Raw genomic sequence first — 84,063 nt, 5'->3', positions numbered from 1 at the left:
CAGGGCGTCGACCGGGCCGGGGACCTGGGCCGCCAGCGCGTCCAGATCGGAGAGCGACGCCACATCGCCGCGGACGGCTGTCGCGCGGTCACCGACTTGGGCCAAAGCAGAGGGGAAATTGCCTAAGGCGGGAAAGATGCCTTGACAAGCACCCCCAGACCGCAGGGACGCTTTATCTCGGGGTGCGGGGGAGGGGCTGGGTGCCTCGATCGTTGGGTGCATCGGTGCGGGGTTTTCTTGTCTTGTAAGGGAAAATGCTGTGGTCCGTGACGCTGTTTAGTATTGACTGGGTTTGTTTTGTCTGGCTAAACTTGTCGGGACGGAAGGAGGGCCGGGGCTGTGGTGGAGAGCGATCCTGCTGTGCGGGTTGGGGTGGCGATCAAGCGGGTCCGGTCCGAGCGCGGCATGACGTTGCGGGAGTTGGCTGAGCGTTCTGGGCTCTCGCCTGGGTTTCTCTCGTTGGCTGAGCGTGGTGTTAACTCGATTTCGTTGACCTCGTTGTTCGCGATCGCTGGTGCGCTCGAGGTGGATGCGGTCGAGTTGCTCGGGTCGGCCGGCAAGCGGAGCCAGGCGGAGTACGCGGTGTCTCGGCAGGACGATCCTCGGGCGACTCGCGTTGTCATGGGTGAGCGGGAGCATCGGGTGCTTACCGCTGAATTGCCTGATCAGCGCATTGAAGTGCTGGCTACCAAGGTGCAGCCGACTAGTGAGCCTTCGCCGGTTACTCAGCATGACGGCGAGGAATTTTGCTACGTGCTCAGCGGTGAGTTGACGTTCCTGCTGCCGGACGAGTCTGTCGTGCTTGCGGCGGGCGATTCGATTCATTTCAAGTCTTCGACGCCGCATGCGGTGCACAACCAGGGCGATGCGGTCGCTGAGGTGTTGTGGACTGTGGACCGTCCGTTGTTGCGGCGGCCCGGCGTCTCCTGCTGATCGCTTTCTTCTTTCGTCGTTCCCAGCGCCATCCTTATCGAAAGGCGGGCTATGAACGAGCAGACAATGGCGTCCGCGCGTGATCGACGGTTTTTCGGGCATCCTCGCGGGCTTGCGACATTATTCTTTGTCGAGATGTGGGAGCGGTTTTCCTATTACGGGATGTCCGCGATTCTCCTTTATTACTTGTACGACCGGACTTCCGGGGGCGGGCTGGGGCTCGACAAGGCGACCGCCTCGGCGCTGGTGTCGATTTATGGTGCGCTGGTGTTCATGTCGGGCGTCGGCGGCGGGTGGCTGGCCGACCGGGTGCTGGGTATGCGGCGTTCGGTGCAGGTCGGCGGGGCGCTGATCATGTGCGGGCATCTGGCGCTGGCCGTGCCTGGCGGGTTGCCTGCGCTGTTGGTGTCGATGGTGCTGATCGTTGCTGGTACTGGGTTGTTGAAGCCCAATGTGTCCAGTTTGGTCGGTGAGCTGTATTCGATGAAGGACAATCGGCGCGACGCTGGGTTTTCCGTGTTCTACATGGGAATCAACCTCGGGGCGTTCATCGCGCCGTATCTCGTCGGGACGCTCGGGCAGAAGGTGGATTACCACCTGGGGTTCGGGCTTGCCGCGGTGGGGATGGCGGCTGGGCTGCTGGTGTTTGCTCGTGGGCGGCGACAGTTGGGTCAAGCTGGGGAGGCACCGACTAATCCGCTTCGGGACGGCGAGCGGCGGCGGGTCGCGATTCGGGCCGGAATGGGCGTCGTTGTGCTGGCGGTGCTGGTCGGGGTGTTCGGGATTGCGGGGGCGTTGACTGTTCGCACGTTGATCAACGCGGTGACGGTGCTGGCGGTGGTGTTGCCGGTGGCGTACTTGGCGATGATGTTGCGCAGTCCGCGCACGGACGCGGTCGAACGGTCTCGGTTGATTGCCTATATTCCGCTGTTCCTCGGGGCGGTGTGCTATTGGGTGGTCAACGAGCAGACCAGTTCGGTGCTGGCGCAATTCGCGGACAAGCGCACGGATCTGGAGATCTTCGGCTTCTCGGTGCCGTCGTCGTGGTTTCAGTCGTTGAACCCGGTCGCCACGTTGGTGCTGGCTCCGACGTTCGCCTGGTTGTGGATCAAGCTGGGGGACCGGCAGCCTGCGACACCGCGGAAGTTCGCGCTCGGGTTGTTGCTGGGTGGTGCGTCGTTTGTGGTGATGGCTGGGCCCGGGTTGTTGCACGGGGTTGAGGTGCCAGCCAGTCCGTGGTGGCTCGTCGCGAGTTACTTCGTGGTGATTTGCGGGTCGATGTGTTTGTCGCCGGTGGGGCTTTCCGCTACCACCAAGCTGGCGCCGCGGGCGTTTCTCGCGCAGATGATGAGTTTGTGGTTTCTGGCGTCGGCTGCGGCGAGCGGGATCAATGCGCAGCTGGTGCAGTTGTACAGCGCGGACACGGAGATCGGCTACTTCGCCGGAGTGGGCGCGGCGGTGATGGCGGCGGGCGTGGTGTTGTTGCTGCTTGCGCCGTGGGTGCAGCGGCGGATGAGCGGTGTGCGGTAAGCGAAATGCAGACAGAGCAGTGAAGGAGCGGGGCGAAATGCGTGTGGTCGTGGTCGGCGGCGGGATTGTCGGTGCGGCAGCCGGGTATGAGCTGGTGCGGGCCGGAGTGGACACGGTGCTGGTCGACGGGGCGGCCAGCGGGCGGGCGACGTCGGCGGGGGCGGGGATTATCTGTCCGTGGGCGTCCGCTGTGGACGATCCGGACTGGTATCGGCTGGCGGCCGGCGGCGCGGAGTACTACGAGGGATTGCGGGCGGCGCTGGCCGAGGACGGGGAGACCGACCTCGGCTACCGGCGGGTCGGTTCGTTGAGCCTGGTCTCCGAAAGCGAAGCGGCGCAAGCGTTTCAGCGGGTCGCGGATCGGGCGAGGGACGCGCCGCTGGCCGGGGACGTCGAGTTGGTCGACGCTCGCCAGGCCCAGGAAATGTTCCCGCCGCTCGCGCACGACGGTCCGGCCATTCACATCCCGGGCGCGGCACGGCTGGACGGGCGGCTGGTCCGCGACGCGATGCGGCGGGCTGCGGTGCGGCGTGGGGCGCGGATTGTGGAAGGTACGGCGTCGATCGTCGCGGACGGGGCGGTTCGCGGGGCGCTGGTCGGAGAGGAGTTCATCGGTGCGGACGCGGTGATCGCTGCGGCGGGGGCGTGGTCGCCTGCGTTGCTGGGGCCGCTCGGGGTCGAGGTCCGGGTCGAGCCGCAGCGGGGGCAGATTGTGCATCTTCGGTTGCCGGGGGCGGAAACCTCGCGATGGCCGGTGGTTTTGCCCCAGTCCCGGCATTATCTGCTCGCGTTCGACGATTCGCGGATCGTGGTGGGGGCGACGCGGGAGGAGGGGGCTGGCTTCGATTACCGGGTGACGGCGGCTGGGCTGGCGGAGGTGCTGGCCGAAGCGCTGTCGGTGGCGCCGGGGCTGGCGGACGCGACGTATGTGGAGACGCGCGTTGGCTTCCGGCCCGCGGGGCCGGACATCCGGCCGCTGCTGGGGGCGGTGCCGCAGGTGCAGGGGCTGGTGGTGGCCAACGGGCTGGGTGCGTCCGGGTTGACGATGGGACCGTACGCGGGTTCGATCGCGGCTCGGGTGGCGCGGGACGCGGACCCGGGGATCGATCTCAAGGCTTACGACCCGTTGCGGTGACGGCGTGCGCGCCGACCGGCAGGTCCGGTCGGCGCGTGAGCCGGGTGTCCACAAAGGACTCTTTGGCGTTCAGGTCAGCGTCTTGTGCAGGGCGTCGGGGCTGTCGCGGTAGATGCCGGTGAACAGGTCGACCGTTCATCCTCGGTGACGCCGTCGAGGGCGGCGCTCTCCGGGATGCAGGGGAGCCAGCCGGGCAGCGAGGCGAATCCGCCGGTGAGGTCCCAGACCTGCTGGGGCGAGGCGGGAACGGTGCGCCATGGTGGTGCTCCGGTTTCAGGCGTTGCCGGGAAGCGGCGCGGCGGGGTGGACGAGACCGGCGGCGCGGAGGTCGTGCCAGAACTCGGCCGGGACGTTCTCGGCCAGCGCGGCGGTGTCCTCGGCGATCCGGCCGGGCCGGGTGGCCCCGGGGATCGCGGCGGCGGCCACCGGATGCGCGAGCGAGAACTGCAGCGCGGCGGCCTTGATGCTGATGCCGTGCCGCGCGACGAGTGTCTTGAGTTGTTCCACGCGCGCAAGGATTTCCGGCGGGGCCTGCTGATACTCGAAGTGGGTGCCGCCCGCGAGGACGCCGGAACTGTACGGTCCGCCGATCACCATGCCGACGTTGTGCTCCTCCGCCATCGGCAGCAGCCGCTGGAGTGCGTGCGCGTGGTCGAGCAGCGTGTAGCGCCCGGCGAGCAGGAACCCGTCCGGCCGGGGCTCGTCGAGGTCGAGGGTCAGTTCGATCGGCTCGGTCTTGTTGACGCCGAGCCCCCATGCCTTGATGACGCCCTCGTCGCGCAGCCGCGACAGCACGCGGAAGGCTCCGGTGCGGGCCTCTTCGAACTTCCGCAGCCAGCGGTCGCCGTGGAAGTCCTGGGCGATGTCGTGCACCCAGACGATGTCGAGCCGGTCGGTGCCGAGCCGTTTCAGACTGTCCTCAATGGAGCGTTCGGTCGCGTCGGCGGTCCATTCGTGGAGGAGCTTGTTGGGGTTGCCGTGCTCGAACAGTCCGCCCTTCTCGCCCAGTTCGCCGGGGTCCTGGTCCTCGTGCTCGTCGAGCACGACGCGCCCGACTTTGGTCGACAGGACGTAGGAATCGCGCGGCTTGCCCGCCAGCACCTGGCCGAGCCGCGACTCCGCCAGCCCGGCCCCGTAGAACGGCGCGGTGTCGAAGTAGCGGATGCCCTGCTCCCAGGCGGCCTCGACGGTCGCGAGCGCCTCGTCGTCGGGAATAGCGCGGAACATGTTCCCGAGGGGAGCGGTCCCGAACCCGAGCCGTCCGGGGAGAATGTGGGTGAGCGACATGGGTTTTTCTTCTTTCTCGAGTCCTGCTCGACCTGTTCGCGGCCGGGTTGTCCCAGCCGGTTACGTGCGTCGACAATAGTTGCACGCGCTGGCTATGGCAAAGGGAAGTGTGCCGGGTCACCGGGGCGGGCGGGTCCATCGCCCGGTCAGGGGAGGTCTTCGGGGGTGGCTGTGTGCAGGGTCAGGTGGTCGATGAGGTCGGGGACGCCGACGCACAGCACTGTTGCGCCGGCGTGCCAGGGGAGTTCGAGCACGGAGAGGCCGAGGGCGTCGAGGCGTTGCCCGGTGCTTGGGGTGCCGTCGCAGGACACCGTCGCGGGGAGTCTGACGGCGTCGTCGGCGGCGCGCTGGATGCTCTCGTAGCGCTCGAGGCGAGCGGTCGGGTGCTCCTGGGCGAAGGTGCGGCGGTTGGGCTCGATGACGAGTTCGTTGCGGCTGAGGAAATTGCTCAGCAGATCGGCGGTGGTGGCGACAGGCAAGCCGCGGGGATTCAGGCCCTCGTGGGAGCGAACGGTCTTCACGGTCAGCTGGCAGCGGCGGTCGCGCTCGTAGACCAGTTCCAGTGCGGTTGCCAGGGGGTCGACACCTTGAAGGTTCCAGCTGGCGGCGGTGCCCCCGTTCGCCGCTGCGAGGGGGCAGGGGAAACGGGTGAGGTAGTCGGCGAGGCTCCGGGTCACCGGGGCCCCGCTTTCGTCAGCGTCCATGCGGCGCTCGCAATCGCAGTTCCGGGCCCGGGGGTTCCGGTGCGCTCAGTCGAGGGTAGTGGCTGCCGAGGGATCGCCGGAATAGCCGATGCCGTCGTCGGCGCGGAGAACGGCTGCCGAAAACGTCGCGGAAAGGGCTGGCGGACATGGCCGGGCGGCCCGAATGCGCAATCCGGCGCGGGGAGACCGGACGGTACCGGAATCCGCATGCCGTGCTGCGCGGTTAGTCCACATAGGACTTGGGGGTTCAGCGGACGGCGGACAGCACCAGCTCGCGGTAGTTGCGCAACGCCTGCCGCCAGGACTCCAGTTCCAGCTTCTCGTTCGCCGCGTGCATCTGCCGGGGATCTCCCGGGCCCCAGATCACGATCGGCGCACCGGCCACGGACCCGGCCAAGGCCGAGGCGTCGGTGAAATACGTCGCGGCGGGTGCGGTGGCTTGGCCGGAGAGCGCGTCCGGCAACGTCGGGGTCCGAACCGCGGGCAGGTCAAGTTCCACCTCGGCGCTGATGGCCGGATCGAGCGAAGAAGCCCAGGCGATCACCGGCGCGCCACCGTCCACAGTGCGCACGTCCAGCGTCAGAACCGCCGACGCGGGAACGATGTTCGTCGCTGTGCCGCCCTCGAAGGTGCCGACGTTGACGGTTTCCTCGCCCAGATAATCCTCTGTGGACAGCGGGAGCGAATCGAGCGCGCCAAGCGCCCGGTCGGCGAGCAGCTGGATCGCGTTGCGCCCGAGGTGGGGCGTGGACCCGTGGGCGGCCTTGCCCGCCGCGGCGAGGCGCAGCCAGGTGGCTCCTCGATGCCCGAGCGAGACGCGGTTCTGCGTCGCCTCCGGCACCACGACAATCCGCGGCGTCAGCTCCAGCGACGCCGAGGCCTCCGCCGCGCCTCGGCAGCCGATCTCTTCGTCGCTGGTGATGAGGACTTGCGCGGCGGCACCGGCTTCCGCGGCGTTGCGCAACGCGGCCAGGGCGGCGACCAGCCCGCCCTTCATGTCGACGCTGCCGCGGCCGTACAGGAACTCGTCGTCGACGTCCGCGGAGAACGGGGCGCGCTCCCACAAATCGCGGGAGCCGACCGGGACGGTGTCGATGTGGCAGACGAACAACGCGCCGTCAGCCGAACCGGTGCCGAGCAGTACCCATGGCCGACCTGTGGTGGAGCGTTGCAGCACGCGTACGCCCGCAGCGGCAGTTGCGTAGGAGACGGCCAGCTCCTGCGCGGCAGCCTGCGCGGCACTGTCGCCGGAAGTGGTGTCCTGGCGCACCAGATCGCGCAACAGCGCGAGAGCTTCGTCGGTCATGCGGAGTACTCCCGGGTCGATTCGCGGACGACGAGCTGCATGGAGAGCACGTGGTCCGCGGGGCTGTCGCCGGCCGCGAGGCGGGTGATCTCGTCGACCGCTTTGCGCGCCATCTGCTCGGTCGGCTGCGCGACGGTGGTCAGCCGCGGCGACGTCCATTCGCCGAGGGTGATGCCGTCGCAGCCGATCACCGACAGGTCGCCCGGCACCGAGACCCCCGCGCGGCGGGCGGCTTCGAGCAGGCCGACGGCGGCGATGTCGCTGGCGGTGAACACGGCTGTCGGCGCCGCGTCGGCGCGCGCCATGTGCGCGAAGAAGTTCATGCCGAACGCCGAGCTGAAGGTGCCGCGCACGATCATCGATTCGTTGACCTCGACCCCGTGCGCCTTCATGGCCGCGCGGTATCCGGCCTCGCGCTGGTCGGCCGTCCGTAGCCCGGCCGGGCCGCCGACGTGGGCGATAAGCCGGTGGCCCTGGGAGATCAGGTGGGTGGTCGCCTGGTACGCGCCGCCGAAGCTGTTCGCGGTGACGTGCGCGATCCGCGGTCCGGCCGCCTCGACGTACTCGTCGAGGAAGACCACCGGGAAGTCGCCCGTCAGCCGGTTCGCGAACGCCTCGTTGGTGCTGTTCATCCCCAGATAGATCAGCCCGCCTACGTCCGGCACGCGCATCAGGCGTTCGACGCTGGCGCGCTCCCGCGACGGCGACGAGCCGGTGAGGGCGGTGAAGACGTCGATGCCGTCGGCCGCCGCGGCGTCGGCCACCGCGTCCGCCAGCGTGGAGAAATACGGGTTGTCCAGCGACGGGACCACCAGGCCGAGGCTGAGCCCGGTCACCTGTTTCCGCACAGGCGGATGCCCTTCGGCGGACAGCGCGGCGTCGATGCGCCGGGCCGTCTCGGAGGCGACGTTGAGCTCCCCCCGGACGTACCTCGACACCGTCGACACGGCCACCCCGGCCTCTCGGGCCACCTTCGCCAGCGACATCCGGCTCCTCCCCGTTCGAGCGTTGACGGCGACTGCAACCGCATCCTATATTGGCGTTGTTGCGCTATGTTGCGCAACACACGCTAAGCGCTTTCGCCCGAAGGAGTCGTCGATGGTCAAGGTCCTGCTAGCCGGGGAGTCGTGGGTCAGTGCGACGATCGACCACAAGGGATACGACCCGTTCGCGCACACGCAGGTGGAGATCGGGTGCGAGCGGCTGCTGGCGGCGCTGGCGGCGGAAGGGGTCGAGGTGACTCACCTGCGTTCGCACGACGTGGCCGAGAAATTCCCGCAGACGCTGGCGGAACTCGAGGCCTACGACGTCGTCCTGCTCTCCGACGTCGGCTCCAACACCCTGCTGCTGCATCCGGACACGTTCACCCGCGGCCGTCCCGCGCCCAACCGGCTCAAGCTGTTGCGGGAGTGGGTCCAGGGCGGCGGCGGCCTGATGATGGCCGGCGGCTACCTGAGCTTCCAGGGCTTCGAGGGCAAGGCCAACTACCACCGCACGCCGATCGAGGAGATCCTCCCGGTCGACATCGACCCGTTCGACGACCGCGTCGAGACTCCGGAGGGCGTCCGCGCGCAGGTCGTGCGGTCCGGCCACCCCGTGGTCGCCGGTCTCGACCGGGAGTGGCCGATCCTGCTCGGCTACCAGCACACCACGCTGAAGCCGGACGCCGAACTGCTCGCCACCGTCGAGGGCGACGTCATGCTGGCCGCCCGCCAGGTCGGCCAGGGCCGCACCCTCGCCTTCACCTCGGACATCTCCCCGCACTGGGCTCCCGAGGAGTTCATGAGCTGGGACGGCTACGGCAAGCTCTTCGCGCAGGCGCTGACCTGGCTTGCCGGACGCGAAATCTGAGCCGCGCGCACTCAGGATCAAGGAGGATTCGATGAGTACGTCACCCACCCGCCGCGCGACCTCGGCCGTCGTCTTGACGATCGCGACCGTCTTCGCCGGAATGCTCGGCCCGTTGCAGTCGCTGGTCAACGGACATCTCGGCACCGCGCTCGGCGACGGGCACGCGGCCGCGCTGGTGTCCTTCGGCACCGGCCTGGTGCTGATGCTGATCATCGTGCTGGCGCGCGCCCGCACGCGCACCGCGTTCTTCCGATTGCCGGGTCAGCTGGTGCGCGGCGAGATCCCGCGGTGGAACTTCTTCGCGGGCCTGTGCGGTGCGGTGATCGTGCTTTCCGAAGGCGTCACGGTGGGCTTCCTGGGGGTGGCGATCTTCCAGACCTCGCTGATCTCCGGAATGGTCATCTCCGGCGTGGTGTGCGACCGGCTCGGCATCGGCGTCCCGTTCAAGCAGGCGATGAGCGCGCCGCGCGTCGCCGGGGCGATCCTGGCCATCTGCGCCACGGTGCTGGTCGTTTCCCCGAACTGGTCGGCCCCGCACATGATCGCGCTGGCGATCATGCCGTTCGTCGGCGGTCTGCTCGCCGGCTGGCAGCCCGCGGGCAACTCGGAGATCGGCCTGCTGTCCGGTTCGATGTTCATCTCCATCACCTGGAACTTCCTCATCGGCTTCGTGGCGCTCGGCCTCGTGTATGTGGTGCGGATGGCGACCGCGGGCGCGCACTTCGCCTTGCCGGGCACCTGGTGGATGTACTTCGGCGGGCCGCTCGGCCTCCTGTCGATCGCGCTGATGGCCTTGCTGGTGCGCGGTTTGGGGCTCTTGCTGCTGGGCCTGGCCTCGACGGCCGGTCAGCTGATCGGGTCGCTGCTGCTCGAAATCGTCGCTCCCGCAGCGGGTTCCAGCCTGCATCTGGTCACCGTCCTCGGTGCGGGTGTGGCGCTGGCGGCCGCGGCGATCGCGATGATTCCGTCCCGGCACACGGCCGAACCGGCGGTCCTCGCCCAGCCAGCCGAGGTGCATCGTGGCTGAGGTGCGCGGCGTCCTCGGTGCGGTCGACGCGGCGGACCTCGGGCTGGTGCTGCCGCACGAGCACCTCTTCAACGACCTGTCGTCCGCGGTCGCCGAACCCTCGTACTCCGCCACTCGGCGGCTCGTCGAGGCGGAAGTGGGACCAGAGTGGCAATTCCTGCTTCGCCAGGATCCGTACTGCTGCGCCGACAACGTGGCAGTGAAGGACCATGCGAGCGTCGTGCGCGAGGTGTCCGCGTTCGCCGCGGCCGGCGGCGGCACGGTCGTCGACGCCACCGGAAGCGCGGCGATCGGCCGGGATCCGCGAGCCCTGGCGGCGGTGGCCGAGGCGACCGGGGTCAACGTCGTCATGGGCACCGGTGCGTACCTGGAGAAGTTCGAAGGCGAGCGCATCACCGCGGTCACCGTCGAAGCGCAGACCTCGCGCATTCTCGCGGAGCTGGACGAGGGCGTCGGCGAAACGGGAATCCGGGCCGGTGTCATCGGCGAGGTCGGCGTCTCTCCGCTTTTCACCGAGGGGGAGCGGGCTTCCTTGCGGGCCGCGGCCCTCGCGCAAGCCGCGCGGCCGGCGGTCGGGCTCAACATCCACATGCCGGGCTGGCAACGCCGCGGGCACGAGGTGCTCGACCTGGTGCTGGAGGAATGCGGTGCGGCGCCGGGGAAAGTGGCGCTGGCGCACAGCGATCCGTCCGGCGACGATCCGGGCTACCAGCGTGAGCTTCTCGAGCGCGGCGTGCTGCTGGAGTTCGACATGATCGGCCTCGACATTTCGTTCCCCGGCGAAGGCGTGGCCCCGACGGTTTCCCAGACCGCTCGTGCCGTGGCGCGGTGGGTGCACGAGGGCTTCGGGGAGCAGATCATGTTGTCGCACGACCTTTTCCTGAAGCAGATGTGGACGCACAACGGCGGGAACGGGCTCGTGTTCGTGCCGACGATCTTCGCCGATCTGCTCGAAGCCGAGGGCGTGGCGGCCGACGCCGTGGCCCGGCTGATGCGGGAGGTCCCGGCCCGATGGCTCACCGCATGAGCCCAGCGGTAGCGGTCGTCGCGTCGCTCAACGTCGACCACATCGTCCAGGCCCCGCGTATCCCGGAGCCAGGGGAGACGCTCATGGGCTTCTCGACGAGCCGGGAGCTGGGCGGAAAAGGCGGCAACCAAGCGGTCGCCGCCGCCCGGCTCGGCGCGGAAGTCGCCGTGATCGGGTGCGTCGGCCAGGACGAGGACGGCGACGAATACCGGGAAGCCCTGCTCGCCGAGGGCGTGGACGTCGCGCACCTGCGAACCTCGGCCCTGCCGACTGGACGGGCGGCGATCACCGTCGACGCGGAGGGCGTCAACTCGATCGTCGTCGTGGCCGGGGCGAACGCCGACATTCCCGCCGCGGCGGCCGAAGCGGCGATCGGCGAGCTGCCGGGGCTTCGGGTGGTCGTGGGCCAGCTGGAGGCGGCGGTCGACGCGACAGAACGCGCGTTCGCGGCTGCTCGCGAGCGCGGCGCGCTGACGGTGCTCAACACCGCGCCGGTCGACGCCGTCGCCGCGAAGCTGCTGCCGCTCAGCGATGTGGTGGTGGCGAACGAAATCGAGTTCCGGCAGCTCACCGGCCAAGACCCAGTCGACGGCCTGCGGCGCGGCAGTGCCGAACTGTTCGCCGCGGGATGCCGGTGGGTGATCGTGACGCTGGGAGCTGAGGGGTGCGCGGTCCTCGATGCGTCGTCGTCCGCACACGTCCCGGCGGTTGCCGTGCGGGCGGTGGACACGACTGCCGCGGGTGATTCGTTCGTCGGTGCGCTTGCGGCGCGGCTCGCGAGAGTCTCGGGTGAGCCGACGACTGCGGACGTGGTGGCGGCCTGCGGTTTCGCGGCCAAGGTGGCTGCCGTCGTCGTGACGCGGCATGGGGCGCATCCTTCGCTGCCGACGCTGGTCGAGGTCCTCGACGCGGCAGTGCCGAACTGACGCTGGTACTGGGGGATGCGCGCGTCGTCCGTGCACGTCCCGGCGGTTGCCGTGCGGGCGGTGGACACCACTGCCGCGGGGGATTCGTTCGTCGGTGCGCTTGCGGCGCGGCTCGCGGATATGCCCGGTGAGCCGACGACCGCGGATGTGGCGGCCTGCGGTTTCGCGGCCAAAGTAGTCGCCGTCGTTGTCACGCGGTATGGGGTGCACCCTTCGCTGCCGACCTTGGCCGAGATCCTCGGCGCATGAGGCGGCGGCATCCTCGCCGGATGCCGCCGCCGCACGCCGTCGTCAGTCAGCAGTCGTTCGAGATGTACCACACGGGGTGCCAGTTCCCGTGCGGCTGGGCGTAGTACGCCTTCGGCGAGGTGGACAAGTAGGTGTATCCCTTGCCCCAGAACGAGGTCGTGTAGTGGTGCGTCTGGTTGTTCATCCACGACCCGCCGCTGTTGAAGCCGTTCGGGATTTCGTAGAAATCGCCGCAGGCCGCGTGCGTGAATCCCTTTCCTTCATAGTTCGCGTCCTTCCATCCGCAGAACGCGCCGTAGGAACAGAGTTCGTACGGAGTGCGCGGGTCGTTGCCGTTCAGTCCGTCGCCGAATGCGTGCGCATACTTATCGCCGGGCAAAGGGTAAGTGATGACTGAATTGTCGCCGGTAACGATTTGATTAGGCGTGACTTGTCTGCCGTGCAGCGTCGCCAGGTCGCGGTCGATCTCGCTCTGCAGTGCGACGCTCTGCTGGGCAGTGAACCCCGCGGACCGCAGTTGCGCCGTAAAGCCCGCCGACGTGCTGATGGGAGACGCGTCCGCCACCGTCGCGACGGCGGCAAGCGAAACCAATGCCGCCCCCAGCACCGCGCCGATTCTCACTCGCATGGAAACCCCTCTTCTGCTGGAAATGTCCAGGAGGACGCGAACGGCGTATACCGATAGGCCGAATGCGATACCGCCGTTCGGTGAATTCCCGTCCCCCTGCCGGAAACCAATATTTGCGCACCCGGAGCCGGGGACGCGATGGTTTAAGCTAGAACTCAAAACAAGGGGGGTTTCCGTGCTTCGGCTGCGCTGTACGCCCGAGGATCTTCTGCACGTGTCGATCGCCGAACATCCGGCGCCGCTCGGCGAGCTGACCCTCGCGATGCAGATGCTGCAGCGCCGCGATCCGCACCCGGCCTTCGCGCCGTGGCGCGAGCAGGTCGCGCGTCAGCTGCCGGTCGAGAGCAGGCCGCTGCTGCAGCTCGTCTCGCCCTCCGGCGCGGGCCCCATGTTCCTCGACCCGCCCAGCCGCACCGTGGAAGAGGGGCTGGACCGCGTGCTCTCCACTCCGCGGGCCGAAGCGCGCGCCGAACTGAAGCGGGTATGCGCGATCGACCGGCCGCTGACCTCCTGGACGAAGCGGCTGGCCAGGCTGGACCGCGACGCGTGGAAGGTACTGGACCGGGCGCTGCGCGCCGGTTACCAGAACGTCCTGGCCGAACGCTGGCACAGTCTGCGGGCGGGCTTCGACGCCGAAACCGCGTGGCGGGCGAAAATCCTTGCGCGCCAAGGCATCAGCGCCCTGTTCGCCAGCCTCCGGCCGACGCTCCGCTGGAAAGGACTGACCCTCGAAGCCGACTTCCCCCGCGACCTCGACCTGACCCTGCGCGGCCACGGCATCGTCCTGCGGCCCACGCTGCTGTGGTCGGGACACCCGCTGGTGGCGTACTACGCCGACCGCCCCACCACGCTGATCTATCCCGCGCTGACCCCGCTGCCCCTGCTCGCCCCGTCCGGACGGTCGGACCCGCTGGCCGCGCTGCTAGGCGCCACTCGCGCCGGTGCGCTGCGGGCCTTGATCAGCGGACGCACGACCACCGGTCTCGCGCGCGAGCTGTCCGTCTCGGTCGCCGCCGCGTCCTTGCACGCCAAGACTTTGCGCGAGGCGGGTTTGATCGTGTCGCGTCGGGAGGGCAAGGCGGTGTGCCATGAGTGCACCCCGCTGGGGCTCGATCTGCTTGCCGCCAAACCGCCGCGTGCTGGCGGGTGACGTTCTCGGCCGAGCGGATCAGTTGCCCGCGGAGGTCCAGGCGGCGAATTCGTCCAGTACGTGTGCCAAGTCGGCCCGCGAGTTGATTTGGCGGTGCTCGTCCGTGTTCGCATCGTCAAGAATGTTCGCCCGCATCAGCTGCGCGTCGCCGCTTTCCCAGACGATCAATTGACTGAAAAGATGCTGGTGATCGATGGAGACCGACACGGCCCACCTAGGCGGGCGCAGGTCCACCGCGACGGTCATCCCGCGGCTTTCGAGAACCTCGCGGCGACCGGAGATCCACGCGACAACCTCCTCCACGATCGGAAACGAATCTGTCATCGCGGTCCAGTCCGATCGTCGAGGGGCCCGCCCGAGCTTAGCCTGGCACAGCCGGAAAAGGCCGCCCCGCGCACGGGACGGCCTCTCCTCGGGGTTCAGCTTCAGCTGACAGTCAGCGACGTGTCGTCGAGGCAGAACGACGTCTGCAGGCTCGAGTCCTCGGTGCCGGTGAAGGTCAGCGTCACCGTCTGGCCGGCGAAGGCCGACATGTCAACGGTGTGCAGCTGGTATCCGGTCGCCTGGTTCAGGTTCGAGTACGAGGCGAGCGTGGTCGAACCGGCCTTGACGGTCAGCTTGTCGTAGGCCGTCGTGGTGGTCGTTTCGGCGGTGTCGACGTGCAGGTAGTAGCTCAGCGTGGCGTGGCAGCCCGACGGGATGCTCACCGACTGCGAGACCGTGTCGGTGTGCGCGCTGCCGTAGCCGTCGAGGTAGGCGAGGTACGTGCCGCTGTGCGGGGGTTCGCCGTTCGACGACGTGCTGATCACTCCGCTGGACGCGGTCCACGGGCTGGTCCCGCTTTCGAAGCCGGGGTTGCCCAGCTTCTGCCCGGAACAGGTGCCGCCGCCGGTCGGGGCGATCGTCCAGCTGAACGTGGTGGAGCCGGTCGCGCCGGAGGAGTCCTTGGCGGTCGCGGTCACCGAGTACGTGCCCGCGGTGGTCGGCGTGCCGGAGATCAGGCCGCCCGAGCTGATCGACAGCCCGGTGGGCAGGCCGCTGGCGGTCCAGGTGTAACCGCCGCTGCCGCCGGACGCGGACAGCTGCAGGCTCGCCGCGGTGCCGACGACGCCGTTCTGGCTGCCCGGGTTGGCCGCGGTGACGCCGCCGCTCGGGGCGCCCGCGCTGAACGCCGCGGTGCCGTTGGGGGTGCCGAGACCGGTGGGGCCGTCCCAGCCGGGGCCGGCGTTGCACTGCACCGAGGTCGAGCAGCTGCCGTTGCTGCCGGAGGTCACGTCGTTGAGGTTGCCGGTGTGCGAGTACGGGTAGGCGGCGGGGGTGTCGGACGCGCCGGGCGCGCCGGCGAGGGCGTAGACGGACGCGATGATCGGGGCGGACGCGCTGGTGCCGCCGTACACGGCCCAGCCGCTGCCGCCGTAGGTCTGGTACACCGCGACGCCGGTCTGCGGGTCGGCCACGGCCGAGACGTCGGCGACCGCGCGCTTGCCGCAGCCGGTCGTCACGTTCTGGAAGGCCGGCTTGGCCACGTAACCCGAGCAGCCGCTGCCCGCGCCGGTCCACGCGGTTTCGCCCCAGCCGCGCGCGCTGCTGTTGCGGCTCAGCGAGGTGCCGCCGACCGCGGTCACGTACTGCGAGGAGGCCGGGTAGCTGATGCCGTAGCCGTTGTCGCCGGTGCTCGCGGTGATCGCGACGCCGGGGTGGTGGAAGTAGCTGGAGTCGGAGGAGGGTTCGGTGCCGTCCTCGCCGCCGCCGTAGCTGTTGGACACGTATTTCGCGCCCATCGACACGGCGGTGTTCACCGCGGTGCCGAGATCGGCCATGCTCGGCTGGTTCGCTTCGACGAGCAGAATGTGGCAATTCGGGCAGATCGCCGAAACCATGTCGACGTCGAGCGAGATTTCGCCCGCCCAGCCGGAATCCGCGGCCGGAAGGGGACTGGTTTGCCCGTTTTCGTTCACCTTTTTGAAGCAGCCGTTCGCGGTGGTGCACGCCGGCAGCCCGTAGGTGGAGCGATAGCTCGCGAGGTCCGATTCAGCATTCGGGTCGTCGTTGGAGTCGACGATCGCCACGGTGGCCGACGCGCTGCCCGCGGCGGTCAGGTTGTAGGCGGAACGCAGGTCCGAGGGACCGAACCCGCCGGGCAGCGCGCCCGGCGTGAGGAACGCGCGCATGGTGTCGGTCTGGCGTTCGGCGAAACAGGTGACCATGCCGGGCTTCGCCTTCTCGGCGCAGACGCGGGCGGTCGGATGCGCCGCGGCGGGCGATGCCACGGCTGGCAGGGCCGGGGCAGTCAAGGCCAAGGCCGCGAAACCGGCCATGGCAAGGATTCTTCGGGCTGAACGGGACACGATCCCTCCCAGGGAATTTCCTGCGAACGGCGTCGGGCCATTCGGTGCCCAGTTGTCTACAGTTCGTTCAGCCCTGGCGGTGACGCGCTGGTGCCAGTGGCGCAATGGTGTCGGCCAGCCCGATGGAGGTGCCTCCGAATGGTTCCCGAAGCAATCGGCCATCTCCTGACTCTCGGGCTGAAAGCGGACGAAGCAGAAATCTATCTGGACCTACTTTCGTCGGGACCGGTTCCGCCTGATCGGCTAGCGCGCGACACCGGCCGCGACCCCGGCGAGGTGCGCCGCGTACTGGCGGTGCTGGCCGGAATCGGACTGGCCGGCCGGGTCGACGGCCCCGGCTCGCCGATGTCCGCACTGCGCCCGGAACCGGTGCTGGAGGTGCTGACCAGGCAACGCGAGGCGGAACTGGCCGGGGCCCGGGCGGCGATGACGCGGCTGTACGAGCAATACCGAAGACACTCGGTCCGCTACGACGCCGACCCGATGATCGAGGTAGTCAGCGGAACCACGGCCGCCGAACGGGTGCAGCAATTGGAGCGATCGGCGCGCACGGAGGTTCGCGGACTGGACTCCCCGCCGTACTACGCGGACGCGGATGCCAACGAGATCGAACTGGAAAACCTGGCCCGCGGCGTCCGCTACCGAGCCGTCTACGGCAGGCTCGCGCTGGAACGGCCGGAGTACGTCGCGGAAAACATCCTGCCCTGCGGCAAAAGCGGCGAGGAGGCGCGGGTTCTGCCGGAGGTGCCGGTGAAACTCCTGATCGTCGACGATTGTGCGGCTTTGTCTGGCGCCGACCGCACGGTGTTGCTGATCCGCTCGTGCGACCTGTTCGACGCGCTGGCCGGACTGTTCGACATGTGCTGGCAGGTCGCGCTGCCCCTGGGCCTCGCCGACGACACCTCCGGCCCCGCGATCCGCCCCAGCGAACGACGGCTGCTCGCGCTTCTCGCCGCCGGGCTCACGGACGACCAGGTGGCCCGGGTGCTCGGCGTGAGCAGGCGGACGATGTTCCGGTATCTGGAGAACCTGATGGCCCGGACGGGGGCGGCGAACCGGTTCCAGCTGGCGCTGCACGCGACGCGGAATGACTGGCTTTCGGTGGATGCTCAGCCTGGCGTTTCGGCGGTGCGGTCCGTGCCGTTGTGAGGTGGGGGCTGGTGGGGCTTGGGCGGGTGCGCTCCGCAGGGTTCGGCTCGGCCGGGTTTGGTCAGGCTCGTTGTGGGCCGGGGTTTGCGGGCGGGTTTGGGCAGCGGCGCTCCGAGGTCTGCTCGGCGGTGCCGGTGCGGCTGCGAGTCGGGCTAGAGCGGTTGCACCCCGGAGTGGCCGCTCGGCGGTGCGGGTACGGCTGTGAGTCGGGCTGGTTGCGGCGCGTTGGGGCGATCGTGCTCCGCAGGGTTCCGTTCGGCCGGGTTCGGTCGGACCGGTGGGCCGGGCGTTGCGGGCGGACTGGAGCGGTTGCACCCGGAGGGGCCGCTCGGCGGTGCGGTTTGTGCTGTTGTGCGCCGGGGCTGCTGGCGGGCCAGGACGGTCGCGGCCTCGCAGGATTCGGCTCGTCGGTGTCGTTTGTGCAGTTGTGAGTCGGGCTGGTTGCGGGTGCCTTAGGGCGGTTGGGCCCATCAGGTTCCGCTGATCCGAAGCGACCCGCCCGCGAGTGCGACCCGCCTGCGGGTGCGACCGGCGCGCTGGAGAAGCTGGCCCGCGCACACCGCGGACCGGATCCTGTTCGCGCCGCGCCGCCTTTGCGACGGCTGGGTTTCGGGTGTCGCCCAGCCTGACGGGTCGTCGGTCCGCGCCGCGCCTGACCAGAGCGGACCGTTGCGCGCTGGGCTGGGCCAGATCGCCTGCTGTCCGGACCATCATCACGCGCACCACCGACAAAAACCGGGTCTCAGCGGCCACTCGACAGGGTGATCCAGTTCCCGAATTCGCACGCGAGATGCATCCGGTGCCCGGCGATCATCGACGGCGCGGTGAGCCGAGGGAACTCGACGCACAGGCGGGCGTGGAATCCGCCGTCCTGGTCCCGGAATTCGTGCCGCACCCCGCCGATCGCCAAGCCCGCGCTGGTGCGCGCGGTGCCGGACGCTTCGAGCGGGAACTCGGGATTCCGGGGCGTCGCCAGCGAAGCGGTCTCCGAGTAGTCGACAAAGAACCTCGTCGCGAACGGGCTGCCGCCGGTTGTTTCCACGACCTCCTGGCGGCCGTCGGGCGCGGTGTCGATCAGGAAATGGTCGGGGTTCGCCGCGATCATGCTGTACGCGTAGTCGTCGCGGCCGGTGTCGGAGAACCAGGCGACGAAATCGGCTGCGGTGCCCGCACCAGTGACGTACAGATCGCACGTGCTGGTGGTCCGCCGTCCGCGGGAGAGTGCGGTGAGCATGCGGGCGGCGGTGTCGCTGAGCCGCAGGTCGCGGGCCAGCCGGCGGCGGACCTCGGCGGGGCCCAGGGCGAGTTTGGCTTCAGCGAAGGCTTCTCGCATGCGCGGGAGGTCTCCCGTAGGGGCCGGGAGGCCGATTTTCGCGGCGGCCTTGCGCATCCGGGAAACCTCCCAGGCGAGTACGGCGTCTGGGGAGACCGGTCGTCCGGCGAGGACGGTGCGGATGGACGGCGGAGCGGACACGGGCTTCCTCCTGGCGGATCGAGTTACCGGGATTGAACGTTCTCCGGGTGTTAGGCTCACGATTTGACCAGCAATGTTTAGTGAGAGCAAACGAGGGCGAGCGCGTGGAGGACAAGATCGGCCCGGCGCTGCGGCAAGCGCGTTTGGCCCGCGGCCTGAGCCTGCGCGGCGTGGCGTCGGCCGCCGGGATCTCGGCGAGTCTGTTGTCGCAGGTCGAAAACGGCAAGTCCCAGCCTTCGGTGGGCACGCTGTACGCACTGGTCAGCCACCTCGAAGTGTCGCTCGACGACCTGCTCGGCCTAGGCGGCGACCGGCAGGCCGAGCCGGCCGAAGCCGCGCGTCCGGCGGAAACGGGACGGCCGGAGGTCGTCCAGCGCGGCGCCGACAACCCCGTGCTCGAGATGGCGAACGGCGTCCGGTGGGAGCGCCTCGCGGTCGGTCCGGGCGCCGCGGCGGACGCGCTGCTCGTCACCTACGAACCCGGCGCGGCGAGCGCGGCGGACCGGAAACTCATGCGGCACAGCGGAATCGAGTACGCGTACCTGCTGTCCGGCGAACTGACCCTGCTGCTCGACTTCGAACGCCATCACGTCCGCGCGGGCGATTCGCTCAGCTTCGACTCCTCGCGTCCGCACCTGTACGTCAACCAGGGCGAAGAGCCGGCGCGCGGCGTGTGGTTCGTCGCCGGACGGCACGATCTCGACCACACCCGGGACTGGGTCGCCGCGCAGCTCGGCGCCGCGCCCGCCGCGGGCAAGCCGTCGAACGCGGTCGAAGCCCTCGACCTGCTCGGCGTCGACCGGCTGACCGCCGAGCCGGATTCCTCCGCCTGATCGCACCGATTCCTCCCGCAGCCCTTGTGTCCGCTGCCACTTGACATCTGTCTTTCGATGTTTAATGTAGCTGAACACAAGAGTTAACGCACCCTCGGGAGGGTTCCGTGCTGATCGGATTCGCCGGGCTTGGGCGGATGGGCCGTCCGATGGCCGTCCGCCTCGTCCGGGCAGGGCACACCGTCCTCGCCTACGACCCGGGGCTCGCCACCGCGCCGGAAAACGTGACGGTGGTCGATGCGGCCGAGCAACTCGCGGAAGCGCAACTGAGCTTCAGCATGCTGCCGGACGGAACGACCACCCGGGACCTCGTGCAGCACGGGCTGGCCGCAGCGAAATCGGGCCACCTCCACGTGGTGATGGGGACCGTCGGACCCGCGCTGGTACGCGAACTGGCTGCCGGGCCGGTGGAACTGGCGGACGCGCCGGTGTCCGGGAGTGTCTCGATGGCGGAGGCGGGCTCGATCACCACGATGGTCGGCGGGACCGTCGCGCAGTTCGAGCGGCTCCGTCCGGTCCTCGCGGCGATGACCGCGGCGCAGGTGCACGCCGGCCCGATCGGTTCCGGCTCGGCGGCGAAGCTCGCGGTGAACACCGTGCTGGCCGCGGTCAACCAGGGCGTCGCCGAAGGTCTGCTCGTAGCGGAAGCGGGCGGGCTCGACCTGAAGGTGTTCTACGACGTGTTGCGCACCAGCGCCGCCGGCGCCCCGTACGTGGGTTACAAGGAAGAAGCGTTCCTCTCTCCGGCGTCGGCAGGGGTCGCCGCGCCGGTTTCGTTGATCCGCAAGGACCTCGGCCTCGCCCTCGACGTGGCGGGACAACACTTGCCCGGCGCGGAAGCGTCCCGAACCGTCCTCGACGACGCGATCGCCGCGGGGCTCGGCGAGGAAGACATGGCTCAGGTTCTCGCCGCCCTGCGGCTGCGCAACGCCTGTGCCTGACCGAAAAGGAGACGAACTCATGCCCGCCAGCACCGCCGCGCAGGTCAAAGCGACCGTCCGCGCGCTGGAGGAAGACCGTTACACCGCAATGACTTCCGGCGATATCGACGCTTTCGTCGCGCTCGCGCACCCGGATCTCGCCTACACCCATTCGAATGCCGTCACCGACACCCTGGACTCGTACCGGGAGAAACTGCGGTCGGGTTACTACGTCTACCACCGCATCGACCACCCGATCGACCGCATCGTCACGTCCGGCGACACCGCGGTCGTGGTGGGGGAAATGCGTGCGGACATCACAGCTGGCGGAACACGAAAGACGTTGGCTAACAAGGCAATAGCGGTGTGGGTGCGCGAAGATGATCGTTGGCTGCTCCTAGCTTACCAGCCCACTGTGCTGCCGGAGCCGAATTGATGACGGCGTTCACCTACGAAGCACTGCCCGGACGAGTGATCTTCGGCTCCGGCACCGCCCGAGAACAGCTGGCGGCAGAAGTGGAAGCCTTGGGCGCCAAGAAGATTCTGACTATAGCAGCCGGTTCCGAGGCCGACCTCGCCGCCGAGTTGTGCGAACCTTTCGCCGATCGGATCGCGGCGACCTTCACGGAGGTCCGCCCGCACGTCCCCACAGAGGTCGCCGAACAGGCACGAGCCGCAGCAGAGGGAGCCGATCTGGTCCTGTCGGTCGGCGGCGGTTCGACGACCGGCACCGCCAAAGCAGTCGCACTCACCACCGGTCTCCCGATCCTCGCCGTGCCGACGACTTACGCGGGCTCGGAAGTCACCCCAGTGTGGGGATTGACCGAATCGGGCCGCAAGACGACCGGCGTCGATCCGCGGGTACTGCCGCGAACCGTCGTCTACGACCCCGACCTGACGCGGACATTGCCGGTGGAATTGGCAGTGGCCAGCGGTCTCAACGCGATGGCGCACTGCGTGGAAGCGCTCTGGGCTCCCCGGCGCAACCCGGTGTCCAGCGCGATCGCCGAGGACGGAATCCGGCATCTCGCGCGAGGTCTAACCAACCCGGCCGCGCGCGAAGAGTTGCTGCTGGGCGCATACCTGGCCGGGTCGGCGTTCGCCGTCGCCGGATCGGGACTGCACCACAAGATCTGCCACGCCTTGGGCGGAGCGTTCGACTTGCCGCACGCGCAGACCCACGCGATCGTGCTCCCGTACGTCCTCGCGTTCAACGCTCCCCATGCCGCCGACGCCGCGTCCCGCATCGCCCGCGCGCTCGGGGTGTCTGACCCGGTCGCCGGGCTCCATCAGCTGGGCGCGCGCCTGGGCATCCCCGCCGGATTGCGTGAACTCGGCATGACTGAGTCCGATGTGGACACCGTGCTGGGCGTGATTCACGCGCCCGCCGACAATCCCCGTCCGGTCACGATCGCTGGCCTCCGGTCCCTCCTGTACGCCGCCTGGGCCGGTGCCGAACCAGGGAAGGACCTCGCATGACCAATCGGGAAACCCTTGCCGCCGAACGAGAACAAGGCGTCACAGACGAGGTGCTGGCCAGCTTCGACGGTGCCGGGCCGCGGCTGCGCGAGGTCATGCACAGCCTCGTCCGGCATCTGCACGGTTTCGCGCGGGAAGTCCGGCTCAGCGAACGCGAATGGGAAGCGGCGATCGGATTCCTCACCCGCGCCGGGCGCCTCACCGACGATCGCAGGCAGGAATTCATCCTCCTGTCCGACGTCCTCGGCCTGTCCATGCTGACCGTCGCGATCAACGAACCGCAGGTGCCCGGCGCGACCGAAGCGACGGTCTTCGGTCCGTTTTTCCACGACGAGGCACCGGAAATCCCGCTCGGCGGCGACATCGCCCGCGGCGCGGCCGGGACGCCGTGCTACGTGTCCGGACAGGTCCGCGACACCGACGGCAAGCCGATCGCCGATGCCCGGATCGACGTCTGGGAGGCCGACGAGGACGGCTTCTACGACGTGCAATACGACGACGGCCGCTCGGCCGGCCGCGCGTGGCTGCGCACCGGACCGGCGGGGGAGTACCGGTTCTGGTCGGTGCTGCCCTCGCCGTATCCGATCCCGCACGACGGCCCGGTCGGCGATCTGCTGAAGGCCGCCGGACGCGGCCCGATGCGGCCGGCGCACCTGCACTTCATGGTCACCGCGCCCGGGTACCGGCGGTTGATCACCCACATTTTCCTCGCCGGCGACCCGCATCTGGGCGACGACGCGGTGTTCGGCGTGAAAGAAAGCCTGGTCGTCGAGGCGGTGCCGCACGAAACCGGTTCGGCACCCGACGGGACCGAACCCGGCGGGCCGTGGTCGAGCATCGCCTTCGACCTGGTGCTCGTCCCGGAACCGGCCTGAACTCGTGCAACTCAACGTGGAGATGCGAACATGAGAAATTCCCGATGGATCGTCCTGGGCGGCTGTTTCCTCGCCTACCTGTTCGACGCGCTGGAGATCGTGCTGCTGTCCCTCGCCCTGCCCGCGATCCGGCACGACCTCGGACTTTCGGTCACCCAAGCCGGGCTGCTCGCGACCGCGACCCTGCTGGGCATCGGCGTCAGCAGCGTCACCGGCGGTTATGTGGCGGACAACTTCGGCCGGAAGAAGGCGCTGATCGCCTCCCTGCTGGTGTTCGGCGGGTTCACCGCGGTGCTCGCCGCGGTGCCGAACTTCAGCGTGTTCCTGATTCTCCGGTTCCTCGCGGGCATCGGGCTCGGCGCGGTGTGGAGCGTCGTGTCGGCTTACGTGGTCGAGACCTGGCCGCCGCGCCGCCGCGGCCGGGCCGCCGCGTTCGTGATCAGCGCGTTTCCCGCCGGAGGGGCGATCGCTGCGGTCCTTTCCGCGCCGTTCCTGCCGAACTGGCGGATGATGTTCCTCGCCGCCGGGCTCGCGGTCGTCGTGCCGGTGCTGGTCGTCCTCGCCTTCTTCCCGGAGTCGGAAAGCTGGGCCGAGCAAAAATCGCGGGCCGACCGTTCCGTGACGGTGGCGCACGTGCTGAACGGTTCGCTGCGCCGCACCACGCTGCTCGGCACCCTCATGGCCGCGCTCGCGCTGACCGGGTACTGGGGCGCGACCACCTGGCTGCCGACGTACCTGACCGTCGAACGCGGCTTGCCCGCTCCGTCGGTCGCGGTCTTCGTGACCATCCTCAACCTCGGCATGTTCTTGGGCTACAACGGTTTCGGGCTGCTCGCCGACAGCGTCGGCCGGCATCGGACGATCGTGCTGACCCTCGTCGGCGTCACCCTCACGCTGCCCGTCTACGCACTTGTGACCCACCAGTCGGCCTTGATGTGGCTCGGCCCGGTCTTCGGCGCGTTCACCGCCTTCTTCGGCCTGTTCGGGTCCTATCTCGGCGAGCTGTTCCCCACCCGGGCGCGAGCTACCGGTGCGGGATTCTGCTTCAACGTCGGCCGCGGGATCTCCGCATTCGCCCCGTTCGCGTTGGCCGGTCTCGCCGGGACCATCGGGTTCAGCGGCGGGCTGCTCGTCTGCGCGGGATTCTTCGCCCTTGCCGCGATCACGACGCTTTTCCTGCCACGTAACACGCCCGCCGACGCCCCGACGCCTGCGAGCGAGCGCGTCCGTGGAGCCGCGGCATGATGCGGGCGGCTGTTTATCACGGCCCGCAGGATGTCCGGATCGAACAGGTGCCGATCCCGAAACCGAAAGACGGCGAAGCGCTGCTCGCCGTCCGGCGCAACGGCCTTTGCGGAACCGATGCGACGGAATGGGCGAAGGGGCCGGTCATGGTGCCGCTGCATCGGCCGCATCCGGCCAGCGGGTACGTCGGCCCGATGATTCCGGGCCACGAGTTCGTCGGCGAGGTTGTGGACGGAATTCCCGGACTCCCTGCGGGGACTTTGGTTTCCTCCGGGGCGGGAGTCTGGTGTGGACAGTGCGATCGCTGCGCCTCGGGCCGGACGAACGTGTGTCGCGATTACTACACGCTCGGTTTGAACGCGCCGGGTGGCTTGGCGGAATACGTCGCGGTGCCGGTGAAAACGCTACGGCCGGTCCCTGCCGGAGTGTCCGTCGATGCCGCTGGAATGGCGCAGCCGCTCGCGGTCGGTCTGCACGCGGCGCGCCGGGCAGGCGTCCGGGACGGGGATTCGGTGGTGCTCATCGGTGCCGGTGCGATCGGTACGTTCGTGCTCGCCGGACTCAGCCGCTTGTACCAGGCCGAGGTCACGGTGATCGACCTTCCTGGCGCCAAGCTGGAGCGGGCGGCGAAACTCGGTGCGGCGCATACGCTTTCCGCGGGCCCGGATGTCGCCGACGAAGTCCTCGAAAGGACCGGCGGCCGGGGTGCCGACGTGGTGATCGAAGCCAGTGGTGCTCCCGGGCAATTCGAGAATGCGCTCCGGATGGCGACTTCCGGCGGGCGAGTACTGGCGGTGGGACTGCCCAAGGAGAAACCGGCCGTTGGTCTGGCCTCGCTGGCGCTGCGCGAAGTCACCGTCGAGTCCACTGTGGCCCATGTCTGCGATACGGATCTGGTACCAGCGCTCGAGATTCTCGCCGACGGGACGTTGGAATTGCTGCTGCTGGAGTCGGTGATTCCGCTGGCGGACTTGGTCTCGCGCGGCCTCGAACCGCTGGCCTCCGGCGCCGTCGACGGCAAGATTCTCGTGGCGCCCTGAAGCAGAGAGGAAAGCATTGTGCTGCAGTATTTCAAGGACTATCCGGCTAACCTGTCGCTGTCCATGGCGTTGGACATGGGTGCCAACATGGACGAAATCGACCGAGCGTGCCGGGACCTCCGCGACTCCGGACCGGGCCTGGCTGAGGCGTTCTTCGAGGCCTGGACCGGGGCTGGCGACCGGCTCGTCCGGGCAGCCGAGGCGGACGAGGCTGCGGGACGGCGTTACTCCGCCGCGGAGAAATACCGCCGCGCCACCGTCATGTACCTCACCGGCGAGCGGATGCCGGAACACGACAATCCCGCCCGCATCGAGACATACGACCGCCTTCTGCTCACCTTCCAGAAATATCTCGAACTCGGCGAGGTGAACTGCCAGAAGGTCGCTGTGCCATATCAAGGGTCGGTGCTGCCCGCCTTGTGGGTGCCCGCCGGCGATGCCGCCGCACCGGCCGTGGTGCACTTCAACGGCCTCGACGGAATCAAGGAGTTCCTGTTTCTCACCGGCTTCGGATCGGCGTTGAACCGCCGGGGAGTCTCGGTGTTGTTCGTGGACAACCCCGGCGTCGGGGAGGCGCTGCGCAAACATGGCCTGCACAACTTCGCCGAGGCGGAGGTCCCGGCGGGCGCGTGCGTCGACTACCTGGAGGGCCGCCCCGACGTGGACCCGGAGCGCATCGGGATGGTGGCCCTCAGCCTCGGCGGGCACCACGCGGCCCGCGCGATCGCCTTTGAACGGCGGTTCAAACTGGGCGTCTGCTGGGGCGCCAACTACGACTTCGCCGCCCGGCTGCGCAACCGCCTCTCGGGAAGCGCTGGTCAGCCTTCGGTGCCGCATGTGGCCGAACATCTCAGGTGGGTGTTCGGGACGAGTTCGATCGAGGAGTGCGTCGAAGCGACCCGCGGCTTCCACCTGCGCGGGATCCTGGACCGGATCACCCAGCCGATCCTGATCACCCACGGTGAGGAAGACCAGCAAATCCCGGTCTCCGACGCGTGGTCCACCTACGACGGCTGCGTGAACAGTGCGCGCCGGGAACTGCGTCGTTTCACCGCGGAGGAGGGCGGGGAGCAGCACTGCCAGATCGGCAATATGTCGCTGGGCACCGACTTCATGGCGGACTGGATCGCCGAGGTGCTCGTGCCGGTCAGCCGGTGATCTCGCGGACGCTGTCGGCCAGCAACCGAAGGCACCCCGGCGCGCCAGGGTTGAGCAGCAGATCGACGTCGTCGTAACCGTCCAGCAGCCGCACCAGATCCGCGGGCGCGGCAGGACGCCACCCGGCGGCGCGGACTCGGTGGCGGTGTGCCGGGGCGGTCGTGACGAGCAGGCACGGGATGTTGTCTGGCGACGGCGCGACGAGCGGGGATTCGTCCGTGTCCACGGCCACCGCGAAAGCCGACTCGCGGAAGACTGCGGCCATCTGGTCGAAGTCGGCCTCGCCGCGGGCGGTCAGGCGGAGCACGGCGTCCAGCGGGTCGGTCGGGGAGTCTTCCGCCGCCGGTTCGTAGGACGGGTTGGGCTCGAAGCGGCTGACGGATCCGTCTTCGCGCGCGAGCCAGCCGCCCACCACGGCCTGCGGCGGCGGGCTCGGGACCTCGGCCCCGTCGGTCGCCGACGCGGGTTGCCACGCCGGGTCGACCAGCAGCACCCACTGGTCCTCGGACATCGCCGGTACCTCCTTCGCGTGCGGTGAATCTACCGGCCTTGGCTCAGGCACGGCGGGGGCCTGCTTCCGCCAGTTCGGCCAGGTCAGCGGCTTGCCGGGCGGACGCCGCGCGTTCTTCCGCCTGGTACCGGCGGATGGCGGCGGCCGTGTGCCAACGGTCAAGCCAGCCAAGGCCGACGACGCTCAGCCGGTGCAGGGTCGGTCGCGTCCTCGGGCCGTCGAGGGCATTCCGGAGTGCGGTACGGAAGGCGTCCGCGGGCAGGTTCTCGGCCGTCAGTTTCTGGATGACGGCGGCCAGGTCCCGGGCGTAAGCGTCGGGGTTCGGCCGGCCGGCGAGCCGGGCGATTTCTTCGAGCAGCAAGGCCCGGCCGCCGGGGGCGTTCAGGACGGCGTCCAGGGCGCCGTGCCGGTCCAGGACCTCGACTGCTTCGGCGATGCGGGTGACGTCAGCGCCGTCTCGGGTCGCTTTGGCCAGGTCGGTGAGCACGGCGGTCGCATCCGGTTTGCCCAGCAAGGTGTCGGTCACGCCGTGCAGATGGAGGGCGGCGTGCTGCTCGGCGTTGTGGAGCGTGGCTAGTTCGCGGGCGGCGGTCCAGATCAGGTCCGGTCGTTCGTGCCGGGCGACGGTGTCGGCGAGCGAGGCCGTCGATTCGCCGCGGCCGAGTTCGGAGAGGACCCAGCCGAGCAGCTTGGCGGTCCCGTCATGGTCGCTCAGTGCGATCGGACCGACTGGCGGGGTGGGGCGGAACCACCAGCGGTGCGTCGCGGTTCGCACCAGTTCTTCGAACAGCAGGTCCGTGTCCGGGGCGCCGCTGAGCAAGTAGGTCGCGCTCGGGTGTGCGGCAGCCGACGGGCGGGCGGTGATCGCGTCGGCTGGACGGTCGGTGCCGTCGGTGCGCACCTGCTCGGTGAAGTTCCGGACGGCTGTCGCGTCGGTGGTCAAAATGGACGATCCATTCGGGACGGACACATCGGACGGTGAGTAATGCACTCCGACGGTACGGCCGTTGTGTGTCCAGGGCTCGGGCGTTGCGGGTGCGGGGCCGTTGTCCAGGCCGCGGAAGACCCTCGGCGTTGGTGTGTCAGTCGACATCTCGACAGCGGGCAAGGAAATCTTGACTCGACCGTCCCCTTCGGACACCCGGATTTTCACCGGGACGCGGTCCAGCACTTCGGTGCCCAGGGCGTCGGCGAGCTGACCGGCCAGTTCGCGGGCCGCGGCGGTGGCGTGCGCTCGGCCGTCCGGTCCGGTTCCGGTGACCTCGATCGGCGGCACCGGGCCGTCCGTCGAACGCAGCCGGGAGATCAGGCTCTCCAGCGGCGTATCCGCCACCAGGACGGCGTCGGCGGCGTGCATCGTGGCGGCACGCTGGACCTCGCCGAGGTGGTGATGCACGCGGCTGTCGTCGATGGTCAGCAGCGCGCGGGCAGCAGGCGGCAGCGGAACGTCGTGCACCTTGCCGGTGTAGCTGCTGCGGTCGGTGACGGTGCGGACGAGAGACGACAGGTTCGGATCGGCGGCGAGGTAGGACAACGCCGCGTGCCACACCAGATCCGGCTCGGCGTGCCGGCGCACGGCGGGCTCGACCGCGGTCAGATGCAGGTCGCCGTCCCGGTTGTACAGCCCGCGTACCAGGGTCTGGATTACGCGCTGGGTCAATTCCAGCGTCTCGAACCGGTCCGCCAGCGGAGCCGGATCGCCCTGCGGCGGCAGGAGCCAGCTGTGGTCGCTGTTCATCCGGATCTCCGTCATGCCCGGCAGTTCGAGCGCGGAGTTCAGGCCGATCCGCCGGGCCGTTTCGGTCATCGCGACCGGACCCGAGCGGTACATCACCGACTGCCGGTGCACCCGGCCCAGCGGCGTGGCGAAGAAGCCTTGACCGAGGGAGTCGACCTCGCGCGGCATCAGATTCGCCTGGGTCTTCCCGTAGTTCTCGCGCAGCTGGTCCAAATAGGACGCGGCGAACGGGTGTCCTTTCGACATGGTGAACGCCGAGTTCGCGATGTTCCCGCCGACCCGGTGCACCGCGTAACCGGAGTCGGACTCGGCGGCGCGGACGACGTCGTCCAAGCCGTGCACGACGTTGTCCCCGTCGGTGTAGAGGCCGCCGAACCGGTGCATCAGCTCCAGCCGCAGGATGTCGCTGGCCGCCGCGAAACCCGGGCCGGTCTGTTTGGCCAGTTCGGACAGGTAGAACTCCTGAGTCCGCATCGGGTGCTCGATGGTGAACACTTCGTCCACATTGACCAGTTGGACTCGGTGTTCTCCCGCCCACCGCAGCAGATCCCGGACGTCGTGCAGCGGATCCGGTCCTTCTTCCGGGGCCGCGGTGGTCAGCGCGAGTTCGGTTTGCCAGCGCGGCACGTCCGTCCACAGGATCGGGACGATGCCGTCGCCGAGCCGGTCCGCCGCGTCGCCGAAGTTCCGGCGGAAGGTGTGCATGGTTCCGGTGTCCTTGAGCGGGCCGCCGAGCCAGATGGAGTGCATCAGCAGCGGGGTCGAGGTGGTCTTGGCGAGTGGTGTGACGTCGCCAGGCGCCCACGCCGCCAGTTTGTCGTCCGGGCGCTCCTTCTCCAGGGTCCAGTCGCGGTTGTCGTCGAGGTGCGCGGGGTCCAGGTGTTCGCTGCTGAGCTGATAGCCCTTGGTGAGGTCCAGCAAGTCCAGGAAGCTGATGCCCTGTCCGGCGGTGAGGCCGCGGAAGTCGTGTCCGCGCAGGAACTCCGGCGGTTCGGGGGCGCGGTACAGGCCGAATAGGTCCGGTCCGAGCAGCGGCGCTGGCGGCGGGTTGTTGACGGCGGTCTGGCGGAGGTCGGCGACCAGATCCTCCGGTGCGGAGTAGTGGTGTTCCTCGGTGCGTGGTGCCGTGTCTGTTGTGGACTGTGCTGGAGGATTGCCGAAGGTACGGAACTGGCCGCCATCGGTGACAGCGGTGAAGCCGTGCGTCGCACCGATGGCCTTGCCGAGCGTAGCCGAATCCCGGCCGAACAATGCGGGTTTGGTCGGTGCGTGCACTGTGGACGGTCCGCCGAGTTCGCTGAGCGCGCGCTGGAAATCGTGGGCCAAGCCGCCCGGACCGTCGGTCTGGCCGGTGCTGCACGCGATGAGCGTGACTGAGCGGGATTGGGCTAGGGGCGCGGCTTGCGCCACGATCCGGGCGAAGGTATCGCCGTCGACGCGGACCGTCCGGCCGCCCAGCAGGGTCACTTTGACTGACTGCTCACGGCCGTGAGCGAAGACGAAGAGGGAATCGTCGTCCCACGGTGCCGCCGTGTGGTCGGCCCATTCGCCGAACTGGCGTCCGGAGAGTTCCGGGGTGGCCCCGGTGGCGTTGGCCTGCTTCAGCAGCGGGTCGAACTTGTCCGGCGTCGCGCCTTCCGGAAGCGTGCTGACCGTCCGAGAGTTGTTGGCTACCCAGTCTCGTTCGACGCTTTCGGTGTGCTCGTTCGCCGGAAGGAACGAGACGGCGCGAACTCGGCCGGAGCTGTCGGTGATCGTCCGCGTCTGGATCTCGCCCGGGTCGAAGCTGTATGGCCGGTCGGTGTCAGTGTCCCAACCGGACACTGTGTCGTTCGCCTCGACAGTGCCTTCGCGGTGCTGTTCGGGAGTGTTGTCCGGCGGCCGCGGCCAAGCGTGCGCGGCGATCTGGTTGTCCACTTCGGACTTGGCCTGCCACCACTTCCGCAGTGCCTCGTCGGCCTTCTCGCGGGCTTCCTGGATCCGGTTGTTCGCGTCGTCCTGCCGCGCGGTGTGGTCGGTGTGATTGTTGCGGTACTCGTCCAGCACGGCCAGGATCTCCGCGGCGCGGTCCTGCGCCGCCTGCCGCTGCTGGACCAGTTCGGCCTGCTCGTTCCGGATCTGCTGGGTCTGCCGTTGGGTGTCCCAGGCGCGCGCGACCAGGTCGCTTTGCGCGACCGAACCCGGTTCCTCGCCGAGTGCCAGGGAAAGAAGCTGTTCGTCGAGTTCGTTGAGCCGAGCGATTTCGTCGTTGCCCGCTCGCAGTGCTTGGCCCATATCGCGGGCCTCGTTCTGCGCCGTCCGGACGGCTTGCCGCATCTGCTGCACTGGGTTGCCGTCGACCGGAAGGTTCAGCCCGCGCGCACCGTCGGTCGTCGTGCGCACATTGTCGTTTTCGGACAGCCACGCATCATCGAAATCGCGCTGCGCCTTTTCGAGTTCCTCTTCTGCGGTACGCCAATCCTCAGCAGCTTTCTTGACCGCGTCTTGTGCTGAAGCGAGCGTCTCGGGCAACGGCTGGCCTAGGGATTGTTCCAGGTCGGTTTCGCTCATCCGCGTCCGCGAAGACTGCGGTACCCGCACCTCGACCGCCGCGGTCTTGCCGTCGACGGTCGCGACGATCCGGTACTCGACGTCCAGCCCGACCAGGCCGGTCCGGCCTTTGTCCTTGCCGACGACAGACCGCTGCGCGCCGGCGGTGCTGGACGTCGGATCGCTCTGGCCGACCGGGCTTCGGACGTCGAGCCCGCCCCAGGCATGCGTGTTCCGGCCAGGGTCGGTGATCCCGCCGGTGCCGATATTGCCTTGTTGTTCGCCGGTGACCGTTTCCTTGGCCTCGCCGGTGAACGTGGTGCCGGATTGGTCCGAACGCTCCAGTTTCACCGAATCGCTGAGCCCGACCAGATCCGGTTTCACCAAGCGGGTGTACACCGTCACCGAAGCGTGGCTGCTGCCGGTCACTGCGGAGGAATGCAAATCCGGAGTGGCGAACGGTTTGCTGACCATGTTCGGGAGATGCGCTTGCAGCGTCTCATTGGTGATCGAAGACGAGAGCGTGTTGTGCGCGCCGGTGCCGGGCCCGGTGAGTCCGTTGCCCGCACCGGCCAGTCGCAAGGCGCGGAGAGCGCCAGCGCGCACGTCCGCGGCACCGCGAAGTCCTTCGACGGTCGAAGACTTCGGCAGCGGACCGAAACCTTCCTGCTGCCACGCTGTGAGACGGTCCGAAGTGGACTCCGCGGCGTTGAGTTCGGTCGTCCGAGACCCGTACAGTTTGGTGTGGTACTGCTCGCCGCCGGAGATCTTCTGGTCGTCCGCGGACGACCGCGAGGTCACGGTCGCCTCTTGCGAAGCGACCGGGTAGGTGTGCCCGTCCCTGGCGACGACCAATTCGAATTGGAACTGGTGCTGATACCGCGCCGACGGTCCGCTCGAGGACGAGGTCAAGGCCGTGGTCGTGGCCTTGTTCTCGACGGTCTGGTCGGTCTTCGCGCGGGTCCCGGAAGCGCCAAGGTACGCGCCGTCGTAGCCGCTGACCTTGGGCTGGCTGTCCTGGAACAAGCCGCGGCCGGCACCGCGAATCTGCCCGCCGTAGGACGAACCGTGACCGGAATTCTCTTTGTCCGTAACGGTCGAGTTGACGACGTGATCGACCTCGCTGCCGTCGTGTTTCACGTCGAGGAACTGGGTGTCGAGGATCTTCGCTTTGAGCAGCAGCTGGTAGTTGTCCGTCCAGAGCACGCCCGGGTCTTGCGCCACTAAGGACACGCCGCCGTCCAGCGCGCCGTCCACAAGGGACGTGACCGCTTCGGAGGAGGCGGTGTCGAGTGTCCGCTGGAGATTGTTCATGGAATCGTCGAGCACCGACTTCGGCAGCAGTTTGTCGCCGAGTTTGCCGAGCTGCTGCCGAGCGTCCTGCACCAGCTTCGACAGGTTGGGAGCGTCCTCCAGCACCGCCGAGCCGAGCGAGCTGGACTTGCCGCCGACCAGCGGTGGGGCCGAAAGCTTGCCCGGCGCCGGGGTGCGCGGCTCGACCGGCGGCAGCAGTCCTTCCGCGCGAGCCTCGTCCTCGGTCATCGCCACGAAGACCGAACCCGGCAGCTGGACGTCCGCGCCCGCCCGCGAAATCGACCCGTTGACCAGGCCTTCCTGACGGCTTTCCGCGATCAGCCGGACGTTGCTGTCGTACTGGACGAGCACCGTTCGACTGTCCGATGAGGACCGGTTGGTGTGGTCGATGCTCGCGGTGATTTCATGCGACGAACCGGAGCTGCGCTGCCACGGGCTCCACTTCGCGGTGCCGAAAAGCTGGCCTTGGCCATGCGTGTCGGTGCCGGTCGGTCGCACGGTGAGTCCAAGCTGGACGTTGGCCTCGACGGATTGTTTGTGCGTGCCTTCGTAACTGGCCTTCGATCCGCCGGAGTACGTCCGGTCGCCGCCGCCGGTTTCGGACACCGCGACGAGTTTCGGATTGCTCAGCGAGATGCCCATGCCCAAGCCGCCGACCCGGTCGGCCACGCGGCGTTCGTAGCGGAATCCGTTCGCCGTCCCGCCCTGCTTCAGCAGTTTCGGCGTGAGGCCGCGGAAGTTTTCCGGCGAGAACATCCGGTCCACGCGTGCACGTGCTTCGCTGCCGGGCAGGCCGAGCACCGCGTCACCGCCGGCGGCGCGCTGGAGTTGCCGCAGTGCCTCGTCCCGTAGCGCCTCGGTGTTGGCGAATGCCTCCACGTGCAGGAACTTCGGCGTCGTCTGGTTTTGCTGCTGGGTCAGCAGGTCGTCGATGCTCGGGGTTTCGTTCTTGCTCATCGAGACGACACCCGGTTTGCCCGGCTTGAATTCGGCCGGGTCCTTGGTCAGCGCGGCGCCGTCGTTGAGCCACATATCGACTTTGCCGGAGATCGGCGGCAGGTCCGGATCGCCGGTTTTGGCCACTGTGGACACCTTCGGCGTGACCCGGAACGGCGACCCGGGCGTCAGCCGCCGCACCCACGGCCGGTTCCGGGTGTAGCTGGTGATCTCGACCTCGAACTCGATGTCGTGTTCGAACACCTGCGAATCCGGGCTGCCGCCCTTGCCGGTCGTCGTGGTCACCGTCGGGCCGCCGGAGTTCTTCCACGTCCGGTTGTCGGAGTACTGCAGCGGGGTGACGGTCGGGCTGATGCCGAGGTTCGCGACCGTCGAGGCGCCGGGAATGATCACGCGGCCTTCGACGCCGACCGACCAGCCTCGTTCGGTGGTGGTCGCGCTGGTCAGCGACGGGCTCGTTTCGTTGCTGTTCTTGACCGAGCGGCCGTCCGCCTGTCCGAGATGACGGCCCGGCCCGGGCTTCGCTTTGACCGTGACGTTGATGTATTCGTCGGTGAACAGCCCGCGCCGCTTCATTTGCGCCGAAACGCCTTGGGTGAACAGACTGTCCATTTTGCCTCGGAGCGAGGCGACCGAGAACGTGGACGTGATCTTGCGCAGGTTCGCGAACCGGTCGGCGATGTCCCGGCTCGAGCCTTGTTTGTCGCTCTGGAATTGGTCCCAGCGCGGCAGGAACTTGTCCGCGCCGGGCAGATTCCGCAGCGCGTTCTCGATCTGCGGCTGAACGCGGGTCGCCGGTTCGAACGAACCAGGCCGGGCCGTGCCCGCCGCGACGGCCGCCGCGAGATACGGCGGTTCGTAGCGCGCGCCGACGTCTTTGAACTTCGTCGGGGTGTTCTTCGGGACCGGCAGTCCCTGGGCTTTCGCCTCAGGCAGGCCCATCCGCGTGTACGAAGTGGCCTTGACAGTGGTCTTCTCGCCGGTCGAGGTAGTGACATCGAGGTCGACAGTGACCTTGTACAGGCCGATGTCGCCCTTTGCGTTCACTGTGGACTTGTTGGTGAAGCTGGTGCCGCTTGTGGACTGTTGGTTGACCTTCCGGGAGTAGCTTCCGCTGACGCCGCCGACGCCACCGACCGTGCCGGGCACGTAGGACCCGCCGCCGAAGATCGCGTTGACCTCTCCGCCGTACTTGGAGGAGACGGTGGTGCTGCCGCCGTTCACCGCGGAATCGTTGAACCGCAATTCGCTGTCGCCGGGAATCGTGCCGAGGTATTCGACGTTCGTGGGCCGCACCGCGAGTTGCACCGCTTCGCGGTGGGCGCCGTGCGGGCTGAGCAGGTCGTTCGACACCACCGGGTTGCCCTGCATCGCGGTGCCGAGCATGCTGCGCACCCCGCCGCGGCTGAGGAATTCCCGCAGCGAGGTGCGGCCCGGGGCGCCGAATTTGGTCACCGAGGGATGGAGGTTCTTGCTTACCTGATCGAACAGGGCGTTCTCGTCGAAATCGACGGCCTCCGGCGAGAGGAATTCGATCTTCTTGGCCCAGTCCGGCTTCGGTTCCGCCGGCCCGACCGTCTGCTCCTGCTTCAGGTTGGCCAGATCAGTGGAGAGAACCAGTCCGACGTGGCCGTCCACTGTGGATCCGACCAGGCCGCCGGTTTCGTTGCGCACCGTGATCCGGTAGGTCACCGGGGCGTCGGCGCGTTGCATGTCGCCCGCGGTGCGGATCACGCGCTGCTCGGTGCCGGTCGTGGTGCCGGTGTGCTCCGCTGACGGGCTGGCGAGCTGCGCGGTGCCGCCGACGGACGCGTACGGGCCGGCCGGGAACATCGCGAAGTACGAGCTGCCGACGACTTTCGCGGTGGTGTCGGTGTTCGGGCTCGCGTGGGTGGTCTTGACCTCGTTCTTGACGTCGCCGATGGTCGGCTGCGGCAGTTTCGTGATCTGGTCGGCGTTCACCGCGCTGAAGTCCGGCTCGGCGGTGACGTGCACCTCGTACCACTTCTCGCCGACCCGGACCATCGACTTGCGGCCATCGCCCATAAAGGACTCGAACTCAGGGCCGGAGAGGGAATCGGTGATCGCGTCGATGCCGTGCGCCCGCGGCGGGTTCTGCTGCTTCGGGCTGAGGCGGTGGATCAGGTTCTCGATGCTGGTGCCGACGTCCTTCGCGCCGCGGACGTCGACCGGGACGACGGAGCCGAGCGCCTTGCCGTCGCGGACGAACTCGGGCAGCCGGTCCGCGAGGGGGCGGGTGTCGGGTGGTTCCTCGGTTGGCTCGTCCGCGACCAGGACAGCGTCGTCGTGCTGCGTTGTCTGGCTCGAGCCGGGGGCTTTGATGGGCGTGTGAAGGTTCGGCTTGCCGTCGGTCTCGGGCTGCGAGCCGGGGCTTTCCGAGTGCGGCTGCGGCTTCGGCGCGGGTGCGTCGCCGAGGTGGTGGTCGCGGATGTTCGCGGTGTTCGAGACGCTCTCGAGCTGGTCGAGATTGCCTTGGTTGAGCCGCGAATCGTGCCACGCGTCCGGTCCCATCACCCCGGGCTGGTCGCCGCGGTTGAAGAGCATTTCGTCGTTTTTGTAGCCGTCGCCGAGACCGAGGAAGTGCATCAGCTCGTGCGTGACGCCGAAGGCCGAGTCGTGCACGTCCCAGTTGAGCTGGTTCGTCTCCGGGGTGCCCGGGTCCACAGTGGAATCGTGGAGATTCACCGGGATCCGGCGGCGGGGGTCGGCCTGCCAGCTGGTGTCGTCCGGGTGGATGTCGTCGGCGACGCGGACGTCGAGACCGACGTGCAGCTGGTCGCCGCCGGGCAGCCGGGTGCTCTGATTGACCCAGTCGTCGAGGTGGGCCTGCAGCTGCTGGATGAACTGTTCTCGCTGCTCAGGCGAAACCGAGCCGGAGTGCGAGGTCAGGTCGATCGGGATGGTGTGCTCGCGCACCCAGTGGCCGGGCGCGACCTCGAACCGGCGCACGTCGAACCGGATGTGCGCCATCGCGCCGGCGAGCTGCCCGCCCCTGAGTCCCGCGCGGTTTCCGGTGAACTGCTCGGCGATCTTCTTGATCGGATCGAACCGCTCCGAAGAGAACCGCGTGACCGGCGCGGTGCCGCGGCGGCCTTTCCAGTCCTTGGGCCCCGGCAGAGTCTTCGGATTCGGCTTCGGTGTTTCCTTTGCCTGGCCAGGGTTTTTTGGTGCGGCGGCCGGAGTCTGCGTATTCGTCGGACGGTTGCCGCTGAGGTTGTCGACCAGGGCTTGGCGCGTCGCGAGCGTCAGATCGGCGAGCTTCTTGCCGTCCTCGACGTTCTCCTTCATGCCCTTGACCAGCGAGGTGCGCTCGTTCTTGGGCAGATTCGCGACGACCTCGGAGAACACCTCCGGCCTGGCGGGAGTCGGCCCGCTCGGTGTGATCCCGTGGAACGCGGCTTTCGCGGCGATCTTCGCCAGATTCGGGTCGAGAGTCGTGTGATTGCCGAGGTAGTGGCCGATCTGGTCGGACCACCTGGTCTCGTTGGCGTGACTCTGGGCGAGCGCGGTGACGCCGTTCGGGTCGGTGCCGAGTTTGCCCGCGATGCGGCTTCCGTCGGTCTGAATGGCGAGACCGGAGGAGAATTTCGCGATCGCCGTCGGATGGTCGCTGTACTGCCAGCTCGGGTTGCGCTGCGACAGCACCGAATCGCTGAGCCCCTGGCCTTCCTTGGCTCCGTAATCGAAGCTGCCGGTGTTCGGGTTCTTGGTGCCGAATGTGACGTCGTTCTCCAGCCTGTTTCCCGGCATCCGGACGAATGTGTTCGGCTCCGGGAAATACACGGATCGAGGATCGACCCCGGCCAGCGCCTGTCGAACGTCCAGATCCAACTGCGCGGCGCGATTGGCGAGATCCCCATCCTCGGGCCGGACGTGATAGCCGCCGCTGATCAACTCCGGCGGCCCCTCGGGATTCTGCTCTACCGCGGTGTTGACCGCGTCGAACAGCGGCCCGTTGCGGGTGGCGAGGGAGTGGACGTCGGCGTCGCCGGTGTGCAGGTAGACCTCGTTGGCGCCACCGGCTTCGCGGATCTGCTCGGTGAGCCTTTCCGTGACCGGGTTCCGGGCGATCGTCTCGCGGATGCCGCCGTAGGGGATGGTCTTCTGGTCGATGACCGGGTTGCTCGGGTGTTTCCACGTGAACCCGATTATTGCTACCGGGAAGCGGTTGTCCCAGGTATTCTGGAATTTCTGGATCTTGTTGTTGATCGCTTGTTCTGAGCCTGGTGTGCCGTTGATTCCGATGACCAGACCGAAACGTCCTTCCGCGGAGTTTCCGGTGAACCCGGTGGAGTATTTCTCCGCGATGGCCTGAAGATTGTCGTCCGGGGTCGCGGCGACGGTGGCTACTACGCCGATGCTGTTCTGGTTGTCCTCGTTGCGGATGCCGAGGTCGCCGATGATTCCGGTTTCGTGCACGACGGTGAACTTGAAGTTCTTGTGGTGCTGCGCGAAGTCGCTCTTGCCGCCGGTGATCGGGGGTTGTTTGCCGACGTTGGGCCCAGGGCCGGCGGTGGCGGCTGGGGTCGGCTTTTTGGGTGCGGCGACTGGCGTGTGGAGGTTGCGGTTCGGGGAGTTCGGCGCGGGGGCTGGCTTTTTGGGTGCGGCGACTGGCGTGTGGAGGTCGCGGTGCGGCGGGTTCGTTGCGGAGGCCGGTTTCTTGGGAGCCGCGACTGGCGGGTGCGGGGTGCGGCTCGAGGGAGTCGGCTTCTTGGGCGCGGCGAGGGGGTCGCGCGGCGGCGCGGTGTTGTCGCGGGCACGCGGGGCAGGGGACGGCTCGGTGCTGATCGGCTTTGCCGGAGTAGCGGCAGGCTCGTTTTTGGATGGCTTGGGGGTGGTGTCGCCCGAGGTCGGCTCCGCAACGGGGGCGGGCTTCGCACTGGTGGCCTGATCCGGTGAGGGGCTCGCGCTTCGACCGGGGTTCGGTGCCGGTGACGGGGCAGGACTGGGGTTGGCCGAGGGATTCGGGCTGGCAGACCGGTTCGGGCTCGGAGCGGTGCTGGGGTTGGGGCTGGTGGATTGGTGTGGACTCGGACTGGCCGTCGTCTGGCTGGGATCGGCAGCGGAGGTCTGAAGGGGAGTCGGGTCGGGGGTGGGCGAGGGCGAGGGGGTCTGGGCGGTGGTGCCCGGTGCCGGGTTCGGGCCGTCGATGGTCGCCTTCGGGGCGGGGCTCGGAGTCGAATCGATGCCTTTGACGCTGGTCGACGTCGCCGGCGGGACCGGCTTGGGCTCCGGGGTGACAGGTGGGTTGGCGGAGTTGGTGGGTCGGATGTTGGTCGAACCTGGGTTGGAGTCCGGGGTGCGGCCGGAAGCGGGGGACGAGTTCGCGTCCGAGGCGTGATTGGTGGCTGGGCTCGGAGAGATGGCCGTGTTCGGGCTGGGCGACGGGTTCGAGGAGACGGTGATGTTCGTCGCGGGGGCCGGGTTGGGGACGGTCTCCAGACCGGGGCGAGTTGTCGGGTTCGACGGGCCGCTCACCTGGCTGGGGCCGGTGGCGGCGGGCGGAGCGGGATCGGTGCTCCGGTTGCCGCCGAAGCCGGGGAGGCCGGTGTCGTGCTGCGGGTTGGGAGCGGGGTTGCCGTTGGTCGCGGGCGGCGAGGAGGGGTGGTTGCCAGCGGAGGGGAGGGTCTGGCCGTTCGAGCCGGTGGAGTCGGGAAGGTTTCCGGTTGTGCCGGAGTCCGGCGTTGCCGGTGCCGGGGTTCCGGCGGTGCCCGGTGGCGGAGTGGGGGTGCCGGTGTTGACCGAGTCCGGTGTGGACGGGGGCGGGGCGGCGTGGTGGCCGGTGCCGTTCCCGCCTTGGTTGGCCGTGCCGGGAGCCGGGTTGGAGCTGGATGCTGGATTGGTGTTCGTACCCGGGTGGGTCGTGGAGCTGGGATTCGGATTCGGGCTGGCGCCCTCATTGCCGGCGGCAGTGCCGGGGCTCTGGTTGCTGCTCGGGCTGGGGGCGGCGGCTGGTGAGGTGGAGTTCTGGTTGCTGCTCGGGCTGGTGCCGCCCTGGTTCTCGGTGCTGGGGTTGGCTCCGGGCGGGTTCGAGCTGGTGACGGGGGTGCTGTGGTTGGTGCTGCCGGGCGAGTCGCTGCCATCGGTGGGGTTGTTGCTGGGCGAGTGGGGGCTCTGGTCGGGATTGCTGGCCGAGCCGCTTTGGTGAGCGTTGTTGCCAGTGGGGTGGGAGACGGGGGTCGAATCGTTGCCGCTGGGGGTGTTCGCGGAGTGGGAACCGTTCGCCGAGTCCTGGCTTCCCGTGGAGTTGGGGCCTGGGGCGGTGGCGTTGTCGGCTGAATGCGAGTTGGTTGGGGAGTTGGAGCCGCTCGCCGAGTCAGAGTTGCCCGTGGTGCTGGGGTTGGGGGAGTTCGCGTTGCCGGTCGACTGCGAGCCGCTGGGGGAGTGGGAACTGTTTGCCGAGTTCGGGTCGCTCGGTGAAGTCGAGTTGCCGGTGGTGCTGGGGTTGGGGGAGTTCGCGTTGCCGGTCGACTGCGAGCTGCCGGGGGAGTCGGAGCTGTTCGTCGAAGGTGGGCTGCCCGCGGGGTTGGGGTTGCCGATTGAAGTGCTGTTGCTTGTCGAGTGCGAACCGGTTGCGGAGTTGGTGGCGTCTGAAGGGTTGGGGCCGCCTGTCGAGTTCTGGCCGCTCGCGGAGTTGGGGCCGCCAGTTGAAGGGCCGCCAGTTGAAGGGGAGTTGTCGGCGGAGTTGGGGTTGCCGGTGGAGGTGCCGCCGTTTGTGGAGTTCGGGCCGCCTGCCGAGGTGGGGTTGCCCGTTGAGGTCGGGTTGCCGGTGGAGTTGCCCGGCGGGGTCTGGCTGTTGGGGGTGGAGTTGCTCGCCGGAGGCTGATTCGTCGTGGTGGAGTTGGTGCCGGGCGAGTGGGCGGTGTTCTGGCCTTCGCCGTGAGGGGTGTTGGTGCCGGAACCGCTGGTGCCGTTCGAACCACCTGAGCCAACGCCGCCTGAGCTGCCAGGGCCGCCTGAGCCACCAGGACTGCCGGAGCCACCAGGTCCGTTGGATCCGCCGGAGCCGCCCGAGCCGCCGGGCCCGGTGCCGCCGGAACTCCCCGAGCCGCTGGAGCCGCCCGAGTTGCCGGGGCCACCCGAGCCGCCGGGACCGCCCGAGTTGGCAGGCGGGGTAGGGCCGTTGACCGGGTCCACCTTGATGTTCCCGGTCCCGTCGCCGCCGGGGTCGTTAGGGCCCTTCGGCTGGCCGCCATCCTTGCCGCCGTTGAGTTTGTCGTGCAGGTTTTGTCCGGCGTGGTGGGCGCCGTGGGTGGCGGCGCCGGATAGGCCGCCGTTGAGGGCTCCCCAGCCCAGGCTGTCCAGGTCTCCGCCGAACAGCCCGGCGCCGGCCAGGCCGACTACTACCTCGGTGGCCGCTTCCACTCCCGCCGCGCCGAAGACGTTGTGGCCCCACTTGCCGAGGCCGCTGTGGGCACCGGCGGCGAACGCGCCGCCGATGGCGCCCAGAGCCGCGTTCTGGCCGATCTGTTTCCAGTCGAAGCCGTCCCGGTTGCCCTGCGCGATCTGGATGAACTCCGCCAGCATCTCCTCGGCCGCCTCTTCGGCGGCTTCCTGCGCGGCCTCTCGCGCGACCCGCGAAAGCAGGCTCATCAACCGCGACATCAGCGAGCGTTCGATCTGCATTACCGCGGTCCGGCCGGCTGCCCAGATTCCCGGGATCAGCGGGGCGGTGAACGGGTTCGTCATCGCCCAGATCAGGTCCGCGGCGGTTACTGCGATCGAAATCAGGATGCCGTATTTGGCGTTTTCTACGTTCAGGGCGTATTCGCGTAAAGCGGCGGCTTGTTGCTGGGCTCGGTAGGAGAAACCGGCGCCCATGGTGCTGAGTTTGTTGGCGTAGTCGGCGAAGTTGGTCGCTACGTCTCCGCCGACGTTGGAGACGACCTGTTCCGCCAACTGGCTGAATCCGGTTCCCGCGGCGGAAATTTGCTGCGCGACTTGATCCCATTCGGCGGCCAGTTCGCGTGCTTTGTCCTCATCGCCCTGCGGCCAGGCGTCGCCCGCGATGATGTAGAACACCCAGTTCAGGCTGGGGTCCACCATGAGGCTCATCGCGGGGTCACCTCCTTACAGTGAACGAAAAATCAGTGTTCTTCCGGGGTGATCGCGGGCTGGGCGGGGATCGACTTCGTCGGGGCCCACCCCGCGCCTTCCACTGGGCGCTGCCAGACCTCGGCGGGCTCCAAGGGAGTGACTTCGCCCTCGGGGGTTTCCATCTTGTCTTCTACCGCATGGACTGGCTTTTCCGAGCGGACGAAGACGGTCGACTCGGTCGGCTGCAGCGGGGTCACGGCCTTCTGAACCGGACGCTCAACCGACAGACGCCTCAACTGCTGCGGTTCTTCGCCCGGCTTCGACGGAATTGGTTCCTCGCCCCGGTCAGGGATCCGCGCCCGGACGCTCTTTGCTGCGGTCCAGCCCTCTTCCTTGCCGAGCAATTTACCTTGGATTCGCACGCCGCGCCGGTATTCGGTCGGGGGTTCCTCGGAGCCAGGGTCGGCCTTGCGGACCTTGTGGTTCAGGTCGGTGAAGTTCTTGAACAGAGCGTTGGAACCGTCGTAAGCGCCCTGGTCGGCCTCACGGAACGACGTCGCCATGTCGCCGATCGCGTCGCGCGTCGCTTCCACTGCGAGCGCCCACGCGTTGATGCCGTTGTAGATCTCGGCCGCCGACTGGATGTGCGTTTTCGAAAACTCGTTGCCGTTCTTGTCGTTTCCGGCCGCGTCCTGGATCCGGCTCGGGTTCGCCAGGCTTTGCACCAGCTGGGCGAGCGTGCGCAGTTCGGCGCTCTTGCCGTCGAAGCCGTCGCGGCCGCCGTCCAGACCGTCGGCGTCGACGAAAAACTGGTCTGTCATGGCAGATTCCCTTCGTCGAATCCCGGCACTCGCGCCGAGAACAGGGCGTTGACGTCCAACTTCCCGCTCATCAGGTCCTGGGCGGAGATGCCCGGCGGCAGCATGGGGGCCATCAGTTCCGCGGCGGCGGCGACGGATTTCTGGCGAGCGGCCGAAATGGTTTGCACGATCACCGAGGCCAGCTCGGCGGGAGCCATGCGTTTGTAGGCGCTGGTGGGGAAGGAAAGTTCGGTCAATTCACCGGTACGGCCGACGGTCGCGGTCACCTCGCGGCGGGCGGAAGTGACGGTGCTGGTGGCGGTTTCGACGTCCTGGCGAGCCTGGTCGAAGTGGTCGCGTTGGTGTTGGTAGGCGGCCATCGCGTCTTCGAGCATCTTTTCGTGCTGAGAACTCATAGCGGTTCCTCCCGAGGGTCAGCCGACCGAGGCCAGGCCGGGGCCTAGGGCCATGGCTCCGGTGTCGGGCGGGCGGATGCCGCGCAGGTCGGCGGCGGCCAGCGTGCGGGACGCGGCGGCGGCCGAGAGCGTGCGGGCGAGCTCATGCGCGGCGTGCGCGGTGTGGTCGGAGGCGGCGGAGAGTTCGTGGGCGAGTGCGTCGCGGACGTCGTCGGGGACCTCGTGGCCGCGTCGGATCAGCAGGCGCACCGCGATTTCGGCTAGTTCGTCCACTGTGTACTCACTGAGTTGCCAGCCGTACGGGAAGGCGTCGCGCAGGGTGGGCAGCTGGGCGAGAAGTTCGCCGACGCGGTCGCTTTCCCCGGTGAACACCACGACGGGATCCGCGGGGCGGCGGGAGACCATTTCGGACAGTGCTTCCAGGGCTTCGATCCCGGGGGTGTGCGGGGAGGTGTCCCAGTCGCCGTCCAGGTCGATGACCAGGGTACCGCCGGAAGCGTCTTCCACCGCGGCGCGGACCAGGTGCTCGGCTTGGCCCGGCCATTGCGGTGACAGCTCTTCGGCGAGGTTGCGGCGAACCAGCTGCCCCGTCGGGGTCATGCCGAATTCGGAGAGGATTTGTGCGTACAGGCTTGCGTATTCGGAACGTCCGGTGCCGCGTTTGCCGCTGATCACCAGGTTTGCCTGGTGGCCAAGCGGTTGCCGTTCGTGGGTGAGGCGGCCGAGCTTGAGCAGCAGCCGTTCGGCGTTCTCTCGGACCGAGTTCTGGCCGACCAGTCCGCTGAGGCGTTTCCAGCCCGCACTGGTTTTCACCGCGGCGGCGGGGTCGGCGGTGACCGAAACGGAGGACTTCGCCGCGGAAGGCAGTTGCGTCAGTTCGGCTTGCAGGTCGTCGGCGGTGAGGCGGTTCAGTTCGATGTCTTTGGACGGCGGATACAGCGCCAGCCGCGACGCCTGGTTGTTCACCATCGCCTCGAACAGCTTGCGCGCGACGCGACCGTTGCCGAACGTCGAATTCTTCGGCACCCGCTCGAAATACTCGCGCAGCGCGGCCAGCGCGTCGTCGGTCATTTCGTAGTAGTGCTTGCGGGTCAGGCCGGTCGTGATGGTGACCAGTTCGTCGACGCTGTAGTTGGGGAATTCGATGGTGCGCGTGAACCGCGAGGCGAGACCGGGGTTCGACTGCAGGAACTGTTCCATCTGCTCGGAATAGCCCGCGACGATCACCACCAGCGAATCGCGCTGGTCCTCCATGATCTTCATCAGCGCGTCGATGGCTTCCTGCCCGAAGTCCGGGCCGGAACCGCCGGTCGGCGCGCTCAGCGTGTACGCCTCGTCGATGAACAGCACCCCGCCGACGGCCTTCTCCACGACCTCGGTGGTCTTGATCGCGGTGGACCCGATGTACTGGCCGACCAGGTCCTGGCGGGCCACCTCGATCATGTGCCCCTTCGACAGGATGCCGAGTTCGGCGAGCACCGTGCCGTACAGCCGGGCGACGGTCGTCTTACCGGTGCCGGGCGGGCCCGCGAACACCAGATGCCGCGACATCGGCGGCATCGGCAGGCCCATCCGCTCGCGCATCTGCGACATCTTGATCAGGTTGATCAGGCCGGTGACTTCCTTCTTCACCCCGGCTAGCCCCACCAGCGCTTCCAAGTCGCCCAGCGGGCCTTCGAGCACTTCTCCGGCGGCTTCGCTCACAGTCTGCTCAGCGACGTCGCTGGTGGGACCGGCCAGCACTTCGAGCGGGCGGGCGGAATCGGTGAGCAGGTTGTCGATGTCCGCGTGCTCGCCGCTCACGAGTTCGCCAGAGGCGTCGTTGACCACGCAATCGCGGATGCTGACCGGCTCGGTGGTTTCCACGTGGAAACCGTCCTCGCCCGCGCCGAGGACCTCGCATTCGGTGAACGAGGCCTGAGCGCCGACGTACACGCCATTGCCTCGCGCATTGCGCACCCGGCAGCGGGAAGCGGTCAACGTTGAGCCCGCAGCGACGGTGATTCCGTCCACTGTGGAGTCGATGATCTCGCAGTCCTGCAAGGAGATTTCCGCGGTTCCGGAAATGTGCAGACCGCCGCCGCGGACCTGCACCGACTTCGCCGAGGACGGCGCGCCGCCAGCGAACGAGACCGCCTGGTCCGCCGTCGAATCGACCCGAATGTCGGTCACCGTCAATCGGGCGTTCTCGGTGACCTGCACCCCGGCTTCCCGGCCAGTGTCGATGGAGGCGTCGGCAAGATCCAAGGTGGACTGTCCGGAAAGGACAATGCCGACACCGCTGTCCGGCGTCATCCGCAGCCCGCCGACGGTCACGGCGGAATCGGCGCTGACCGACAGCGCGGTGTGCGTAGAACCCCGGACGGTCGCGCGTTCGAACCGCGGCCGCGCCTGGTCGTCGACCAGGATCGTGACCGGCGAACCCTCGAAGGTGCAGTCCACGAACTGCGGCGCGGCGGTTCCGGTGGCCTGCACCGCGTTCGTGCCAGCCCCGGCGAACACACACTCGCGCAGCAGCGGTTCAGCAGACGCGGCGATGTGCGCGGCCTGCATCGGTGCCGACCGGAACTGCGACGACGCAACGGAAACCCGGCCCTTGCTGGTCACGTACAGGTCGACGTTCGCGCTGTCCCGCACAGTCAGCCCGGTAATGGTCGCGCGTCCCTGCTGTTCCACGACCATCGCCGGTTTTTGCGCGCCGACGATCTCGCACTGCTCGACAATCGCGACCGCTTCGCCGTTGACACACACCCCGTTGCCCGCCGCGCCCCGCACCGCGCATCGGCGCAGCAGCACCGAACCGGTCTCGGCCACGACCACTCCGGACGACGCGGCGTCGACGATCTCAGTGTCCTCAATGGCCGATTGCACCGGCGAGGCGATTACGACCCCGGCACCGCCGGTGCTGGTCACCGTGCAGCCCCGCAGCGCGAGCGAACCTTCCAGCCGCGCCAGCAAAGTCGCCCACGAATTCCCGGACAGCCGACAGCCGTCCAGCGCCGCCTCGCCGCGTACAACGTCCACAGTGACCAGTTGGTCGTCGGTGCCGGTCAGGACGAATCCGCTCAACTGCACCGCTTCGGCGTTCGCGACGAGCACGCTTCCGGTGCTCGCCACGATTTCCACGGTGCCCGCGCCTTGTTCGGCCACCAGCGACACCATCCGGTCAACCACGAGGTTTTCCTCGTACCGTCCAGGATGGACGCTGATCGTCGCCCCCGGCTGCGCCTGCGCCAGCGCCGCGCCGATGGTTCCGAACGCACCCGGCCGGTCGCCGCCGACCACGAGCAGCTGTCGGTTCATCGTCTCCGCCTCTCCGCACTCACGCCAGGCCCGGGAGCGCCCCGAACCGCTCCGCCGCCTGCTCGTCCATCACGGTCCGGACCAGGTCCTCGCCCGCTTCCGCCCACGTCTCGAGCGTCTGCCGGAGCGAGTTCATCGCCAGCTCGTCCAGCGACGCCCGGTCGTTCGCGACCCGGCCGGTCTCGTCGATCTCGCTCGCGGTCAGTTCCCGCAGCAGCACCGCACCCCGCGCGCCCGCGGCCGGTTTGCGTGTCTCGAGCACCTTGAAGCTGGTCCCCGGCACGAACAGCACCCGGTTCTCGACGCCGCCCTCGCTCGGTTCCAGCAGTTTGGTGCGCCGTCCGGTGATCGACCACGCCAGCACGTCCGTCTCGCCGTCCACAGTGGACGACGGCTGGGTCAGTGCGTTCAGGAAGCCCCATTCGGTCAGCACTTTCCGTCCGTCCAGCAGCGGCCAAGCGGACGGCGGCAGCTCGGTGGCGAAAGTGGCCGGACCTCGGTGCGAGGGCAGCCTGCTCAGCCCGGCTACGACGCATCGGGCGACCGGCACGTGCGGACCGTTCGCGCCGCGACGCAGCCCGGCATCGATCGTCGATCCCTTGGGGGACAGGTAGAGCTGCACGGCGACCGCGTCGGTCAGCACCTCAACCGAGGACGAGGTCGACAGCACGCCTTGGAAACCTGGGTGTTCGGACAGGATCCGCGCGACGGTGTTCGACATCAGGCCGTACTCCGCGCCGAGCGATTTGCGCAGCCACTGGCGTTCCTTGTCCGCGCCGCGTTTGGGCAGCAAGGCGGTCGATTCCGCGCCGGGGGTTTCCTGGAAACGCAAGTCTGCCGGTGCTTTCGCCGGTTTCGGTGCGGGCTCCGCTTTGGCCGCGGGTTCCGTCTTGTCCGAAGTGGACACCGGAATCGCGGGCTTGGCGACCTGTGGTTCGACGGGCTTGGCCGGTGCGACATCGGCCGGGGCAAGGTGCGTGAGCGGCTTCGCTGCCGGAGGAGCAGCGGAGACCTTGACCGGGGGCTCTGCGGGAGTTTCCGCCGGAGCTACCGGAGCACTGACCGGAGCAACCGGAGCCGCGATCGCCCCAGGAACCTCCGTAGGCGCAGCGATCCCCAACGCCGCCGGAGCCGCAGGCAAGTAAGCCGCCGGAGGAGCCGCGGCAACAACCGGGGCCGGATTCCCAGCCTCGATCGCCTCCAACGCCCGAGTCACCACCCGAGGCCGCGCACGCTCCGCAAGCAGCGCCGCGGCGGGCAACACCCGGCTCATCCGGCGAGTCTCCTCGTCGAGCCGCGCCAGCAAATCCTCTGCCAGCAACCGCATCCGCGACACCGAACCCTCGTCGGCCGCGTCAAAGGTGAGGTTGTGCACCGCGGCGTCGAGAGTGATCTCGCGGATCGCGGCCGACGAAGGACCGTCCTGCGGCGGACGCACCAGCAGACCCGACTGCACGACCTCGACTACCGCGTCCGGCGAGTACCAGTACACCGCCGGAGAGACCTGGTCGAGCCCGTGGATCGGCGGGCGGTGCGACAGCAGCTCAGGCAAGACGGAAGCCGAGCCGGGTTCGTACCCGAGTTCGGTGGTGAACGGACGCCAGCCAAAGCGTCCGTCGTGCATCACGGTCCGCAAAGTCGGCAGCTGCGGCGAACCGACCGGCACGCCCGCGTAGAACGCGACCGGTTTGCCGAGCAGATCCGCCAGCGCCTGTCCGATGGTGGCCTCGCCGGGCACCGACATCGGCCCGTACTGCACGAACCGCGCCTTGGCCCGCACCTTCTCGGGCAGCTGGACCCACAGCCGGGCCGCGTCGTCCAGCGTCAGCGGCGGACAGCCGGGGCAGCCCAGGACGATGGTCATGGTGTCGTGCTGGGCGGGCATCCGGGAGATCAGCGCCTTGCGGTGGTGCCGCTGGGGCCCGTCGAAGCCGACCGGACGGACCCACAATCCGCCGGGCAGCGGTTCGGCGACCCCGCGCGAACTCGTCGGCGTCAGCTCGGCGGCGATGCCGGAATCCCAAGCCGGGCGCGGGAACCGCTTCGCCTCCCAGGCCGGCGGGCGGCCCGGCCGGAAGCGCACCCAGCCGCCGCCGCGTCCGGCGTGGACGAACAGCGCGCCGCCCGCGCTCGGGATCACCGAACCGTCCGGCGCGAGCACCGGGCGGTTGATCCGCTCGGCCAGCCACTGGCCGGCCAGCGCGGTCGTCTCGCGCGAGCGGCCGCCGATGACCAGCCGGACGCCGCGCCGCCGCCGGGGGAGCGCCTTGGCCACCGATTCCCACATCGCGATCGGCGAATCGACCGGCAGGTCCACGACGACGAGGTCATGGTCGGGATCGGCCGCGACGCCGAGCGCGAGCGACTGCGCCTCGCCGGTCATCCCCTCCGCGAGATGCACGACCAGCGCGTTGCCCACGGTCTTCTTCTCCAGAGCGCCGTCGTCGCGCCGGATCAGCGAAAGCTCCATGGCTGCCTCCTTCTCAGACTCGGCGGCCGACGGCCGGGGCCGCGCCGCCGGTGTGGTGCGCGATCAGCCCGTACACGAAGAACCCGACCGCGATCAGCAGCCCGAGGACCAGCCCGACCAGCAGGCCCACCCAGGCCCGCCGGGCGGGCACGTCGAGGTGGCTCGCGTCGCCGAGCACCAGCGCCGAGGTCATCCGCCCGATCAGGAACGAATACGCCTCGACGTGGTCCTTCTGCGTCTGCACCATGTCACCCCTCCATCGCTTCAGGAAGTGAGCCCGACGGCCCACGCGTAGACGCCGAACAACTGCAGCAGGATCGGGATCATCGCCACCGCGCTCAGCGTTTCCAGCCAGTTCGCCAGGTGCCCCCAGATCGGCAGCAGCCGCCGCGGCGGCGGGCGCAGCATCGCCAGCAGGAGCAGGAAGAACACCAGGCACAGCCCGGCGAGACAGGTGCCTCGCCACGGCGTCGGCAACGGCTGGATCAGCGACAGCCCGAGCAGCACCAAGCCGATCGCCCCAGCGGCGGCGAGCGGAACCCGTTGCCACACACCGAGCAGCGCCCGCGAACGCATCAGCACCGCCGCGGACACCAGCCCGCCCAGGATGGTCGGGAACAGCCCGTGGCCGACCAGGAACGGGAAACAGCCGACGAAAACGGCCGTGGCGGCAAGGCAGGCGATGGTGAGGTAGCCGTCGGCGTACCCGGTCTGGTGCACCATCTGCGCGGCGGGCATCGGCTCGATGTCGTACTGCAGTTCCCCGGCCGAACGCGGCAGCTGCGGACCGCGGATGCGGGCGAACCGGATGCCGATCCGCGGTGCGAACACCATCAGCCCGACCAGCACGAACGTCACCAGCCCTGCCGCCTGCTCGGTGGTGAACCCGGCACCGAGATGCAGCCACAGCGAAAGCGCCCCGGCGAGCCCGGTCGCGACCACCGCGCCGAACGGCACGAACGGGATGGCGTGCGACCACGCCGCTCGTCCGCCGAGCACGAGACCGCCAGCCAGCGCGAACGTCAGGCAGCCGGTCAAAATCGGCGCGCCCTGCAGGTCGAACGCCGAATCGAGTCCGGCCACCGCGACCGCACCGGCGAGGAACGCGAACGCACAGCCGCCGAGCCCGAGCAACGTCAGCAGGGCCTTGTCTTCGGAACGCACCCCGGTCGCTACCGCCGCGACGAGCAGGCCGAGCGACACCACGCCGCCGCCGATCGCGGTCAGCCCGGCCGAACCCGGGTAGAGCAGCACTTTGGCGAGCACCGCGAGGGAGAAGATCGCGAACCCGAGGAACAGGCCGCGGTTGAACTCCGGACGCCAGCGGCCGGGGTGCCGGCTCACCGCGGTGGCCATGCCGTCCGCGATGTCGTCGAAGTCCAGCTCCGGCAACGGATCCGCGCGAGGGCGGAGGTGGAATTCCTCGCCCTCCTTCCAGTCCAGCGATTCCGGCGTGCCCGACGCGTCCAGCGGCTCCTCGCCGAGCCGCTGCAGCACCCAGCCGTCGCCGAGGTCCTCCCGGCTGCCGGTGTGCTCCAGCAGCACGGGCAGCAGGCTGGTCAGCGGGACGGACATCGGCACCGCCAGGTCCGCCCGGCCCTGCGGCCCGTACACGGTGATCCGGCACAGTTCGCCGGTCGACGCGGTCATCGCACGCCCCTTTCCGTCGTCGCGAGCGGGGACCAGCCCTCGCCGGCCCGGTCTTCTTCCGCGGTCGCGGTCTGCACGAGCTTCACGCCGCGGCGGGTCACCAGCTGCGCGCGGCCGGCGGGCAGCTGGCGCGGGGCCGCCTCGCCGAGGAACTTGCCCTCCTCCTTAGGGTAGGAGAACACCACGCCCGGGCTGCCGAGCTCCCAGATCCGGCGGACCACCGAGTCGCTCAGCGCGCGCATCGCGCCCGAGGTGCTGCGGCTGAGGATCAGGTGGAACCCGATGTAGGAACCCTGCGACAGCAAGGACAACAGCGGCTCCAGCGGCGAACCCATGCCGCTGGTGAGCAGCTGATAGTCGTCCACCACGAAGAACAGCCGCGGGCCGGTCCACCAGTCGCGGCGCTTGAGCCGGTCCGCGGTGATGGTCTGGTCCGGCACACGCGGGGTGAGCGAAACGCTGGCCTGCTGCGCGAGTTCCTGCAGCGCCTCGGTGGTGGTCGCGTACCCGACGCGGTATTCCTCGGGCACCTCGACGTCCAGCTGGCGGCTCGGGTCGGCTAGCACGATCTTCGCCTCACTCGAGGAATAACGCGCCAGCACCGACCGCAGCACCACCCGTAGGAGGTTGGTCTTGCCGGTTTCGTTGTCGCCGAAGGCGAGCAGGTGCGGAGTGGCCGCGAAGTCGTGCCACACCGGCAGCAGCCGTTGCTCGTCCTGGCCGAGCGCGATCCGAAGGTCGCCGTCCGGCGCGGGAAGCTGCGCCATCGGCAGTTTCGCGGGCAGCAGCCGTACTGACGGCGCGGGTGCGCCTGGCCAGAACAGATGCACCTCTTCGGCGACCGCCTTGGCTGCGGCGGCGAGATCGTCGGTGTTGCCGCTGCCGTCCATCCGGGGCAGCCCGGCGAGGAAGTGCAGGCCGTCTGGAGTGAGGCCGCGGCCCGGCTGGTTCGGCACCGTTTTCGCTTTGCGCGAGCCGATTTCCGACTCCATCGGGTCGCCGAGCCGCAGTTCGAACCGCGTCTGCAGCAGGTCGCGCAGGTACGGCCGGATCTCCGACCAGCGCGTCGCGCCAATCACCACGTGCACCCCGAACGACAGCCCGCGCGAAGCCAGCTCGCCGATCTTCTGCTCCAAGTCGCTGTAGTCGTTCTTGAGGCTGTACCAGCCGTCGACTACCAGGAAGACGTCGCCGAACGGATCCTCGATCTGGCCGCTGCGGCGCAACGCTCGGTAGGCGTCCATGGATTCGATGCCGTGCTCGGAGAACAGCGTTTCGCGGCCTTCCATGACCTGCGAGATTTCCTCGATGGTCCGGACGACCCGGTCGCGTTCGAGCCGGGTGGCGACCGAACCGACGTGCGGCAGCCCGGACAGCGACATGATCCCGCCGCCGCCGAAGTCCAGTCCGTAGAACTGGACCTCCTGCGGGGTGTGCGTCATCGCCAGCGCCAGCACGAGGGTGCGCAGCAGAGTCGACTTGCCGGTCTTCGGCCCGCCGACCACCGCGACGTGCCCGGCCGCCGACGAAAGGTCCGCCGTCAGCAGCTCGCGGACCTGCTCGAACGGCCGGTCGATCATCCCCATCGGCACCCGGAGCCTGCCCCAGTGCGCCGGGTCGGCCACCGCCATGCCGCGCACCGGATCCGGCGTGACGCTCGGCAGCAGTGAATCCAGGCTCGGCGATTCGGCCAGCGGCGGCAGCCACACCTGGCGGGCCGCCGGACCCGCGCCGGTCAGCCGGTCGATGAACGCGTCGGCGAGCGTCGGCCCGCCCGGAACGGCGGCTTCCAGAGCGTCCACATCGGACTGCTTCTCGGCCGGTTCCGGCTCGTCGTCGCGGATGATCAGCTTCGCCGGATGGGACTCCGTGCGGAACGGGACGACCTCGCGGCTGGCCCGCGCCGCGGCGACCGCGGAGTTCTCGCCGTTGCCCGCGGGGACCGGACCGGAGACGTAAGCGGCCTTGAACCGCACCAGGTTCGTGGTGTCGATCTTCAGGTAGCCGTTGCCTGGTTCCGGCGGGAGTTCGTAAGCGCTGCCCGCGCCGATCACGCTGCGGGATTCCATCGAGGAGAAGGTGCGCAACGCGATCCGGTACGACAGGTGACCTTCGACGCGGTGGATGCGGCCCTCGTCCAGCCGCTGCGACGCGAGCAGCAGGTGCACGCCGAGACTGCGACCGAGGCGTCCGACGGAGACGAACAGCTCCATGAACTCCGGCTTCGCGCTCAGCAGTTCGGAGAACTCGTCCACCACCAGGAACAGCGTCGGCATCGGGGCCAGCTGTTCGCCGGCCGCGCGGGCCTTTTCGTATTCGTACAGCGACGGATAGCCGCTCGCGCGCAGTTGTTCCTGGCGGCGCACCATTTCGCCGTTGAGCGAATCCTGCATGCGGTCGACCAGCGGCAGTTCGTCGGCGAGGTTGGTGATCGTCGCCGAGGTGTGCGGCAGCCGGTCCATTCCGAGGAACGTCGCGCCGCCCTTGAAGTCGACGAGCACGAAGTTGAGGATTTCCGACGAATGCGTCGCGGCCAGCCCGAGCACCAGCGTGCGCAGCAGCTCCGACTTGCCGGACCCGGTCGCGCCGATCAGCATCCCGTGCGGGCCCATGCCGCCCTGCGCGGATTCTTTCAGGTCCAGTTCGACGATCTCGCCGTCCTCGGTCACGCCGATCGGCACGGACATCCGGGCTCGCTGAGCTGCCCGGGGCCGCCACTGGCCGGGGATGTCGAAGGTGTGCACGTCCTTGATGCCGAGCAGCGCGGTCAGTCCGAAGTCGCTTTCCAGCGGCTGGTCGGCGATCTCCAGAGTGCCACTGGTCCGCTTGGGCGCGAGCAGCCGGGCGAGTCCTTCGACCTGGGTCACCGACAGCTCGTCGCGGGTCGCGGAACCCACTCCGCTGCCCGCCGGGAACTCGACCAGACCGTCCTTTGTGGTCAGCCGCAGCACTTTCGGGCCGCCGGGGAGCGCGCCGGTGACGTCCAGCAGGACGACGTTGCGCAGCCCCGCGCCGACCAGCCGCGACGACTCGGGAATCGTCGCCAGATGCGCGACGATCACCACGAACGGCTCGGTCGTCGTCGGCCCGACGGTCTTGTCGTGGTCGTCGCGGTCGGCCACGTCCGGGCCGAGGAGGTCCATCAGCTCGTCATGGTCGGCAGCCAGCAGCCGGAGCGGGCCCGCCGCGTCACGGAGGGCCGGATGGTTGTTGTGCGGCAACCACTTCACCCAGTCCCACTGCGCCTGCGCGGCTTCGGTGGTGAGCACCGCGAGCCGCAGTTCGTCCGGCGAATGGAAGGCGACCAGCTGCGCGAGCATCGCCCGGACCAGCGCGACGGCCGCTTCCGGGTCACCGTCGAACTCGACGCTGGTGAAGCTCCGCAGCCCCACCGCGGTCGGGATGCCGGACAGCGTGCGGTAGGTCTCGGTGAAGCGGCGCAGCGAGATCGCCGACAGCGGTTCGAGGTCCTCGATCGGCTTGGTCACCGGCGGCACCAGCTCCAGTGCCGACTGCTGCGTGCCCAGCCCGATCCGCACCCGCGCGAAGTCCTCGTGGCTGATCCGGCGTTCCCACAGCCGCGGGCCCATTGCCAGCGACCACAGCGAATCCGGGGACGGGTTGTTCCAGGCCACCGCGTGCCGCTGGTCCTCGGCGGTCGAACGCGCCCGCTCCCGGACCTGGCCGATGTAGCGCAGGTAGTCGCGCCGCTCGGCCTGCATCTTGCGCTTGCGTTCGGCGGCCGCGCGGGAGAGCTGCCCGAGGCTCATCGCGATCATGGACACGCCCATGCCGCCGCCGATCACGTAGGTGAACGGCGAACTTCCCGCGACTCCCGAGAACGCCAGCACCATCACCAGCGACCCGATTGCCATCGGCAGCATCATCAGCAGCGAGTTGAAATCGCGCGCCGCCGGTTCCGCCATCACGGGCGGTTCTTGCAGTTCTTCCTGGCCCTCGGGCATTTCCGGGCCCGCGGCGCGCGGGCCCCGCTTGACGGTTTCCGTGCTCATTCGAGCACCCCCGGGGAGCTGCGCCGGGCCGGCTTGCCCCAGGCCGCGTCGTCCTGCCGGAGCAGATCGGCCATGGTGCGTTCCTCTTCTTCCTCGGTCTCTTCTTCCGCCGTGTCCGCTTCGGGCTCCGGGGGTTCCGGAGCGTCGCCGCAGGTGGGCAGCTCGTCGGGAACGACCTCGGCCGGTCCGCCGCGGACGCGCTGGTAGGTGCCGAGCGCGGGTTCCTCGCCGGCTTGGGTCGGCCGCCACGGTTCGTCGGTGCGCTGGAGGAGGTCGGTGGCGATTTCCTCTTGCCGGTCGTCTTGTGCCGTGGTGACCGGCAGGAGGGCGGGGAGGAATTCGGCGGTGCCTACGTCCCAGGCCGAGGTGTCCTCGTGATCGAGGGGCTGCACGACCGCGATGCGGACGAGGTCGGTGTCGTCGCTCGTGGCGGCCCAGCCGGTGTTGGCGGGTGCGTCCACAATGGACTGAGGTGCCCAGAGCTCCTGGACTCCGGTGAGCAGCCCGGCGGAGTCCGGTCGTTCGGGGGTGCTCGTCCCGTCGCTGACTGGGGGGACGACTGGCGGGACGATCGGGATGCCAGCGCCGGTCGCCCAGCCTGCCGAGGGGCTTGGCGGGGTTTCGCCTTGTGCGCTGGGGTCTCCGATGCCTGCCGGTGTGCTTGTCGCCCAGGGTGCTTGGACGTCGCCGAGCAGTCCGGCCGAGTCGGGGCGTTCGGTGGGTGTCGCGTTGCCGGTGTTGCCCGGTGGGGTCATCGGCATTCCGGGGCTTTCCGGTCCCTTCGCCGGGGTCCAGCCGGTTGAGGTGCGCGGGGGAGTTTCCCCTTGTGCGCTGGTGCTTGCTGCCCAGGGTTCCTGGACGTCGCCGAGCCGCCCGGCCGAGTTGGGGCGTTCGGCGGGTGTTCCGTTGCCTGCGTTGCCCGGCGGGACCACCGGCATGGCAGGAGCCCAGTCCGCGGATTCGCTCGGCGGCGTTTCCCCGGACGCGCTCGGATCGCCGACGCCACCAGGCAGATCGGCCGTCCACGGCTCCTGGACGTTGCCGAGAAGTCCGGAGGAATCCGGTCGTTCGGCGGCGGGTGTGTTCAGGCCGCTGCCGCCGCCCATGCCGCCCGGCGGGACCATTGGCGGGGTTCCCGAAGCTGGGAGTTGCTGTTGCTCGTGGTTGGTGACGGGGTCGGGAAGCTTGGGCAGGTCGCTTTCGCCGAGCCCTTTCACCCCAGGGCCGACCGGCTCACTGCCCGGACCGCCCAAGCTGTTGCCGCTTGCTCCGGGGCCGTCCAAGCCGTTGCCGCTCACTCCAGGACCGCCCGCGCCGTCGCCGGTTCCGCCGCCTGCGGTGGGCGGCGGTGCCCACTTGGCGGAGGTGAGCGGGGGTGTGTCGCCGTGGGCGTCGGGGTTGCCGATGCCGTCGGGCGGTGCGCTCACCCACGGCTCCTGGACGTTGCCGAGGAGCCCGGAGGAGTCCGGACGCTCCGCAGCGGGCGTGTTCAGGCCGCTGCCGCCGCCCATGCCGCCCGGCGGGACCATCGGCGGCGTTCCCGAGGCCGGGAGTTGTTGCTGCTCATGGTTGCCGACGGGGTCGGGCAGCTTCGGCAGGTCGCTCTCGCTGAGCCCCTTCACCCCGGGGCCGACCGGCTCACTGCCCGGCCCGCTCAAACCGTCGCCAGTCCCGCCGCTCGCGCTGGGCGGTGGTGCCCACTTGGCCGAGGTGAGCGGGGGTGTGTCGCCATGGGCGTCAGGGTTGCCGATGCCGTCGGGCGGCGCGCTCACCCACGGCTTCTTGATGTTGCCGAGCAGCCCGGAGGAATCCGGCCGCTCCGCGGCAGGCGTGTTCATTCCGCTGCCGCCGCCCATGCCGCCGGGAGGCACCATCGGCGGAGTCCCGCCCCCGGGAACCTGCTCGTGGTTCCCGACCGGATTCGGCAGCTTCGGCAGATCGCTTTCGCCGAGGCCCTTGATCGCGCCCGGACCGCTGTCGCCCGGTCCGCCCATGCCGTTGCCGCTCGCGCCAGGGCCGCCCACGCCGTCGCCGGTTCCGCCGCTCGCACCGGGCGGCGGCGCCCACTTGGCCGAGGTGAGCGGTGGCGTGTCGCCGTGGGCGTCGGGGTTGCCGATGCCAGCCGGAGGCGGGCTGATCCACGGCTTCTTGATGTTGCCGAGCAGCCCGGACGAGTCCGGTCGTTCCGCGGAAGGCGGGTTGAGCCCGCCACCGCCGCCCATGCCGCCCGGCGGCATCATCGGGATGCCGCTGCCGCCGGGATTCTGGTTGCCCGGAGGATTGCCGATGCCCGGCGGCAGGTGCGCCGGGTTGAGCGCGTTGTTCGCCAGGTTGCCGCCGGAGTCTCCCGGGGGCGGCGGGATCGCCGCGGGGTTCACGTGTCCGGACCCGCCCGAGCTTCCCGGCGGGGCGGGGATGGACGGCGGGTTCACGTGTCCGGACCCGCCCGAGCTTCCCGGCGGGGCGGGGATCGACGGCGGGTTGACGTGCCCGGACAGGTTGTTGCCGGACGCCCCGGGCGGGGGCGGGATCGACGGAGACTTGAGGTTGTTCCCTCCCGGAACATCGCCCGGCGGCGGGGAAACCTTCGGCGGCTTCACGCTGCCGGAATCGCCCGGCGGCGCGGGAATCGACGGCGGTTTGACCTCCGAACCCGGCGGCTTCTGCAGGTTCGGCGACTTGTTCCCGCCAACCCCGTTGGGCGGCGGCGGAATGGAAGCAGCCGTGATCGGAGGCGGCGTGCCGTTGCCCCCGGGACCGTTGACGTCGCCCGGCGGCGGTGACACGAGGGCGTTCTTCAACGGCGGCGGCACATCGCCCCCGCCAGGACCGCCAGGACCGTTGACCCCGTTGGGAGGCGGCGGAATCGCGGCCTTGTTCACCGGCGGCGGAGCACCGTTGCTGCCGCCCGGCGGAGGAGACACGGGCGGCGGTTTCGGAGTCGGCGGCGGCTGCGTCACCGGCGGTGGCGGCGGAGAAGCAGGCGGCGGGGGAGGAGTCACCGGCGGCGGAGGTGGCGGCGGCGTGGGTGGCGGGGGAGGAGTCGGCGGTGGCGGAGGAGGCTTGGGCGTATTGCCGTCACCACCGCCGGGAGTCGGCGGCGGGGTCGTCTTGCCCGCGTTGACGTGCACGGTGTTGTACTTCTGCGCGAGCTGCCCGCCGACCTTGCGCATGTCGTTGGTCATCATCTCGACGGCCTCGGGGAACTGCGAGATGTACGCGCGCCCGTCGCTGAGGTGGTATTTGCTGCCCTGGGCGAGGACCTGGCTGGCGTAATAGCTGTCGATGTAGCGGATCGTGTCCTGCGCCCACTTGAGATACGCCGCGGAGTTGACGAGGTTGTTCGGCACGTTGTTCGACCCGCCGCCGTCGCCGATCCGGTCCGCCAGATCGGAGAACTTGTTGCCCAGCGCGGTCATCATGTCCTTGAACTTCGTCGCGGCGTCGCCCTTCCACGGACCGTCGGGTCCGGCGAGGGCGGCGGTCTGGTCCTGAATGGACTGAGCGACCATCGCGAGGTTCTGCTGCGTCTCCTGAAACACCCCGGCCGCGTCCTGAAGCGACTGCCAGTTGACGTTGCCGTAGGCCTTGTCCCGGTTGTCCTGGCCGCCCGACAGCGAACCGCCGCCGAGGATCGCCGCTTCGATCTGCTTCCACGTCAGGCCGTCGAAATCCTTCGACGGGTCACCAGTGGTGTTCTGGTTGCCGGTCTGCGTGGTGTCCGGCCAGACCCCGTTGTCGTCCGAGGTGAACCCGTGGGTGTTGTTGTCGTCCGCCATCTTCCCTCGATCGCTTCGAACCTGAGAGACCCCGGAGAGAACCGGGAAAGACCGCCGCCCGTCCGGTCAGGGTTTCTGACCGGCGCCGGTGATGTGGCCGCTGACTGTGTTGAAGTACTGGTTGTAGTCGTCGGCCGACATCTTGTTGACCTCGTCGGCGTTGTCGTACGCCTTCGAGGCCTTGTTCACCGCGTCCGCCACCTCGTCGAGCGCTTTGCAGAGGTCGTGGATCGCGGTGCGGGTGGTGTCCCGCAGCGAGTTCGTGCCCTGGATCGGCGTGAAGATCTTGTTCTGCGCCGTCAGGAACACGCCGGGCTTGAGCTGGATGCCGTCGAGTTTCGCCGGCAAATCCTTCAGCGGCCCGTCCGCGAGCGTCTGCAGGTTCTTCGCGAACGTGCGCATCGCCTCGGTGTTGACCGCGGTGACGCCCTTGCCCGGATGTTCGGAACCGCCCGGCACCGGCGGCGGCTTGCCGACGTCGCCCGGCGGGATCCACTCGTTCTTCACGTCCGGCGGCGTCTGGTCGCCCGGACTGTGGAACTTGCCGTCGTCCGACGTCGTCTGGTGCTTGTTCGACGAATCGTTGTTCATCCCGTAGTTCGTGTCACCGTACGCAACCATGGCTGGTCACCCTCCTTTCTGGTCAGTCGCGCCGAAACGGCCGAGTCAGTTCGCGGCGAACCGCTTGGCGTTGTTGCCCTCGGTGTTCGAGGTGCCCTCGTTGATCTGGCCGAGGGTCTGCGCGGCGGCGTCGAGCGCCTGCGGCAGCGTGAGCGCCGCCTGGTGGCAGTAGTTGTAGGTCTCGTGGAACATGTCCGCCGCGACACCGGTCCAGTTTTCGCGCTGGCCCTCGATGACCGCCTTCATCTGGTCCAGCAGCTCGGTGATCTGGTTCGACTGCTGCTTCGCCTGCCCGACGGTGTCCTGCATGGTCGCGAAGCTGATCTGGAACTGGCCCAAAGCCATGGGAAGCGTCCTTTCGTGGGAAGGAAGGGGATCAGAAGCCCTGCAGGCCGCCGCCGCCGATGACCGTGGCGGCGTTGTTGGCGGTGGAGGTGTTGTCCGAGTCCCGGCTGTCGTACTCGCTCGCCGAGGTCTGCACGTTCTGCGAAAGCTCGTCCAGCTTCTGCACGATCTTGCGGACCGTCTGGTCGAACTGGCCCATGGCCTGGTTGAACACGTTCGCCGAGTCCGAGCGCCAGGTGCCGAACAGCGTCTGCATGGTGCCGTCGACCTTCTGGTTCACCCCGGTGATGTTCTGCCCGGTGTCGCTGATCGTCTGCGCGCCCTTGCGCATGACGCTGGTGTCGACGCGGGCGCCGTCCTGCGAAGCCATGCTTTCTCCTCTGGTCGGGTTCTCCGGATATGACGGACTGGCATGCCAGGCCGCCGACGTCGCCGCGGATGCCCTTCGTTCGGCCGATACGACAGAGCACGGGGGAGACTGCGGACTTACGGTAAGCGCCGGTCTACGGGTTGTCGCCGCGTTGTTCCCTTCTGAACACCAGTGCGCGGACGGCGGGGCAAGCCGCTCCTCCACCCGGGGGGCACTGAGCTGCGGCAACGCTTTCCGCGCGATCCGGTTACGCACGATTGCCCGTTCAGGCAGCGCTGGTGCCCGGGTTCGCGGTTCGCGCTCATGCGAGCGGAAGTCGGGAGTGGACTTGCGGAGTCCGTTGTGGACAGACAGCGGCCCGGGCGGGGAACTCTGAGAGACTCAGAGTTCCCCGCACGGACTCGGCTCAGTACTTGAGCGTGAAGGCGAAGTCGCCGGAGAGCTTGCCGCTCAGCCGGACTCCCGACACCACCTTCCCGCCGGAGAGCAACCGCTCGACCTCGGCCCGAGCCAGCCCGCAGCCTTCGGCGATCAGCCGCACCGGCCGGACCGGGATCCGGGCCGCGAAGCCGACCGAGACGTCGATCGCGTCCTGGTCCAAGTGGTCCGAACCACCGGTGTCGAGCCGCCAGGCGCCGTCCCAGTCGAGCGCGACGCGGTTGCGCCGTTGCAGGACCGGATCCTGGAGCAGTTCGGCGGCGAGGCCGGGATCGTTGTGGTGCAAGCGATCCAGCAGAACCGGGCTAACCGAGCGCACCTTCGCCCGTTCGAACACGGTGAGTTTCGCCGTTTCCCCGCAGCCGGTACAGAGCACGAGGAGCCAGGCGTCGATGAGTTTGTGATTGGCGTTGACCCGGAACTTGCCGTCGGCCCGGAAGGTTCCGGACGCGCACGTGTGGCAGCGCCGCCGGACGAGCGGCAGGCAAGTGGGCAGGACTGTCCAGTGATAGAGCACAGGAGTACACCGATTCCAGTGAGAATTCCGCAGCACGAAGAAGCGCGGCGCATAACGCGGCGCGCGACGAAATCAGAGCTTGGGATGCCTCACGCGATGTACAACGGCACGTCCTCGCCTAGCCGACACTGGTCGGGCGACAGTAGCCGCGGGCGAGGGCACGGCTCCACTGGTTTTCCGGTCAGGCGTTGAGATAGGCGAGCACGGCCCGCACCCGCCGGTGGTCGCCGGTGCCCGCGGACAGACCGAGCCGGGCGAAGATGTTGCCCACGTGCTTGTTCACCGACGTTTCCGCGATGAACAGCTTCCCGGCGATCGCGCCGTTGCCGTGGCCCTCGGCCATCAGCGCGAGCACCTCGCGTTCGCGGGGGCTGAGCACGTCGAGCGCGTTCGCCGCCCGCCGCCGCGCCATCAGCTGCGAGACGACCTCCGGGTCCATCACCGTGCCGCCCGCGGCGACCCGGTCCATGGCGTCGCGGAATTCCTCGATCCGCCCGACCCGGTCCTTCAGCAGGTAGCCGACCCCGGACGCGCCGCCGGCCAGCAGTTCGGCCGCGTAGGCGTGCTCGACGTACTGCGACAGCATCAGCACCGGCATCCCCGGGATTTCCTCGCGCGCCGCGGCGGCCGCCCGCAGCCCCTCGTCGGTGAAGCCCGGCGGCAGCCGGACGTCCAGGACAGCGAGGTCGGGCCGGTGCTCCAGCAACGCGGGCAGCACGTCCGGCCCGCGCTCCAGCACGGCGCACACCTCGTGGCCGACCGTGGACAGCATCAACGCCAGGCCTTCCCGGATGAAGGCGTTGTCGTCGGCGATCACGACACGCACGGCAGCTCCGCCCGCAGCACCGTCGGGCCGCCTTCGGGACTGCTCAGCTCGAACCCGCCGTCGAAGGCCGCGACCCGGCGGCGGATCCCCGCCAGCCCGGTGCCGAAGTTCTCCGCGGCACCGCCCTTTCCGTTGTCCCGCACAGTGATCCTGATCCTCTCCTGGTCGAGCGCGAGCGTAATCCACGCCCGGTCGGCCCCGCTGTGCTTGGCGATGTTCGTCAGCGCCTCGGTGACCACGAAGTAGGCCGCCGCCTCCACCGCGGCCGGGGCCTGCCCGGTGCCGGAGACGCCGACCTCGACCGGGATCGCACTGCTCGACGCCAGCGCTTGCACCGCGCCGACCAGGCCGCGGTCGGTCAGCAGCGGGGGATAGATCCCGCGGACGATCGTGCGCAGCGAGGCCAGCGAATGCTCGGTCAGCTCCTGCGCGTCGTCGACCAGGCTGAGCGCGCTGGCGGGCTGATTCTGCAGGGCGTGCTTGATCAACCCGAGCCGGAGCGAGATGGCGACGAGCCCGGCCTGGGTGCCGTCGTGCAGGTCCCGTTCGATCCGCCGCAGCTCGGCACCGTGCGCTTCGAGGGCCTCCGCCCGGGTGACGGTCAGCTCTTCGATCCGGCGGGCCTGCCTGCTGCCGCGCGGCGGACGCAGCAACGCCCGGGCGAGCATCGCGTGCCCACGGGCCAGCAGCGGCACCAGAAGGACCAGCCCAGCGGCGTACAGGAGGCCGATGCCGGTCGCGCCGAAGGCTTCGGGCCAACTGGTGACCGGACGGAACGTGAGGTGTGCGGCGGGCGGCAGGAGAGTCCACCAGATGGGCGCGGTGCCCCAGCAAAGCGCGCCGGACAGCAGGCTCAGCCCGAGGAAACACAGCGGGGTGCCGACGAGGGTGTTGGCCGTGAGGAACGCCAGGTCCTTCCAGACCGCCCGGTCTTTGAGCACGCCGAGCGGTGAACTGGGTGCCGCGTACTTCTCGCCGACCGGCGTGCCCAGCAGGCGCTCGACCCGTTTCCGTTGCGCGCGGGCGTACCGGCGCAGCAGCGGGACGAGCAGGACCAGCAGCGGCAGGCCGATCCCGACCAGGCCCAGCAGCAGGCTGCCAGCGGTCAGCCAGAAGAGGAGCAGGCCGCCGAGACCGACCGCGGCGCCGACGGCGAGGTAGCGGAAGGAAGTGCCGAACCCGGCGAGGCAGCCCCGGAACCGGTCCGCGCGCACCGGCTCCATCCGACCCCCTCGGAAGCTTCGCGGGTGCAGTTTTCTGCACCTCGGATCTGCAGGATACGTGCTGTCCGGCGGGTTCCCGGCTCCGTAGCGTCCGGGACAAGCAAGATCACCGCACCCGGAGGACGAAGTGGCACGCGAGAAACGGCAACGCCCGGCACTGGCCGAGACCGGAGCACCGCCGGACGACGTGGTCTCGCTGCGCTCGGTGCGCAAGACCTACGGTTCCGGCGCGGGCGAGGTGACCGCGCTGCGCGACCTGACTGTCCAGTTCGGGCGAGGGTCGTTCACCGCGGTGATGGGCCCGTCCGGCGCGGGCAAGAGCACCTTCCTGCACTGCGCGGCCGGGTTGGACCGGCCGACCAGCGGAACGGTGCTGCTCGGCGGCACGGACCTGGCCGGGCTGGACGAGACCGCGCTGACCGTGCTCCGCCGCGAGCGGGTCGGGTTCGTGTTCCAGGCCTACAACCTGCTGACGTCGCTGACCGTCGCGGACAACATCTCGCTCCCGATGCGGATGGCCGGGCTGACTCCCGACCGGGCCTGGCTGGAGGAGGTCGTGTGGTGGGTCGGGCTCGCTGACCGGCTGGACCGGCGTCCGGCGCAGCTGTCCGGCGGCCAGCAGCAGCGGGTGGCGATCGCCCGCGCGCTCGCGCCGCGGCCCGAGGTGGTGTTCGCCGACGAGCCGACCGGCGCGCTCGACACCAGTACCGGCCGTCAGGTGCTCGAACTGCTGCGGAAGCTCGTGGACGAGACCGGCCAGACGGTGATCATGGTGACGCACGATCCGGTCGCTGCGTCCTACGCGCACCGGGTGGTCTTCCTCGCCGACGGTGCGCTTGCCGACGAGATGACCGAACCCGCCCCGGACCGCGTGGCGGAGCGGATGACCACGCTCGGGGAGTGGTGAGCGGTGTTCGAACTCGCGGTCAAAACGCTGCGCGGACGTGCTTCCGGTTTCGCGGGTGCGTTCGTCGCTCTTCTCGGCGCGGCCATGCTGGTCACCGCGTTCGGCATTCTCTTGCAGTCCGGGGCGGAAGCCGGGGTGGCGCCGCAGCGGTATGCCGGGGTGCCGGTGGTTGTCGGCGGCCCGAAATCGTTTGCGGTGCAGGAAAACGGCAAGATCAAGTCGAAGACGCTCAAGGAATCGGCTCCGCTGACGCGCGAAACAGTGCGGAAGATCGCTGGTACCGACGGCGTCGCCTCGGTGGTGCCGGACCTGAGTTTTCCCGCGGTGCTGGGCGATACGACTGCCACCGGACATCCGTGGTCGAGCGCCCGGCTGGGTCCGTTCGATCTCGTCGATGGCCGCGAACCGCAACGCCCGGGCGAGGTCGTGCTGGACGCCGGACTGGCCAAGGAGCCCGGAGCTGTCGCCCGGATCCAGACGACCAAAGCCGCCGCCGACTACCGCGTCGTAGGCGTGGCGAAACTGTCCGGTGTGGACGGAGACCCCCGCACTCCCGGTGTGTTTTTCGCTGACGTGGAAGCAGAAAGCTTGGCCGGACGCGGCGACCGGGTGGACGCCGTCGGGGTTTTTCCCCGGCCTGGCGTCGATCCCGACGAGCTGGCCGACCGGCTGACCGCACAGCTGGGCTCCGTCGCGGAGGTGGCGACGGGAGACGACCGGAGCCGGATCGAGAACCCCGACGTCGCCTCGGCACGCAGCACGCTGCAGGAGATCGCGGGTTCGCTCGGCGGCACCGTGCTGCTGATCGCGATTCTGGTCGTGGCAAGCACTCTCGCGTTGAGCGTCCACCAGCGCCGCCGCGAATTGGCCGTGCTGCGCGCGATCGCGGCGACTCCGCGCCAGATCTGGAAAATGCTGGCCGCGGAAGCCTTCGTGCTGTCCGTCGTAGCGTCGGCGATCGGGTGCCTGCCCGGGATTCTTGCCGCGCAATTGTTGCGTGGCGCGCTTGTCCTGATCGGCGTCGTGCCGAGCGATTTCTCTTTCTCCGTCGGAATTCTGCCGATGCTCGTCGCGGTGCTGGCCGGGGTGGCGACGGCGCAAATCGCGACTTTCGCAGTGGCATGGAAAGCCTCGTCAGTGCGACCGGTCGAGGCCTTGAGCGACGCCGCAGTCGAGCAACCGGGAATCAGCGGCGGCCGTCGGACATTCGGTGTGCTGTTGTTGCTGCTGGGCTTGGCCGCGTCGCTGCTCCCGGTGTTTTTCTCCGGCGTCTTCGCGGTGATGGGCGCGGGCAGCGGCGGGTTGATCATGATCGTTGCGGTCCTGCTGCTGGCTCCGCCGGTGGCGGCGTTCGCGACGCGGTTGCTGGCCAAGCCGATCACCCGGCGGTTCAAGGAATACGGCTACCTGGCCGCCGCCAATACGCGAGCGAACGCGCGTCGGCTGGCCGCCGGGATCGGACCGCTCGTGCTCGCGATCGGGTTCGCCTGCGTGCAGTTGTTCATCCCCGCCACCCTCGGTGCCGCGGCTGCCGACCAGGCCGACGAAGGGATCACCGCGCAGTACACGCTCACCGGCTCGGAGGGCGGCCTGCCTGCCGACGCCGTCCGGGATGCCGCCGCATTGCCCGGCGTGGAGGCCGCGACCGGCGTGACGCGCGTGCAGGTGTTCGCCTCGACGAAGGTGCTCGATTCACCGGAAATCTTTGAGTTTCCCGCGCAAGGCATCACCGTCGACAACGCTTCCCGCACGATGGACCTTGGTGTCTCGTCCGGAAACCTCGCCGACCTGGCACCGGGAAAGGTCGCCCTGAGTGCCAACGCGGCGAGCACCCTGGGCGGCAAAGTCGGCGAGCAAATCAAACTGACCCTCCCGGACGGCTTCGCCGCGACCCCGGCCGTCGTCGCGATCTATCAGCGAGGAATGGGATTCGGCGACGTCACCCTGGCGCACGAGGACGTGTTCGCACACAGCTCCCGGCAGTTGGACCAGCAGATCCTCGTCCGGGCCCGCCCAGAGGCAAATCTGGCGAGCCTGTCCGGGAAATATCCGGGATTGACCGTGTCCGAGAAGGCGGGCCTGTCCGAAGAACAACGCGACGCGGCGACTGCTTCCGTGCTGAGCAGCGCGTTGCCGCTCGTGCTGGTCTTCGCGTACATCGCGCTGGCGGTGGCGAACACGCTGGTGATGACCACGCTGGCCCGGACGCGCGAGTTCGCCCTGCTGCGGCTGGTCGGAATGACGCGCGACCAGGTGCTGAAGGTGCTGCGGATCGAGGCATTGACGGTGGTGCTGATCGCGGTGGCGGTGGGCTCGGCGGTCCCGCTGATCCCGCTGGCCACGGTGAGCCTCGGCCTCACCGGGGCGCCGATTCCGAGCATCCCGCCGTTGCTGTACCTGGGGATCGTCGCCGCGACCGCGCTGGTGGGCGCCGCGTCGGTGCTGGTGCCCGCGAAGTTCGCGCTGCGCGCCCGGCCGGTGGACGCGATCGGCATGCGCGAGTAGCCGGTGTGAGTCACCCGACCGCGGCGAGTTCCCCCGGTTCCTCCGCGGCGGTCTGCCGGGCGTAGCGGCGCGCCATCGCCGCACACACGATCAGCTGAATCTGGTGGAACAGCATCAGCGGCAGCACGATCAGCCCGACCTCGGCGTGCCCGAACAGCACCGTCGCCATCGGGAGGCCGCTCGCGAGGCTCTTCTTCGAACCGCAGAACATGATCGTGATCCGGTCGGCGCGGTCGAATCCGAGCAGCCTCGCGCCACCGCTGGTCGCACCGAGCACGGCCGCCAGCAGGACGCAGCAGACCGCGACGAGCGCGAGCAGCGGGCCGACGTCCAGCTGGTGCCAGATGCCCTCGGTCATGCCCTCGCTGAACGCGGTGTACACCACCAGCAGGATCGAACCGCGGTCGACGATCTTCAGCGGCGCGGAATGCCGCTGCACCCAGCCGCCGATCCAGCGGCGCGCGAGCTGCCCGGCGACGAACGGCACCAGCAGCTGCAGCACGATGTCCAGCACCGCCGAACCGCTCACGCCCGGTCCGTCGGTGGCCAGCAGCAAAGCGACGAGCAGCGGCGTCAGCACGATGCCCAGCAGGTTGGACAGCGACGCGCTGCAGATCGCCGCCGCGACGTTGCCCTTCGCGATCGAGGTGAACGCGATCGACGACTGGACGGTCGAGGGCAGCAGGCAGAGGAACAGCACGCCGGTGTACAGCGGCGACGTCAGCAGCCCGGGGGAGAGGAACGACGCGGCGAGCCCCAGCAGCGGGAAAAGCACGAAAGTGGCGCAGAGCACCGTGACGTGCAACCGCCAGTGCCGCATCCCCTCGACCGCTTCCTGACTGGAAAGCCTTGCGCCGTAAAGAAAGAACAGCATCCCGACCGCGATCTTCGTCGCGACGCCGAACCCGGTGGCGACCGCGCCGGACGCCGGCAGCAGCGAGGCGATGCCTACGGTGACGAGGATCAGGGCGATGAAGGGGTCGATCCGCAGCTTGGCGAGCAAAGCCGAGACGGGGCGGGCGAACGAAGCGAGCACGGTGGATCTCCTTTCCCGGCCATTCTCTCGTCGCCGTCGGTCATTCGGAACCCCGATGACCGTACTGACTGCCATTGCGAAAGCCGATAAGATGTGACGCATGCTGGATCCGCGGTTGTGCCGTTCTTTCCTTGCTGTGGCGGAAACCCGCAGCTTCACCGCGGCGGCGAGGCGCTTGGGTGTGGGGCAGCCCACAATCAGCCAGCACATCCGGCGGCTCGAGTCCGAAGCCGGCGGTTTGCTGTTCGCCCGGGACACGCACGCGGTCGACCTGACCGCGCGCGGGCAGGCGATGCTCGGGTTCGCCCAGACCATTGTGGACACCGAGGACCGCGCGGCCCGGCATTTCCGCGGCGCACAGGTGCGCGGCCGGGTCCGGTTCGGCGTGTCCGAGGACTTCGCGCTCGGCGAGCTGCCGGAAATCCTGCGGCGGCTGCGGGAAAGCCACCCGCTGGTGGACGTGGAACTGCACGTGGAACTGTCCGATGTGCTCGCCCGCCGCATCGCCGACGGCCGCCTCGACCTGGTGCTCGGCAAACGCCGCCCCGGCGCGCCCGGCCCGGGACGGCTGCTGCGCCGCGAACCGCTGGTGTGGATCGGCTCGGCGGCGACGGACCTCACCCCCGGCCAGCCGGTGCCGCTGGTGCAGTACCCGATGCCGTCGGTCACCCGTCAGCTGGCGGTGGAAACGCTGGAACGCGCGGGCCTGGAATGGCGGGCCGCCTGCCTGACGTCCAGCCTGACCGGCCTGCGCGCAGCGGCGGCCGCCGGGCTCGGGATCACGGTGCACGCACGGAGCCTGGTGCCGTCCGATCTGGTCGAATTGCCTGCCGAACTCGGCCTTCCGGACCCGGGCGACGTCGATTTCATCCTGCTGTCGCGCGACGGCAGCGAGGGCCCGGCGGCGGCGTTGGCGGAGTTCGTGGTGGCGCGGATCGGGTCAGCGACGCCGTCGTTCGAGGGCTGAGCGATGCGGACCACATGGCTGTCACTGCTTTGGTGGCCATTCCGATTACGCCGCGCAGCAACGCGATTTCCCGCTGTCGTTGCGGCAGCGGCTGCAGCAACCGCGCAAGACGCCGATTCAACTCCGCACGCAAGGCCCGTTCCTTCGGCTCATCAGCGAGGCCAGCCGCGTGTGGGATCGGGTCAGCGACGCCGTCGTTCGAGAGCTGAGCGAAGCCGCAACAACGCCCGGTGCTGCGCCACCCGAACCGCCCCCGGCGTCGAGCTGACCGCTTCCGCCGCCTCCTCCGCAGAAAGCCCGACGACGACCCGCAACAACACAATCTCCCGCTGTCTCTCCGGCAACAACTGCAGCAACCGAGCCAGCTGCCGATTCAGCTCCGCCCGCAACGCCCGCTCCTCCGGCCCATCAGCAAGATCAACCGCCTCCGGCAGCTCCGCCATCGGGTCCGTCCGATTGCGCGCGTGCGCCCGATGCGCGTCAGCCACCTTGTGCTGCGCGATCCCGTAAACGAAAGCGAGAAACGGCCGCCCCTGATGCCGATAACCCGGCAGCGCCGTCAGCAACGCCAGGCAGACTTCCTGCGCCACATCGTCCGCCGAGGAATATGCATCGGCTCCGCCTAATCGAGCCCGGCAGTAGCGCACGATCAGCGGCTGCACCGAGGCGAGCAGGTCTTGCGCCGCATCCGGATCGCCCTCGACCGCGGCGCGCACCGGGCCGTCGAAGCCGAAGCGGCCGGGCGGGACTCGGGGTGCGGCCAAGGCGGACGCCTCGGTTTTCACCCGGGTCAGCGCTTCCTCGACGTCGAGCGCCGAGCGCAACGCGCCGACCAGTGCGGCGTCGGCTTCGCGCAGTGCGGTCATCAGGGCCTCCTCGCGCCCGGCCAGGCCGAGCCGGTGTTTCAGGCGTTCCCGGGCGTGCCGCAGGTTCGAGCGGACTGTGGTGCCCGCCATGCCGAGCGCCGACGCGATCGCGGCGGGCGAGAACCCGTCGAGCGACCACGTCAGCACCGTGCGCTGGGTTTCCGGCAGCGTCGAGAGCAGTTCGACCCCGTGTGCGTTCTTCTCCACGACCGCGGCCAGCCGGTCGCCCGGCGGCTCCGCGGACGGGGCGCCGCCGTCGAACCACGTCTGCTCGGCGGCCAGCCGGGCGGCGGTGAGCCGCACCGCCACGCGCGGGTCGCCGGGCGGCGGCCACGTCCCGGTTTCCTGGACGAACGCCTCCACCGCCACCTCGCGCGCGGTGCCCGGCCCGAGCCCGCCCGCGCACAGGAACGCCACGAGGCGAGGGAAATCGCCCCGGAAAAAGCCGTCGAACCCCGCCACGCGCACCCCCTCCCGAACCCGGACCCTGTCGAACAGGTGCGGTGGCGCGCCCGTGGGATGTAACGATCCGGTCACGGAAATGTGGTTAAGGCCGGGACTGACGGGTACCTGACTCGGACGGGCGCTTCGCCCGCGACGGCGGCGGAAGGGGGAAATGGCGCGCGGAAAAGGAAAACCCGGACTCTTCGGCCCCGCCGGGCGGCGCACGAGGGGGCCGTAGCACGCCCGGCGGCAACCGCGTCCGCGATGTGAGCTGAATCGAAATTTCCCGCGCGGACGGTGATCGGTGGTAACCTGGAAAGCCGGTCGTCCGCCGGGTCCTTCGCGGCCCGGGGCGGTTCGGCCGAAAAGCCCACCGAACACCCTCCGAAGGCATGGCGTGCCCGTGCGCGCGGAGAAGTCGGTTGACCACGGTTCGACAATGAGGACAGGAGGTGAAAAGCAACAATGGAACTCACGGCCACCAGCTGGCTCGCCCGCGCGGCGTGCCAGGACGAGGACCCGGAACTGTTCTTCCCGATTTCCGACATGGGTCCGGGGGCGCAGCAGGTCGCGAAGGCCAAGGCGGTCTGCGCGCGATGCCCGGTCCGCGCGGAATGCCTTTCCTATGCTCTCGACAACGGTCTCGGCAACGGGATCTTCGGGGGAACCACCGAGCTGGAGCGCCGGAAGCTGGTGCGAACCGGCTCCGCCGCCGCACGGCATCGAGTCGCCTGACCGCGAGCCGGTGACCATTTCCCGGCGGCGAGGGCGCTAGCAGTTTCCCCCACCACGACCGGCACATTGCCCGGAACTCGGTGGTTGCGCCCGGGCGGCGATCGCACACCAGCGATCGCCGCCCGGGCGTTTTTCATTGCTGATCCGACCGGTCGCGGCCGCCGCCGATCTGCCCGGGGCGACCGGTTTCCGCCGTGGCGGCAGCCGGATCGGCAATCATCGGCGCCTTATTCTTCGAACGTTTCGGCGAGTCCGTACGGCGCCAATGCCGCCGTTTCGAACGCGGCCATCGCCGTGACCAGTCCGTTTCGCACGGTGAGCACGCAGACGCCGAAAGCGCGATAAACCGATTCGCCGGGCCGCCGCAGATATCCGGCGACGGCGGGCTGCCGGTTCGCCCGCACCGGCACCATCCGGAAACTGCCCCGGTAGTACGGCGACCGCGGATCGAAACTCGGCCCGAGCGCGCCGAGAATCCGATCGCGACTGTCGAACCACAACGAGTACGGCGGCATCACCGCACGCGCGTCCTCGCTCAGCACCGCGGCCACGGCCTGCACGTCTGCCGATTCGTACGCGGCGATGAACTTCCGCAGCAGTGCCGTTTCCTCGGCGGTCGTGCTGTCCGGAGCGGACCATTCGGCGCGCCGGGCGGGCAGTTTGGTGCGCAAGGTCTCCCTGCCTCGCTGCAGTGCACTGTTCGCCGAGGCCACCGAAGTGCCCAGCAGTTCGGCAGTGTCCTTTGCGGACCAATCGAGCACGTCGCGCAGGATCAGCGCGGCACGCTGCCGCGGCGGGAGCAACTGGATCGTGGCGAGGAACGCCAGTTCGATGGTCTCCCGTTCGACGACCGCGGCGCCGGTGTCGTCCGGCGCCGCGGGGTCGAGCAGCAGGTCGGGAAACGGGCCGAGCCACGGCACGTCGAGCGCGGAGATCTCGCCCGCCGGGTCGGCCGCCGGACCGAGTTCGTCCGGCAGCGCGCGGCGCGGCCGCCGGGCGAGCGCGTCGAGGCAGACGTTCGTGGCGATCCGGTACAGCCACGTCCGCACGCTCGCCCGCCCGGCGAAGCCGCTGCGGCCTTTCCAGGCCCGGAGAAACGCCTCCTGGGTGAGGTCTTCGGCCTCCTCGAACGAACCGCTCATCCGGTAGCAGTGCACGCGGATCTCGCGCCGGTGCCGCATCAGCAGAGCACCGAACTCCTCGTCGCTGGTCACCCAGCAGACGGTAGCTCAGGCCGCCTCGTCCGCCAGCCGTTCCAGGCCGCTCTTCGTTTTGAGCGGCAAGTGCTTCAGGAACGCGACTGCCACCACCACGAGCAGCGCGATCGGCGCGCTGATCAAGAAGAGATCGCTGGTCGCCACTCCGTAAGCCTCGCGGATCACCGCCACGACCGGGGCGGGCAGCTGCGCCAGGTCGGGCACCTTCCCGCCGCCGGACCCGGCGGACGCGGCCGGCCCGAGCCCGTCGGCGATGAGCGTGCCGACCCGGCTGGCCAGCACCGCGCCGAGCGCGCTCACGCCGATCGACCCGCCGAGACTGCGGAAGAACGACAGCGTCGAGGTCGCCGCGCCCAGATCGGCGGCGGGCACGTCGTTCTGCGTGACCAGCACCAGGTTCTGGTTGAGCATGCCCACGCCGACGCCGAGCACCAGCATGAACAGGCTCAGCTCCAGCAGCGAGGTGTGCGCGTCGATCAGCCCGAGCAGGCCTAGTCCCGCCGCCATCAGCACCGCGCCGAGCAGCAGGAACGGCTTCCACTTGCCGGTGCGGCTGATCAGCTGACCGGACACGGTCGACGACACCAGCAGCCCGAAGATCATCGGCAGGCTCATCAGCCCGGCCACCGTCGGCGATTTGCCGAGCGCAAGCTGGAAATACTGGGACAGGAACACGGTGCCGCCGAACATCGCGACGCCGACCAGGAAGCTCGCGACAGTGGCGAGAGTGACCGTGCGGTTGCGGAACAGCGCCAGCGGCACGACCGGCTCGCGCACCTTCGACTCCACCCACACCGCGAGCACCAGCACGAGCACGCCGACCGGCACGAGCACCGCGGTCTGCCAGGAACCCCACTCGAAAGTCGAACCGGCCAGCGACGACCACACCAGCAGCGTCGAGACGCCGAGCATGATCAGGAACGCGCCGAGGTAGTCGACGTGCACTTCCCGGCGCAGCGTGGGCAGGTCCAAGGTGCGCTGCAGCAGCAGGATCGCCGCGATCGCGAACGGAACGCCGAGGAAGAAGCACCAGCGCCAGCCGAGCCAGGAGGTGTCCACGAGCACGCCGCCGATCAGCGGGCCCGCGACCGTGCCGACGGCGAAGACCGCGCCGAAGACGCCGGAGAACTTGCCCAGCTCGCGCGGCGAAACGATGGCCGCCATGATCACCTGCGCGAGCGCGGTGAGCCCGCCGCCGCCGATGCCCTGGGCGATCCGGCTGAGGATCAGGATGTCGATGTTCTGGGCGAACCCGGCGACCAGCGAGCCGACCACGAACAGCCCGAGCGAGAGCTGGATCAGCAGTTTCTTGTTGTACAGGTCGGAAAGCTTGCCCCAGAGCGGGACGGTCGCGGTCATCGCGAGGAGTTCGGTGGTGACGACCCAGGTGTAGGACGACTGGCTGCCGCCCAGTTCGGACACGATCCGCGGCAGGGCGTTCGCGACCACAGTGGACGCGAGGATGGCGACGAAAATGCCCATCATCAGGCCGGACATCGCCTGCAGCACTTGCCGGTGGCTCATCGCCGCGGGCGCGGGCGATTCCGCGGTGGACAGGGACATGACAGTCCTTTCCGGACTCAGGTGGGAGGGGTAGTTCGAGCAGCGCGGGGTCCCGCGATCGAGGATCTCGGTGGTACGGCTCAGCGAGGGTCGGGCAGGCCGGCGGCAGCGGTGGCGGCGGCCTCGTCGAAGATTTCGAGCAGCGGCTGGGCCCCGTTCCGGGCGGCCCAGCGGCTGAGCGAGGTGTTGAGCACTCCGCCCGCCACCGCGAGCAGCAGCGACGGGAACAGGTCCTTCTCCGCGTCGGTGCCGCTGCGCCGGGCGATCGCGGCGATCATCGGATCGCGCGAGCCGGAGTTGAGCACGGTCGCCCGGATGAGCAGCGACGGATCGCCGTGGATGATGCGCAACCGGGTGAGCCATTCGTCGCGGTCCCGCTCGATGTCCGCGAGGTCCTCCCGGACGGTCGCGATGAACGCCGGAAACGCGTCGATCCCTTCCGGCTGCGCGACGAACCGGGCGATCGTCCGCTCGGCCCGCTCCGCGTGGTCGGCGTACGCGAGGAGGACGGCGTCTTCTTTGACCGCGAAGTAGTTGAAGAACGTGCGCGCGGACACGCCCGCTTCGGCGGCGATGTCGTCGACGGTGACCTGGTCCAGACCACGTTCGTCGATCAGCCGGAGCGCCGCGAGCGCGATGGTGCGGTGGGTTTCGAGCTTCTTGCGCTCGCGAAGACCGGGAGTGGACACCGGATCAGCGTAGCTAGATCTTGCAGAGTCTGCAAAGTTGCAGTTTGTGAACCAGGGCACCTGGCCCTCGATGGAGACCTGCTACTGCTTGGCGTGTCCCGGAGCGATGGAAACCTTGCTGGCGTTGATCATCTCGGTGACGATGCGCCGTCCGCCGATATCCAGCATGTGCTGGGCGATGACCCGTTTGCGTTCGTCCTCGTCCGTCGCCTGATCCGCACAAGCGGTGCTGATCGCTTTCAGGTGCTTGTCTTTGTCGCGGTCGGTGAAGCGGTCCGCGCTGCGGATGTAGTTGCAGGTGAACTTCTCGATTTCGGCCAGCGGGAGCAGCACGATCTTCGGCATGACCACAGTCGTCAGCCACGCGGACTGGGCCACCGCGCCGTGATCGTCCAAGGCTTCGTCGATGATCTTGCGAAGTCGTCCGTAGTGCCGTCCCAGTCCCAGCGCGCTGTGCTCCTTGCCGGACTTTCGGGTCGCGAGCTGCACACGAAGCAGGACCGGGCCGCCCAGTCCGGCCACGATGCCGCCGCCCAGCCCGCCGGACCAGGTCCCGGTGCGGTCGACCAATGGCAAGACCACCACGAACGCGACCAAGGTGGCCAGCAGGTCGAGTCCGACGCGAGCGGACAGCCAGCCGAGGATCCCTGATCTCCGGTAGGCCAGCGGTTTGGTCAGCGACGAGTTCAGCTCGATCACGGTCACAGCGGCCGACAGAGAACCCGCCGACAGGAAGCCGATCATCGTGCCGCTCATTCGCCGCCTCCGATGAGCGAATCAGCGACTTGCTTGCGGTAGCGGATGTCGGAACTTTGCCCGTGTTCGTCGCGTTCCGCGTCGAGCAGTCCCAATCCCAGGAGGCGCTGGACCGAGGTCCGCGCGCGGCTCGGCGGCAACGCGGTTGCGCTGCACAGCTGTGCCAGATCCAGTGCCACGCCCTGCTTCGTGCGCCGAAGAATCTGGATTTCGTCCGCGTGGAGCAGCAGCGTCAGTATTTCGCGATTCTCTGCGGGCGCGCCGGGTTCCCCATCACCAGTACCGACGTCCTGTTTGGCGGCCTCATTGCGCAACTGCGTCAACGCTCGCGAACTCTTCGCCATGACTTCACGTTCGCGCCAGCGAAGCGCCAGGCGCGAGAAAATCGCCCCGGCGATCCCTGACAGCAAACCCAGCGTCGTACTTGCCGTCGAAAGCCACGCACTCACGGTTAGCTCGCCCTCCTCCGTCGAACGCTTATCACAGGTCGCGGTGTGAGCGCTGCGTGTTACATGCGTCGCAGTTGGGCTCTCGGTCGGCTGCGGCTGGCGAATCAGGGCACCTCTGCCGCCCTCGGAGCGGGCTGGCAGACTCACCGACCGTGAGCGGAACGGTGCTGGTACTAGGCGGACGCAGCGAAATCGGGACGGCGGTGGCCGTCCGGCTGGCGCGCGGGGGTGCGAAGCGGTTCGTGCTCGCCGCGAGGCCGGGCGCGGACCTCGCGGCGCAGACGGCCGAACTGCGCGAAGCGGGCGCGGAGACCGTCGCGACCGAGGACTTCGACGCCGACGATCTCTCCGCACATCGCCCGCTGCTCGATCGCGTCATCAAGGAACACGGCCCGCTCGAGACGGTCGTGCTGGCTTTCGGCATCCTCGGCGATCAAGCCCGCGCGGAAACCGACGCCGCGCACGCCACCGCGATTGTGCACACCGATTACGTCGCTCAGGTGTCCGTGCTCACTCACACGGCGGAACTGTTGCGTACTCAGGGTTCCGGAAATCTGGTCGTCTTCTCGTCGGTCGCCGGGATTCGCGTGCGACGGGCGAATTACGTGTACGGATCGGCGAAAGCAGGGCTCGACGGGTTCGCCTCGGGCCTCTCGGACGCACTGCACGGCACCGGCGTGCACCTGCTGCTCGTTCGGCCGGGCTTCGTGATCGGCCGGATGACGGAAGGAATGTCGCCCGCGCCGTTCTCCAGTACCGCCGATCAGGTTGCCGACGCGACCGTTTCCGCGCTGCGCCGACGGCGGGAAGTCGTGTGGGTGCCAGGGGTGTTGCGCTTGGTGTTCGCGGCGATGCGGTTCGTGCCGCGCGCGATGTGGCGGCGGATGCCGCGCTGAACTCCCTGTGCCCGAAGGGATACCGGCTGTCGCCGCACACTCGGCCGAACGGGCAGCATCACATCTTCGCGACAGGTTTCTCAGGCTATTCCCAGCTAACGCGGTGATCCTCGAACGCGGGGGTCGAAATCCGTCCCCGGGGAAGCGAGGAACCGGCCGTGCTGATCACGTCCCGGGGCCGCCGGATCGGCGGCCGGGCAGTGCTGGGGGTGGTGTCCACCCTGGTGCTGGGCGCCACCGGATTCGCGTGGTCGCAATTGCACCGGCTCGACACCAGCCTCGTCACCGCGGACGTCATCCCGCCCTCGGCGCAGGTTCCGGACACTCCGGCCGGGGAACCGCTCACCGTCGCGCAGAACATCTTGTTGGTAGGTCTCGATTCCCGTACCAAACCGGACGGGACGCCGCTGCCGCAGAACGTCCTCGACGCGTTGCACGCGGGCAGCGGGGACGACGGCGGCAACACCACGGACACGATGATCGTGGTGCACGTCCCGGTCGGCGGGGCGGCGGCCACCGCGATCTCGATCCCGCGTGATTCCTATGTGGACATTCCGGGTTACGGCAAGCACAAGATCAATTCGGCCTACAGTCGTGCCCGGGCCGATCAGCGGGGAAAGCTCGCGCAGCAAGGAATGAGCGGTCCTCAGCTTGAGGTAGCGGCCGACGCGGCCGGTGCGAAGTCGGCCATCGCCGCGGTGCAAAAGCTCACCGGGCTCACCATCAATCACTACGCCGCGGTCAATCTCTCCGGGTTCGCCGCTCTGAGCCAAGCGGTCGGCGGAGTGCAGGTGTGTCTGAAGGCACCGGTGAACGATTCCTTCTCCGGAGCGAATTTCCCCGCTGGAGTGCAGACGATCTCCGGTACGCAGGCGCTCGCCTTCGTGCGGCAGCGGCACGGCCTCCCGAACGGCGACCTGGACCGGATCGCGCGGCAGCAGGCGTTCATGTCCGCGATGGCGAAGACCGTCCTCGGCTCCGGCACTTTCACCGATCCCGCGCGGCTTTCGTCCCTTGTGGACGCTTTGGAAGGTTCGGTGACGCTTGACCACGGCTGGAACCTGCTGAGCTTCGCCGATCAACTGCACGGTCTCAGCTCGGGCGCGATCGCGTTCGGCACGATTCCGGTGCAAAGCCTGTCGCTGGCCACTCCGGCCGACGGGGACGCGGTGAAGGTGGATCCGGCGCAGGTGAAGCAGTTCGTGCAAACCCAGATCAGCTCGCCGGACGTCTCGGCGTCCGGGGGAACCTCCGACCCGGGCACCGTCCGTCCCTCGTCGAGCGGCGGCGCGGTGCGGCCGATCGCGGAGACCACGACGCCGACGCCTCCGGCGGGCACTCCCGCGCAGCCGAAGATGACGACCGCCAGCGGGTGCGTGAACTAGGCCAGCGGCAGCGTGATGGTGAACGCGGCCCCGCCTTCGGGGGCCGGTCCAGCGGTCAGGGTGCCGCCCATTCTCGTCACCAGCCCGTGCGCCAGCGCCAAGCCGATGCCGGATCCCACCGGGCGGCTGTCGCGGTACCGGGCATTGAGGACGCCGCGTTCGAAAGCCACCGGGTAGTCCTCCGGCGCGAGCCCCGGGCCGCCGTCTCGGACCGACAGGTGCGCGTGGCCGTCCGCGACCGTCAGCGCGAACACCATCGGCGCACCGGCGGGGGTGACGCGCAACGCGTTCTCCGCCAGGCCGTCCACGACCTGGTGCAGCCGCCGGGCGTCGGCGGCGACCATGGCGGTTCCCGGGGGAGACTGCACGCTGAGCGGGACGTCCGAGCGGGCGCAGCGCAGCTGCCACACCTCCGCGCAGTCGCGAACCAGCGCGGCGAAATCGAAAACGTCCAGGTCGAGCTGGAATTCGTCGGCCCCGAGGCGGGCGAGTTCAAGCAGGTCGGACACGAGCCGTTCCAGGCGTTGCGCTTCGCGGTGGATCGTCTCGCCGGCGCGGCGGGCGTCCGGGCCTTCGGCGACTCCGTCGGCGATCGCCTCGGCGAAACCGGTCACTGCGGTCAGCGGGGTGCGAAGTTCGTGCGACACCGACAGCAGGAATTCCCGTTGGCGGGCTTCGCTTCGGGCCAGCGCGTCGGCGAGTTCGTTCAGCGAGCCCGCGACTTGCGCGACTTCGGCCGGACCCTCGACCGGCACCCGGACGTCGCGTCGACCGGCGCTGAGACTGCCCGCGGCGGCTGCGGCGCGGCGGAGGGGGCGGCCGAGCAGGCGTCCGGAGACATATCCGGCGATGGCGGCGACGAGAAGCCCAATGCCCAGGGCTAAGAGGATGTTGCGCAGCAAGGCATGTTGGGTCGCCTCGGCGCTGCGCACCGGCTGCACGAGCGCGAACGCGGCTTGCGGGCCGACCGGGCGCACTTCCACGAGGTAATCGACATTGCCGATCGCGACCCGCGTCGAATGGTCCTTTCCGGACGTCAGCCCGGCCCGTTCCGCCGCGCGCACCGCGGTCGCCTGGCCGGAATTCTGGCCGCTGACCCGGTGCACGACGACCTCGATGCCTTGCCCCCGCACGACCGCGGCCGCCTTGCCGATCGCGAGCCGGTTGCCGATGCCGGTGTCGTCGAGCTGCCCGGCGATGACGTCCGCCTGATCCCGCAACGACTGCTGCAGCACCGAATCCGCGGTATTGCGCACCAATCTGGACGCGACGATCCCGGCCACGAGCACCGCGATCCCGGCGACGGCCAGGCACACCACGGTGATCCGGAGCGCGAGCGTGGTTTTCATCCGGCGTCCGCCGCGTACCCGATGCCCCGGACTGTCCGGATTGGACTGTCGTCGCCGAGTTTCGCTCGCAGCTGCGCGACATGCACATCGACGGTGCGGGTCCCGGCCGCAGCGGCATAGCCCCAGACCGCGCTGAGCAGCTGATCGCGCGACAGGACCTGGCCGGGATGCCGCAGCAGATGAGCGAGCAGATCGAATTCGGTGGAGGTGAGCGTGATCTCGGCCTCGCCCGCCCACGCGCGGCGGCCGGGCACGTCGATGCGCACGCCGCCGCAAGCGAGTGTCGTGGATGGACTCCCGGACGCTCGGCGCAGCACAGTCCGTACGCGAGCGGCGAGTTCACGAGGGCTGAACGGCTTGGTGAGATAGTCGTCCGCGCCGATTTCCAGCCCTAGCAACCGATCCAGCTCGTCGTCGCGGGCGGTCACGAACAGCACAGGCGTCCAGTCGCCCGCCGCACGCAGTGCCCGGCAGATCTCGATACCGTCCATTCCGGACAGTCCGATGTCGAGCACCACGGCGACCGGCCGCAACCGGCGGATCGCCGCGAGCGCCTTCGCGCCGTCCGGCTCGACCTCCACCCCGAACCCGTCGCGCCGCAGGTACAGCGCGGCGAGCTCGGCGATCGCGGTCTCGTCCTCCACGACGAGGACGAGACCGCGGCCAGCTGACCCCATGCGGGCTCCCGTTCCTCCGGCCGGCTACGTCGGGGGAAACGGTACGCGGGTCACCGCGACCCGTCGCCCGCCATGTCGGACTGGATCGAGTCCAGTGTGGACTGGATGCCGGTCAGATCGCCGTTCGATGCCGCCCCCGACGACGGCGACGAACCGTTGTCGCACGCCGCGCAGCCGAGTCCGACGACGACAGCAGCGGCAGCGATCGCGATCAGCCGCTTCACTTGGGCGCCTGGCAATGCGCGGCGGTGAACGCGTCGAGCTGCTTCGTCGCGTCCGCCAGCTCGCCGATCCGGCTCTGCCGCTTGTCCGCGCGCTTCTGCAACCGGTCGGCCTGCGCGGTGTGCCCCTTCGTGCGGGCGTCGTTCGCGCGCGCCTTGAGATTCGCGACCGACCCGGAGACCTCGGGTCCGCCGTTGATCCGGTTGGTCAGGTTCTGGGCCTGTTTGCGCAGTTTCGGCACCCAAGCCGTGCACATCTGCTGCACTTCCTGCGGGCTCAGCGTGACCGGAGCCGGCGCCGGAGCCTGCGTGTCCGCGCTGGCGATCGGCGCGGCCACGAGCAGCCCGGCCGCGATCCCGCAGCCCGCCAGTGCCAGCCGCCTCGTTCCTCGCATCGTTCTCGTCCTCCCGTGTCGGTGTTCCCGATGACCACCGTCGCGCGCGGGTGTACGAGGGGTGTGGGCCGAATGTTCGGGTTCGGTAAAGCCTGCCGACCCGGCGGAGTGTTACTCTCTTGCGGAGAGTGAGGAGGCCGCCGTGCTGGGAAATCCGTACGACCGCGACTGCCCGACGCGCCAGCTGCTCGACCGGATCGGCGACCAGTGGACGGTGCTGATCGTCGGCGCCCTGACCGACGGCCCGCTGCGGTTCACCGAGATCGGCAAGCGCGTCGAGGGAATCTCGCAGAAGGTCCTGACGCAGACCCTGCGCAGCCTGGTCCGCGACGGCATCCTGATCCGTACGGCGTACCCGGTGATCCCGCCGAAGGTCGAGTACGAACTGACCCAGCTGGGCCGCAACCTCGCCGAACCGCTGGACCTGCTGGACCGCTGGGCCCGCCGGAACATGGACCAGGTGACGGCTGCCCGGGCGGCTTACGACGCTGCCGCCGCTACTGCCTCGTGAGTGGCAATGCCGGTTCTAACCGGCATCGCCACTCACGAGGGCTGCCGCATATGAGCACCCCGGATCAAGGGCGGAGCCAGCGGTCGAACCAGGCGCGGGTGCGGCGCAGGACGTCGAGCTGGTGGTTGCGTTCCCGGATCGAGTGCCCCTCTCTGGGATAGATCACGAACTCGTGCTCGGCGCCGAAATGGCGCAGTGCCCGGTGGAAGTACCCGGCTTGGCCGAGCGGGACGTTGGTGTCCTCGGCCCCGTGCAGGATGAGCACCGGGGTCCGGACGCGGCTGGCGAAGGAGACCGGGCTGACCGCGTCGTGCGGATGTGGGCCGATCCCCTCCCATCCGATGCTGCCGCCGAGCGCGGCCTCGAACTGCCCGTTCTCCCCGGTCGCTGCGAGCATTCCCCAGTCAGTGACACCGGCGAGAACCAGCGCGGCGCGGAACCGGTCGGTCTGCCCGATCGCCCAGGCGGCCATGAATCCGCCGTGGCTGCCGCCGGCGATGCCCAGTCGGTCGGGGTCGGCGATGCCCTCGGCGATGAGCAGGTCGATGCCGGTCAGGATGTCGGTCCATTCCTCTCGGCCGACCCTGCCTGCGACGTTGGCCGCGAACTGGTGGCCGCGGCCTTGGCCGCCGCGCGGATTGGGCAGGAACACCGCGCAGCCGGCGGCGGCCAGCCATTGCGCGCTGGGGAACCAGAACAACTGCAGGCGATCGGCGTATCGGTCGTAGGGGCCGCCGTGCGCGATCGTGACGAGCGGGAACGGGCCGTCCGAGGCGGATTTCCCGGCCGGCAGCACGAGCAGGCCGTCCAGATCGAGGCCGTCGGCGGCACGGTAGGCCAGCGGTCGCTGGGCGCCGAACGTGATGCCGTCCAGTTCGGGACGGGTGTCGGTGACCTTCCGCAGCGGTCCGGTCGGCGGTCCGACGTGGACGTTCGCGGGCTGGTAACGGGTGCCGGTCAACGCCGCGATCGTGGTGCCGCCGGGGGTGGCAGTGAGGGCGTCAAGGCGGCCGCGATGCTGCGACAAGGTCGTGGGGCCGGTGGGGTCGAGCCGGGCCAGGATCGTGTTCAGGCCGTCGGCGAACACTATGAGCGGGGCGGCGTCGGTCTGGCACAGTTCGGTGGGGCACCTCGGAAGGCCGGTGGTCCGATTGCGGCGGACGCGGCTGTCCATGGCCAGGTCGAACACCGCGGTGCCGGCCTGCAGAACCGGCGGGGTGAGGGCGACGTAACCGAGGTGCCAGCCGTCCTCGCCGTGCCACCAGGTCAGGGAGTGCGCCTCGGCCTCGACCGGTCCGAGGTCTTCCGCGGTCCCCGTGATGGGGTCGAACAGGTGCAGCCGCCCGGTGCGAGGGCCGTAGTCGTGGTCGCTGCTGGCCTGGGTGAGCACGGCGAGCGGACCGCCGCCGGGTCGTTGCCGCAGTTCCACGACGTGCCGGTCGCCGAACACCTCCGGGGTGGCGACCTGACCGGTGCGCAGGTCGAGCAGACGCAACCGGGCCCGCGGTTCGCGCTCGCCGACGACAATGGCGTCGTCGCGGTCCCGTGCGCGACGCGCGTCCTGCTCGGTGGGCTCGTCCTCGGCGAGCAGAGCGACCACGTCGGGGTCGGCGAGCGGCAGGTGGTCGAGGATGCCCGCGCGCCAGTCGGTCACCGCGGCCGCGGTGCCGTCGGCGAGCCGGTGCACCTGCGAGGTGCCGCGGTCGGCTCGGTCGGACAGGAAAAACAGCGTGCCCGAGACCGGGGACCAGCGTGGTCGAGACTCCGTCGCGGTGTGGGCGGTTGCCCGGTGCGCCGCAGCGTCGGCGAGGTCGACGAGCCAGAGTTCGGTGTCAAGGTGGTCACCGGTCCGGCTGACGGGAGCGAGGACGTAGCAGAGCAATTGCCCGTTCGGGGCAAGGGCCGGGGTTTGCGGGGCGCGACCATCAACGACGAGTTCGGCGGTCAGACCTGTCATTCGCTCAGTCTGCCCATCTCCACAGCGCAGCACACTGGCCGGAAGCAGTCACGCCTCCCGGAGCACGTTCGTCAACGTATGCGCCTCCTTGAGCAGCAACGCACCCAGCTCCGCCCGCCGCTCTTCCCGGAACCGCGACTCCACCCCGGTCAACGTCAACGCCCACGCAGGCTCCCCGCTCGGCGTGAAGACCGCAGCCGCCATTCCCCAGCTGCCCTCCACCACCAGCCCGGGATTGGTCGAGTACCCGTCCTCCCGCGTCCGCGCGACCCGGGCACGCACGTCCTCCGCCCGGTGCGCCGGGCCCCATTCGGTCGTGAGATCCACAGTGGACAGATACTCCTCGACCTCCCGGTCCGGCAGCATCGACAGCACCACCAGCCCCGCCGACACCACGCCCAGCGGGAACCGCGCGCCCTCGTACAGCACGAACGAGCGGATCGGGAAGTCGCCGTCCTCGCGCAGCAGGCAGACCGTCTCGTTGCCGCGGCGGGCGGAGAAGAACGCGCTTTCCCCGGTGGCCGCGGCCAGCCGGTGGACGCTCGCGCGCGCCTGCTGCGTCACGTCGTAGCGCGGGGCGGCGGCTTCGCCCAGCAGGTACAGCTCCGGGCCCAGGTACCAGCGGCCGCTCTGCCGGTCGCGGTCGACGTAGCCCTCGGCGGCCAGCGACGCGAGCAGCCGGTGCACGGTCGGGCGGGCCAGGCCGCACTGGCGCGCCAGCTGAGAGGTCGACGCTCCGTCGCGGTAGGTGGACAATGCGCGCAGGACCGCGGACACCCGTCCGACTACGTGGTCAGGAGGCGAGGTGGGCACGGGTTCGAGGGTACGTCCGCTCAGTGGACGCATCGGGCGCGGGTGTTCGGTGCGCGAGAGGTTTGCCGGGGATCCCGGCGTGTCGGTTGACCCGTTTCCCCTGCGCTGGGTTGTATGCGGGGACTGACCACTCACCGAACGAAGTGGAGAGGATGCCGTGCCGACGAAGTACCGCAGCGCCGCGGAGGCCCTCGACGGGCTGCTCGAGGACGGGCTGACGATCGCGGTCGGGGGCTTCGGCCTCACCGGGAACCCGAACGACCTCATCGAGGCGGTCCGGGACTCGGGCGTGCGCGATCTGACGATCGTCTCGAACAACATGGGAGTCGACGGGGCCGGGCTCGGCATTCTGCTCGAGAACCAGCAGGTGCGGCGGGTGATCGCGTCGTACGTGGGCGAGAACAAGTTGTTCGCGCAGCAGTATCTCGACGGGACCGTCGAGGTCGAGTTCACCCCGCAGGGGACGCTCGCCGAGCGGATGCGCGCCGGCGGCGCGGGAATCCCGGCGTTCTACACCAAGTCCGGCGTCGGCACGCCGATCGCCGAGGGCAAGCCGCACGCCGAGTTCGACGGGGTCACCTACGTGCAGGAACGCGGGATCGTCGCCGATCTTTCGCTGGTGCACGCGTACGTCGCGGACCCGGCCGGGAACCTGATCTACCGGTACGCCTCGCGCAACTTCAACCCGCTCGTCGCGACGTGCGGGAAGGTGACGATCGCCGAGGCCGAGCAGGTGTCGGACGAGTACCTCGATCCGGAGCGGATCACCACGCCGGGGATTTACGTGCAGCGGCTGATCCAGGCGACTGCGCGGGAGAAGCAGATCGAGAAGCGGACTGTGCGCGTGCGTGAGGAGGCGTCGGCGTGAGCTGGAATCGGGACGACATGGCCACGATCGGGGCTCGCGAGCTGCGGGACGGCGATTACGTGAATCTCGGGATCGGGATTCCCACGCAGGTGGCCAATCATATTCCGGACGGTGTGCAGGTCACGCTGCACAGCGAGAACGGGATTCTCGGATTGGGGCCGTTTCCCTGGGAAGGGGAAGAGGATCCTGATCTGGTGAACGCTGGCAAGCAGACTGTCACGTTGCAGCCCGGGGCCAGTTTGTTCGATTCCGCCGAATCGTTCGCGATGATTCGCGGCGGGCATATCGACCTGGCGTTGCTGGGGGCGTTGCAGGTCGGAGCCAATGGGGATTTGGCCAACTGGACTGTGCCTGGCGCCTTGGTCAAGGGGATGGGCGGGGCGATGGATCTCGTCGCCGGGGCTCGCCGGGTGGTGATCATTACGGATCACACTGCCAAGGACGGGACGCCTAAGATTGTCGAGAAGTGCACGCTGCCGTTGACGGGGGCTGGAGTGGTGAATCGGATCATCACTAACTTGGCGGTGCTGGATGTTACTGAGGACGGGTTGAAACTGGTGGAGTTGGCGCCTGGGGTTTCTCTCGAAGAAGTGCGGGAGAAGACTGGGGCGCCGATCGCTGAATAGCTGCGTGGGGGCACCCCGAAGGGCACATCGTCGCGGCGGAGCAGACGGCGGCCGTGCTGATCGCTCTCCGAGAGGAGAG

At 69.1% G+C, this 84,063-nt stretch carries 68 protein-coding genes and 2 pseudogenes; 31 read left to right on the top strand and 39 right to left on the bottom strand.

The features are described 5' to 3' along the window. Positions 1–339: 339 nt before the first annotated feature. The 3 genes from ACWDNU_RS21455 to ACWDNU_RS21445 are packed head-to-tail and all read left to right on the top strand — an operon-like array spanning position 340 to position 3,598. The gene (locus ACWDNU_RS21455) at positions 340–933 is read left to right on the top strand and encodes a helix-turn-helix domain-containing protein (protein WP_449670179.1); all 594 of its coding nucleotides are present in this window, start codon (positions 340–342) and stop codon (positions 931–933) included. Positions 934–984: 51 nt separating this feature from the next. Further along, entirely contained in the window at positions 985–2,463 is a 1,479-nt protein-coding gene (locus tag ACWDNU_RS21450; RefSeq protein ID WP_449670178.1) for a peptide MFS transporter, read from the top strand. 37 nt (positions 2,464–2,500) lie between these two features. Then, entirely contained in the window at positions 2,501–3,598 is a 1,098-nt protein-coding gene (locus tag ACWDNU_RS21445) for an NAD(P)/FAD-dependent oxidoreductase (protein ID WP_449670177.1), read from the top strand. A 273-nt stretch (positions 3,599–3,871) separates the two neighbouring features. On the opposite strand, the gene ACWDNU_RS21440 is transcribed toward ACWDNU_RS21445, so the two are convergent. The 4 genes from ACWDNU_RS21440 to ACWDNU_RS21425 form a co-directional block, all read right to left on the bottom strand. Continuing rightward, a complete protein-coding gene (locus tag ACWDNU_RS21440; protein WP_370935801.1) occupies positions 3,872–4,885 on the bottom strand; it encodes an aldo/keto reductase in 1,014 nt (337 codons plus the stop codon). A 146-nt stretch (positions 4,886–5,031) separates the two neighbouring features. Further along, positions 5,032–5,589: a hypothetical protein gene (locus ACWDNU_RS21435; RefSeq protein ID WP_449670176.1), complete on the bottom strand. Its 558-nt coding sequence runs from the start codon at positions 5,587–5,589 to the stop codon at positions 5,032–5,034. Positions 5,590–5,836: 247 nt separating this feature from the next. Beyond that, the gene (locus ACWDNU_RS21430) at positions 5,837–6,895 is read right to left on the bottom strand and encodes a M20 family metallopeptidase (protein ID WP_449670175.1); all 1,059 of its coding nucleotides are present in this window, start codon (positions 6,893–6,895) and stop codon (positions 5,837–5,839) included. Next, a complete protein-coding gene (locus ACWDNU_RS21425; RefSeq protein WP_449670174.1) occupies positions 6,892–7,881 on the bottom strand; it encodes a LacI family DNA-binding transcriptional regulator in 990 nt (329 codons plus the stop codon). Before ACWDNU_RS21425 ends, ACWDNU_RS21430 begins: the two co-directional genes overlap by 4 nt. A gap of 112 nt (positions 7,882–7,993) precedes the next feature. Between ACWDNU_RS21425 and ACWDNU_RS21420 the strand changes: the two genes are divergently transcribed. The 5 genes from ACWDNU_RS21420 to ACWDNU_RS21400 are packed head-to-tail and all read left to right on the top strand — an operon-like array spanning position 7,994 to position 11,975. Then, positions 7,994–8,746, top strand: coding sequence for a glutamine amidotransferase (locus tag ACWDNU_RS21420; RefSeq protein WP_449670173.1), 753 nt, complete (start codon positions 7,994–7,996; stop codon positions 8,744–8,746). A 31-nt stretch (positions 8,747–8,777) separates the two neighbouring features. Beyond that, entirely contained in the window at positions 8,778–9,773 is a 996-nt protein-coding gene (locus tag ACWDNU_RS21415) for a DMT family transporter (protein ID WP_354737124.1), read from the top strand. Further along, positions 9,766–10,800: a phosphotriesterase family protein gene (locus ACWDNU_RS21410; RefSeq protein WP_449670172.1), complete on the top strand. Its 1,035-nt coding sequence runs from the start codon at positions 9,766–9,768 to the stop codon at positions 10,798–10,800. Before ACWDNU_RS21415 ends, ACWDNU_RS21410 begins: the two co-directional genes overlap by 8 nt. Continuing rightward, on the top strand, positions 10,797–11,726 hold the full coding sequence (locus ACWDNU_RS21405) for a ribokinase (protein ID WP_370935807.1): 930 nt from the start codon (positions 10,797–10,799) through the stop codon (positions 11,724–11,726). The genes ACWDNU_RS21410 and ACWDNU_RS21405 overlap by 4 nt, the downstream gene beginning before the upstream one ends. Positions 11,727–11,741: 15 nt before the next feature. Then, a complete protein-coding gene (locus ACWDNU_RS21400) occupies positions 11,742–11,975 on the top strand; it encodes a PfkB family carbohydrate kinase (protein WP_449670171.1) in 234 nt (77 codons plus the stop codon). 46 nt (positions 11,976–12,021) lie between these two features. Here the strand turns inward: ACWDNU_RS21400 and ACWDNU_RS21395 are convergent, their stop codons facing one another. Then, positions 12,022–12,603 carry a hypothetical protein gene (locus tag ACWDNU_RS21395; RefSeq protein ID WP_449670170.1) on the bottom strand — a complete coding sequence of 194 codons (582 nt, stop codon included), beginning with the start codon at positions 12,601–12,603 and terminating at the stop codon, positions 12,022–12,024. A gap of 175 nt (positions 12,604–12,778) precedes the next feature. Between ACWDNU_RS21395 and ACWDNU_RS21390 the strand changes: the two genes are divergently transcribed. Then, positions 12,779–13,753, top strand: coding sequence for an ArsR/SmtB family transcription factor (locus ACWDNU_RS21390; RefSeq protein WP_449670169.1), 975 nt, complete (start codon positions 12,779–12,781; stop codon positions 13,751–13,753). Between the two features lie 18 nt (positions 13,754–13,771). Here ACWDNU_RS21390 and ACWDNU_RS21385 read toward each other — a convergent pair whose 3' ends face one another. Both ACWDNU_RS21385 and ACWDNU_RS21380 read right to left on the bottom strand, forming a co-directional pair. Then, on the bottom strand, positions 13,772–14,077 hold the full coding sequence (locus tag ACWDNU_RS21385; RefSeq protein WP_370935812.1) for a hypothetical protein: 306 nt from the start codon (positions 14,075–14,077) through the stop codon (positions 13,772–13,774). A gap of 101 nt (positions 14,078–14,178) precedes the next feature. Further along, the gene (locus tag ACWDNU_RS21380; RefSeq protein ID WP_449670168.1) at positions 14,179–16,071 is read right to left on the bottom strand and encodes a putative Ig domain-containing protein; all 1,893 of its coding nucleotides are present in this window, start codon (positions 16,069–16,071) and stop codon (positions 14,179–14,181) included. Positions 16,072–16,239: 168 nt separating this feature from the next. Between ACWDNU_RS21380 and ACWDNU_RS21375 the strand changes: the two genes are divergently transcribed. After that, positions 16,240–17,250, top strand: coding sequence for a helix-turn-helix domain-containing protein (locus ACWDNU_RS21375; protein ID WP_370935814.1), 1,011 nt, complete (start codon positions 16,240–16,242; stop codon positions 17,248–17,250). 742 nt (positions 17,251–17,992) lie between these two features. Here ACWDNU_RS21375 and ACWDNU_RS21370 read toward each other — a convergent pair. Further along, the gene (locus ACWDNU_RS21370) at positions 17,993–18,724 is read right to left on the bottom strand and encodes a hypothetical protein (RefSeq protein ID WP_449670167.1); all 732 of its coding nucleotides are present in this window, start codon (positions 18,722–18,724) and stop codon (positions 17,993–17,995) included. A gap of 80 nt (positions 18,725–18,804) precedes the next feature. Here ACWDNU_RS21370 and ACWDNU_RS21365 point away from each other — a divergent pair, with 80 nt between their 5' ends. From ACWDNU_RS21365 to ACWDNU_RS21330, 8 genes are all read left to right on the top strand, one after another. Then, positions 18,805–19,557: a helix-turn-helix domain-containing protein gene (locus ACWDNU_RS21365; RefSeq protein WP_449670166.1), complete on the top strand. Its 753-nt coding sequence runs from the start codon at positions 18,805–18,807 to the stop codon at positions 19,555–19,557. A gap of 107 nt (positions 19,558–19,664) precedes the next feature. Further along, a complete protein-coding gene (locus ACWDNU_RS21360; protein ID WP_449670165.1) occupies positions 19,665–20,498 on the top strand; it encodes an NAD(P)-dependent oxidoreductase in 834 nt (277 codons plus the stop codon). A gap of 19 nt (positions 20,499–20,517) precedes the next feature. Next, positions 20,518–20,913, top strand: coding sequence for a nuclear transport factor 2 family protein (locus ACWDNU_RS21355; protein ID WP_449670164.1), 396 nt, complete (start codon positions 20,518–20,520; stop codon positions 20,911–20,913). After that, positions 20,913–21,956, top strand: coding sequence for a maleylacetate reductase (locus ACWDNU_RS21350; RefSeq protein WP_449670163.1), 1,044 nt, complete (start codon positions 20,913–20,915; stop codon positions 21,954–21,956). Before ACWDNU_RS21355 ends, ACWDNU_RS21350 begins: the two co-directional genes overlap by 1 nt. Then, positions 21,953–22,831, top strand: a complete 879-nt coding sequence (locus ACWDNU_RS21345) for an intradiol ring-cleavage dioxygenase (protein WP_449670162.1) — start codon at positions 21,953–21,955, stop codon at positions 22,829–22,831. Before ACWDNU_RS21350 ends, ACWDNU_RS21345 begins: the two co-directional genes overlap by 4 nt. 30 nt (positions 22,832–22,861) lie before the next feature. After that, positions 22,862–24,076 carry an MFS transporter gene (locus ACWDNU_RS21340; RefSeq protein ID WP_449670161.1) on the top strand — a complete coding sequence of 405 codons (1,215 nt, stop codon included), beginning with the start codon at positions 22,862–22,864 and terminating at the stop codon, positions 24,074–24,076. After that, positions 24,073–25,116: a zinc-dependent alcohol dehydrogenase gene (locus ACWDNU_RS21335; protein WP_449670160.1), complete on the top strand. Its 1,044-nt coding sequence runs from the start codon at positions 24,073–24,075 to the stop codon at positions 25,114–25,116. Before ACWDNU_RS21340 ends, ACWDNU_RS21335 begins: the two co-directional genes overlap by 4 nt. Positions 25,117–25,134: 18 nt before the next feature. After that, on the top strand, positions 25,135–26,274 hold the full coding sequence (locus ACWDNU_RS21330) for an alpha/beta hydrolase family protein (RefSeq protein ID WP_449670159.1): 1,140 nt from the start codon (positions 25,135–25,137) through the stop codon (positions 26,272–26,274). Here ACWDNU_RS21330 and ACWDNU_RS21325 read toward each other — a convergent pair. After that, positions 26,264–26,785: a type VII secretion system-associated protein gene (locus ACWDNU_RS21325; protein ID WP_449670158.1), complete on the bottom strand. Its 522-nt coding sequence runs from the start codon at positions 26,783–26,785 to the stop codon at positions 26,264–26,266. The genes ACWDNU_RS21330 and ACWDNU_RS21325 overlap by 11 nt on opposite strands. Positions 26,786–26,828: 43 nt before the next feature. Continuing rightward, the gene (locus ACWDNU_RS21320; protein WP_449670181.1) at positions 26,829–37,763 is read right to left on the bottom strand and encodes a TcdA/TcdB catalytic glycosyltransferase domain-containing protein; all 10,935 of its coding nucleotides are present in this window, start codon (positions 37,761–37,763) and stop codon (positions 26,829–26,831) included. Positions 37,764–38,436: 673 nt separating this feature from the next. On the opposite strand from ACWDNU_RS21320, the gene ACWDNU_RS21315 reads away from it, so the two are divergent. From ACWDNU_RS21315 to ACWDNU_RS21300, 4 genes are all read left to right on the top strand, one after another. Next, positions 38,437–38,685 carry a hypothetical protein gene (locus ACWDNU_RS21315; protein WP_449670185.1) on the top strand — a complete coding sequence of 83 codons (249 nt, stop codon included), beginning with the start codon at positions 38,437–38,439 and terminating at the stop codon, positions 38,683–38,685. A 3-nt stretch (positions 38,686–38,688) separates the two neighbouring features. Then, positions 38,689–39,492: a hypothetical protein gene (locus tag ACWDNU_RS21310; RefSeq protein WP_449670184.1), complete on the top strand. Its 804-nt coding sequence runs from the start codon at positions 38,689–38,691 to the stop codon at positions 39,490–39,492. A gap of 39 nt (positions 39,493–39,531) precedes the next feature. Continuing rightward, a complete protein-coding gene (locus ACWDNU_RS21305) occupies positions 39,532–40,170 on the top strand; it encodes a hypothetical protein (protein WP_449670183.1) in 639 nt (212 codons plus the stop codon). Positions 40,171–40,754: 584 nt separating this feature from the next. After that, positions 40,755–41,120, top strand: coding sequence for a hypothetical protein (locus ACWDNU_RS21300; protein ID WP_449670182.1), 366 nt, complete (start codon positions 40,755–40,757; stop codon positions 41,118–41,120). Here ACWDNU_RS21300 and ACWDNU_RS21295 read toward each other — a convergent pair. From ACWDNU_RS21295 to ACWDNU_RS21225, 15 genes and pseudogenes are all read right to left on the bottom strand, one after another. After that, positions 41,073–41,390 (bottom strand): annotated as a pseudogene (locus tag ACWDNU_RS21295) (WXG100-like domain-containing protein); the annotation flags it as partial. The gene ACWDNU_RS21300 and the pseudogene ACWDNU_RS21295 sit on opposite strands and share 48 nt — an antisense overlap. 41 nt (positions 41,391–41,431) lie before the next feature. Next, complete coding sequence (locus tag ACWDNU_RS21290) at positions 41,432–42,202, bottom strand: hypothetical protein (RefSeq protein ID WP_370935823.1); 771 nt, start codon at positions 42,200–42,202, stop codon at positions 41,432–41,434. Then, positions 42,199–42,597 (bottom strand): YbaB/EbfC family nucleoid-associated protein, encoded by a 399-nt coding sequence (locus ACWDNU_RS21285; protein ID WP_449670157.1) that lies wholly within the window; start codon positions 42,595–42,597, stop codon positions 42,199–42,201. The genes ACWDNU_RS21290 and ACWDNU_RS21285 overlap by 4 nt, the downstream gene beginning before the upstream one ends. A gap of 18 nt (positions 42,598–42,615) precedes the next feature. After that, positions 42,616–45,900, bottom strand: a complete 3,285-nt coding sequence (locus ACWDNU_RS21280) for a right-handed parallel beta-helix repeat-containing protein (protein WP_449670156.1) — start codon at positions 45,898–45,900, stop codon at positions 42,616–42,618. Between the two features lie 19 nt (positions 45,901–45,919). Further along, positions 45,920–48,370 carry a hypothetical protein gene (locus tag ACWDNU_RS21275; RefSeq protein WP_449670155.1) on the bottom strand — a complete coding sequence of 817 codons (2,451 nt, stop codon included), beginning with the start codon at positions 48,368–48,370 and terminating at the stop codon, positions 45,920–45,922. Positions 48,371–48,383: 13 nt separating this feature from the next. Next, a complete protein-coding gene (locus ACWDNU_RS21270) occupies positions 48,384–48,617 on the bottom strand; it encodes a type VII secretion protein EccB (protein WP_370935827.1) in 234 nt (77 codons plus the stop codon). Between the two features lie 17 nt (positions 48,618–48,634). Continuing rightward, the gene (eccD, locus tag ACWDNU_RS21265) at positions 48,635–50,020 is read right to left on the bottom strand and encodes a type VII secretion integral membrane protein EccD (RefSeq protein ID WP_449670154.1); all 1,386 of its coding nucleotides are present in this window, start codon (positions 50,018–50,020) and stop codon (positions 48,635–48,637) included. Beyond that, positions 50,017–54,033 (bottom strand): type VII secretion protein EccCa, encoded by a 4,017-nt coding sequence (gene eccCa, locus ACWDNU_RS21260; RefSeq protein ID WP_449670153.1) that lies wholly within the window; start codon positions 54,031–54,033, stop codon positions 50,017–50,019. The genes eccD and eccCa overlap by 4 nt, the downstream gene beginning before the upstream one ends. Then, positions 54,030–57,812, bottom strand: coding sequence for a hypothetical protein (locus ACWDNU_RS21255; protein ID WP_449670152.1), 3,783 nt, complete (start codon positions 57,810–57,812; stop codon positions 54,030–54,032). The genes eccCa and ACWDNU_RS21255 overlap by 4 nt, the downstream gene beginning before the upstream one ends. 66 nt (positions 57,813–57,878) lie before the next feature. After that, positions 57,879–58,433, bottom strand: a complete 555-nt coding sequence (locus tag ACWDNU_RS21250; RefSeq protein ID WP_449670151.1) for a WXG100 family type VII secretion target — start codon at positions 58,431–58,433, stop codon at positions 57,879–57,881. A gap of 45 nt (positions 58,434–58,478) precedes the next feature. Then, the gene (locus ACWDNU_RS21245; protein ID WP_037812613.1) at positions 58,479–58,778 is read right to left on the bottom strand and encodes a WXG100 family type VII secretion target; all 300 of its coding nucleotides are present in this window, start codon (positions 58,776–58,778) and stop codon (positions 58,479–58,481) included. A 31-nt stretch (positions 58,779–58,809) separates the two neighbouring features. Further along, a complete protein-coding gene (locus ACWDNU_RS21240) occupies positions 58,810–59,148 on the bottom strand; it encodes a WXG100 family type VII secretion target (RefSeq protein ID WP_344284506.1) in 339 nt (112 codons plus the stop codon). A 406-nt stretch (positions 59,149–59,554) separates the two neighbouring features. Next, on the bottom strand, positions 59,555–60,103 hold the full coding sequence (locus ACWDNU_RS21235; RefSeq protein ID WP_449670150.1) for a DUF1062 domain-containing protein: 549 nt from the start codon (positions 60,101–60,103) through the stop codon (positions 59,555–59,557). Positions 60,104–60,284: 181 nt separating this feature from the next. Then, positions 60,285–60,929 (bottom strand): LuxR C-terminal-related transcriptional regulator, encoded by a 645-nt coding sequence (locus ACWDNU_RS21230; RefSeq protein WP_449670149.1) that lies wholly within the window; start codon positions 60,927–60,929, stop codon positions 60,285–60,287. Beyond that, the gene (locus ACWDNU_RS21225; RefSeq protein WP_449670148.1) at positions 60,917–62,152 is read right to left on the bottom strand and encodes a sensor histidine kinase; all 1,236 of its coding nucleotides are present in this window, start codon (positions 62,150–62,152) and stop codon (positions 60,917–60,919) included. The genes ACWDNU_RS21230 and ACWDNU_RS21225 overlap by 13 nt, the downstream gene beginning before the upstream one ends. A 127-nt stretch (positions 62,153–62,279) precedes the next feature. Here ACWDNU_RS21225 and ACWDNU_RS21220 point away from each other — a divergent pair, with 127 nt between their 5' ends. Together ACWDNU_RS21220 and ACWDNU_RS21215 are read left to right on the top strand one after the other, a co-directional pair. Continuing rightward, positions 62,280–63,059, top strand: a complete 780-nt coding sequence (locus ACWDNU_RS21220) for an ABC transporter ATP-binding protein (protein ID WP_449670146.1) — start codon at positions 62,280–62,282, stop codon at positions 63,057–63,059. Positions 63,060–63,062: 3 nt separating this feature from the next. Further along, positions 63,063–65,564 (top strand): ABC transporter permease, encoded by a 2,502-nt coding sequence (locus tag ACWDNU_RS21215; RefSeq protein ID WP_449670145.1) that lies wholly within the window; start codon positions 63,063–63,065, stop codon positions 65,562–65,564. Positions 65,565–65,574: 10 nt separating this feature from the next. Here ACWDNU_RS21215 and ACWDNU_RS21210 read toward each other — a convergent pair whose 3' ends face one another. Continuing rightward, the gene (locus tag ACWDNU_RS21210) at positions 65,575–66,600 is read right to left on the bottom strand and encodes a bile acid:sodium symporter family protein (RefSeq protein WP_370935837.1); all 1,026 of its coding nucleotides are present in this window, start codon (positions 66,598–66,600) and stop codon (positions 65,575–65,577) included. Between the two features lie 100 nt (positions 66,601–66,700). On the opposite strand from ACWDNU_RS21210, the gene ACWDNU_RS21205 reads away from it, so the two are divergent. Further along, the gene (locus ACWDNU_RS21205) at positions 66,701–67,567 is read left to right on the top strand and encodes a LysR substrate-binding domain-containing protein (RefSeq protein ID WP_449670144.1); all 867 of its coding nucleotides are present in this window, start codon (positions 66,701–66,703) and stop codon (positions 67,565–67,567) included. Between the two features lie 182 nt (positions 67,568–67,749). On the opposite strand, the gene shbA is transcribed toward ACWDNU_RS21205, so the two are convergent. Both shbA and ACWDNU_RS21195 read right to left on the bottom strand, forming a co-directional pair. Further along, positions 67,750–68,433: an RNA polymerase sigma factor ShbA gene (shbA, locus tag ACWDNU_RS21200; protein ID WP_449670180.1), complete on the bottom strand. Its 684-nt coding sequence runs from the start codon at positions 68,431–68,433 to the stop codon at positions 67,750–67,752. A gap of 51 nt (positions 68,434–68,484) precedes the next feature. Then, a pseudogene (locus tag ACWDNU_RS21195) lies at positions 68,485–68,640 on the bottom strand (sigma-70 region 4 domain-containing protein); the annotation flags it as partial. A gap of 702 nt (positions 68,641–69,342) precedes the next feature. On the opposite strand from ACWDNU_RS21195, the gene ACWDNU_RS21190 reads away from it, so the two are divergent. Further along, positions 69,343–69,612, top strand: coding sequence for a WhiB family transcriptional regulator (locus tag ACWDNU_RS21190; protein WP_037812602.1), 270 nt, complete (start codon positions 69,343–69,345; stop codon positions 69,610–69,612). A gap of 227 nt (positions 69,613–69,839) precedes the next feature. Here ACWDNU_RS21190 and ACWDNU_RS21185 read toward each other — a convergent pair whose 3' ends face one another. The 5 genes from ACWDNU_RS21185 to ACWDNU_RS21165 all read right to left on the bottom strand — a co-directional run bounded on the left by ACWDNU_RS21185 (position 69,840) and on the right by ACWDNU_RS21165 (position 74,286). Next, the gene (locus tag ACWDNU_RS21185; RefSeq protein ID WP_449670143.1) at positions 69,840–70,826 is read right to left on the bottom strand and encodes an RNA polymerase subunit sigma-70; all 987 of its coding nucleotides are present in this window, start codon (positions 70,824–70,826) and stop codon (positions 69,840–69,842) included. 15 nt (positions 70,827–70,841) lie between these two features. Next, positions 70,842–72,392, bottom strand: coding sequence for an MDR family MFS transporter (locus ACWDNU_RS21180; RefSeq protein ID WP_449670142.1), 1,551 nt, complete (start codon positions 72,390–72,392; stop codon positions 70,842–70,844). Positions 72,393–72,472: 80 nt separating this feature from the next. Beyond that, positions 72,473–73,081 carry a TetR/AcrR family transcriptional regulator gene (locus ACWDNU_RS21175; RefSeq protein WP_449670141.1) on the bottom strand — a complete coding sequence of 203 codons (609 nt, stop codon included), beginning with the start codon at positions 73,079–73,081 and terminating at the stop codon, positions 72,473–72,475. 81 nt (positions 73,082–73,162) lie between these two features. Further along, on the bottom strand, positions 73,163–73,837 hold the full coding sequence (locus tag ACWDNU_RS21170; RefSeq protein WP_449670140.1) for a hypothetical protein: 675 nt from the start codon (positions 73,835–73,837) through the stop codon (positions 73,163–73,165). Next, complete coding sequence (locus ACWDNU_RS21165; RefSeq protein ID WP_449670139.1) at positions 73,834–74,286, bottom strand: hypothetical protein; 453 nt, start codon at positions 74,284–74,286, stop codon at positions 73,834–73,836. Before ACWDNU_RS21165 ends, ACWDNU_RS21170 begins: the two co-directional genes overlap by 4 nt. Before the next feature lie 152 nt (positions 74,287–74,438). Here ACWDNU_RS21165 and ACWDNU_RS21160 point away from each other — a divergent pair, with 152 nt between their 5' ends. Together ACWDNU_RS21160 and ACWDNU_RS21155 are read left to right on the top strand one after the other, a co-directional pair. Continuing rightward, entirely contained in the window at positions 74,439–75,182 is a 744-nt protein-coding gene (locus ACWDNU_RS21160) for an SDR family NAD(P)-dependent oxidoreductase (protein ID WP_449670138.1), read from the top strand. 158 nt (positions 75,183–75,340) lie between these two features. Next, positions 75,341–76,567: an LCP family protein gene (locus ACWDNU_RS21155; protein WP_449670137.1), complete on the top strand. Its 1,227-nt coding sequence runs from the start codon at positions 75,341–75,343 to the stop codon at positions 76,565–76,567. Here the strand turns inward: ACWDNU_RS21155 and ACWDNU_RS21150 are convergent. Genes ACWDNU_RS21150 through ACWDNU_RS21135 form a run of 4 tightly spaced genes read right to left on the bottom strand, consistent with a single transcriptional unit; the run spans position 76,564 to position 79,209 of the window. Next, positions 76,564–77,916 (bottom strand): sensor histidine kinase, encoded by a 1,353-nt coding sequence (locus tag ACWDNU_RS21150; protein ID WP_449670136.1) that lies wholly within the window; start codon positions 77,914–77,916, stop codon positions 76,564–76,566. The two genes, ACWDNU_RS21155 and ACWDNU_RS21150, sit on opposite strands and share 4 nt — an antisense overlap. Continuing rightward, positions 77,913–78,593, bottom strand: a complete 681-nt coding sequence (locus ACWDNU_RS21145) for a winged helix-turn-helix domain-containing protein (RefSeq protein WP_370935846.1) — start codon at positions 78,591–78,593, stop codon at positions 77,913–77,915. Before ACWDNU_RS21145 ends, ACWDNU_RS21150 begins: the two co-directional genes overlap by 4 nt. 50 nt (positions 78,594–78,643) lie before the next feature. Next, on the bottom strand, positions 78,644–78,817 hold the full coding sequence (locus ACWDNU_RS21140; protein ID WP_449670135.1) for a hypothetical protein: 174 nt from the start codon (positions 78,815–78,817) through the stop codon (positions 78,644–78,646). Next, on the bottom strand, positions 78,814–79,209 hold the full coding sequence (locus tag ACWDNU_RS21135; protein WP_370935848.1) for a hypothetical protein: 396 nt from the start codon (positions 79,207–79,209) through the stop codon (positions 78,814–78,816). The genes ACWDNU_RS21140 and ACWDNU_RS21135 overlap by 4 nt, the downstream gene beginning before the upstream one ends. 142 nt (positions 79,210–79,351) lie before the next feature. Between ACWDNU_RS21135 and ACWDNU_RS21130 the strand changes: the two genes are divergently transcribed. Continuing rightward, positions 79,352–79,720: a winged helix-turn-helix transcriptional regulator gene (locus ACWDNU_RS21130; protein WP_449670134.1), complete on the top strand. Its 369-nt coding sequence runs from the start codon at positions 79,352–79,354 to the stop codon at positions 79,718–79,720. A gap of 64 nt (positions 79,721–79,784) precedes the next feature. Here the strand turns inward: ACWDNU_RS21130 and ACWDNU_RS21125 are convergent, their stop codons facing one another. Both ACWDNU_RS21125 and ACWDNU_RS21120 read right to left on the bottom strand, forming a co-directional pair. Beyond that, positions 79,785–81,677: an alpha/beta hydrolase family protein gene (locus ACWDNU_RS21125; protein WP_449670133.1), complete on the bottom strand. Its 1,893-nt coding sequence runs from the start codon at positions 81,675–81,677 to the stop codon at positions 79,785–79,787. A gap of 48 nt (positions 81,678–81,725) precedes the next feature. Continuing rightward, positions 81,726–82,490 carry an IclR family transcriptional regulator gene (locus ACWDNU_RS21120; RefSeq protein ID WP_449670132.1) on the bottom strand — a complete coding sequence of 255 codons (765 nt, stop codon included), beginning with the start codon at positions 82,488–82,490 and terminating at the stop codon, positions 81,726–81,728. A gap of 157 nt (positions 82,491–82,647) precedes the next feature. Here ACWDNU_RS21120 and ACWDNU_RS21115 point away from each other — a divergent pair, with 157 nt between their 5' ends. Then, complete coding sequence (locus ACWDNU_RS21115; protein ID WP_370935852.1) at positions 82,648–83,358, top strand: CoA transferase subunit A; 711 nt, start codon at positions 82,648–82,650, stop codon at positions 83,356–83,358. After that, complete coding sequence (locus ACWDNU_RS21110; RefSeq protein WP_370935853.1) at positions 83,355–83,984, top strand: CoA transferase subunit B; 630 nt, start codon at positions 83,355–83,357, stop codon at positions 83,982–83,984. Before ACWDNU_RS21115 ends, ACWDNU_RS21110 begins: the two co-directional genes overlap by 4 nt. Positions 83,985–84,063: the final 79 nt, after the last annotated feature.

The organism is Amycolatopsis sp. NPDC003676, assembly GCF_053587275.1.
Note: the sequence above shows the minus strand (reverse complement) of the source record. Positions and strands in the feature narration are given on the sequence as shown.

What these genes read in the sequence shown, in the direction of transcription:
- ACWDNU_RS21450 (WP_449670178.1), top strand. Translation starts at nt 985, where the DNA reads ATGAACGAGCAGACAATGGCGTCCGCGCGTGATCGACGGTTTTTCGGG.
- ACWDNU_RS21445 (WP_449670177.1), top strand. Translation starts at nt 2,501, where the DNA reads ATGCGTGTGGTCGTGGTCGGCGGCGGGATTGTCGGTGCGGCAGCCGGG.
- ACWDNU_RS21440 (WP_370935801.1), bottom strand. Translation starts at nt 4,885, where the DNA reads ATGTCGCTCACCCACATTCTCCCCGGACGGCTCGGGTTCGGGACCGCT.
- ACWDNU_RS21435 (WP_449670176.1), bottom strand. Translation starts at nt 5,589, where the DNA reads ATGGACGCTGACGAAAGCGGGGCCCCGGTGACCCGGAGCCTCGCCGAC.
- ACWDNU_RS21430 (WP_449670175.1), bottom strand. Translation starts at nt 6,895, where the DNA reads ATGACCGACGAAGCTCTCGCGCTGTTGCGCGATCTGGTGCGCCAGGAC.
- ACWDNU_RS21425 (WP_449670174.1), bottom strand. Translation starts at nt 7,881, where the DNA reads ATGTCGCTGGCGAAGGTGGCCCGAGAGGCCGGGGTGGCCGTGTCGACG.
- ACWDNU_RS21420 (WP_449670173.1), top strand. Translation starts at nt 7,994, where the DNA reads ATGGTCAAGGTCCTGCTAGCCGGGGAGTCGTGGGTCAGTGCGACGATC.
- ACWDNU_RS21415 (WP_354737124.1), top strand. Translation starts at nt 8,778, where the DNA reads ATGAGTACGTCACCCACCCGCCGCGCGACCTCGGCCGTCGTCTTGACG.
- ACWDNU_RS21405 (WP_370935807.1), top strand. Translation starts at nt 10,797, where the DNA reads ATGAGCCCAGCGGTAGCGGTCGTCGCGTCGCTCAACGTCGACCACATC.
- ACWDNU_RS21400 (WP_449670171.1), top strand. Translation starts at nt 11,742, where the DNA reads ATGCGCGCGTCGTCCGTGCACGTCCCGGCGGTTGCCGTGCGGGCGGTG.
- ACWDNU_RS21395 (WP_449670170.1), bottom strand. Translation starts at nt 12,603, where the DNA reads ATGCGAGTGAGAATCGGCGCGGTGCTGGGGGCGGCATTGGTTTCGCTT.
- ACWDNU_RS21385 (WP_370935812.1), bottom strand. Translation starts at nt 14,077, where the DNA reads ATGACAGATTCGTTTCCGATCGTGGAGGAGGTTGTCGCGTGGATCTCC.
- ACWDNU_RS21380 (WP_449670168.1), bottom strand. Translation starts at nt 16,071, where the DNA reads ATGGCCGGTTTCGCGGCCTTGGCCTTGACTGCCCCGGCCCTGCCAGCC.
- ACWDNU_RS21375 (WP_370935814.1), top strand. Translation starts at nt 16,240, where the DNA reads ATGGTTCCCGAAGCAATCGGCCATCTCCTGACTCTCGGGCTGAAAGCG.
- ACWDNU_RS21355 (WP_449670164.1), top strand. Translation starts at nt 20,518, where the DNA reads ATGCCCGCCAGCACCGCCGCGCAGGTCAAAGCGACCGTCCGCGCGCTG.
- ACWDNU_RS21350 (WP_449670163.1), top strand. Translation starts at nt 20,913, where the DNA reads ATGACGGCGTTCACCTACGAAGCACTGCCCGGACGAGTGATCTTCGGC.
- ACWDNU_RS21345 (WP_449670162.1), top strand. Translation starts at nt 21,953, where the DNA reads ATGACCAATCGGGAAACCCTTGCCGCCGAACGAGAACAAGGCGTCACA.
- ACWDNU_RS21340 (WP_449670161.1), top strand. Translation starts at nt 22,862, where the DNA reads ATGAGAAATTCCCGATGGATCGTCCTGGGCGGCTGTTTCCTCGCCTAC.
- ACWDNU_RS21335 (WP_449670160.1), top strand. Translation starts at nt 24,073, where the DNA reads ATGATGCGGGCGGCTGTTTATCACGGCCCGCAGGATGTCCGGATCGAA.
- ACWDNU_RS21325 (WP_449670158.1), bottom strand. Translation starts at nt 26,785, where the DNA reads ATGTCCGAGGACCAGTGGGTGCTGCTGGTCGACCCGGCGTGGCAACCC.
- ACWDNU_RS21290 (WP_370935823.1), bottom strand. Translation starts at nt 42,202, where the DNA reads ATGACAGACCAGTTTTTCGTCGACGCCGACGGTCTGGACGGCGGCCGC.
- ACWDNU_RS21285 (WP_449670157.1), bottom strand. Translation starts at nt 42,597, where the DNA reads ATGAGTTCTCAGCACGAAAAGATGCTCGAAGACGCGATGGCCGCCTAC.
- ACWDNU_RS21280 (WP_449670156.1), bottom strand. Translation starts at nt 45,900, where the DNA reads ATGAACCGACAGCTGCTCGTGGTCGGCGGCGACCGGCCGGGTGCGTTC.
- ACWDNU_RS21275 (WP_449670155.1), bottom strand. Translation starts at nt 48,370, where the DNA reads ATGGAGCTTTCGCTGATCCGGCGCGACGACGGCGCTCTGGAGAAGAAG.
- ACWDNU_RS21270 (WP_370935827.1), bottom strand. Translation starts at nt 48,617, where the DNA reads ATGGTGCAGACGCAGAAGGACCACGTCGAGGCGTATTCGTTCCTGATC.
- eccD (WP_449670154.1), bottom strand. Translation starts at nt 50,020, where the DNA reads ATGACCGCGTCGACCGGCGAACTGTGCCGGATCACCGTGTACGGGCCG.
- eccCa (WP_449670153.1), bottom strand. Translation starts at nt 54,033, where the DNA reads ATGAGCACGGAAACCGTCAAGCGGGGCCCGCGCGCCGCGGGCCCGGAA.
- ACWDNU_RS21255 (WP_449670152.1), bottom strand. Translation starts at nt 57,812, where the DNA reads ATGGCGGACGACAACAACACCCACGGGTTCACCTCGGACGACAACGGG.
- ACWDNU_RS21250 (WP_449670151.1), bottom strand. Translation starts at nt 58,433, where the DNA reads ATGGTTGCGTACGGTGACACGAACTACGGGATGAACAACGATTCGTCG.
- ACWDNU_RS21245 (WP_037812613.1), bottom strand. Translation starts at nt 58,778, where the DNA reads ATGGCTTTGGGCCAGTTCCAGATCAGCTTCGCGACCATGCAGGACACC.
- ACWDNU_RS21240 (WP_344284506.1), bottom strand. Translation starts at nt 59,148, where the DNA reads ATGGCTTCGCAGGACGGCGCCCGCGTCGACACCAGCGTCATGCGCAAG.
- ACWDNU_RS21225 (WP_449670148.1), bottom strand. Translation starts at nt 62,152, where the DNA reads ATGGAGCCGGTGCGCGCGGACCGGTTCCGGGGCTGCCTCGCCGGGTTC.
- ACWDNU_RS21205 (WP_449670144.1), top strand. Translation starts at nt 66,701, where the DNA reads ATGCTGGATCCGCGGTTGTGCCGTTCTTTCCTTGCTGTGGCGGAAACC.
- shbA (WP_449670180.1), bottom strand. Translation starts at nt 68,433, where the DNA reads ATGACCGCACTGCGCGAAGCCGACGCCGCACTGGTCGGCGCGTTGCGC.
- ACWDNU_RS21190 (WP_037812602.1), top strand. Translation starts at nt 69,343, where the DNA reads ATGGAACTCACGGCCACCAGCTGGCTCGCCCGCGCGGCGTGCCAGGAC.
- ACWDNU_RS21180 (WP_449670142.1), bottom strand. Translation starts at nt 72,392, where the DNA reads ATGTCCCTGTCCACCGCGGAATCGCCCGCGCCCGCGGCGATGAGCCAC.
- ACWDNU_RS21170 (WP_449670140.1), bottom strand. Translation starts at nt 73,837, where the DNA reads ATGAGCGGCACGATGATCGGCTTCCTGTCGGCGGGTTCTCTGTCGGCC.
- ACWDNU_RS21150 (WP_449670136.1), bottom strand. Translation starts at nt 77,916, where the DNA reads ATGAAAACCACGCTCGCGCTCCGGATCACCGTGGTGTGCCTGGCCGTC.
- ACWDNU_RS21145 (WP_370935846.1), bottom strand. Translation starts at nt 78,593, where the DNA reads ATGGGGTCAGCTGGCCGCGGTCTCGTCCTCGTCGTGGAGGACGAGACC.
- ACWDNU_RS21135 (WP_370935848.1), bottom strand. Translation starts at nt 79,209, where the DNA reads ATGCGAGGAACGAGGCGGCTGGCACTGGCGGGCTGCGGGATCGCGGCC.
- ACWDNU_RS21125 (WP_449670133.1), bottom strand. Translation starts at nt 81,677, where the DNA reads ATGACAGGTCTGACCGCCGAACTCGTCGTTGATGGTCGCGCCCCGCAA.